Below are 115343 nucleotides of genomic sequence, written 5' to 3' on the forward strand. Positions count from 1 at the left end.
ATTGTCGCGTCTTTCATTAAAGCGAGCCCCTTCAGGCACATTACTGGCCATCAACGGCATATGCAGGAAACCGACGGCGAGGAGGGGACAGTTGCACCAGGCAAAAAAAAGGCGGGGACAAGCCCCGCCATCAATGCCTCAAGGGAATCACTGAACTGTATATTCACATCGATCAATTTTTTTCAGGAGACATGGTGCCCTGATGCAGCCTTGGGGTACCGCAGGCCCTGCCCACCCAGTTTTTGATCGTGAACTACCTTCAGCCGATTCAGATCGGTTGATCCAAATACGGTTATAAGGTTACGGCGTTCAGCCGAGACAATACATAGGGGAATCCCCTAAATTGACAGTCTCCCCGAACTCACAGGGACAAAGCTAAAAAAAGCAAAAAAGCGGGGCAAAGCCCCGCTAAATCAAAGAGAGGAATAGTTATTATTGTTCCAGGAACTCACAGCGGCCAACTTCCGCACCACCGGCAACTGCCTCACGCAGCCCACCGGGGAAACCGACCTGCTCAGAGACACCGTTTTCGCAAACATATACCTGGTCCAGGTCGACCTTCCAGGAGAAGGAGATGCCCGCAAGGCCACCGACAATTTCAGTACCGGAGGCGCTGATGGAGAGCGGGTTATCGAGTGGCAACTGGTCCATCTCAACCACGCCCTGTTTCTTCAGGAAGTCGGCGAAGTGCATCCAGCCAATGCCCTCGACCCACATACCGCCGGCAAGCCCCATACGCCAGTTGCCGGCGCGACCGATGGCGACACTGCCGTCATCGCTCATGTCGAAGACAGTCAGCGGGATTGGGCCTGCCGCCTCAGTGATCTCCTCCTCGGTCAGTAACTGGCAGTAGTTGTAACCGAAGTAGTAGAACGGCATATCCTCACACCAGCGCAGGGAGCCAATATTGGTGAGGGCATCCACACCGGTGCCTTTGGCCGGGTTCCAGAGCTGCACTCCGTCTCTGGTTGCGAGCGCCACCTTGCTGCCGTCGTAGCTGCTGGCATAGGCCTCGTAGGCCCCGAAAGCACCGTGCAAGTCGATCATGGCACCATCATTCACCCAGGCAACTGCCTTGAAATGCGTATTCGAGCCCAGCACTACTTCGCCATTGCCCGAGATACCATGGGCACGGATAAACTGGGTGCGATCCCAGTCGATGCCGTCGGTGTCCAGCTCGCGCATGCCACCGGTCTTGTCCCAGATAAAGGGTACAATCTCACCACTGAAGGAGGTCTGGCAATTGCCGTCGCCATCAATATCCTTGTAGGCAATGCCCACAGCCGTGTCACCCTTGTCGTCCAACGCCCAGCCGCTGGTAGCGGTTGAACCGGTGACTGAGCTACCGCCGCAGCTGTTGTCATTCAGGTCGCCCAGCGGCGTGACGCCGTTTTCAGACCAGATAGCGGCTTCCTGGATACCGTTGCCAGTAAAGTCTTTCTGTACCAGCATCTTCTGGCCATTGCGGTTCAGGGCACCGTTGGCCGGCACGAATTCCGGCGGCAGGACCTTGAAGCCCTTTTTCTCGTCCCACATGAATGCCGTTCTGCCCGCGACGCCGGCAGCGCGCTTGCCACCCTTGGCCATATCCATCACAAAGGCCTGAACCAGCGGGGTCACCTGCACGCCCTTGTCAAAGCCGTTGAAATAGAAATCGGCCTCCTTGGTCACACCGGCTTCCGCCTGGATCGGGGTCGCGTCACAGGCGTTGTCTACCAGGGGATCGCTGCTTTCTGACGCGTTCCAGTACTCGGCCTGGGACAGCAGGCGAGTGCGCATGGTCGGGTAGCCACCCGAGTCGATCTGCTCGAGATACAGTACGTATTCCTCGCCCGGAGTCAGGTTACGGATGGTGAAGCGGCCGTCGGGGCCCACCTTGCCCTGGGTGGCCGAACCGGTCATGTCGGAAACCGCATCGTAGAGCGGGTTGTCCACATTACGGGCGATGACGTTGATACCGCTGTACTCGGTCTTGCCATCCTTGAGGCGCAGCACGCCGGTAATGGAGCCGGTGGTGGAGGCGTAATCGGCGCTCGGGTACAGATTGGAAATAGCCGCGACATCATCCGGGTGCTCGATAGTGCTCTGCTCGGCCCCCGCCCGGCCACTGTGGTTAATAAACGGGAACATCGTCTCGATGATGTCCGGGCTGGCATTATTGGCCCCAAACGCCTCTGGATAATCCCAGCGATGGATCGGCTCCACGTCGCAGCCTGCCACGCCCGGGTAGTTGGGGCTGTAGGTATAGCTCTGGTATGCGAGCTGGCCATTAACCTGAGTGTGGGACAGATTGATCGCATGGCCGAATTCGTGAGTAAACACACCGGCCACGTTGTTGCCCTCAGTATCGGTGTCCCAGACATTCCAGCCGTTCATTACCGCAGTCGCCTCGATGATGGTGCCGTTGCCATCGGTCCACTCGGGGAAAGCAATGCCCAATACCGCTTCTTTCGGTACGCCGAAGAAGTCTTCCAGGATGGAGCCGTCAGTGTCGTACAGGACCCAGAAGCCGTAGCCGTTTTCTTTGGTGTAAATTTCGGTGGCGGTCTCGCCGGTCACGTCGGCAATGCCCAGCTTTTCCTCGATGGTGCCGGCAATCTCGGCGGAGAAAGTGGAGGTGGGCACGTCGCTCCAGTTCGCAAAGGCGTGGGCCGTGATTTCATTGGCACGGTCGATGCTGAGGAATGTCGAGCCATCGTAGCCCACGGTAAAGGCCTCACCTCCATCGGTGTAGACCGGGATAGGGCCCTTGCTGGTGTCCCACTTGAGCGGTTGCGGATTTTCCCCATCGGTGGTGTACAGGGGACCGGCGGCCTGTGCCGACACAGCAGCCACGGTCAGGCCAATGGCGAGAGTAAGCTTGTTCAGTTTCATTACTTCATCTCCCCTGTACCAATCCAGTTTTCAGAAACCGCGCGACCAACCAGGTCCATGAACTGGGTGGCATCCACGGCGCCGGGAGTAGTCAGCATGCTCTGCTGCTCCGAGCTCAGCAGTTGCTGGTTGATTTCCACACCCTCGAACAGACCGGCATTATTGAACTGGTTGTTCAGCTTTCCGTTCATCACACTGAACTTGCCCTGGGCCATGCCGGCGGTGGTCTGCAGGCCGGTGCGGCCGGCTTTTTCGTGCATGAAGGCAATTACGTATTCGCCTTCGCTCCAGCGGGGGAAACCTTCCGGGGAAATTGCCAGCAGCTTGTGGCCGTTGGCCATGGTGCGCGGCTCCAGCAGGCCAAACTGGCGGAAGGTGTATTCGCTGCCTTCCTTTATCTGGCCCTTCGCATCGCTACCCACCTGGATGGTGACTTCGGTATAGGGAATACCCGCGGCATCGATACCGTCAGTCACACTTTTCACGGTGCCGGCAACAATGGCCTCGGAGCTGGTGATCAGCTGGGTGAGATTCTGGGTCTTGAGTTTCATGGCGCTGGCTACCGGTGCAACCAGGGTAACCACGAGTGTGGCGAGCAGTGCGGCAAGGGGCTTGCGGCACCGTTGGATTTTACCTAACACGTTGATTTCCTCTCATTATTGTATACATCGCGGCCGGGCTGTATGGGTCCCGACCAGGGACAATTCCACGTTAAGGAGAGGCTGGAAGGCGGTGTATCGGGGTTTCCCCGATATTGGGGCTCACGTGATTGAATTCACATTTTTGCTCACTCAGGTGTGTGCCAGTGGTGCACTATCTTCACATAACAGTGTTACCGGCACCGTAACAATGCGGATCCGCTTCAGGGCTCGGGGTTGACCAGGCCGGTGCGAATGGCAAACCGCACCAGGCCCGGCACATTGTGAATACCCAGCCGGTCCATCAGCTGGGCGCGGTGGGCCTCCACCGTTTTGACGCTGACATTCAGGCTGTCGGCAATTTCCCGTGGACCGCGGCCTTCCGCGATCAGCTGCAGGATCTGTCGCTGGCGGGGAGTCAGCACCTCCGCAGCAGAAATGGCATCACCGCCGGTGGCGACAAAACGCTCCACCACGGCGCGATCGATAGCAGCGCATAGGTAATCCCGCCCGGCGAACAGGGCTTTCAGGGCCTCGGCCAGCTCATCGAATGCCGAGTCCTTCAACAAATAACCCTGTGCGCCGGCATTCAGGGCGCGGGCGACATACTCTGCACCCGAATGCATGGACAGGATCAGGATTCGCACATCCGGATAGTGCTGGCTGAGGTGTGCAGCCACCTCGAGCCCGTTCATGCCCGGCAGGGAGACATCCAGGAGAACCGCATCCGGGGGATCCTTCCGGATCATCTCAAGGGCTTCCAGGCCATCGCCACTTTCACCGATCACCGCGATACCGGTCATATCGTCGAGCAGGGCTCGCATACCCGCACGCAGCAAACTGTGGTCATCCACCAGCAGGATGCGCCGGGCGTTATCGTTAGGGAATGGGTGTTTTTGCATATGTCAGCCCGGTATTGTTGCAGTGACCCGGCAGCCAGCGCCGGGACTGGAATCAAAATTCATCTCGCCACCTACGCCATGTACCCGCTCGAGCATGCCCAGCAGGCCCAGGTGTTCACCACGGCGGGCCCGGGTCCAGACCTCCAGGGGCTCAAACCCGCAACCGTCGTCCTCGATTTCCACGGTCAGGCATTGCCCGTCGTGCCGCAGCCTGACGTCAACGCGACTGGCACCCGCATGCCGGATGATATTACTCACAGCCTCCTGGACCAGCCGGAAAATGGTGGTACGGAACTCCCCGGTAATCCAGGACAGCTCACTGTCTGTCCGCAGTTCGATCTGTATCCCGGCGCGGTCGCTCACTGAATCAAGGTGTACACGCAAAGCCTCAACCAGCCCGGCCTCATCGAGCAACGGCGGCCGCAGGCTCAGGGAGATATTCCGCACCTGGGCAATCATATTGTCGATCATGGTGAGGGAAGCGCCGAGTAGCCCCTGCTGATCTCGCGGGTCGGCGGCGCCCTTTACCCGCTGCAGGCTGATCTTGGTCGCCGTAAGGGTCTGCCCCAATTCATCGTGCAGCTCCCGGGAAATCTCCTGCCGCTGTTCTTCCTTGGCAGTCTGCAATCTGCGGGTCAGGTTGCGCAGGCCCGAGTGCGCCTGGGATAGCTCCTCACGACTCTCCCGCACTGTTTGCAGTGCGTGGTCCTTGTCCTGTTGCAGCTGCTCCAGCTGGCGATTGCGGCGCCGCAGACCGCGGACCCGGTGCCGGTGCCAGCCCCAGGTCCCGATGAGCAACAGGAAAATACCACCGACGCGAAATTCCGCAGTCATCCAGATTGGCGGAATGACCTCGAGCTCCAGGGCCGGGGAAACGCTCCAGTTGCCAAAGACGTCCCGCCCGCGAATCCTGAGACGGTGAGCGCCGGGCGACAGCTCCAGCAGGGTGACGAAATGCCGGTCGCCGAGGGACTGCCAGTCGGCTTCTTCACTCAGGCGATACTGGTACTCGTGCCTGCCGCGCGCATAATCCAGTACAGCATACGAGACCGAGAACATTTGTCCCCAGTCGATCGAATATTTGCTCAGTGCGGTGGCCGGCTGTATATCGAGTCCGCCCTGGCCATCGGGCTGGGTCAGCTCAACCATCCTGACAGCGCTGGGTTCCCGCTCCCGCATCGGGGTGCCGGAGGGAATCATCACAACGCCCCCGAGCCCACCAAAGTACAGGTAATCCGCATCCCGCGCGGCGGCGCGGACGTTAAAATGCGTAATCGGTAAACCACTCTCGGCAACGTGGTTGATCAAAGCACCAGAGGCAGGTTGCAGCCGTGTCAGCCCCTCCCGGGAACTGACCCAGAGCGAACCATCGTCGTCCTCGACAATGCCCACCACATTGTCACTCAGCAGGCCATCCCGCTCGGTCCAGCGGCGCTGCAATTGCAGCTGGCCGGCCGCGGACAGGATAAACTGATGCAGGCCACCGCCATTCGTACCCACCCAGATATCGCCGGTTGCCGCGAGATACATCCCGGTGACATTGTGGTGCCCCAGGCCATCAGACACGGTAAAACGCTGGCAGGACCATTCATTCACCTGGCACAGATTGAGCCCGCTCGAACGGGTACCAACCAGGAGCAGGTTTTTACCCACCTCCAGCAGTCCGGAAATATAGTTGCCGCTGAGGGAATCCTGCCGCTCCGGGTCATGGGTAAAGGCCGCAAACTGCTCGCTCTTCGTAGCGAGCCGGAACAGGCCACTACCCCCGACACCTACCCAAAGTGCACCCCGGCCGTCCTCGGCCAGGCTGGTGACATATCCCTGCCCCAGTCCACGACCGGAATCCGCAGAGACCAGTTGGGCGGACTCACCATCGGCTGAAAGAAACCACAGGCCATTATTGGTTCCCGCCACCAGCTCGCCATTGTGCCTCCGGGTAATGGCAATCACCCCGTCACGTGCCAGTAACTCCGGTGCATCGTGGAGCTGCTCCGCCCGCTGCCGGCCCGGGGAAAAGGGCTGTGGTCCACCACCAAAGCTACCCACCCACGGACGCTGGTCACCATCGGCAAAGACTGCGGTGACATTGCGGTTGCGAAGTTGGCTCGACTCGGAATCCGCGTTCAGGAAACCGAAATGCTCTTCAGGCAACCGTGCGAGGTAGACCCCACTGCCCCAGGTACCGACAAAAATACGCTGGCCACTAATGACCAGGCTCAACTGGGGCAGGGGCGGTAGCTGTCCCGGCTGGCCAGGGGACGCCGGGTTAGCCGGATATATCTCACCGGTTTCAGGATCGTAAACCAGTACCCCGGAGGCCATGGTTGTCATCCAGAGGCGCCCCCGCGGTCCCCAGGCCAGGTCGGTAACCACATCATCCACACTGCTTTCCGGCGCTATCGGTATGCGCCTGACCTCGCCGGCCCCGGGGCTGATAAACACCAGCCCATTGCGTGTTGCCGCGTACATCGAGCCATCGCTCGCCTCGGCCAACCCGAATACATCATTGACCGCGGACGGACCTCCCAGCCGGTCGGACAAGTCAATATGATCGAAACCCTCTCGGCCCGCGCGCCGGATACTGATGCCACCGCCTAAGGTGGCAACCCAGATGTCCCCAGCGCGGTCAGCATGCACGCTATAGACGTAATCGTGGGCGAGCGAACGGGGATCCTCAGGATCGTGGAAGAAGCGCTCGACAATGCCGGTGGCGGGGTCCAGCCGGTTCAGGCCGATCTGGCTGCCGATCCACAGGTGACCGCTGGCGTCTTCTGCCATGCCGTAGACACTTTCGTGACTGAGGCTCTGGGGGTCACCGGTCTTGTGCCGGAAATGGCGAAAGCTGTCCGTCTGCGGATCATAACGGCTGAGCCCCGCAGTGTTACTGGCCACCCAGATATGGCCGTGCCTGTCCTCATACAGGGAGCGGATGTCGCTGTCGGGAAGGCTCCCCGCATCACCCTGGCCCACTGGCAGTGCCCTGGCCTGGTAACCGTCGTAACGAAAAACCCCTTCACGGGTGCCGGCCCAGAGAAGGCCGCCACGGTCCACAATGACGGACGATACCACCTTCACATCCAGCCCGTGGGCGACGCCCAGGGGCTGGAACTCCACGGGCTGCCGCGCCATCAGGGGGAAAGAAAGCAATAAACACACTGCAGCCAGCAGTAGCCTGGTAGCCCTGCCTGTCATTGTAGTTCCATGGTTTTATTCTTGATCTGGACGACCTCCCCCGCCCGCCGGAGCCCTGCAGGTCCCGGCCAGGACGCTGCCCGCGCCCGATAGGGAGGCGGGAGGAAGTTTGGAATCTACGGAATATAACCAAATTTAATGCAGTACTACCAGAACGATATAACAATAAAACTTTTATGAATTTTTAGTCACGCTCATGCCAATTCCCGGGCCATCAGGGCAGAATAAGAATCCGATATAAGGAGCCAGATAGAATTTTTTCCCACCTCTTCTCAACCCAACAGCGCGGACAGCTCGCCAGGCATAAAAAAACCGGGCGGTGCCCGGCTTTATATCTGCAAAGGGAAGCATGCGTGAAAGAAAAGGGGCGCCCGGATTCCTCCCTTGCGCCACTTCCGCCTTCAACCACCAGCTTTCAAGTGGCGATCAAAGAATTCCCGGATCATGGTGTACTGGTGAACCCGGGTCTGCTTGCCGCGCAGGCTGTGCTTCTTGCCCGGGTAGGTCATCAGCTCAAACTGCTTGCCCTGATCCTGCAGCAGCTTGATCAGTTTAGTGGTATTGGTGAACAGCACATTGTCGTCCGCCATGCCATGGTAGATCAGCAGGTCACCCTTGAGGCCATCGACATAGGGAAAAACCGAGGATGCCTTATAGGCTTCTGCATCGCTGTTGGGGTTACCCATGTAACGCTCGGTGTAGTGGGTGTCGTAAAGCCCCCAGTCGGTGACCGGTGCCCCCGAGACCCCTGCCTGGAAATAATCGCCGGCCTTGAACATGTTCATCAGGGTCATATAACCGCCGTAGCTATGCCCGAACACGCCGATTCGATCTGCACTGACATATGGCAGCGAGCGCAGGAATTCCACCCCGGTGACCTGGTCCTCGACCTCCACCGACCCCATCGCCTTGTGAATTGGGTTTTCAAACTCGGTACCGCGATTGGCGGAGCCCCGGTTATCGACGGAGAACACCACGTAACCCTGCTGGGCCATATACTGGTTGAACAGTCGGTCCCAGCTGTTGGTGACCACCTGGGCATGCGGTCCACCATACTGGTATACCATTACCGGGTACTTCTTCTTCGGGTCGAATCCCGCCGGCTTATACAGGCGATAAAACAGCTGGTGGCCCTGCGGTGCGTCAATAGTGCCGAATTCGGGCTCGATCCAGTCTTCCATATACGGATACAACGGGTGTCCTTTCTCCACCGCATTTTCCTCGAGCCAGGTTACCTGCCGGCCCTCGGAATTGTGCAGGCTCACCTGAGACGGTGTGGTGATATTGGAGAACTTGTCGATATAACCCGAGGCATCCCGGGCAAAGGTGACGCTGTGCATACCAGCGCGGGAAGACAGCCGCTCTATCGGCGAGTCAGCCTTAAGCCCGGTCCGGTACAGGTGGCGCTCCAGCGGTGTGTCTTTACGACCGGTGAAGTAAACCCTGCCGCTGTCCTCATCCACGGCCTCGAGCGCGTCCACTGACCAGGCGCCCCGGGTGAGCTGGCGCAGCAGCTCCCCGTCCAGGTTGTACAGGTACAGGTGGCGGAAGCCGTCGCGCTCGGAGGACCAGACAAAACGGTCACTATCCTGCAGGAATTTCAGGTCGTCGTGCAGGTTGACCCAGGTCTCGCTCTTTTCTTCGAGCAGGGTACGCGTCTTGCCGGAGCCGATATCCACCAGGCGCAGGGCAAGCGTCTGCTGGCTGCGATCCTGCCATTGATAGCTGAGCAGGTCATCGCGCGCCCACTCCACCCGCGGAATATAAATATCCCTGTTCTCGCCCAGGTCGACCCACTGGATATCGCCACTGCTGACATCCAGCACTCCCAGTTTGACCAGTACATTGGGGCGACCGGCTGCGGGATAGCGCTGCTGGATCATATCGATGCGGTCTGCATAGATCTCGCTGCGAGTAACCTCATCCACCGGGGACTCGTCCACCTGCAGGAAGGCGATATGCCGGTCATCAGGCGACCACCAGTAGCCGGTCATGCGATCCATTTCTTCCTGGGCGACAAATTCCGCCATGCCATTCTTGACCGGGCCCTCGCCATCCCGTGTCAGCTGGCGCTCACGGCCTGTCTCCAGATCGACAATAAAGATGTCCTGGTCACGAATAAAGGAAACAAAACGTCCCTGGGGTGAGACCCGTACATCGGTCTCGAAAGCCTCGGTCTCGGTCAGGCGACGGGCGGACTTGCGGGCCAGGTCATAATAAAAAACATCACCTGCCAGCGGGAAGAGAAGAGAGTCCCCTTTCCGGGACCATGTGTACTCCATGATGCCGCTGCCATAGATGCGCTGGCGCTCGCGCCGGGCCTTTTCCTCATCCGACAGGACTTCCTCACCACGATGCAGCGTATCTGAGTCGACCAGCATCCGCGTTTTCCCGGCCTGCAGGTTGTATTCCCACAGGTCGTAGCGGTTGTAATCGTCCTCACGTCCCTTCAGGAAAGTGACTCGACTACCATCGGGAGAATACTTCAGTGCGCGCGGCGCGGATCCGTCCAGGGCGGGATCGGAGAAGATTCTCTCGATCGAAAGCGGCTCAGCGGATGAATACCCGGCCGAAAGGCAGCCAAGCAGCAACAAAATCTGTTTCTTCATAGTCTTATGGGGCTCCCGATTGCCTCTTTCACGTTGAGGCAGAATCTCATATGCAAAGGATTCTAAACGGAAGTCCCAACTACTGAAAGGCGTCCGCGAGGGGAGCCTCGACATCCCGGGCCAGGCGTCCCCTCAAGGCTCCGCATCGCACACCACAGATTCCGGCCTGCCCGTCAACCATTCCCGGCCTTCTCCATGACACCAACCGGCTTATCGCGCCCGACCCGCTCTCGCAGCTCAACCTTCGCAGGCGGCGCCTGGCCGGACTTGTCTTCACCGAAGTAAACCGTCTGGTGGGGAAAGGGAATCTCAATCCTCTCACGGTCGAACTTTTGCTTGATGCGGCGGTTAAACTCCCTCCCAACACGCCACTTCTCGTGCGCCCGCGTCTTGGTGCGGGCCTTGATCACGACTGCACTGTCCGTGAATGCATCGACTCCCAGGACTTCGAGCGGCTCGAGGATCAATGGACCAAACTCATCGCTCTGCCGCAGCTCCTTATCCACTGCGAGCAGGCAATCAATGACCTCATCGGTATCTTCGCGATAGGCCACACCAATTTCGAGCATGTAATAGCTGTAGTGCTTGGTCAGGTTGTCGACCACGGAAATTTCGCTGAAAGGGATGGTGTGTACAGTACCATCCAGCGCCCTCAGTTCGATTTTTCGCAACGAAATATTGGTGACCTCACCGGTACGGCCGCCCACAGTCACGATATCTTCCACCTGCAAAAGATCCTCGAGCAGAATCGTAAAACCGGTAAGGAAGTCCTTGACCAGGGTCTGGGCCCCGAAACCGATTGCAATACCGAATACACCAGCACCCGCCAACAACGGCATGACATCGATATCAAACTCCGACAGCAACACCAACCCGGTCATCACCGTCAGTACAAACAGGAGCAGGTTCCGGATCAACGGCACGAGCGTTCGCACCCGGGCGTTGGCTGACAGCATCCGCTCACCGAAGTAGTGCTCGATCACGCCGTTGATTGTCTCCCACAGTGCACAGAACACGGCGAGTACAAGAAACAGAGACAGAGTCACCTGGGCCAGGTTGCGCAACGCCTCCCTGGAAATAAGCTCACCCAGGACGCCGCCAAACAGTTCCACCCCGGTATAGCCAAACAGGATCACCGCCATAGAGTAACCAAGCCAGCGCTGCAACTGGAACAATACCGAAAAGCGTGTCCGCGCAATTCCCAGCCGCCGGCGCCCGGGCCGTAACTTTCCGTCAACAAAAGAGGCCACACGGTTATTGATGGCGACACCGATAAACAGAATTAGCGAGGCAATGGCCAGTAGCAGAAGCTTCCCTGCCTGATTCGCAGAGAGACCAATCCCATTCAGGAATGACGAATAATCCCGGACTATCTCGGTGGCGACATCGTCGACCGCAAGGGCATCACTGATCTTGAGCGCACCCCCACCCGGAGAAGTCTCGCTGGCCTGCTGCAGCCGCTTCAGGTTGCCCAGGAATTGCTTGCGTTGCCCGGGATCCTCCAGCAGCTCAACCAGCCGGTCGATCTGCACCGGGGACAAGCGACCCTCGCCACCGTTGGAGTCCGGCGCGACCGAAACAGCCGATTCAGGCGGCATGCCAGCAGCAGTCTCTCCACCAGCGGGCCCTTCGGGTCGAGGCTGGCTTTCCTCCGACAGGACAAGCGGTGACAACAGGAGCAGCTGCACAAGCAGCACAGCCATCACCCTCACACTGAGACGATCTGGAAAGATATTCCCCCCTGCCTGAAAAATGATTGAATCCGACTTGGGCAGCTACCCATCCGGGACAGCCCGACCAGCTCCTGGTTCCTGGCCAATACACCCAGGCTCTTTTTGAACACGGATTAACGAAATTGATTCTGCTGTTTTTGTACTGAGGGTTACCTGGCTCACTTTCAACCCCCTGCGGGGATTCACTGGGCGCCATCTTTTCCGGAAAGGGCTATCCGGCGGTAACCGGAACCGTTGGGAATGTCGGGAACTAAACGGCCCTGCAACCTGTCAGAGCCTGACTGACATAAACTGGTTCACCAATCTAGGAGTGAGAATATGGTTATCATCAGGAAACTGGCACTGGTTTTCTTCGCCACTTTATTGAGCGTTGGCATTGCCGGGTGCGACCGCGATACCGATGCCGAGGAAGTTGGTGAAACGATCGACGAGAAAGTCGAGGATGTTGGCAATGCGGTGGAGGATGCCTGCGAGGAAGTGAAGGAAGGCGCCGACGCAGAGGATACTGACTGCTAACAACTCACGCGAGTCGCCATCGCAGGAAAGCCATGGCGACTCCAGCCCCGGTAACCCGCAAGGCGGGTTACCCACTCGCCAGCTATCCATTCAAGTCAGACTACGCCACGATCCAACGCCGAACGGGCAAGCAAAAGATTCAATTATGCGGATACTGCGCTATTTCATCAGCGAGTATCGCCTTCAGTGGGGACAGTTCGGTCTCGAAGTTTCGCCACTGTTCAGTACTGCCGCGGTAAATTGGCTGGCGCACCTGTTCCGCACTTGGTGTGCGAACAGCACGCTGGGTCGTATGGAATTCGATACAGGCTTCCTCAAAGGGAATTCCGCAGAATCCCAGTATACGCCGCACTTCTCCCTCCAGGTCATCGACAACAGCTTCGTAATGTACGCGCAACACCTGTCCCGGCAGCACCCGGTCCCAGTGATCCATCAGGCGCACGTAGTCGCGGTAATACTCCCCTACAGTCTCCAGGCCGTAGGTAAACTCCTGTCCCTCGGCGAAAAGCTGCTTGAAGCCACTGAAGCAACACGCCATTGGGTGACGACGCGCATCGATAATCTTTGCATTCGGAAGCATCAACTTGATCAGGCCAATATGGCGAAAGTTGTTGGGCATTTTGTCGATAAACAGGGGGGCGGCTTCTCGATGTATCCGCGTCTCCTCTATGTAGCGCTCGCCCAGCTCTCGCAGTTGCCCCGGATCCAGGTCGTGCAACACCGCCGGGTAGCGAGGCACCTCACTGGCTCTACGGCGACCATCCAGCCGTCGTGCCGCCGCCATCACATTGTGTAGTTCGAGAGTGCCGTCGACCTCTGAGTGGGAAGAGAGTATCTGCTCGATCAGCGTTGAACCAGCACGGGGCAGGCCCACGATGAATATCGGGTCGGGCGCGGGAAAGCCTTTGTCGGCGTTGCGCGCAAATAACGCCGGCGTACAGTGCTCGATCTGCAGTTCCGTGTCGCGGCGGTTCTGCTCGATGCTATAGCGGGACTCCTGCCGCTTCAATGCGTTGCCCTGCTCGTAGAAATCGAACGCGTCGGCGAACTGCTTACGATCCTCCAGGGCTTTACCCAGCGCAAAACAGAGATGGTAGCGGTCCTCCAGCGCGGTGTCGGGTCGCGACTGCAGGCGCTGCATGGCCTCGATTTCATCGTCGGAAAAGCGATAGGTCTTCATATTGGCGAGACTCCAGTAAGCATCGCCAAAGTCCTCGCGCGCCCGGTAGGCTGCCTGATAGGCCTCGTTGGCCTCCTCCGCGCGACCAATGGTCTTCAGGGTATGGCCACGCTGCAGGTGTATATTGGCCAACTGCGGCTCTGCCCTGGCGATCTCGTCGTAGACCCCGAGTGCGGTATCGTAATCCCCCACCATGGCGCTCTGGGTAGCGAACAGGATATCCGCCTGGCGACCACCCTGGGCCTCACGCAATTTTTTTGCCTGCGCCAGCGCCGCGGCAAATTTCTGTCGCTTGCGCAGTATCCCGATATAGTCAAAGCGGGCCTGATGGAAGTCCGGGTAGAGCTCCAGGCAGCTTTCCAGCAGGAAATCGGCATCATCCAGGATGCCCAGTTCCGCTCCCACCAATGCCAACAGGCGCATGGCCTCCGGGTGGTGACGATGGCGCTGGAGAAAGCCGCGGCAGATCTGCTCGGCCTTGTACAGCCTGCGCTCGTATAACAGGCTCGCTGCGCTCGCCAACTCCGGCGGCAGTTTCTGCAGGTGCTGGAACTGACGCAGCGCGTGTTCCGCCTCAGCGACTTCCCCGGCCTGGCGCAGGCCCAGCGCCAGGCCCTTCCAGCTGGCGTGCAGTGCCGGGTTCAGCTCCACCGCATGCCGGTATGCAGTGATCGTGGCGGTGTTATCTTCCAGCTGGCTGAAGTTGTGCCCACGCTCCTGGTATGCGCGGGCATTGCGGCCATCCACTGCCAACAGCTGCTCTAGGGTTTCCAGTGCCTGTCGATGTTCGCCCAGGTAGCGCTGGCTTGCGGCCAGCATATACAGGGCCTCGCTATCCTGCGGATATTCTTCCACAAGCTTTTCCGCCAGGGTCTTCGCCCGGGTAAACTCGCGCTGTTTCAAGGCGCCACGAACTTCCCGGAGGGCTGCCTGGTCGGCCCCGCCGTGGGAGGAAGGTTGTTGATCAGCTGCCTGGCTATCTGTGGACACGGATAATTCTCAACGTTGGCGGTCAGTGGATCCTGGGCCCGGATGGGCAACGGATTCGCTTCTCTCCCCAAAGGCAAAAACGAATCCGCTGTCCACCAGGGCTGCCCCTCCCGCTCGCGGAAGGGGCAGCCCGGTCATGACTTACCGATCAGGGATCAGAAGTCATAGGTCAGCCGCACGCCCATGGTAAGCGGACGGTTGGTGGTGATGCGCTTGGAGTTATCCAGCGTATTGATAAACAGCTCCGCACGCTCATCAGTGAGGTTCTCCGCATACAGCTCGGCACCCCAGTTCATCTCGCGCATGCCGACAGAGGCGTCTACCGTGGTGTAGGCGTCCTGGCGGAAGCGGTCGTTGGGCTGTACCACGATGGAGCTCCAGGCCTCATCACTGTACTGCGCGCCCACCTGCCAATAGGCATCGAAACCGGACACGGTCCAGTCGTAACGCGCGCGCAGGTTCATCTGCAGGGGCGGGGACAGGGCCAGCTCGCTGCCTTCCGGTGCCACGTTCACGGCACTGGCGGGAACCTTGGTGATCTCGGTGTCATTGTAGGAGAGCGCACCGATAATCTGCAGGTTGTCCGTGGGCAGCCAGGTTACGTCCGCCTCGATACCGCGGATCTGCGCATCCAGGGCATTATCCAGGTAGAACAGGAAGTAGACGCTCGGGTCGAAGACCGAGGTCTGGATATTGGACCAGTCCACCTGGTAGATGCTGCCGTTGAACTGCAGGCTGTAATCCGAGAGGCTGGTCTTCCAGCCGGCTTCGTAGTTGTCCACGGTATCGGTGGTCACAGTGTACGGCACCGTGGTGGTCTCGTTGCCGTTGCCACCACCGCGGTTGAATGCGGGCGGACGGAAGCCTTCGGAATAGGTAGCGTACAGCAGTACATCGCTGTTCGGTGTGTAGCTCAGGGTGAACTTGGTAATCACGTCGCTCTCGTTGAGCGGTGTTTCCACGCCGGCCTCGGCCCACTTGGAATCCAGGTTGTCACCGAACTGGTCCAGGTCGACACCCTCACTGAACAGCGGCGAGTTACCGAACGAGGAGTTGGCGGAACCCAGCAGTTCCACATCGATATCGTACTGGCGCACGCCTACGGTTGCGGTGAGCTGGTCGGTCAGGTCGTAGGACAGCTCACCGAAGAACGCCAGCTGCTCTTCCGTGCGGGTAATATCGTTGAAGAAGGCTACACCCGCGGGACGCGCACTGGGGTCAATGACGGTAGCCTTGTTCGGGTCGGTTGTATCCGGGGACCAGCCGCGCGGATAGTTCTGGGGGAAGCCCAGGTCAACGATGGAGTTGTAGACAAAGTTGCCGCGGTCAAGGATCTCCACGTCTTCGTAGAAGGCGCCGGCGGTCAGGCGCAGGGCATAGTCTTCCGGGGTGGAGAAGCGCAACTCATGGCTGGTGCGGGTGTTCTCCACCAGGCCCACGTAACCCTTGGTGGGGTCGTAGCAGCTGTCGACATAGTCGCAGGTGTAATAGGCCACGTAACCACCGACATCGTTGTAGCCGGTGTAGTCCATGGACTGCTCGACTTCGCGATCCAGGTAGGCACCGGTGTAGACCACATCGAGTGCTGCCAGGCGCCCTTCCAGGGTCCAGCTGGTGAGATCGAAGCTGTCCTCGAGGGAATCCTCAAAGTAGCGCTGCACTTCCAGGTCGCCCACGTCTTCCGGGTCGTGGTCGAAAACACCATCGGCATCCAGGTCCTGGTGCGTGTGCTGTACCAGCGCTTCCCAGTTGTCGTTGATCAGGTATTTAACCCCGATCCGCGCACCGCGGTAGCTGGCATCGTTGAAGTCCTCTTCCACCAGGTCTTCGTTGGTGGCGCTTTCCACCGGCAGGCCTGCCCAGGCGGGGTTTACTTCCGGGTCCGGGGTGTAAGTGCCGGCCACATTATCGATGTAGCCACCTTCATTGGACTGGTAAGCGGCAACACGGGCAGCCAGCTTGCCATCCACCAGTGGCAGGTTTATTACCGACTCGAGTGTGTCGGACATCTCGCCGTCCTTGGTGGTGGCGAGGCCCGCCTCGATGCCCAGCTCGAACTCGTCGATGACCGGCTTGTTGGTGATCAGGCGCACGGTACCTGCCTGGGAGCTGGCACCGAACAGGGTGCCCTGCGGCCCCTTCAGAACTTCCACCCGCTCGATATCGGTGACGTAGACATCCAGGTTGCGGCCGCCGACACTGACCGGTGCCTCGTCCACATACAGGGCAACATTCGGCGCGGTGCCATTGGCCTGGGAGAGCTGGGTGGCGATGGTGTCGGTGGCCATACCACGAATATAGATGGATGACTGGCCCGGCCCGCGACCGCCAGAGGTCACATTGGGCATATGGCGGATATAGTCATCGAAGTTGGTGACGTTGAGGTTTTCCAGGTTCTGCTCGCCCAGCGCCTGGACGGTCACCGGAATATCCTGCGCGCTGGACGCGCGCTTGGTGGCAGTCACTGTGACTTCCTCGATCTGCCTGGGTGCTGCCTCGACGGCCGCACTGCCCAGCAGCGCCGCTGAGGCGGCGATCACTGCGCTATGCAGTTTATTTTTCTCGAACACAAAGTTCTCCTTGCTTTCCTGAGGTTGATTTCAATCATTGAAAACCGCTGCCCCCCAAATAAGGGGCATTCCCGGAGGCCGCCACGCGGCCACAGGCAACAGTTACAGGCGCACTGCCGGTATCCCACGGACACCAACCGATTCCATCCCGCTGAAAAATTTAGTGATGTAATTATTTTTGGAATTCTGCCCCGACACTGAAGTGGCCTGAGAGCCCTTCATGGAGCATAAGACAGGGGAGCAACCGCGATCACGATCTGCAAATTGCCTTTATTTGCGGCGAATTTTTGCAAATTCGTGGAGGAAAGACAAATGTGCATCACAAAAAGATTATTGCTTGATCAATAACTAGACAACAAAACTACCTTGAACTCTAAAGACTGACCGGTACTGAACGAAAAATAGGCAGCTTATTGATTTGAGATCAATGGAAATCAGGGAATGGATTACCGGGATTGCCGCAATACCAACCATGTTCGAAAGCAGGATAGAGAGCCTGCGCCATCCGCTTCAGGGAACAGCCCGTATGCGGCACACAGGTCTAAGAGGGAAAGGGAGATAGGGCCGGCCCCGGCCAGCCAAGCCGGAGCCAGTGCAGCACCCGGGCTTACGCCCGGGCACACAATCGGCAGCGCTTCACTGCAACAGGTCGCGAATCGCCTCACCGACCCCCCGGGCCGATGCGGGGTTTTGCCCGGTTACCAGGCGGTCGTCGACAGAAACTGACTTGTCAAAGTTGTCCGCCTTCTCGTGCTTCGCCCCGCGCTCTTTCAGCTTTGACGCCAGCAGGAAGGGCACAATCCCGTCCTTTTCCACCGCCCTCTCCTCCTCATCGGTGAAAGCCGACAGGGTCTTGCCGTCCACCAGCCATTCGCCATTGGAGAGTTTCACATTCACGAATGCAGCCGGCCCGTGACAGACGGCGCCCACCACCTTGCCGGCTTCGTACATATCGCGGATGGCGGCCTGCACTCCAGTATGATCCGGGAGATCCCACATGGTGCCGTGGCCCCCGGGGAAATAGAGCGCGTCATAACTGCCCAGGTCCAGGTCCCCGAGCGCCGGGGTGGGCCTGAGCTTGGCATTCACGTCCTCGCTCTCAGTAAATTCGCGATTGACAGGATCGTCGAGATCCAGGCTGCCGGGATCAATCGGGGCCTCACCTCCCTCCGGGGTAGCAAAGTCCACCTGAAAGCCGGCCTCCCGCAGGACCTTCCAGGGCTGTGCCGCCTCTGACAGGTGGAAACCGGTCTTATCCCCGGTATCCCCCAGCTTTTCATGACCGGTCAGGACAAATAGCACCTTTCGATCCGCCATGGGATATGCCTCCTTCTGTTGTTGGAAAACGTCTTTCGACCTACGCTCAGGGCAAGCACCAAGATCAACGCAGCTCCCGCAAGTACAGCAGACCATTCGATTTAATCCAGCAAACCTGCAGGAATTATGCGATTTAACCGCGGCTGCCCGCCGCTTATGATTGCGCTGTTATTGGGCTACGGCAGGAGGTAGACGATGGACTACCTGAGAAGAGCGGATGAGCGCGGGCAGGCTAATTTCGGCTGGCTGGATAGCCGCCACTCATTTTCCTTCGGCAGTTATTTCGATCCACGCCATATGGGATTTTCCGTCCTGCGCGTAATCAATGATGACCGGGTCAGGGGCGGCCGGGGCTTCGGTGCCCACGGGCACCGGGATATGGAAATTATATCCTACGTGCTCGAGGGCGCGATTGAGCACCGCGACAGCCTGGGCAACAGCTTCCTGCTGCCGGCCGGGGAAGTGCAGCGCATGTCGGCGGGCACCGGTATCCAACACTCCGAGTTCAACGCATCGCCCACCGAAAGCCTGCGCTTCCTGCAGATCTGGATCGAACCCGCAGTCACCGGTATTGAACCGGGCTACGAACAAGCGAACATTCCCCAGCAGGGTCCCCTGACAGCGCTGGTGACTCCTGACGGGCGCGATGGAAGCCTGCACATACACCAGGATGCCAGTCTCTATCGCCTGCGACTGGAGCCGGGAGAGGCAGTACCGCTCGCCACAGGCGAGCGCTGCGGCTACCTGCACGTCATTGGCGGCAGCGCCGGTGCCGGCGATATCGAGTTAAGGGCCGGTGATGGCCTGGGGATGAATATCGGGCGGGAGCGACAAGTCTCCGCCGGGGAAAGCGGTATCGAGGCCCTGTGGTTCGACCTCCCCGCCAATCGACAACAGAGGCGTTGATGGAGGCCCTGGCAGGCAACCCCCTGTTCTGGCTGCTGGCCCTCATCGGGGTTGTGCTGACCGGAATATCCAAGTCCGGTTTTGCGGGAGGAGCCGGGGTAGTGGCAGTACCACTGCTGGCACTGGTAATGCCCATTCCCCAGGCGGTGTTCCTGGTGCTGCCACTACTGCTGGTCATGGATGTAAAAACCATCCAGTACTACCGCCACCATGCGAGCTGGCCCGAACTGCGCGCCGTGGTACCCGCCGCGCTACTGGGCATTGTCGCTGGCGGCCTGATGCTGGGCAGTATGCCCGAGCAGGCCCTCAAGCTGACCCTTGGCATAATCTCCATCGTCTTTGCCCTGTGGCAACGGCTCGCCCCGGTACTCGGCGGCATGAGGGGCGCCGCGTGGCTATGGGGGGGAATCAGTGGCCTCACCAGTACACTGATCCACGCCGGCGGCCCGCCCGTCAATATCTACCTGATCGCCCGCCAGTTACCGAAGCTGACATGGCTGGCCACGGCTGGCATCTTCTTCGGCATTATGAACCTCATCAAGGTGATCCCCTACCTGCTAACCGGGGAGTGGGGAGCGGACGTCTTCCTGGCATCACTGGCCCTCCTGCCGGTGGCCCTGCTGGGCACCTGGCTGGGCAGGCATATCCAGGGACGCATCCAGGACCGGATGTTTATGCTCTGCTGCCGCGGACTGCTGTTGGGCTCCGGCCTATTGCTGGTTGTCCAGGCAAGCCTCCGCTAGCGGGCCTGATGTGACAGTTCGTGCAGCCCACTGGATGCCCGCCCGGCCATTGAATTTCCGCTCATGCCCCCCAACTACAATGAAACAATAGACATACGCGGGGCCAACACCCCGCCACAGAAACTGAAGGTCCCATGAAGAAGCTGCCCGTACATATTGAGATAGTTTCCGACGTTGTCTGCCCCTGGTGTGTCATTGGCTACTACCGCCTGCTCCAGGCCCTGGAGCGGTTCGAATACAGTATCGAGCCCACCATTTCGTGGCTGCCATTCGAGCTCAACCCGCAAATGCCAGGCGAAGGCCAGAACCTGCGCGAGCACCTGGCAGAGAAATACGGCACCACCCCTCAGGAGAGCATCGAGGCACGCCAGCGACTCACCGACCTGGGTGCAGACGTGGGCTTCACCTTCAACTACAGCGACGACATGCGCATGTACAACACCTTCAATGCGCACCAACTGCTGCACTGGGCTGCCGAACAGGGCAAGCAGAATGAACTCAGCATACGCCTGTTCGAGGATTTTTTCGGCGAGCGCAGGAATGTTGGCGATACCGAAGTCCTGGTCCAGGCCGCCGGGGAAGTGGGGCTGGACAGGGATCGGGCACGCCAGGTCCTGGAGGAGCAGGCTTATGCCGACCAGGTCCGCGAACTGGAACAGCTGATTGCCGGCCAGGGCGTGCAGGGTGTACCGCTATTCGTATTCAATCGCCAGTACGCCATCAGCGGCGCCCAGGAAGTCGCCACATTCGAGCAACAGTTGCAGCAGATCATCGACGAAAGCGGAGAAAGCAGCACCGACTGACCGAGCCACCCGGCAACGACAACGACAACGGCAAAAGGAAAAATAAAAATGCTCCCCCGGAAAACACTTGTTGGCGCAATCGCCGGCTCCCTGTTGATCCTCTCGGCCTGTACACCGGATAAACAGCAGCAGGCGACTGCGCAGCCCGCGGACAAGTTCCTGTCCAGCATCGCCGAATACTGCGGCAAGGCGTTTGCCGGCCGCATCGTTGCCAATGAACCCGCAACCGACCAGGCGGACCCGTTTGCCAACAAGGCTCTGGTGATGCACGTACGCGGCTGTGATACCCCACGGAAGGAATTGCGCATTCCTTTCCATGTGGGCGATGACCACTCGCGCACCTGGATCCTCACCCGCACCGAGAGCGGCCTGCGCCTGAAGCACGACCATCGCCACGAGGATGGCAGCGCCGATGCCGTCACCATGTACGGTGGTGACAGTGCTGGTGCAGGTACTGCCACCCGCCAGGAATTCCCCGTGGATGCCGAATCCATCGCCATGTTCCAGCGGGAGGGGCTCGATGCCTCGGTCACAAACACCTGGGCCATGGAAGTTCACCCGGGCGAAATGTTCGCCTACGAGCTGACGCGCCCGACTGGCCGAAAATTCCGGGTCGAGTTTGACCTGGGCGAGGAAGTCGAACTGCCCCCCGCCCCCTGGGGCTCCGAAAGCTAAAACGCCACCAGGATAGTACGGGCTGGCGGGTTGTGCGGGAATCCCGGTGACAGGTGAGCGCGCCCCACTATTCTTTTTTGGGCAGGTCGTCGTCGATATCGACGATGCGCTCGCCGTAGTAAAAGTGACTCTGGGGCGCCAGGGCCTCGGGCAGCTCTCCGTCATTGTTGCGGCGCACCAGCAGTTGGGATACCACCCGCCAGTCGGCACTGTTGCTGTTGAACAGGGTATCCCCGCACTCGGAACAGAAGAATCGTTTCATCTTTTTCTCCGGGTGCTGGAACTCAGCCAGTTTGTCCTCGCCCTTATTCACCGTCAGTTGGTCCTTCTCCCACACATCCACCGAGTGGTAGGGAACCTTGAGGAAGTTGCGGCAATCGGCGCAGTGGCAGAAGCCCCGCACCTTGGGGGCTCCCTCGACGGTAAATTCAACGGCTCCGCAATCGCAGCTGAACGTGTAGCTTGCAGCCATCAGACCTTGCTCCATGGTGGCGAATTGAACGGGCACTGCCTGGCGACCTGCCATACACCACCCGGCAGGCATCGACGTCTCGTGAACAGTTTACCCGCACGCTTTGCGAAGGATAGCACCCATTTCGCCCGGGCCCCGTCGTGACCGATCCGTACACAATCCTGTCCTACCGGAGCGGGCACTGCCGGCCCGTCCATGAGCATATCGAGCGGGAAGGCTAGCCGGTTATCCGTCCGGCTTCAGCAGGTAATCCGCATGAAAGCGCAGGTGTTGCTCGATAAAACTGGCGATAAAGTAGTAGCTGTGGTCGTAGCCTGCGTGATGGTCAATCCTCACCGGGTACCCCGCCGCCTCTGCAGCGGCCTCCAGGGCGTCCGGCTTGAGCTGGGTCTCGAGGAACTCATCGTCTTCCCCCTGGGAAACCAGCATTGGCAGGTGCTCTGTCGCCCGGCTGACCAGAACCGTGGCATCGTACTCCTCCCAGCTACTGCGGTCCCCTCCCAGGTAGGCACTGAACGCTTTTTCGCCCCAGGGACAGGAGATGGGGTTGCTGATCGGGCTGAACGCCGAGACCGAGGTAAAACGCCCCGGGTTGCGCAGCGCCAGTACCAGGGCGCCGTGGCCACCCATAGAGTGCCCGGCGATCGCGCGGCGGCCGGTTAGCGGGAAATTGCCCTCCACCAGCGCCGGCAATTCCTCCAGCACATAATCATACATACGGTAATGGCGCTTCCATGGATCCTGCGTGGCGTTGAGGTAGAAACCTGCCCCCTGACCCAGGTCATAGCCCTCATCGTCCGCCACCGCGTCTCCCCGCGGGCTGGTATCCGGGATCACCAGTGCAATACCCAATTCCGCGGCCATACGCTGTGCGCCCGCTTTCTGGCTGAAATTCTCATCCGTGCAGGTAAGGCCCGACAGCCAATACAGAACCGGAAATCGCTGGGCTTTCTCCATCCGCTCGGCAAGTGGCGGCAGGAAGATGGCAAAGTGCATTTCACAGTCCAGCGTCTCTGAGTGATGCCGATACCGTTCTTGCCTGCCATCGAATACTTTTGTGCTGCTGATTCGTTCCAGAGTCATCACCGAAGCCCCCGTTACTGTTCAAAATGAATGACGCTGCGGATGCTCTTGCCCTCATGCATCAGGTCAAAAGCCTCATTGATTTTTTCCAGCGGCATGGTGTGGGTAATAAAGTCCTGCAGCGGGAATTCCCCGGCCAGGTAGCGCTCCACATAATCCGGCAGTTCAGAGCGCCCCTTCACACCACCGAAGGCGGTCCCGCGCCAGACTCGGCCGGTCACCAGCTGGAATGGCCGCGTGCAGATTTCCTGTCCGGCACCGGCCACACCGATAATCACTGATTCTCCCCAGCCCTTGTGGCAGCACTCCAGCGCCGAGCGCATTACATCCACGTTGCCGATACATTCGAACGAATAGTCGACACCGCCATCGGTAAGTTCGACGATCACTTCCTGGATGGGCTTGTCGTAGTCTTTCGGGTTGATGCACTCGGTGGCCCCGAGCTTTTTCGCCAGATCGAACTTTGACGTATTGATATCGATACCGATAATACGCCCGGCCCCAGCCATACGTGCGCCAATCACCGCCGACAGGCCAATGCCGCCCAGGCCGAAGATGGCCACGCTTGCGCCCTTTTCCACCTTCGCTGTGTTCATCACTGCCCCCATGCCCGTGGTAACCCCACAGCCCAGCAGGCAGACTTCCTCCAGCGGCGCTTCCGGGTTCACCTTCGCCAGGGCAATTTCCGGCAGTACCGTGTACTCGGAAAAAGTGGACGTGCCCATGTAGTGGTAGATGGGCTTTCCGTCGACATAAAAGCGCGAGGTACCATCGGGCATCAGCCCCTTGCCCTGGGTATCACGGATCTTCTGGCACAGGTTGGTCTTGCCCGACTTACAGAACTTGCATTCGCCGCATTCCGGTGTGTAGAGCGGGATTACATGATCCCCGACCGCCACACTGGTCACCCCCTCACCAACGGACTCGACGATACCGCCGCCTTCATGACCGAGAATCGCGGGGAAATTCCCCTCCGGGTCCTCGCCGGAAAGCGTGAAGGCATCGGTATGACAGACACCCGTAGCTACCAGCTTGATGCGGACCTCGCCCTTTTGCGGCGGCATCACTTCGACGGTCTCGATGGAAAGCGGCTCCCCCGCCTTCCAGGCCACGGCGGCCTTGCATTGGATCGGCTCTGCGCTCATGAGTGCTCCTGCAGTGATTATCAGTTGGTGCCCCGGTGCGGGAACCTGCCGCACCGGTAGGGTAGCTATTATTCTGGCAAACAAATATTTCGTCCTGAAATATTTGTTTGGCGCCCATGAAATACTGGCGAAGATGCGTGGATCTTCTTGTATTTCAGGGGCTTGCGCCCGCGCTACGCTCGGCGGCTGCACATCCATGTGCAGCATTACCCCGACAATATCTCATTGCCGGGGTAATAACGATAAGCGTTTGTGCCCTTGCTGCGTGTGACTTGGCGCGCCATTCCGGCAATGGTTGAGGTTCTGGAGCGACAGATTCAACCCGACTCGCGCTGCTGCTTGCGCCACTGTAACGGTGACTTGCCGTGAATGGCGCGAAATGCCTTGGAGAAGGCACTGATATCGGTGTAACCCAGCGTGGCAGACAGCAGGTTGATGTCGATACTGGAAGAGCGCAGGTGCCAGCGGGCGGTCTGCATGCGCGCATCCTGCACCAGCTGCTTGAAGGAAGTGCCCTCGGCACTGAGCCGCCGCTGCAGGGTCCGGGCCGGCATCCCCATCAGGCCGGCCACCTGGGCCAGGCTGTGGCGCTGCGCGCCAAGGGTCTGCAGAATCAGCGTCTCCACCTGTGCCGCCACACTTTCCTGGTGTTCCGCCAGCAGCTGGCTCGTGAACTCCTGGAAATACCGTAGCAGGCTGCCACTGGGGGGGCACACCGGGCGGCGGGCAATAGCGGCATCAAACACCAGGCAGTCGTGCTCCTGGCCGAAAAATACCTCCGTGTGGAAGAAGTCCCGGAGCCGTTGCGGGTCGGCCACGGGCTGCTGGCGGAAGGTCACCATGCGGGGACGCACGTCCTTGCCGGCAAGGTCCAGCATCAGGCGGTAGCAGGCCGCCATGGAGAGCTCCCGGTACTGGCGCGCATCGATGGGTCCCTCGAAGTGGTCGTAGCGCTCGGCAATCAGCTGCTCCCCCTCGACCCGCATACGCCAGTGCTCCGCCTGGTTGTGTAATGCCATATAGCGCTGGGTCACCGACAGTGCGGTTTCCAGGTCGACATTATCGAGCAGCTGGCCCAGCGCCCCGAGCATCCGCATCCCCTGCATGGCAGCCAGCCGTACACCGAAGTCCCGGCACTGCAACTCTTCCGCGCAGATATTCAGCAACCGGCACAGGGTGGCAATCGGCACCAGCAGGTCCGGGCGCCGCATACAGTCTTCCGGCAGGCCCACCCGGGCCAACAGCACGGACGGATCGCCGCCAAGATGGGGCACCAGCTGGTTGAATCCCGCCAGGGCGCCACTGCGAATTTCGTAATTCGGTTTCATCGATTCTTCTGGGGGTCCTTTTCTCGCTTACCGACCCGGTGGCACAGCCCTCCCCGGGCTTGCAACCACTGTGCCGGTGGCGAAGTAAATTCAATCACTAATGATGCGTGCACAACTTAACGCCTTCGCCAGGCTGCCTGTGCCACAGTGGTGCACTCCAGGGAGCCATTGGATAAACCCACAGCGTCGCTGCAGGTACTGAAGCGTGCGGGTGCCGGGCGCATCAGTTCGCGAGCGGCCACAGTCTCCTGTAACTGCTGCAACGGCGCAGATGCTGGCCTGAAACTTGCTCCAGCTCAGGGTGAACGCACTATATTCAACAGCAACCAAAGGGACAGCCTCTATGGACAATCATCACTGGTTGATGAGCGCAGAGGCGCTCACGCTGCTGCGCAAGTTGCGCAAACGGCTGCAGGCGGAATTCGATATCAGCCTCCGCTTCTCAGAATATGCTTTTGAGCAGCACCTCGCCCGGGCAAAGCACAAGACCGTGGACGGGGACACGCGGCATATGATTGCGCAACTGGAAAAACTGCGCGGCGCGCCTTTTAGTACTGGCGATGAACCGGCCCCCCGCCTGTATCGCGGCCAGCCAATCCTGCAGGAAAACCGGGACATTTACGCCATGATCTATGGTGACGAACTATCCCTGCACGATGCGTCCCAACCCCGGCGGCAGCAGCGGAAAAAAATGTACCGGGGGCAGGTAGTGCTGGAGGAGGCCCATCACCGCCCCGGACAATCCAGCCGCGAGCACTAGCCGGTCTTTTTGACAAACCTGGTCAGGATGACAATACGCTGGCCATTGACGCGCCCCTCGATCTGCTCCGGGTTATCGGTCAGGCTGATGCCGCGCACTGCCGTGCCGCGCTTGGCAACAATGCTGGTGCCTTTTACATCCAGGTCCTTGATGACAGTGACCGTATCCCCGGCCCGCAGCTCGACGCCATTACAGTCACGCTGTACCACCCGCTCGCTTTCGGCCACAGTAGCGCCCGCCTCGGCCCAGTGGCGCAGGTCGTCATCGAGGTAAAGCATATCCAGCAGGTCCTGGGCCCAGGTTTCGCCGCTGAGCCGCTTCAGCAATCGCCAGGCCTGCACCTGCACCGCCGGCACCTGGCTCCACATACTGTCGCCCAGGCAGCGCCAGTGATCACTGTCGAGGGGCTGCTCCCCCTCCAGCTGTGACCGGCAGCGGCCACAGACAAGGATTTCGGTGTCGCTGCGCCCCTCGGAGTGCGGCACGCTGTATACGCCCAGCTCGCTGCCATCACCGCATAGCTCACATTTTTCGCCACTGCGCTGGCGGAGCTGCTGTTCATTCATCTTATAGGGTCCCTCATTTATTCCGCCCGGCCGGGTAGCCGGTCGGAAGCGGCGCGCATTATACCCGCCAGCCGGCGACTGCCAAGCCGATGCCCCGGGCGGCCGGGTTGCGGTACTGGGCACAAGGCTGGCAAAAGCGGATAAAACACGCCCCGGTGGCGACATTCGCCGGCCGGGGCAGGTATCGATCTATCTCCGCTAAATGCAATCCACCGGAGTCGAGCGCTCATCGGCCCTAAATCCATCCTGGGGCCATATAGCGCCGCTCCGGCAATGTGGTTCCAGGCGCTCCTAGCCGTGATGGGCGGATACGCTCGCTGCAAACTCACCGATTTCATTCTGCGCCAGGGAGTGGGAAATGTCCCCCAGGCTCAGGATGCCGACCAAACGCTTCTCGCTGTTCATCACCGGCATCCGGCGTAGCTGCAGTGACTCCATTTTGTGGAGGGCTTCGTGCATATCATCGTCTTCCCAGCACCACTCGATACCCTCCGTCATCACGTCACGGGCAGTCATCGAGGAAAGCTCGCTACCCTCCACCACGCCCCGGCACGTGATATCCCGGTCGGTGACCATACCAATGAGGTGATCATTCTCGCCGATGGGAACAGCACCAATATCCTCGTCGCGGAGAATTTTTGCCACTTCTGATAGCGGGGTATCCGGTGAACACCAGGTGACACCCTCGTGCATTGCCTCTTTTACGTTCATGGGAACCTCCTCCCCGGGCGCCCCCCGATTGACAACCGGACGACAGCCCCTGGTTAATATGCAGGATTAGTCAGCGCCGCGGGGCGGCGCTTGCTTTAGTGAATTTCAATCCGGTGGTGACGGGGCTCGGGCTCCTTGCGCTTGGGCGCCGTAAGCGTCAGCACCCCGTCCTTGAAACTCGCATCAATTTCCTCTTCACTGATATCCGTGCCCAGGTTGAAACTGCGCATGTACTTACCGTAGCGTCGCTCCTGGCGGATCACGCGCCCCTCTTTTTCCTCCTTGTCTTCCTGGTGCACTTCCGCCTCGATGGTGAGCACGCCATTTTCCAGCGTGACGCTGATATCATCCTTGTTCACCCCGGGCACTTCTGCACTGATTTCATAACTATCCTCGGTTTCCCTGATATCGATTCGGGGAGAAAAGAAGCCTTCCTTCCCCTCGCCGCCAGCGCGTCCCGTAGACATCCACTGGTCAAATATATTGTCGAGATCCAGTAGTGATCCCCTCGGTATCAAGCTCATAAACAGTTCCTCCGCAAACTTGCGCCGGTAGGTGGAAACCCGCTCCCGGGGAAAAACCCCGGCAAGGCTCCCCTGCGCCCGAATTGTAGGGAGAGCGGCATTGATTGGTAGGGCTGCAGGAACTGATCGGCAGCGTGAGCAACAGCGGGACAGGATGGCCTTTCCTGCAGGCCAAAAACATGGATCTTCTATGCCGGGGAGGTCTAAAGAGCGCTCCGAATATACTTTTATTCCCAGCTGGATGGCGCCGCGTTCAACTAAAATGGCATAAGACACTGTTAGCGAGGAACTTGCCATGGCCATTTCCTGGGTGCTCGTAGCAAACCAGTCCCACGCCCGACTTTTTGAGGCAACCAATGCCACGGGGAACCTCCACGAAGTAGAAGGCATGATCTACCCGGAAGCACGCATGAAGGGCACTGAACTTTACTCAGACGGCCCCGGGCGGTCATTCGACAGCGGGGGCGAAGGGCGTCATGGGATGGGTAACCCGCGCGAGCTTCATAACCGGGCGGGCAGCAGGTTCGCAAAGGAGCTGGCCCATGCGCTCGAGCGGGGTCGCCAGGAGGGGCGCTATGAGAAACTCTACATCATTGCCGAGCCGCAAATGGTAGGGAACCTGCGCGATGAACTGGACCCACCGACACGGGCTACCATCGCCGGTGAGTCAGGCAAAAACGTGGTCCATTGCGCACCAGAGGAAATACGCTCACAACTTCCCCAATTGCTCTGAACCTCACCACAGACGCTACCGGGCACGGCTCCAGACCGTGCCCTTACCGTATCCAGCTTGCGGTTAGCTCCCCCCGACAGTCTGCTTTACTATGGTTCCAACCCGATCGCCACACGGACAAGGCAATGCTGAGACTTTTCGATATCAGGCGCGGCAGAATCAGCGAAGCAGCGGCTGCCACCCCGCCGGAACCGAAGCAGTTGGCCGAGGCTGTCTGGATTGATATCCAGGAGCCGGAAGAACAGGAGCGGGAGCTGCTGGAGGAACTGCTGCGGACTGAACTGCCGGAATCAGAGGATGTGGAGGAAATCGAGGCCTCGGCGCGCTACTTTATCGACGCCGCGGGCGTGCACATTCACTCGCTGTTCCTCACCCAGAGCGAGGGTCGCCACGACACGTCCACCGTGGCCTTCATCCTGCAGCCGGACCGGCTGATTACTGTCCGCGACACTGAACTGGCAGATTTTCGCCTGCTGCGTATGCGGGCCCGCCGTGGCGGCGTGGAGGCCCGTAGTGCGCAGGAGCTGGTCGTCGAGGTGTTCGAGCAGAAGGCGGAAAACCTGGCTGACGCGCTGGAGGATATCCACCTGAAGCTGGGGGAAGTCAGCTACATGGTTCTGGAGGATGAGTCCGCAGAACTGGAAGATGCCATCGACCAGCTGGCCAAGGTGGAGGACAGCAACGGCAAAGTCCTGTTGTGCCTGATGGATACACGCCGCTCCATCACCTTCCTGCAACGACATATACAGATCGATGGCGATCAGCAGGAGCGGTTTCGGGATGTCATCCGCGATATCGACACGCTCTCCGCCCATACCAGCTTCCTGTTCGACAAGATCAACTTCCTGATGGACTCCACCCAGGGCTTCATCAACATCGAACAGAACCAGATCATCAAGATTTTCTCTATCGCCGCGGTGGTGTTCCTGCCCCCGACAATGGTGGCCAGTATCTACGGCATGAATTTTGAGTTCATGCCGGAGATGGACTGGGAACTGGGCTACCCCTTCGCGCTGGGCCTGATGGTCCTCGCCGGGGTGGCACCTTACCTGTATTTCAAGATAAAGGGCTGGCTGTAACGGCCCCTCTGGCGCCTTTTACTACGGCAGGATGTGCCGCCCAGCTGCTAGAATTCTTTGTCCTGCAGCAAGATTTCGCGCACCGGTACACAGCAACCGGAGAAGAAAATGGTGACACCGACCCACAAGAATTTTCACCGCAAGCGCTGGCTCAGCGTGCAGCAGGCCGTCGATCACCTGAGCGCCCTCTCGGAGGAGCCGCTCAGCGGCGCCGACCTGGCCGACCTGGCCGAGGAGCACCAGCTGGACCTGTACTGGTACCGCCCCGGCCAGCAGGTGGCCTATATGGGGCGCCCGGAAGTGACCACCCTCGACACCCCACTGCGACTGTGCGGGGAAGACCACAGCGACTGGCACGCAATTGCCGATATCCTGCGCCACCACCCAGCACTGCCCGCATTCGAACAGGACACCCCACTGCTGGAAGACGCCAACGGCGACCGCCTGCGCATCACTTTTGACCGTCGCCACAGGCCCGAACCCTTCAGCAGCCGCTGGTATCCCACCCTGGCGGAGCTGGTGGTGCGCCGGGAAGACCTGGAGCAGCTGGAACCCCATCTCTTTTCCGGCCAGGAAGCCGCCGGCACCCACGTGCTGGAAACCCCACTGCTGCTGCGGGTCATCTGGCAGCTAGAGCAGCTGGCACTGGATGGCGACCACCATTCCACCGCCTGGCTGGCAGACCAGCTGGCGCGTCGATCACCCGGCGTGGATCGCGCTGACCTGGAGCGGGTCCTGGACGCCGCCCAGCGCGAGGGGCTCCGCGGTACGCCACACTAAGTGCCGCAAACACCGGCCAGCAGCCATTTCTAATAAATCGAAAGGTTACTCCGCCTTTTTTCGCTGGAAGGCATCGTCGCAATTTATTTACACTCCCTTCATCATCCAGGGCTGGTGTGCGGTTCCGTAAGCGGTAACCGCCCGACGCCATAGAAAATCCAGTAAAACGGGAGGAGACCTGTGGCGGCCAGGAACAGCAAACAGCAATACGGCTGGATGGCCATCGCCCTGCACTGGCTGATGGCCCCGGCAATTATCGGCATGTTTGCGCTGGGCTGGTGGATGCGCCAGCTGTCCTACTACGACCCCTGGTATCGCCAGGGCCCGGAGATCCATAAGGGCATTGGCATCCTGCTGCTGGCACTGTTGCTGCTGCGCCTGGTGTGGAAGGCCATGAATCCGCACCCCCAGGATGTGCCGGGCACACCGCGCTGGCAGGCGCTGGCGGCACGGGCGGCGCACGGCGGTCTCTACCTGCTGCTGCTGGCCATCATGGTTTCCGGCTACCTGATCTCCACTGCGGATGGCCGTGCCATCAGCGTATTTGGCTGGTTCGAGGTTCCCGCCACCCTGCAGGGACTGGCCAACCAGGAAGACCTGGCCGGGGAAATACACGAGGTGCTGGCGTGGACCCTGATGGGGCTGGTGGCCCTGCATGCCCTGGCCGCCCTCAAGCATCACTTTGTAGACCGCGACGCCACCCTGCGCCGTATGCTGGGCCTGCGCGGTAATCCAGCGCCGGTCGGGCGCCGTAACGAGTCAGGTATGAACGAAACCGCCGAACTGACTAAATAATCACCACTCCACCAATCACTGAAGACCGAGGAACGACAATGAAGAAAATCGCCATTTTCCTGTTCGCCGCCCTGATAGGCGCCACCGCCCAGGCGGCCGAGTACAAGATCGACACCAAGGGCGCCCACGCCTTTATCCAGTTCCGCATCAAGCACCTGGGCTACAGCTGGCTCTATGGCCGCTTTGATGAGTTCAGCGGTTCTTTCGAGTACGACGAAAAGAAACCCGCTGACTCCTCCATCAATGTGGAAATCGATGTGGCCAGCATCGACAGCAACCACGCCGAGCGCGACAAGCACCTGCGCGGCGAGGACTTCCTGCATGTGGAAAAATACCCCACCGCCACCTTCAAGAGCACCAGCTACGAGCCCGTGGGCGAGGGCAAGGGCAAGCTCAGCGGCGAACTGACCCTGCACGGCGTGACCAAGCCGATCGTGATCGACGTTGAGCACGTCGGCGGCGGCCAGGACCCATGGGGCGGCTATCGCCAGGGCTTCACCGGCACCACCGAATTTGCCCTGAAAGACTTCGGCATCATGTACGACCTGGGCCCGGCTTCCCAGACCGTGGAGATGATCCTGGACGTGGAAGGTATCCGTATCTGAATCTGATAACGGCTTACATCCATTACCCGAAAGCCCGGCACATGCCGGGCTTTTTTGTGCGCGGCATATGCGCCTGCCGGCAGGGTTCTGCACCCAGCACCTCCTGTGCCCGCTGATACATGGGCGGACACAAGGTCCGCCCCTACGGCTAACCGCCAGGGTATTCATAGGGATACAGGACGACGGGAAAGAACCCGGGGCGCTGCCCAACGCCCCCTCGGTGCACCCTGTGGACTGGCAGGATTGCACTCTATCTCGCAGAACCTCGCGGTAAGGGGACACCGTGTCCGTCGTTGTACTGGCGAACGCATGGGGACGCCGGATTGGCAGGACACAAAAACGAAAAAGCCCGGCACAGGCCGGGCTTTCAGGACATCGCTCTTCGGTTTGCGGTCAGGCCCGCGCCTCACTCGCCAGGGGTGCCCGCTCCAGCAGGCGGCTGCCGCCGTAGACCGCAAGGCCGGCGAGGATGCCCGGCATGCCCTCGTAGATATGGCTGTGCCAGCCCAGCCCATAGCGCCACAGCAGGGCCGTGGCCAGGCCCACCACACTCATGACGATGTACACGCGCTGCGACGGCCGTCCGCCGAGGGCCAGCACGATCAACAGCGGCGCAAATGCCGAGGCCAGCGCCGACCAGGACATCACCACCAGGCTGAACACACTCTGCTTGTTCAGCAGCGCCCAGCCCACCGCAGCCACGGTGATTGCCAGGGTGGCGGCCTTGAGCATCCAGGTGCGCTCGACCCGGTGCGGGATGATGTCGTGGGTGAGTGCGGCGGAGCAGCTCAGTACCAGGGAATCTGCGGTGGACATGGTGGCTGCGAACACACCCGCCAGGATCAGCCCTACCAACACCGGGTGCAGCAGTTCCTGGGCCATCATCGGCAGCGCCAGCTCGGCGTCGAAGCCGCCCGGGTCGCTCAGCATGATCCGCGCCAGCATGCCCACGCCGGTAGCCATGAAATAGAACGCGGTGAACCACAGGTAATACCAGCAGCGCGCGTGCACCATGCGGTTCTCATCCTGCAGCGCCATAAACCGCACCATCACATGGGGCTGGCCGATTACCGACAGGCCTGCAAACAGCCAGCCGATCGCAAACACCACACCACCGGCAAGGCCCGGCAGCAACATATCTTCCGGATACCAGTTCAGGAACCCCTCGACCTGCCCCATCTGGTCCCAGGCGGCGCCCAGGCCACCGACCGACTGGGTGGCGGCGTACAACAGGATTCCCATGGCCACGATCATCACGATCGACTGCGCGGCGTCGGTCCAGATCGAGGCACGGATACCACCCGCCAGGCAGTAGGCCGCCACAATCACCCCGCCGATCACCGCACCACTCCAGATGGGCAGGTCCAGCAGCACGTACAGCGCCTTGCTGCCGGCCACCAGCTGGGCACTGGCGTAGGCCAGCAGGAACATCAGCGCCAGCACTCCGGCAAGGCGCTGCCAGGTGGCGAAACGGGAGCCGCCCCACTTGCTGATCACGCCGGCATAGCTGCTCTCGCCGGTCTCGCGTGTGGCGCGGCACAGGGAGCGGTGTACCCACATGGAGCCGAGAAAGTCGCCCAGGATCCAGCCCACCATCAGCCAGATTGAGGCGAGGCCGGTGGCGTAGGTGTAGCCAATCACACCGATAAACATGTAGCCGCTGTTATTGGTGGCCACGGCGGAAAGCCCCACCAGGAATGGCGGCACGTCACTGCTGGCGAGGTAATAGTCATGTTTGGTGCCGCGGCTGCGCAGGTATGAGCTGATACCAACGGCGGCAAACAGGGCGAGGAAGAACAGGAAACTCAGTAACACGGGCCACTCCTTGCGGTCGTTATTATTGTCAGGTGATCAGCCCCCGGCCCTGGGCGGGAGGCGAAACCCGGTAGACCAGTGTGGATCGACCGGGCGTATATCGCAATCAGGCGCTGCTGGAGCGGGCCGCGGCTGCACTGGTATCCGCGGGCTGGGCACTGACACTCTGGATACCCATCAGCTCGGCAAAGGGTGGAAACTCAACCAGTCCGTCCAGCGCCGGGTCATCCATCGCCTCATCCCGGTAGGCACTGGAGATATCCAGCGCCCGCGCCAGGTTGGCCACTGCCTCTTCCCACTGTTCCTGGCTCGCGTGGGCACAGGCCAGCTGGTAGTAGGCGTTGCCGTTTTCCGGGTCGATTTCCAGCGCCTGCAGGCACAGGTTGATCGCCCACTGCGGCTCACCCAGTTCCAGCACGGCGTCGGCCTTGTAAGTCAGCGCCTCGCCATCGTCCCGGCGCAACCCCAGGATCTGGTCGTAGACGGCAATCTTGCCCGCGGGAGTATGCTCGCGACCGGCACGCAGCCACAGCGACTGGATTTCCTGGGTCAGCTCAATCTCATCGCGGTTGTGCTCGATATGCCGCGTCTTCTCACTGAGCTGCTCCTCGATACTGCGCAGGCGCTCCTCGTACTGGGTGACCAGTTTGTTCACTTCATCCGTAGCGAGGCTATGTACCTTTTCCTTGATATCCCGGATGGAAGTCCAGCCGACAATTACCAGCATCGAGCTGACGCCGGCAATCAGGTAAAAGAAATAGGTCACCGTGTCGGTGGCATAGGTGATGGCCTTGTCGGCGGCGTTGATCTGCCGGTCCACCACTTCCTGTGTAATCGCCACCCGCTGCTCCGCCATTTCCTTGCGCAGCTGCTTGAGCTCATCCAGCACGTAGCGCTCGACAAACGGCGTGTACAGGGGCTCCTGGAGCTTATTGACATGCTCCTCGGCCGCCTGCTGCTTTTCTTCTTCCTGCCTTGTTTGCGCTTCCTGCTGGGCGCTGGCTGCCAGCGGCAGCAGTAATGCCGCCGCCAGCATCAGCCATGCACTCAGGCCGCGCATATCGCCTCGCCGTGGTCATAGACCTCGACCAGTGCGTGGTGCAGGCTCTTCACCGCTTCCTCGTAGTCCGTCTCGTTGATCACGAACTGCATATCCACCTGGCGCATGGACTGGTGGACCGCCAGCACGCTGATACCGGAGCGGGCCAGCGCGGCAACAGCGCGGGACAGCATGCCCGGCACTTTCATGTCGCTACCGATGGCGGATACCACGGCCACCTTGCGTACCTGGATATCACAATCCGGGTACTTCTCGCAGATGGCGCTGCGGATACGCTTCACCGTTTTCAGGTTATTGGCAATAAAGTGGGTGATGGTATTGGCGTTGATGTCCTTGGTTACCACGCTGCCCTTGAAGCGCGCGATGATATCGTTGATGGAACGATCGTAGCTGGTCATCAGGCCCATCATGTCCTGGTCGAAACACTCCACCGCGTATATGTTCTTGCGGCCGGCGATAATCTCGACACAGGGGGTTTCGCTGACATAGTCACCGGTCACCAGGGTGCCGCGGTGCTCGGGCTCGAAGGTGTTCATCACGCGCAGGGGGATTTCCTGCTGGCGCAGGCCCTTCGCCGCACGCGGGTGGATTGCCTCCATACCCAGGTTCGCCAGCTGGTCCGCCACATCGTAGTTGGTGCGGCCGATCGGCACTGCCTGCTCCTCGCCTACCAGGCGCGGGTCGGCACTGCTCAGGTGATATTCCTTGTGAATGATGGCCTCGCGTGCCTCGGTAATTACCGCGATACGACTGAAGGTCATCTCGCTGTAGCCACGCGCGAAGGTATTCATCAGGCCCTCGGCGGTGTGGGCATAGCCGGTGACGATCGGCAGTTCCCTCGCCATGTCGATATCCTTGAACGCGCGCTCGATGCGCTGGTCCAGGGTGAGGTGGTCGCTGTCCTGCCAGCCGGTCAGGTCGACAAAGCGGGCATTGATGCCTTCTTCCTCACGCAACAGCGCGGCGGTGTTCCAGGCGCTGTGCGCCTCACCCAGGCTGGCGAGCATTTCGCTCACAGTATTGAGGTGGCCTTCCAGCGCGAAGTGGCCGTGCTGGCATACCCGCTCCAGGTCCCCCAGGCAGCGCTCGGCATCTTCCAGGCGCTCCCCGATAAAGTCATTGGCCTTCGCCAGCAGTTCCGGATCCTTGAACAGTGATGCGTTGATTTCCCTGACGCGCTCGCGCAGCCCCTCGATGGCCTCGGACCAGCTGCGGTCCTCATTGGCGTCGGCGAAGAGAGCGAAAATGCCCGGACGCCCGGACTTCTTGTGCTCCAGCAGCAGGTCGGTGATACCGCCGTAAGCGGATACCACAAAGATGCGCTGGTACACACCTTCCATCGCGGCCTTGCGGTTCTTGAGAACAATATTGTCGCGTACCGCGGCATAGTCGCTCATGGACGTGCCGCCAATCTTTTCCACCGTGTGTTCTTTCATGGTCTTCCTGTAGATGTTGTGTCTGGATGTATGTGAACCGGCGCCCCCGATCCTATCGGCGGCGCCGGTGCGAACCTCGCAACATCTTTATTTGTCGGATACCTCTTCCGCATCCAGTTCGTACGCGCCTTCCGCGTTGTGCACTTCCTTGCCGTGCAGCGGCGGATTGAAAACACAGGCCATTTTCATTTCTTTCTTGGCGCGCAGGATGTGCTTGTCGTTCTTGTCCAGGATATAGATGGTACCCGGGGTGATCGGGTAGACCTTGCCATCGGCAACAGTTTCCACTTCACCCTCACCGGACATGCAGTACACAGACTCCAGGTGATTCTGGTAGTGCAGGTTCAGGTTGGCACCCTCATAAATGGTGGTGATATGGAAGGAAAAGCCCATGTTGTCGCCCTTCAACAACAGGCGAGTGCTCTCCCAGCCCTCGGAAACAATACGTCGGTCGCTTTTCTCTGCTTCTTGCAGCTGTCTGACAATCATTACTGGTCTCTCATCAAATTAGTTTAAGGACTAAATTTTCACGGGCGCCGATCAGGCGGCGCCAGCCAGGGATTCCTTACCCTTTTCCGCGTCGGTTTCCTCGGCGAAGAAATCGTGCTCTTCCGGCACGTCCTGGCCCTTCAGGACTTTCTGTACCGCCGCTTCGACGATATCCAGGCCACGCTTCAGGTTTTCATCACTGATGGTCAGCGGGCACAGGGTTTTTACCACCTGGTCGTCTGCACCGCTGGTTTCGATCACCAGGCCGTGCTTGAACGCTTCGCTGGTAATCTGGTCGGCCAGCTCACCGCTGATGCAGTTCAGGCCACGCATCATGCCGCGACCGCGGGTGGTCATGTTGCCGTCACCGTACTTCTCGACGATGGCAGACATCCGCTGCTCGATGTACTCACCCTTGCGCTGCACTTCTTTGGCGAACTTGTCGTCGCTCCAGAAGTGGTCGATGGCCGCCTTGGCGGTAACGAAGGCCAGGTTGTTGCCACGGAAAGTACCGTTGTGCTCACCCGGCTTCCACTGGTCCAGTTCCGGGCGCATCAGCACTACCGCGAACGGCAGGCCGTAACCACTCAGGGACTTGGACAGGGTGACGATGTCCGGTGAGATTCCGGCTTCCTCGAAGCTGAAGAAGGCACCGGTACGGCCACAACCCGCCTGGATGTCGTCGACGATCAGCAGCATGTCGTGCTTCTTACATACCGCCTCGAGGTTACGCAGCCATTCCATGCTGCAGGCGTTGATACCGCCCTCACCCTGCACGGTCTCGACCATTACCGCAGCCGGGTGGTCCACGCCGGAGGAGGAGTCGGACAGCACCTTGTCCAGGTAGGCGGTGGTGTCGATGTCGTCGCCCAGGTAACCCTCGTAGGGCATGCGGGTAATACCGCTCATGCTCACGCCGGCGGCGCCGCGGTGGTGGGAGTTACCGGTGGCGGCAAGGGCGCCCAGGCTGCAGCCATGGAAACCGTTGGTGAAGGAGATGATGTTCTCGCGGCCCTTCAGCTTGCGCGCGATCTTCATTGCCGCTTCCACGGCATTGGTGCCGGTCGGGCCGGTGAACTGCATGACATATTCCATGCCGCGCGGCTGCAGGATCTTCTCGGCAAAGCTCTCCATGAACTCGCGCTTGGCCTTGGTGTGCAAGTCCAGGCCGTGGGTGATGCCATCAGCCTGGATATACTCCAGCAGGGCTTCCTTGAAGACCGGGTTGTTATGGCCGTAGTTCAGGGTGCCGGCACCGCCGAGGAAGTCCAGGTACTGGTTGCCTTCCTCGTCATACAGGTACTCGCCCTGGGCCTTGTTGAAAACCCGGGGGAAAGCGCGCGCATAGCTCTGGACTTCCGATTCGATTTCGTCAAAAACTTTCATGTTGTCAACCTTTGATTGGTTAATGTCTGATTTCAGGATTCAGGAAAACTCAATTCTTACCCGGCATATATGACATGCCGTCGCAACCTCAGCTGCCGGCCTGGGTAAAGGGACCGATACGCAGCAACATCTCGCTGTCATGCTGACCCTGGAAGTGGCGCTCCCGGTCAAACATCACCGATTCATTGCACTCAGTGCCCAGCTTGCGGGCAAGGCCGCGGAACAGGGCCCAGGAGGCCTCGTTGTCCGGCGTAATGGTGGTCTCCAGGTAACGCACTTGCGCACAGTTCGGGCGACCGAGGATCTCGCGGATCATGCGGCCGGCGAGGCCCTGTCCGCGGCCTTCCTCGGCCACGGCTACCTGCCAGATAAAGAGAGTGTCGGGACGCGACGGGACCAGGTACCCGGAGACGAAGCCGGCGAGTTTTCCGGCAACCTCCGCGGCGACACTGGTGTCGGCGAAATGGCTGGTCTGCAACAGGTTGCAGTAAACGGAATTTTCATCCAGTGGAGGGCAGCGCTGGATCAAGCGATGCACATCGGCACCGTCTTCACTGACCGGCTGGCGCAGCAGGGCTTCCTTCCTGGCGGAATCCTGCCGCGCCTCTACCTTGTCTTCCGGGGACTCTTCGGCTTTGCCTTCCGAACCCCCGCCCTGATTGTTGGCTACGCTTGTGGCGCTCAAATCAATACCTTTAGTCATCAAATTGTATTAAAAGGCCCGGAATCCCTGCGCTGGCACGCAATTTAGGCCTTAAAGGCCAAATTTGACCTTTTGTCTAATTAATTGTTTACTGCTCTAAACAATTTTTTGCATAGTACTCTAAACAAACACGCAACCGCAAGACCAAACCCATGGAGACTGAACAAAATCTGCCCAACCAGGAGCTGGTAGAGAGCACGGAAAGGGACCCCGGCCAGCCCAGTGAGCACAAATATGACCGGCGCGCCCGAGCGCAGGGCGAGCGCGTGCACGGCAGGATTGACAAAACGCCACCGGCGCATAAAGTCGGACGCGAGCGGATGTCCCGCCGAGAACTGCAGAGCCTGCTACTGATGGACAAGATTGAAGAAGTACTGATCACCCTGCGCCGCCTGATCCGCGCCACCGACCTGCACTCGAAACAACTGGTCAAGACCGCCGGCCTGACCGCGCCGCAACTACTGTTGCTCCAGGCCATCCGTGAAAAAGGCCAGGTAACGATCGGCGCGCTGGCCAAGGAAATCAGCCTCAGCCAGGCCACGGTAACCACTATTTTAGACCGCCTGGAAAAACGCGGGCTGGTTTACCGCGAGCGCTCATCAGAGGATAAGCGCAAGGTGCACGCCTACCTCACCGACAAGGGCATGGACTTTATCCGCGACGCGCCCACGCCACTGCAGGAGCACTTCGTGCGCCAGTTCCGCGACCTGCGCGACTGGGAGCAGTCCATGATCATCTCCTCCCTCCAGCGAGTGGCACTGATGATGGACGCGGAACATATCGATGCCTCTCCGGTACTCGACATCGGCGACCTGGACCGCAAGGTGAGCCGCAACCAATCCGGGGAAAAAGGCGACAAAAGCGACTACTAAGCGCCCGCCACGATCGTCATCGGGCGCCATTTCCGCCGCTTTCTCAGGCGGACTCCCCCGCCTTCGCGCAATCCATGGGCGAGAGTTGCCACGATGGCACGCAATCATTGCATTTACACCGCAGATCGGTATAAATGAAGCCACAACACTAAGGTGGCGCGACACTTTTGAGTTAGCGCCCACTTACTCAAGACATGGCGTAACAACTAGAAAACCAGGGACTTGTCGCAAAACCCACCGCCACTGCACGGCCTGCCGGAGAACGGCAACCGGGCAGGCATGTGTGCTGGTGCGACTCCCCTATGCGCCTGGCGAAATCAGTCCATCCCACGGACCGGGCTCCCCGCCAGGCCACAGTTCTGCCTGTCCTGATAACGCCTGAAAGCAAACACCCCGCAGGGATCAAGGGACAATAAGATGGCTTGTTTGCAGCACCCGGATAGGGAGCACCCCGAATACCTGATGGCCCACCACACTGTGGGCCGTCGCCTTGGCGCCGTGGACACCCGCATCGCCAGTGCCGAGATTTCCGGTATCCACGCGGCCATCCAATGGACCGGTACCCACTGGAATATCCGCGACCTGAGCCGTAACGGGACCTGGCTCAACGGCCAGCAGCTCGTGCCCGCCAGGAATTATGAGCTGGAGCAGGGTGACAAAGTCTGTTTTGGCCGTGCCACCAACCCGGCGTGGGTGGTGGAGAACATCGACGAGCCGGAAAACCTGCTGATCGACCTGAAGTCGGGTGACGCCCTCTCCCTGGAGCAGTACCACCTGCTGCCGGATGAGCGCGAGCCCCTCGCCAGCCTGCATTTCAACCCGATCTCCGGCCAGTGGCTGTACGAACTCACTGGCAGCTCCAGTGGCAGTGACAGCGCCATCGCCGTCGGCCATGGCGAGCGGATTGACTGCGGCCATTACAGCTGGGAGTTGTTCCTGCCCGACAACCAGGGGGCAACCAAGGAACTCTCCATGCAGCAGATGACCATCTGCGAATTCGACCTGCGCTTTTCGGTCAGCCACCATGAAGAGCATGTGCAGCTGCAACTGCGTCGCCCGGACCTGCAGGTGGCCCTGCCCGCGCGCATCCACCACTACCTGCTGCTGTACCTGGCCCGGGCCCGTATGGAGGATATCGAACGCGGTGCCGATCCGGACTCCCAGGGCTGGGTGTCCATCCAGGTTGCCACTCGCGAGCTGGGCATTACCGTCAACCACCTCAACACCCAGATCTTCCGCGCCCGCAAGCAGATTGCCGAGGCGCTGCCGGACGCTATCGATACCTCGGGACTGGTAGAGCGGCGCTCCTGGGAGATTCGCCTGGGGTGCAGCAACTTCGAGATTTACAAGGGCTCACAGCGCGAGTCCCGGGCCGGCTACATTACCGAGCCCGGCTGATCAATACGGGCGCCCCTGGGGGAAGGGAAGCGGGACGCCCGGATAATCACGGACAAACAGACTTCGTCAGGGAAGGCAGGGAGCAGCAACAGGGCCATTCCCCGGAATATTGATGTCAGAAGAACAACCAGAACAGATCGGACGCTACAAAATCACCGGGCAACTTGGCGCCGGTGGTATGGGCGTGGTGTATCTCGCTATCGACGAGCACCTCCAGCGCCGGGTGGCGATCAAGCGACTCATCAGCAACCCGTCCAGCGACACAGCACACTTGCGCATCCGCCAGGAGGCCAAACTGCTGGCGCAGCTCAACCACAGCAACATCGTACAGATTTACGATGTAGTGGAAGAAGCCGGCAAAATGGCGCTGGTAATGGAGTTTGTCGACGGCTGTACCCTGTCCCAGTGGCAACGGGAGCGCAATCCCGGTCTCGCACAAAAGCTCGATATCCTCGACCAGGTGTGTGCCGGACTGGCCCGTGCCCACAGCATCGGCATCATCCACCGGGACCTGAAGGCCGACAATATCCTGGTGAACCAGGACAACACTGCCAAGATCACCGATTTCGGCATCGCCAAGAACTGGCGCGAAGAGAGTGACCTCACCCGGGAACAGCATGTGGCCGGCAGCTGGGGGGCGATGTCCCCGGAGCAGGCGCTGGGGCGTCCGCTGGACAACCGCTGCGACCTCTTTGCCCTGGGCGTGCTCGCCTACCGCCTGCTGACCGGGCAGGGCCCGTTCGGCGATCACGACAGCGCCTTTGTCATTGTGGACCGTATCGTCAACAGCGGGCACCCGCCGGCGCAGAAACTCAACCCCGAGCTGCCCGCGCCGCTGTCGCACCTGCTCGACCGGTTGCTGGAGAAAGATCCTGACAAACGCCCTCTCAGCGCCAGGGCGGTGGCCGAGGAACTGCACAACATTCGCGCCGCACTGGACGCGAAGACCGCGGTTTCCACCACCAGCCGCACGGTCACCGTTACCGCCGAGAGTTTCCACGCCCAGGCACGACGCCGCCAGAAACAGCGCAAGCCCCTGCTGGCCGGTGCGGCTATTGCCGTGGCCGCCGCCGTCACCCTGGCCTCCCTCGCCACCCTGATTCCCACAACGGAAAAACCGAAGGGCAAGTACCTCGCTATCCTGGCGCCACACGAGAAAAACCTCGGCAGCCGGGAAATGCGCCTGCTGGGCAACAACATCCTCAGCGCCCTCAAGCAGGGACTGTCCAACCGCCAGGGCCTGCTACTGGTGCCCTACTCTGAATCCCGGCAACTGGCCGGTGAGAGACTGCAGGACCAGGTCGAGGCCCTGAATGCCGACCTGCTGTTGCACCCGTCACTCTCCTGTGAGGGACAGCAGTGCGAGGTGTCCCTGGAGCTGATCGAGGCCGATAACCTGGCCGTGATCAGCAACCGCACCACGACCCTCAATATCAACGAGGGGCTGGAAACACGAGCGCGCACCATGCAGCAGTTGAACTACCTGCTGCGGGATTTCCCGACCCGCGATGGCGCTGCCCAGGCAAATATCTCCGAAACGGACTACCAGCGCTACCTGGCCATTTACGACGATAAAAACTCCGGTAGTACCGACCGGGAGCAGGCAATGGAAGCCCTCGAAGCAATGCAGCGGCGTACACCGGCCTTTACCCCGTTCTATGAACTCTACAGCGAACTGGTGATCGACCAGCGCTTCAACACGCGCCATACCGATGCCCTCGACCGGCTGCGGGAATTCCTCGCCCTGGCGCCACACAAAGTCAGGAACCACCCGGACCTGCTGCTGGCAGAAGTGCGCCTGGCTATTGTGGACGGCAATTCCAGCCGTGCCGAGGCCCTGCTGGACCAGCTCAGGATGAGCCTCCCGGACCGCGCCACCTACTACCAATTGCTCCATTTCTACCATCAGGAAAGCGGCAATTACGACAAGGCCCTTGCCGCCATTAACAACGCCCTGGAACTGCGCACCAGCCACCGCTACCTGCTGCAGAAGGCTGTCACCCTGAGCACCCGGGGCGATATGGAAGCCGCCCGGCCCCTGCTGATAGAGGCCCTGGAGATCGACAAGGACAACATGATGGTGATCTCCGTGCTGGCCGCCAACGAACTCGACAGAGGCCACCCGGAAGAGACCATCCGCCTGCTGCAGAATGCCCCTGTGGAAAAGCTGCGCACGATGGACACCTACAACCTGTGCCTGGCCTACTACATCGAGAAACAGTTCGAGCAGGCCCAGTCCTGCTTTGCCGGCGCATCGGAACGGGCACCAAAGGATGCCGATATCCTGCTATACCAGTCGGAGATTGCGCGCGCCCGGGGCAAAACGGAGCAGGCGCACCAGCTGGCGGAGCGGGCCCTGTCGGTGACAGAGGGGCGCGACGACTGGGAAGGGTTGCTGATGCGCGCCCGCGCCTATGCCGAACTGGGCCAGCCGGACAGGGCGATCAGTACGCTGATCCGGATACGCCGTACCGCCCCGGACGATCTCTACGTCAATTACACCCGTGCCCAGGTTTATATCGCCAGCGGCGACCTGGTGTCCACCCGGGCACATGTGGAAAAAACCCTGGAGCTGGGCGTTTCCCCAATCTGGTTCAACACCGCGCGCTTCGCCCCCATCTGCTCCAGTGACAAATTCGCACAGTTGCGCCGGGAACACCCGGGACTGTGCCAGTCCCGGCAGCAGGAACCCACCCGCATGGCGCAGGGCCAATCCGCCGGGGACGAGGGATAGGGCCAGAGCGCCGTGAAATAGAAACAGAGACCGACGGGACCGGCCGGGAAGCATCCTTGAACCATGAATTAGTACCGCCACCCTAAAAGCGGTAAACTTGCGCCCAATCGCCCGCAGGCAACCAGGATCACTGCCCGGACGGGCGGAGATGTAACGGACCTGTCGTCTCCAACAAGAATAAATGGCCATGGAAATCGCCGAACCACCACAGTCCCTGCTCGGTCGCTACCGGGTCGAGCGCGCGCTCGGCGCCGGCGGTATGGGCGTGGTGTACCTGGCCCGCGACACCCAGCTGCACCGCCCGGTGGCCATCAAGCAGCTGCGCGCCGACGCCACCACCGAGTCCGCCGGCGCCCGCATCCGCTCCGAGGCCCGCCTGCTGGCCCAGCTCAACCACCCCAATATTGTCCAGCTGTACGACGTGATCGAGCGCGATGGCGATATCGCGCTGGTAATGGAGTACGTGGAGGGCACCACCCTCAAGGAATGGATGCGCGAGCGCACCCCCACCCTGCGGGAGAAGCTGGACCTGCTGATGCAGATCTGCCGCGGTCTGTCCGAGGCCCACAGCCTGGGCATCGTCCACCGCGACCTGAAGCCGGACAATATTCTGCTGGCCATCGGCACCGGCGGGGTCACTGCCAAGATCACCGATTTTGGCATCGCCAAGTCGCTGCAGCAGGAAAGTACCGATATCACCCGCGAGGACCATGTGGCCGGCACCGTGGACGCCATGTCCCCGGAGCAACTGCAGGGCCAGCCCCTGTGCCCGCGCAGCGACCTGTTCAGCCTGGGCGCCATCGCCTACCAGCTGCTGTGCAACGCCCGCCCGTTCGACAAGGGCGACGGCGGCAGCCTGGCACTGGCCCACAAGGTAATTCACGAACCGCATATCCCGCCGCAGCAGGCCAGCCCCGAACTGCCGGAGCCCCTGGCCGCCCTGCTCGACCGCCTGCTGGCCAAGCAGCCCGGGGCACGCCCGGAATCCGCCCAGCAGGTCTACGAGGCGCTGGCCTTCCTGCACCAGCACCAGGCCGCCGACACCGACAGCGACGAATTCTCCGCCACCGTCACCGCCCTGCTGCGCAAGCCCCCCAGCCAGCGCCGCAAGCTGTACAAACGGCTCGGCTATGCCGCCGCCCTGGGCGCCTTCACCGTCGCCGGCTACCTCGGCTGGGAATACGCCACCCGCCTGGAACCGCAATATATCGCCGTGATGCCGGTGGAGATCCATGGCGAAGTGCGCGGCGAGGACAACGCCAGATCCCTCACCGCAACCATGGTGCGCCAGGCACTGATGAACTCGGTCTCGCAGCTGAAGGCCAGTGCACTGGTGAGTTTTACCCCGAAAGACGGGCAGGACTTTGATGCCCAGCTGCAGGCATTGCGGGACAAGGGCGTCACCGATGCGCTGTTTGCGCGGCTGGAATGTGCACGGGTGCGGTGTGAGATTGAACTGCAGCGGATTGGGCCAGCGGATGAGGTGGTAAAGGAGCAGGCGGGGTTTGCGTTTCTGGTGGATAAGCGGCAGGAGGCGGAGTATAGAATCGGGAATAGTGCAGCAGCGCTATTCCCTGATGGCTATGCCAAGTCTGCCAGCCAACAGGTACTGATGTCACAGTCGGACTACACCGATTACCTCGATATCGTCAGCCGCCTGGACAGCAAGGATGTAGCGGAGGAAGACCTGGCCACCCTCAATCGACTGCGTAGTATCCACCCGGAAAGCAGGATGGTCTATCACACGCTAGTCAATGTCTCCGCAATACTACACGTGCTCACAGGGGACAAACTCTACCTCGACTCGGCTTTATCGAAACTCAATGAGGCAAAAGAGTTCGGGATCGAGGAAACCACTGTCGATGAACTCAAGCTTTTCCTTTACAGCCTGGGGGATTATCAGGAGCAGTTTGAAGCCCTCTCTTCCAAGCTGGAATCATCGAATTATCCGATCGCCGAACTGAGAAACAGACGGGCCCGTTATTTTTACCGAAGCGGAAAGTATGAGGATGGTCTGCAGGAGGCAATAGAAGCAGCTCAACTCAACCCTTCGGCCGATAATCTGTATCTAATTGCCATCAACCAGACTGCAAGCGGCGACTATAGTGCTGCGCGTTCAACACTCGAGCGACTGACTGATAGCTATCCGGAACATTGGTCCTCCTATTCACTTCTGGGGGTAATCGAACTGGAGGGTGGCAACCTGCCAGAAGCGGAAGCAGCCATCACGGCCATCCCGGAGGAGCTACGCAGCTGGCGGACGAAGTCCAATCTTGGGAGTGTTTATTTCTTACAGCAGAAATACACAGATGCATTGCAAACCTTCCAGCAAGTACTATCCAGGGCACCGAACAACATCCCCACAATCGGGCAAATCGCCGAGACACACCTGATGCTCAATAACGCAGATAGTGCCAAAGCGTCTTTCATGCAGCTACTGCAATTAACTGAAAGGAAAGATGACTTGGAATCACGAATGTATCAGGCTATCGCTCAAGCCAATTTGAACCAAACCTCCTCATCAATCGCATTAACCATGAATCTGCTTCGGGAAGCCCCTGAAGACACCGACATAAAATACAATGCCGTACAAGTTTACTCTCTGGCAGGAGAATGGCGCTCAGCAAACTATTATATGGAGCAGCTACTAGAGCAGGGAATGAGTGCAGAGTGGTTTAACCTGCCGGCGTTCCAGCAACTCTGCACCCAACCCGAGACATCAGAAGAAGTTTCTTCCGCTATCTGTGACTGATTAAAGCGGATCAATCAGAGCGTTGGGGTCACCTGATACAAAGTGCACATTCAGCGAAGGGCTGTAGCAAAACCACAGGAAGGAGAAATCGTCCGCAACTTCCTCAACATCCCAGATCTTGATCTTCAGCTCCTTGCCGCCACTGTTATTTTTCACACGGGTACGGAACTGGTGACGGAAATCCGGGCTCAGGGGGATAATCCCGTCCAGCTGTTTGCAGCTCTCGAAATCCATAAACTGCAGGTCGTCAATACCGAACTCGGAGCTGTCCAGGGTCACATTGAGGGTCAGTGCACCCTGTCCACTCTTGATCTTGAAGTCCATATTGCCGAACGCCTCTGACGGGTCGAGGTTGCCCGCCTCGTTCAGCTGCCAGTACTGCGGCACGCCATTCTTGGCCGGCATCGGTTTCAGCACCAGGTCGATTTTCCGTCCCTGTTCCGGAAAGTTCCATTCCAGGGTTTTCAGGTCCGCGCACTTGATCTCTGAATTTTCCATTTCCAATTCCTGTATTCTTATTTCATCCAAATGGCCGCGGGATCCCGGTTCCGGAATCCCTTGAGGTCACCTGTGGCCCGGACTTCCCGCAGCGCCATCCCCTAAAACCGCGCGGTGTGGTGCTTTCACCCCTGCCCACACTCGTGCAGCGCCCCATAGAATAATCGCAACCCGCACCGGAACTCCATCACATTTCGAGTGTGACAGATAAAAAAAACCGGCAGCAACCAGGTTACTGCCGGTCCGAATGATGGTCCCAGCCATCGACGGTTACAACAACACTATCAAGAGCGAAATGGAGCCTCCTTGCCCCCGTCAGGCCCTTCCCCAAACCCCGGCACTCCAAGGCTCTGTGAAAGCCGGGGCCGGCCTGACGATCCAGCTTGCGCTGAATAGGTTTCCGTACCGTGCCGGGTTTCCCCGGCCTCCGGTCCATCGGATACTGCGGTCAGGGCATGGGCATCCTGCCCGCACACACTGCAATGGAGATGTGCCCCTGAACCCTGAGAGCCACTCTACGGATCGCGGGATTACAGGTCGATCACAGGGAATTACAGGCAATTACATGAACGGTTGCACACCGGCTGGGCGCCCTCTTTCGTATCAAGGGGGCGAACCCTGCGCCCTCGTAGAGGGGCGTGGGGAATTACGTAAAACCGTAGGAGCGGACCTTGTGTCCGCCCTGTATCCACGGAGACGCGGCGGACCGGGCGGACACCAGGTCCGCCCCTACGGGGTGGTGTTTTTCCTGGCTCTTAAAAAAAACGGCCGTTTTCCCACCAGTTTTATACGGCGACACCGGGTCGAGCGCTGCGAAATCACACGTAACCGTAGGGGCGGACCTTGTGTCCGCCCTGTATCCACGGAGACACGGCCGGTCCGGGCGGACACGAGGTCCGCCCCGCAAGGCAAAAGACCCGCCTTTCCGGGCGAATCCTGCGGTAACTTCGGCTGCCGGCCAGTGACATGACGGCAACCCAACGACGTTCGCCGCAGCCGCGCCAGTCAACTTATTGACCGCAGGAAGTGCAACGCGGCGCCGTTTGTTGCACTATCTTATATTCCGTAATATCCACGGCCTTCTGCCCATAATTTAATCAGACATAATGTCCACATTTTGCATGCGCCTATTGATCCTGCTGTTGTGCTGTTTTTCCGGTTTCGCCGCGGCGCAGAGCTACGAGAAGCTTTACAGTGATTATCGCGACACGCTGTACCAGATCCGCCTGATCGAGAAATCATCCAACTCCAAGGCCGCCATCGGCTCCGCCTTCCAGATTTCCGCCGACGGCCTGCTGGCCACCAACTACCACGTGGTAGCGGAAGCGGTCAGCGACCCGGACAAGTACCTGCTGGAGTTTGTCTCGGTGGACGGCGACAAGGGCGGCCTCAAGCTGCTGGATATCGACGTGATCAACGACCTGGCGATCCTGCGCCTGGAGCAACCCGGCAAGTCCTACCTGCAGCTGGCCAGCGACACGCCGAAACGGGGCGAGACCATCGTCTCCCTGGGCAACCCGCTGGACCTGGGCATGACCCTGATTCCCGGCACCTATAACGGTATTGCCACCGGCAGCTTTTACGATCGCATCCACTTTGCCGGCTCCATCAACCCGGGCATGAGTGGCGGCCCCGCCATCAATACCCGCGGAGAGGTGGTGGGCATCAACGTGGCCACGGCGGGCAACCAGGTCAGCTTCCTGGTGCCGGTGGGGAAACTATCCCGGCTGCTGTCCCACTACCGCAAGCAGGGCAACTCCGTCGACCTGCATGAGGTGACCGCCCAGCAGCTCAAGGCGAACCAGCAACGCATTATTGACGCCATCCTCAGCGCCGAGTGGAAAAAGCGTGCCCTGGGCGAGGCCAGGGTGGTGGGCGAGATCATTCCCGCCATCCAGTGCTGGGGCAACACCGAGGAAGACGAGGACAACCCGGTCAAGCGCATCGACAAGGGCTGCACCGGCCAGGATGTGGTATTCCTCGCCGACGACTTCAACACCGGCCGGGTGGAGTACGAATTCTTCTGGTTCGAGGCCGACGACCTGCTGCCGGCGCGTTTCTACAGTGAATACGAGCGCCAGATGAGCACCTTCTTCCCCGGCAACGACGCCGGCGAGGAGGATGTCACCAACTTCAACTGCAAGCAGTCATTCACGGCCCAACCCCGCGACCGCCAGCCGGGCGTACCCAAGGCCGAGAGCAAAAAGCCGCCGGTGATCGCCCGCACCAGTTACTGCGTGCGCCGATACAAGGATTTCCCCGACCTCTACGACATCTTCTACCTGAGCCTGAGTGTCGACCGCAAGAACAACGCGCTGGTGAGCCATTTCACCCTGTCCGGGTTTACCCGGGAATCCGCCGAGGCGTTTACCGAGAAGTTTACGAGCGAGATCCAATGGCACTGATTATTGAGGAGCTGAACCGCGCCCGCCATGTGCAGGCGCGCTACCGCATGGACGGCGAGCGCCTGACCCTGGGCCGCGGCTACGGCAATGACGTGATTATCGAGGATGTGCACGCGGACCCCGCCCATGCGGAGATCGTGCGCGATGAGGACGGCGGCTTTGTGCTGCACGACCTGGACAGCGTCAACGGCACCCAGCTGGTGCGCAATATGTACGACAGCTCGATCAAGAGCGAGGACGTGGACCGGCGCCTGATCGAGTCCGGCGACGAAATCCAGGTGGGCCGCACCCACCTGCGTATCAGCCACTCGGAGTCGGCGGTGCCGCCCGCGGTGCCCCTGCATTCCCTCGAGGGCATCCTCGAGCGGCTGTCGCACCCGGCCAAGGCCATCAGCCTGCTGGCGGTGGTGGCGGCGCTGACGCTGCTGCTGGCCTACCTGAATTTTGCCGGTAGGCTGGAATGGACCGCGGTCATCAACCTGGCCATCGGCAGCCTGGTGGGCCTGCTGGTGTACGCCGGTGCCTGGGCGTTTATCGGCCGCGTGGTGCGCCACGACACCCGCTTCTTTGCCCACCTGTCGATCGCCGCGCTGGGGGCGCTGGCCTACACCAGCTGGGAATGGTTTCGCGGCCTGCTGGACTTCAATTTTGCCATCGGCAAGACCATGCCGCTGCTGAACTTTGCAGTGCTGGCTATCATCCTGCCCACCATGCTGTGGTGCGCCTGTTACCTGGCGCTGAATATCTCCCGCGGCTGGCGCTGGGCGGTATCGCTGCTGCTGCCACTGGGCTTCCTGGGCCTGGGGCTGGCGGAGGACATCGCCGGCATGGCCGAGTTCAGCGGTGTCCCGCAGATTTCCACCACCCTCAAGTACGAGGATCTCCTGCTGCGCGAGCCGCAACCCATGCAGGAGTTCCTGGCCGAGTCTTCCGGCCTCTACGATATCGAGATTCCCGAGGAAGAGACCGGCAGCGGCTCAGGGGACCAGGCGCCGGAAGAAACCCCGGCAACCGACGGGGAGTCCCCGCAGGAACGCGCTGACGAAACCGGCATGGAGGAGCAGGCATGAACAATCCATTCTGGAGCCCGGCGCTGGCCGCACTCGAACCCTATGTCCCCGGGGAACAGCCCCGCGGCACCCGGCTGGTAAAGCTGAACACCAACGAGAACCCCTACCCGCCCTCGGCCCGGGCCATGGAGGTGCTGGCGGACCCGCAGTTGCCCGATGCCCTGCGCCGCTACCCGGACCCGGAATCCACCGAGCTCTGCGCCGCCATCGCCGCGCAGGAAGGCCTGGACCCGGCGCAGGTGTTCGTGGGCAACGGCTCCGACGAGGTGTTGGCCCACGCCTTTTACAGTTTCTTCCGCCGCGGCGCCGACGAGCCGCTACTGTTCCCGGATATCACCTACAGCTTCTACCCCGTGTACTGCCAGCTGTATGACATCCCGCACCGGCGGCCGGCACTGCGGGAGGATTTCAGTATTGCGGTGGAGGATTATGCCGGCCCGGCGGCGGGGGTGATCCTGCCCAATCCCAACGCCCCCACCGGCCGCTTCCTGCCCCTGGAGGAGATCGAGCAGCTGCTGCAGCTGCAGCCGGAACGGGTGGTGGCGATCGACGAGGCCTATATCGATTTCGGCGGCGACAGCGCCGCACAGCTGATCGACCGCTACCCCAACCTGCTGGTGATCCGCACCCTGTCCAAGTCCCACGCGCTGGCGGGCCTGCGCCTGGGCTACGCACTGGGGCAGCCGCACCTGGTGGAGGGGCTGCAGCGCACCAAGAATTCCTTCAACTCCTACCCCATCGACAGCGTCGCCCAGCGCCTGGCCGCCGCGGCCATCGGCGACAGCGCCTGGCTGCGGGAGACCAGTGCCAAGGTCATCGCCACCCGCGAGCGGGTGACCACCGACCTGGCGGCCCTCGACTTCGAGGTGGTACCGTCGCTGGCCAATTTTGTCCTGGCGCGCCCGCGCGCGATCGACGCCGAAACCCTGTACCTGCAGCTGCGCGAGCGGCAGATCCTGGTGCGCTATTTCAACAAGCCGCGCATCGGCGATTACCTGCGTATCAGCATCGGCACCGACGCCGAAATGGATGCGCTGCTGGAGGCCTGCCGGGAAATCCAGGCGACACAAGACAAGTCACAGACGCAATAACCGGAGCCTCTATAATGTGCTCTGGAGTCAGCAGTAGAGCGCTTATGTTTACCAGAAAAATGGCATCCCTGTTGCTCGGCGCCGCCATCGCGGCCGCCGGCCCCGCGGCTGCCGGTCCCGCCGGCGGCAATCCCTGGGAAGAGGTGGGGCAACCCGCCAGCCTGTCCCCGGCCAGTATCGGCACCTACACCAATGGCTGCCTCAGTGGCGCCCGGCAGATGCCCCTGCGCGGCGAGGGCTTCCAGCTGGTGCGCACCGGTCGCGACCGCCACTACGGCCATCCCGAGACGGTAAGCTTCCTGGAGGACTTTTCCCGCCGGGTGGCCCGGCAGGACCTGGGCCGCCTGCAGATCGGCGATATGTCCATGGCCCGCGGTGGGCCCTTTTCCTCCGGCCATCGCAGCCACCAGGTGGGCCTGGACATCGACATCTGGTACTCACAGGACAGGCGTGCCGGGGAACGGCCACTCACCGCCTGGGAGCGCGACAATATCTCCGCCATCCCCATGGCCGACACCGAGCAGCATCGCCTGATCGAGAAAAACTGGGACGAGCGAATTCCGTCTATCCTGCGGATAGCGGCGGAAGATGAACGGGTGGAGCGGATTTTTGTCCACCCCACCATCAAGCGCAAAATGTGTGACAGCGCCGGCTCCGACAACGAGTGGCTGCGCAAGGTGCGCCCCTGGTGGGGCCACAATTACCATTTCCATGTGCGGCTGGCATGCCCCGACGGCGAAGCCGACTGCAAGCCGCAGCGCCCACCCCGCGGCGAGCCCTGCGGCAGCGACCTGGACTGGTGGTTCAGCGACGAGTTTTACGCGCTGCTGCGGGCACCGGAAGAGCCGGCACCGAAGGAGAAACCCCGGCCCATGCCGGAACAGTGCGCCCGGGTGCTGACCGCGCCCTGAGGGCGGGAGATACCCGGGCGGAACAGGGACCACAACGATGATCAATACCCTGCTGATATGCGGTGGCGGTGGCAGCGAACACGAAGTGTCGGTGCGCACCGCTGAATTTATCCAGCGCCGGCTGCAGGCATTCGACGACCTGAACATTATCCCGGTGGAGATGGACGGCAACGGTCGCCTGGCGGACACTGCCGGGCGCGTCTTCCAGCTGGGCCAGGACCGCCACCTGCGCGGTGGTGACGGCGACAACGACACGGAAATCCACTACGTGATTCCCGCCATCCACGGCTATCCCGGGGAAACCGGCGACCTCCAGTCGATGCTGGAGCTCTATGGCATCCCCTACTTCGGCTGTGGCCCCGAGGCCAGCAAGACCTGCTTCAACAAGATCAGCGCCAAGCTGTGGCTGACGGCACTGGGGATCGACAATACCCCCTACCAGTTCCTGTGCAGCAACGATGCCGAGGAAGTGGCCAAGGCCACCATGGCACTGGAGGAGTGGGGGGAGATTTTCGTCAAGGCGTCCAACCAGGGCTCGTCGGTGGGCTGTTACAAGGTCACCTCTGCGGACGAACTGGCGGAGGCACTGGAACAGGCCTTCGGGTTGTCGCCCTATGTGCTGGTGGAAAAGTGCCTGAAGGTGCGTGAGCTGGAAGTGGCGGCCTATACCCACGGAGGCAAGCTGGTGGTCACGCCGCCCGGGGAGGTCTGCGCGCCGTCAGACACCTTCTACAGCTACGAGGAGAAGTATGCCGAAGGCAGCCGGGCGGTGACCCATGTGGAGGCACAGGGCCTGAGCGACGCACAGCTGGGCTGGATCCAGGCGGCCTCCCGCAAGGCGTTTACCGGCCTGCAGCTGAAAGACCTGTCGCGCATCGACTTCTTCCTCACCGACGACGGCGATATCTACCTGAACGAGGTGAATACCTTCCCGGGCATGACGCCGATTTCCATGTTCCCGAAGATGATGGAAAACGCCGGCCACGATTTTGGCGAGTACCTGCACGGCCTGATCAAAGCGGCCACCGCGTCCTGATTACCGGCCGGGCGGACACAAGGTCCGCCCCTACGTGATTAAGCGCCGGGAACAACCACAGTACCCGTAGGGGCGGACCTCGTGTCCGCCCGAATCACCCGCCGAATCCAATTCCGTTAAACCAGCCAGCCCTCCTTGCGCCCACTGGAAAACCGCACCCGCAGGAATTCCACCTGGTCATCATTCCGTTGGGCCGGCTCACCGGCGCGGGCCGGCATCCACGTGCCCCGGGAAGAACGCCAATGACCGTAGGGGCGGACCTTGTGTCCGCCCGAATCACCCGCCGAATACAATTCCGTTAAACCAGCCAGCCTTCCTTGCGCCCACTGGAAAACTGCCCGCGCAGGAATTCCATCTGGTCGCCGCGGATCCGCTCGCTGTTGATCAGTGCCAGGTACTCGGCGGCGTTGGGGCAGAACGGCAGTGCCAGCAGGTCCAGCTCGATATCCTCCAGCAGCCGGTTGCCCTTGTGCTGGTTACAGCGGCGGCAGGCGGTGACCACGTTCTCCCACACATCGCGACCGCCCCGGGACACCGGGTGCACATGGTCGCGGGTCAGTTCGCCGGTGCGAAACTCACTACCGCAGTAGAGGCAGGTATGGCGATCGCGGTAGAAAAGCGCGCGATTGGTGAGTGGCGGGCGCCGGCGCGGGCGCGCCATGCGCTCGCCGCCACAGGCGATGATCGCCGACAGGTCGAGGCTGGAGCGCTCGCCAAAGCGGTTAATACCACCGTGCACCCGCTGCACCACGCCACCCAGGGACCAGGTCACCAGCTCGCGCACATAAAGGCATGCGGCCTCCTGCCAGTTCAGCCACTCCAGCGGCTGCCCGGCAAGATTGAGACGCAGGATTCTCGCTTCCATCATGACACCCCCACTCCACCATTCGACCCAAAACCGATTGAAGACACCGGGACCCCCGCAACCGGGGCGCCAAAAACAACAGAATGCAAAAAGCAAAAAGCCCCGCGGGCGAGCCGGCGGGGCTTTGGCTGAAAATCGACAGTGAGGGAGAGAGAGCCCGCCCGGATATAGGAGGCTACAGGAATGGCGGACGTTTCTGGCACTAAATTACTGAATGCTTCACCCTCCGCCGGCCGCATCAAAAAATGGCCGGTTCGTTGAGATTAAAGCGGAATATTGTTTCAATTTCCAGACAGGAAAGCCGCAGGATGACAGTGGCGACACTAATGCGGATGGTGTCACTTTCCCTGGGCGCTGCACCGAGTTGCGGCGGCACCCGGTGAAAAAAACCAGGCGCCCAAATTAAAAACACCGCTCGGGCTTCCCGCCCGAACGGTGCGTCTCACAGGATGGTGCCCAATTCCGTGGGCGGAGCGGCTCACCTTTCCGTGTTCCCTTGCCGCTGTGGTCAGTCCCTTTCGCGTCCTTGCAATTACATTATGGACAGGGCGGGAAAATTTAACAGGGGAGATCGGCTGATTTTCATGTGCGAGATATCTCACAAGCGTATGAGATATCGCACGTGGCGGGCGCGGGCCCGACAGCCATGGGGAGAATTCCGGGGCTGGAGGTAAGGAGAGCCGCTTCGTGAAGCGTTGCTCCGGGCGTTACTCTATTACAAACGATTACAATATCAAGAAAAGGCATAACCAACTTGTTGAAATACGCGCTAACTTTTGTCGCTGCGCTGGTCGCAGGACTCGTGGCCCTGTTATTCCTGACCCCGGGCGTGGATATCCCGTGGAAACAACTGACCGGTGGCGGCGATACCGATGAGCAGACTGTCCAGCGCCAGCTGCGCGCTGCGGAGGGCTACCGCGTCAACCTGTTTGCCGACGACCTGCCCAATGCGCGCTGGCTGGCGGTGACCCGCCGCGGCGACATCATTGTCTCCCAGCCCAAGCGCGGCCAGGTCTCCCTGCTGCACGCGGACCAGGATCGCGACGGGCGCAGCGACGAACGCCGTATCCTGATCGAGGACCTGAATCGCCCCCACGGGCTGCTACTGCACGAGGACTGGCTCTATATCGCCGAGAGCGACGCCGTGGGCCGGGTGGCCTTCGATCACTCCGACGGGCGGCTGGCGGGCAGCTACCAGCGCATCGTCACCGGCCTCGGTGACAGTGGCAACCACTGGACCAAGACCCTCGGCATGGGCCCGGACGGCTGGCTGTACCTGAGCAGCGGCTCCACCTGCAATGTGTGCGAAGAAGAAGACCCACAGCGCGCCACCATCATGCGCTTCCGCCCCGATGGCAGCGGGCTGGAAATTTTTGCCACCGGCCTGCGCAACAGCGTCGGTTTCGACTGGTCGCCGGTCGACGGCGCCCTCTACGCCACCGACAACGGCCGCGACTGGCTCGGTGATGATTTCCCGCCCTGTGAACTGAACCTGGTGGAGAAAGGCGCTTTCTACGGCTGGCCCTACGCCAACGGCGACCGGGTACCCGACCCGGACCTGGGCGTCGACGCCAGCGCCGCGATCCGGGAGAAGATCGCCGCCTCCCGCACCCCGGTGCACAACTTCCCGGCCCACAATGCACCGCTGGGCATCCGGTTCCTGCGCAGCCCGGCCCAGCCCGGGGAATACCGCGATGCGGCACTGGTGGCCCTGCACGGCTCCTGGAACCGCTCGGTAAAAGATGGCTACAAGGTGGTGTCCCTGCACTGGGACGACAGTGGCGAGATTCACCAGCGGGACTTTCTCTGGGGCTTCCTGGGGCCGGACCGGGACGAGGTCTACGGCCGCCCGGTGGCCATTGCCGAGGATGCAGCCGGCAATATCTACATCTCCGATGACTACGCCGGGGCCATCTACCGGGTCACCCGGGGCCAGCAGCGGGAAGCCGTCACCGCTGCGGGCGGTGCGCCGCGGGTCCAGGCCCCACCCAAGCCGGTAGCCATCGACAGCGACGCCGCCCAGCGCGGCGCCGAACTCTACCAGCGGCACAATTGTGCGCAATGCCATGCCGAGCAGGTGGTGCTGGAGAACCTGTCGGGGAAATACACCCTGCGCTCCCTGGCGGACTATTTCGATGCCCCGACACCGCCGATGCCGGATTACGATTTCAGCCGCCCGCAAAAGCGGGCGCTGGCACACTACCTGATGTCACTGGAGCAGGACCTGGGCAATGCCCTGCCGGAGACGTCTCCGGGCACCTGAGTGCCCCGGGCAGCGAGATTGACCGTGGGCGCGGCAGCGGCTAAGGTTGCCGCGGCGCAATATACCACCAGGCTGAGGCAACAGGCTTATGGCAGCAAAAGAGAAACCCGCGACTTTTGAGCAGGCTCTGGGAGAGCTGGAACAGCTTGTGGAGCGCCTGGAAGCGGGCGACCTGCCGCTGGAGGACGCCCTGGCAGATTTCGAGCGCGGGGTGAAGCTGACCCGCGAATGCCAGCAGAAGCTGGCCAGCGCCGAGCAGAAGGTCAAGGTGCTGATGGAGGAGAACGGGGAGGTTCGCGAGCAGCCCTTCGATGCCGGTGATGACACCGACGAGCGCGGGGACGGCAACTGAGTGACCACGCCAGCACAATCCGCTGCCGGGCTGCAGGCTTTCCTGCAGGAGTGCGCTGAGCGGGTCGAGGCCCACCTGGACACCGTCCTGGCCCGGCCCGAACCCGGCGCCGAGACCCTGCACGAGGCCATGCGTTACGCGGCCCTGGGCCCGGGCAAGCGCCTGCGCCCGGCGCTGGTCTACGCCAGTGCCGCCGCCATCGACAGCCGCGCCGTCCGGCCGGAACTGTGCGACACCGCCGCAGCGGCGCTGGAATGCATCCACGCCTATTCGCTGGTACATGACGACCTGCCGGCCATGGACGACGACGACCTGCGCCGCGGACGCCCCACCTGCCATATCCAGTTTGATGAAGCCACCGCCATCCTCGCCGGTGACGCCCTGCAAACCCGCGCCTTCGAGTCGCTGGCCGACTGCGATGCACCCGCAGAGCTGCGCCTGCAGCTATTGCAGGAGCTGGCCCGGGCGTCGGGCGCCCACGGCATGGTGGCAGGCCAGGCAATCGACCTGGCGGCGGTCAACCGGCAGCCCGGCCTGGCCCAGCTGGAACACATGCACCGGCTCAAGACCGGCGCGCTGATCCGCGCCAGTGCGCGAATCGGCGCCCTGATCGCCGGCGCCGACCAACAGCGCCTGGATGCGGTGACCACCTACGCCGATGCCATCGGCCTCGCCTTCCAGGTGCAGGATGACATCCTCGATGTCACCGCCGATACCGCCACCCTGGGCAAAACCCAGGGTGCCGATGCCGCCCGCAACAAACCCACCTATGTCTCCCTGCTGGGGCTGGAGGGCGCGCGCAGCAAACTGGCCGCGCTGCACCGCCAGGCCCTGGATAACCTGGCCGGGCTGGGCGGCGACTGCCGCCTGCTTGAGCAACTGGCTGACTTTATCGTCCAGCGCAGTCACTGACGCTACCGGTGCCGGCCGGAAGCCCCTGGCGCCCCCGCCAACCGGGATGCAATCTGCCCCCCACAGGCATACAATCCCCTGTTTGAATTGGTTGCAATTGATACCAGGCCCGTCCCCGCCGCCCCGCGGCCGCGCCCGCCCTGGTGTAGTTACAGGACACTCGATGTTCGACGAAATCCCCCGTACACGCCCGCACACCCCGCTGCTGGATTCCATTGACGAGCCGGCGCAATTGCGCGCCCTGGATGAGCGCCAGCTGCCGGAGCTCGCCTCCCAGCTGCGCGAGTACCTGCTGTACAGCGTCGGCCAGAGTGGCGGGCACTTCGGTGCCGGCCTGGGTGTGGTAGAGCTGACCATTGCCCTCCACTACATCTACAACACGCCGGAGGACCGGCTGGTGTGGGATGTGGGCCACCAGACCTACCCCCACAAGATCCTTACCGGGCGCCGCGAGCAGATGCACACCATGCGCCAGCAGGGCGGCCTGTCCGGCTTCCCCAAGCGCAGCGAGAGCCCCTACGACACCTTCGGCGTGGGCCACTCCAGCACCTCGATCAGCGCGGCACTGGGCATGGCCCTGGGCTCCCCGGAGGAGCGCAAGGTAGTGGCCGTGATCGGCGACGGCGCCATGACCGCCGGCATGGCCTTCGAGGCCCTGAACCACGCCGCCCACACGGGTCGCGATATGCTGGTGGTACTGAATGACAACCGCATGTCCATCTCGAAGAATGTCGGCGGCCTGGCCACCTACTTTGCCCGTATCCTCGCCAGCAAGACCTACCTCAGCATGCGCGAGGGCAGCCGTAAGATACTGTCCGTGATCCCCAAGGCCTGGCAGCTGGCCCGGCGTACCGAGGAACACGTGAAGGGCATGATCACCCCCGGCACCCTGTTCGAGGAGCTGGGCTTCAACTATGTGGGCCCGCTGGACGGCCACAACCTCCACGACCTGGTGCATACCCTGCGCAACCTGCGCAGCCAGCGCGGCCCCCAGCTGCTGCATATCGTCACCACCAAGGGCAAGGGCTTCGGGCCCGCCGAGGAAGACCCCGTGGGCTACCACGCGCTGAACAAGCTGGAGCCGGAACCCAAGGTACAGGTGGCCGTGCCCGGAGAGCGCAAGCTGCCCAAGTACCAGCAGGTATTCGGCCAGTGGCTGTGCGATATGGCCGAGCAGGACGAGAAGCTGGTCGCCATCACCCCGGCGATGTGTGAGGGCTCCGGGATGGTGGAGTTCGCCGAGCGCTTCCCGGACCGGTTCCACGACGTGGCCATCGCCGAACAGCACGCGGTGACCCTGGGCGCCGGCCTGGCCTGCGAGGGCCAGAAACCGGTAGTGGCCATTTACTCCACCTTCCTGCAGCGCGGCTACGACCAGCTGGTGCACGACGTGGCAATCCAGGACCTGGATGTCACCTTCGCCATCGACCGCGCCGGCCTGGTGGGCGAGGACGGCCCCACCCACGCCGGCAGCTTCGACCTCACCTTCATGCGCTGCCTGCCCAATATGGTGATCGCCGCGCCCAGCGACGAGAACGAGTGCCGCCAGCTGCTCTACACCGCCTACCAGCACGAAGGGCCCGCGGCCGTGCGCTATCCGCGCGGCACCGGCACCGGCGTCCGTATCGAGGAGGCCATGCAGGCCCTGCCCATTGGCCGCGGGCGCCAGGTGCGCGATGGTCGCCGGGTGGCGATCCTGAACTTCGGTACCCTGCTGGCCCCGGCCCTGGAAGCGGCCGCACGCCTGGACGCGACCGTGGCCGATATGCGCTGGGTGAAGCCCCTCGACGAGGCCCTGATCGATGAACTGGCAGCGGGACACGAGCTGTTGGTGACCGTGGAGGAAAACACCATTGCCGGCGGCGCCGGCAGTGCCGTGGCCGAGTACCTGAACGCGCGCGGCACTATGGTGCCACTGGCGCAGCTGGGCCTGCCGGACCGGACCATCGAACACGGCAAGCACAAGGACCTGCTGGCCGCTGTGGGCCTGGACGCGGATGGTATGGAAGAACAGATCCGCCGCCGGCTGGCACAGCTCGATGAGAAAAACATAAAGGGCCAGGCGGCGGCGTTTTAGTGCGCCGCCCCTGCCGCCCCGCAGAATAATTATTCAAGACCGCCTATTCCCAACGAGGTATCCATGTCTCTTTTCCGCAAATCCCTGATTGCCGCCATCGGCCTGTGTGCCGCGGCCGGCACCACAGCCATGGAAGAACGCGCTTTCGACGAGGCCTTTGCCGAGCTGCCCGGCGACGGCGCCGCAGCCCAGCTGAAGGGCCTGCAGGACCTGCGCTACCGCTGGATCATGGAGAGCTACCCGGCGAGTGCCACTTACCGGGGCTACCCCGGTGTCGACGACCGCTGGACCGATGCGTCCCTGGACGGTATCAAGCGCCGCCAGGAGCAGACCCGTCGCATGCTCGCTGCCAGCCGCCAGCTCGACGAGGAGGCGCTGCCGGAAGAGCTGCAACTGGATTACCAGCTGCTGTACCAGGACCTGCTGACCGAGGTGAAGGGTTTCCAGTTCCGCGACCACCTGTTGCCGGTCACCCATATGAGCGGCATCCAGCGCAATGTGCCCGGGGTCCTGAACGCCATGGCCAGGGGCAATGCCGATGACTACGAGAACATCCTCACCCGCCTGGAAAAGCTGCCGGCACTGGTACAGCAGACGCGGGAGCTGATGGCCCGCGGCCTGGAACAGAACATTACCCCGCCGCAGATCACCCTGCGTGACCTGCCGGACCAGGTCCGCGCCCTGATCCCGGAGAACCCGGACGAGAGCCCGCTGCTGAAGCCGTTCAACGAGATGCCGGCGAGCATCCCCGCCGCCCAGCAGCGGCGCCTGAAAAAGCGCGCCCACGCCCTCTACCGCGACGAGCTGGCACCGGCCTGGCGCGTGATGGCGGAATTTGTGGAGCGGGACTATATCCCCGGTGCGGTGACCGACACCGCCTTTACCAGCCGCCCCGACGGCCTGCGCTGGTACGCCCACAAGGTGCGTGAGAACACCACCACCGCACTGAGCCCGGCGGAGATCCACCGCATCGGCCTCAATGAGGTAAAGCGTATCCGCGGCGAGATGCAGAAGATCATCGCCGAGACCGGGTTCGAGGGCGATTTCGATGCCTTCACCGAATTCCTGCGTACCGACCCGCGCTTCTTCCACACCAGCCGCGAGGCGCTGATGCGGGACTACCGCGATATCGCCAAGCGCATCGACGGGGAACTGCCGAAGCTGTTCGGCAAACTGCCGCGCCTGCCCTATGGTGTGAAGCGAATCCCGGAGTACTCGGAGAAATCCCAGACCACCGCCTATTACATGCCCGGCTCCATCGAGGCTGGCCGTGCAGGGGTCTTCTTCGCCAACACCTATGCGCTGGACAGCCGCCCGAAATGGGAGATGGAAGCCCTGACCGTGCATGAGGCGATGCCCGGCCACCACCTGCAGATCGCCCTGGCGCAGGAACTGGAGGGTGTGCACCCACTGCGCCGGCTGGGCGGCTACACCGCCTTCGTCGAGGGCTGGGGCCTGTATTCCGAGAGCCTGGGCCACGACCTGGGCATGTACCAGGATCCCTACAGCCGCTTCGGCGCCCTGACCTATGACATGTGGCGCGCCGTGCGCCTGGTAGTGGACACCGGCATGCACCAGCTGGGCTGGAGCCGCGAGCAGGCGATCGAGTACTTCATGAATAACAGTGCCAAGCCCCGGCACGATGTCACCGTGGAGATCGACCGCTACCTGGTGTGGCCGGGCCAGGCCCTGGCCTACAAACTGGGCCAGCTGAAAATCAAGGCGCTGCGGGCCGCGGCGGAAGAGGAGCTGGGTAACAGTTTCGATATCCGCGCCTTCCACGACCACCTGCTGGGTGCCGGTGCCGTACCGCTGAATGTGCTGGAAACCCGCATGACCGCCTGGATCGAAAGCCAGGCCTCACAGCGCGCCAACAACGGGACAACCAAGAGCAGCGCCGGGCAGGCCGCCGCTTCCCTGTAACCCACCTCCCGGGGCGGGCATCCCGCCCGTCCCCTCCCCGGGCGAACTCAAGGTTCGCCCCTACGCCCAACGATTCACCTGTATCCGACTGCGAGGGCCGGGGCGCCCCGGAGGTCGCCGTAGCACCCGGGAACCCCACCGCGCGACCGTAGGAGCGGCCGCTGGCCGCGACGCAGGGCATCAGCATCTGAGGGCGCCGCAACCGGGCGAACACAAGGTTCGCCCCTACAATCCTGATTCACCGATAGGGGCGGATCTTGTATCCGCCCACTCCGACGTGCCTGCCCAGGCCTGGTTCCGGCCAGGACCGGCATGTCGTCAGTCCCCACGCTGCTTGCGGTTGCGTGCATGCCCCTGCACCGCCCGGTACATTTGCCCCAGGGCTTTATCACCGGCGCGTTGCTCTGCCAGCGTGCGGTTGTTACGGGCAACTTCCCGTTCCAGCTTGCGCCAGTTGTGCAGTCTGCGCTCGTCCAGCTCGCCGCTGTCCAGCGCCGCGATTACCGCGCAGCCCGGTTCCGACTGGTGCCGGCAGTCGGCAAAGCGGCACTGCGACGCGAGTACCCCGATATCTCCAAACGCCTCCTCGAGTCCCCTCTCCACACCGGCGAGCCCCAGCTCCCGCATACCCGGGCTGTCCAGCAGCAGGGCGCCCCCCGGTAGCGGGTAGAGTTCCCGGTGGCGGGTGGTATGGCGCCCCTTGCTGTCGTCCTCGCGGATAGCGGCAATGGCGGCTTGTTGCTCGCCGCTCAGGGTATTTAGCAGGGTCGACTTGCCCACCCCGGAGGATCCCAGAAGAGCCACTGTTTCGCCCACTCCGCACCAGCCCCGTAATGGCTCCACGCTGTCCGGGTCAGTGGCATTGAGTGCCAGCGCCTGGATATCGGGCAGCTCCCGCAGCCGGTCCAGGTAATCCCCCGGGGCGTCACACTGGTCCGCTTTTGTCAGCACCACCACTGGCCGCGCGCCGGTGGCCCGTACCAGCGCCAGGTAACGCTCGATACGCGACAGGTTGAAGTCGTGATTGCAGGAGGACACCACCACCGCAGTGTCCACATTGGCTGCGATCAACTGGGTGCGCTGCCCCCCGGGCGCCATGCGCTGGAACAGGCTCTGCCGTTCCAGGCAGCGCTGCGCCCGGCGCGACTCCCGGTCCAGCAGCAGCCAGTCGCCCACGGTGACACGCTGCCCACCGGTATCACCGGACGCCGGCTCGTTGAAAAATGTGCCGCCCAGGGCCAGGACTTCCTCGCCCTGCTCCCCGGCCAGCAACAGCCGGTCCCGGTGTACGGCCATCACCCGGAGCGGGTCACAGGCCTCCAGCTCCTCTAGAGCCAGTTGTTGCTGGAAGAAAGGCTTCCATCCCAGCAGTTGCAGCGGGGAAAGTGATGGCGCCGTGGCGCGCCCATTATCAGCACCGCCGTGACGGATCGGCGGACGGCGTGAAATCAGTGATTTGCTCATTGCAGTAAACCCGGTTTTTGCGCACAGGCGCGAGTCAGCCACACCAGAAAAGGTGGCGGGCGGATTTCCGGTAAGGGGAAACCCGGCGAATCGATGGAAACTTGTCGCCGGGTGGAAGCGCGGGTTCGCGGCGCGAGGCAGGTGCAGGCACCAGCCCGGATGCGCGGGGAACGGATTTGGCGCTACACGGCCCGGCGGAGGGTAACGACAATCATCTGGGATCCTCCGTGGCAAAGTGTGGACAGGAATAACCTGTGGGAAATTAGCACCGGGGGCCGGCGCCCGCAAGCCTGCAGCCGGGCGTAAAAAACTCTGAAGGGGAAGCGGAAACGAAAAAGCCGGCGAAACGCCGGCCTTTATACCCAGCTATAGCGAGTGCATCACCTTTCTCGACTCGCCACAACCAGATGGACTGAGTATAGACAAAGAGAAATTCATGCAATGCCTTACTCGCAAACAATATTCCCCTGACCCCGTTTCCGCCCTGTGACACTTTTATAAAAATTATGTGACAGCGATCACCTGAAAAGAGGGACGAGACGCCAAAAGGGCCCACTTATTACCTCCGCCCCCGGGGGTGGGAGGAGGCCGCCGTTTGGGTGGGGTTCAATGGGGACAGGGGGAAGTTCCTGACACTCCCCGCTCAATCCAGAACGACAAAGCCTCAATAACAATAAACCCGAGGAACCACACCTATGCGATCCACGAGAGTCCTCCCGATACCGGCGCGCCCCGCGCACCTGGCCCTGGCAATCACCGCCGGTGTGCTGGCCACCAGCCTGCCGGCATATGCCAGTGACACCCCGGCCCCCGCCGCCGTGAACATCCCCGGCACTGTCCAGGGCCCCATCGGCTGCCCCGGTGACTGGCAGCCGGAGTGTGCCGCCAGCATGCTGGGTTACGACAGCGCCGACAACAAGTGGCAGGGCAGCTTTCCATTGCCCGCCGGCTACTACGAATACAAGACGGCCCTGAACAGCAGCTGGGATGAAAACTATGGCCAGGGCGCCATCCGCAACGGCGGCAATATCCCGCTGCAGCTGGATAGCCCCCGTGACGTTAAGTTCTATTACGATCACGAGACCCACTGGATTACCGACAGCGTCAACAGCACCATCGCCACCGTGGCCGGCAATTTCCAGTCCGAGCTCGGTTGCCCCGGCGACTGGCAGCCGGACTGCCTGCGCAGCTGGATGCAGGATGTCGACGGCGATGGCATCTACACCTTCCTCTCCACCGAGATCCCCGCCGGCAATTACGAGTTCAAGGTGGCCCTGGACGAGAACTGGAGCGAGAGCTACGGCAATAACGGCGGCAATGTGCCCTTTACTGTGGACGCTGACGGCGACGAGATCTATTTCGCCTTCGATACCAGTACCCGCCAGGTCACCGTCAGCACCGACGGCATTCCCCGTGGCGACCTGGGCCTGGACAAGGCGCACTGGGTCGACAGCCAGACCTTCGCCTGGAATATCTCCATCGGGGAAGGTGACACCGTCATGCTGCATTACAGTGACAGCGCCGGGCTGGTACTGGGTGCCGATGGGGTCAGCGGAGACGGTGCCGTCGCACTCCAGCAGACCGGCGGGCTGCCCGCGGCAGCACAGGAGAAATTCCGCCACCTGTCCGGTTACACCGCCCTGACCCTGCCGGCAGATGCACCCGCGATCGAATCCCTGGTGCAGAAGCAGCTGGCGCTGGCGGTGTACGACAGTGAGGGCAAGCTGCGCGATGCCACTGGTATCCAGCTACCCGGCGCTCTCGATGACGCCTTCACTTACGACGGCAAGCTCGGCGCCGAGGTGCTCGATGACCGGGTTGTGTTCCGCCTCTGGGCCCCCTCCGCGCGCTCCCTCAACCTGCAGCTGTTCAGCACCTCCGGCCAGGACTCCGCGGACATGGTGGTCCCCATGCAGCGCGACCCGGAAACCGGCGTGTGGACCGCCGAGGTAAGCAGTGAGTGGGACCGCAAGTTCTATCTCTACGAGGTTGAGGTCTATTCCTACTTCAGCCGCGACATCGAGACCAACCTGGTAACGGATCCCTACTCCCTCAGCCTGTCGGTCAACAGCGGCAAGAGCCAGGTAATCAACCTGGACGATGCCGACCTGAAACCCCGCGGCTGGGACCGGCTGCGCAAGCCCGCCCTGGCACAGCCGGAGGATATCTCCGTCTATGAGCTGCACGTGCGGGATTTCAGTATCGAGGATGAATCCGTTGCCGAACAGCAGCGGGGCACTTTCAGCGCATTCGCACAGCGCAACAGTGATGGCATGCGTCACCTGCGCCGCCTGGCCAGGTCCGGCCTGACCCATGTGCACCTGCTGCCGGCGTTTGATTTTGCCACCGTCAACGAGGATCCCTCACAGCGGGCGGCGACACCGGACCTCAGCATGTACGCGCCCGACAGCCCGGAACAACAGGCGGCGGTCAATGCGATCCGCGATGCCGACGGCTTCAACTGGGGCTACGACCCGCTCCACTTTACGGTGCCCGAGGGCAGCTACAGCACTGCGCCCGATGGCGCCGCGCGGATTCGCGAGTTCCGCGAAATGGTGCAGGGGCTGGGCAAGAGTGGCCTGCGCCTGGTAATGGATGTGGTTTACAACCACACCAGTTCCTTTGGCCAGTACCAGAATTCGGTTCTGGACAAGATCGTCCCGGGCTATTACCACCGCCGCAACGGCGACGGCGGCGTGGAAATGAGCAGTTGCTGCGCCAACACGGCCAGTGAACACGCCATGATGGAAAAACTGATGATCGATTCCATGCTGGTGTGGGCCCGAGACTACAAGGTGGACGGTTTCCGCTTCGACCTGATGGGCCACCACAGCCTGGACAATATCCTCAACACCAGGGAGGCGCTGGGCGCACTGACCCCGCAGCGGGACGGTGTCGACGGCGGCAGCATCTACCTCTACGGTGAGGGCTGGAACTTCGGTGAGGTGGCCAACGATGCCCGCTTCAAGCAGGCGCGCCAGTCGAATATGGCCGGAACCGGTGTGGGCACCTTCAACGACCGGCTGCGCGACAGTGTGCGCGGCGGTAACCCCTTCGGCGGCTACGAGGAGCAGGGCTTTGGTACCGGCCTCTACACCGACTCCAATGGCCGCTTTAACAATGGCGAAGGGGGTGGTGACAACGAACGCGCCACCCTGTTGACGCTGGCGGACAAGGTGCGGGTTTCCCTGGCCGGCAACCTGGCGGATTTCCCGCTGATCGATTCCTACGGCAACGTGATTACCGGCGCGGAGCTGGTCTATAACGGCCAGCCCACCGGCTATACCCGCGACCCGCAGGAGTCAATCAACTATATCGCTGCCCACGACAACGAAACCCTGTTCGACGGCATCCAGATCAAGGCCAACAGCAGCGCCACTATTGACGAGCGCGTACGCATGCAGGCCTTCAGCAATTCACTGGTGCTGTTTGCCCAGGGAGTGCCGTTTATCCATGCCGGCCAGGAATTCCTGCGCTCCAAGTCCATGGACCGTGACAGCTACAACTCCGGTGACTGGTTCAACGCGCTGGATTTCAGTTTCAGCAGCGGTAACTGGGGTGTGGGCCTGCCGGTCGCGGACAAGAATGAGGACAAGTGGCCGTTGATGGCGCCGCTGCTGGCCAACCCGGATATCGCACCGCAGCGCAAGCATCGCCTCGACACCATTGCACTGTTCCGTGAGCAGCTGGCGATTCGCAACAGCTCGCGGCTGTTCCGCCTGCCCGATGCCGACGCCGTGGTGGAGCATGTGCGGTTCCTGAATATGGGACCGGACCAGGTGCCGGGACTGATCGCCATGCAGCTGCTGGATGAGGAAGGCCGGTTCGATCGCCGCCACAAGGAGATACTGGTGCTATTCAACGGTGATGACGAAGCGGTGGCGTTTTCCAGCAAGGAACTGCAGGGCAAGCCATTCGTGCTGCACCCACACCAGCGGCACTCCGCAGACCAGCGCCTGCGCGGGGTGGATTTCGATCGCCGGTCCGGCAGTGTCTCGATTCCGGGACGGACCACCGCGGTACTGGTCAATTACCGCGGCTCGCACTGACCGACTGACAGGCAGCAACCCCACAGGGCCGGCATTGCGCCGGCCTTTTTCTTGCGCGCTTGAAGGGCTTTTTGCTGCCCGGGGGTGACGCTATGCTGTAATTTCAACAGGCTGCAGCTGTCGCCGGGTCATCCAGTGGCGCACAAGCCACCGTAAATGACAGGCAGTTTCCCAACCGATTCCCCGCTATAACAGCCCGGAGATATCACGGATGAGCTTACTCAGAAGACTGCTGACCGTCAGCATTTTTACTCTGCTATTTACTGCCAATGGCCACTCCGCCGATACGGGCCCAACACAGGCGGAAAAGGTCAGTGCCATCCAGGGAGTGCAGACAACCGGCATCACCGTTACCGACGCTGGCAGGATCTTCACCAATGCACCGAACTGGCGGGATGGCGTGCCCTTTGCCGTCGCAGAGGTCGACCGGGACACTGGCGAGTACCTGCCCTACCCCAATAGCGCCATGAACCGTTGCGTGGCAGACAGCACTGCCCGGGATGACTGCTTCCTGGCCGTGCAGTCCGTGGTGGCCCATGACAACAAACTCTATGTCCTCGATACACGCAACCCGAAATTCCAGGGTGTGGTAGATGCTCCACGCATTTTCGTTTTCGACCTGGACAGCAACAAACTGGAGCGCGTGCTTTTACTCAGCAATGCCGGCTATCACCCCGATTCCTACATCAATGACCTGCGCATTGATAGGGCGGCGGGCCGCATCTACATGACGGATTCCAACCACCCGGGGCTGGTGGTTTACGAGCTGGCCCAGGGAGAGAATGGGAACAAGGGGAAGAGCTATCGGGTGCTGGACGATCACAAGAGCACACGGGCGGAGCAGGACTACCTGACCATCGACGGCAAGCGCTGGAACAATACGGTGCACAGTGACGGTATTGCCCTCGACCTCAAAGACAAGGTGCTCTATTTCCACGCCCTGACCGGTTACACCCTGTATGCAATCGATACCCGTTACCTGGAAGACAGTGGGGACGCCGCCGCCCACGTCCGCAGGGTGGCGAGGACCAGCGCCCCCGATGGCATGATCCTGGACCAGCAGGGCAACCTGTATTTCGCCGACCTGGAAAACCATAAAATCCTCTACCGCGATCCAGCCGGGGAGACACATGTGCTGGTGGAAGGTGACAGGGTTCGCTGGGCCGACACCTTCAGCATTCACGACGGTATGCTGTATTACACCAACAGCCGCATCCACGAGGTCACCGGGCCCATCGACGATATGGAGTTCGGTATCTACCGGGTGCCGCTGCCGGGCCTCTGAGCGCTGAAGGCAGCACCGCTGCCGCGAATATAACGCCGGGAGGAAACCCGCCCTGCAGGCGAGTGCCGCGGAAAAGTGTTTGCAAGGACAGGGGTTACAGCGCGGGGGATGCGGGCGGACACAAGGTCCGCCCCTACGGCAGAAACATCAGGCAGTGGGAAGGCTCAGGACTCTTGGCCATCCCCCTCTTCCTCGTCGTTGAGCAGGTGGCCCAGCTTGCCCCGCTTGGTGGAGAGGTACTTGATATTATGCGGGTTGCGGCCGGTCTGGTGGGACAGGCGCTCCACTACTTTCACCCCCAGGTCTTCCAGCGCTTTCACCTTGCGCGGGTTGTTGGTCATGAGGCGGATGGAGCCGATATGCAGGTGGTCCAGCATTGCCTTCAGGATCGAGTAATCGCGCATATCCGCACCGAAGCCCAGCTGCTCATTGGCCTCCACCGTATCGGCGCCGCAATCCTGCAGCTTGTAGGCGCGGATCTTGTTCAGCAGGCCGATGCCGCGCCCTTCCTGGCGCAGGTAAAACACTGCCCCACGCCCCTCCATCGCAATGCGGTGCAGCGCATGCTGCAGCTGCGCACCGCAGTCACAGCGCAGCGAGAACAGGGCGTCACCGGTAAGGCACTCGGAGTGAATCCGGGCCAGCACCGGCTCATCGGTATCCAGGTCACCCATGGTGAGCACCAGGTGCTCCTTGCCGGTGTCGGTCTCCTCGAACCCGTGCATCTCAAACATGCCCCAGGGGGTGGGTAGCTTGGAGGATTCCACAAAGCGAATGGTCAAGTTCTTACCTCATCATCAATTGCGCGCGCGCAGGATCAGCATGCCGCGCTGCTGTTCCATATCCAGCCGGCTCAGGAAACTGTTGCCCAGCAGGGTGATATGGGGAAAGTTGTTGGCGTGCACTGTCGCCTCGATATTGTGCAGCTTGATACTACCCACCGTGACGCTGGCAAGTGTTACCCGGTAGGCACGGGTGACCCCATTGGCCGTGGCCACACGTACCGGCTCGGCGCGCTCCAGGTCCAGGCCCAGCCGTTGTGCGGTAGGGAAGTTGAACGCGATGCTGGTCGCGCCGGTATCCACCAGCACCGGCACCCTGAGCCCATTGACCCAGGCATCGGTGCTGAAATGGCCGCGGCTGTCCGCCACCAGGCGCACTTCCTTCCGCTCGCTCTTCGCATAACGCGCCGCCACTGGGGCATCCAGGGTCAGTTTCTGCTCGCGGTCACCGACCTTCACCCGCGCGAATTCGCTATTCGCTTCCAGCAGGCGTACCCCCTCGGGAGAGGTCTCGCCGCTCTTGAGCAGTCGCTGCCTGCCGTCCACCTCGAGCATGGCGCTGGTGCCGAACAGCGCTTTCAGCTGTACCTGCTGCGCCCACAGGGGTGACGAGCAGAGCAGGAGGCAACAGGCAAGCAGGCGACGAAGTTTCACGGTGGCAATCCCCTTTCACCGGTCCGCAAACCGGTCTATCCCATCCAGGCCGCGGTCAGCTGCAACACCAGCGCCGCGTATCCGGCCGCCAGTATATCGTCGAGCATAATCCCCACACCACCGTGCACCCGGCGGTCCACCCAGCCGATGGGCTGCGGCTTGGCGATATCGAACAGGCGGAACAGCACGAACCCGTACAGGGCCCAGCCCCATCCCGCCGGCGCCAGGAACATGGTCAGCCAGTAGCCCACCATCTCGTCCCAGACGATGCCGCCGTGGTCGTGCACCCCCAGGGCCCGCGAGGCGGTACCGCAGAGGTAGCAGCCCACCGCCGCACTGATTACCACCACCGCCAGGTACTGGACCGGCGGCAGGTGCTGCAGCAGCCACCAGAATGGCAGCGCCATCAGGGTTCCGAAGGTACCCGGGGCTTTAGGCGCCAGGCCGGACCCGAAGCCAAATGCCAGCAGCATGGTGGGACTGCGCAGTAGCTGGGCGGCGGTGGGCTGGGGGATGGAGGTATCTGTCATAGTTCAAAAGTGCCGGTATCCGGGCTGTTTTGCCAGCCACTCCTCGCCATCGAGCAGGCAGCGAACTCGCGCCCGTTCCTGTGTGCCCCGGGGCCGCGCCACCAGGGTGCCGATCCGTACTGGCCTGGCACCGTGTGCGGCGCAGCGCTCTGCCACCTCGCCCGCCCTCGACGGCGGGGCAGTAAAACAGAGCTGGTAATCGTCGCCGCCGGTGGCGGCCAGCTCCAGTGCCCCCTCACCCGCCAACTCGGCGGCCAGGGGGTCCACCGGCAGTCGCGCCATATCGAGTTCCGCATCCAGGTCACTGGCGGCGCAGATATGGCCCAGGTCCCCCAGCAGGCCATCGGAAATATCCAGGGCGCTGGTGGCCAGCCCCGCGACAGCCGCTGCGGTCTGCAGCTGCGGCTCCGGCGAGTAGTAGGCGCGCTGGGCGCGCTGGTAAAGCTCCGGGGCCACCTCGCGTTCGCCGAGAATCACCGGCAGCGCTGCCGCAGCCGCACCCAGTGGCCCACTGACAAACACCGCGTCTCCCGCCCGGGCCCCGTCGCGGCGCAGCGGCGCCGAGGTGCTGCCGGTTACCTGCACGGTAATCGTCAACGGGCCCTTGGTGGTATCGCCGCCCACCAGGGAAATCCCGTAGGCTTGCGCTGTCTGTAACAGCCCATCGGCAAAGCCGCGGAGCCAGTCCGGATCGCTCTCCGGCAGGGTCAGCGCCAGGGTAAACCAGAGCGGGCGGGCGTTCATTCCCGCCAAGTCGCTCAGGTTTACCCGCAACGCACGCCCGGCCAGCAGGGCCGGGTCAGCACCGTCGGGAAAATGGCGCCCGGCCACCAGCGTGTCGACACTGGTGGCCAGCTGCTCCCCGGCGGGCGGTTGCAGCAATGCGCAGTCATCGCCAATGCCCAGCACCACCCCCTCGCCGCGCGGTGCGCCGGCGAAATACTCGCGGATAATCTCGAACTCGCCGGGGGGCGTGCGCATGGCCAGGATGCTCAGCCCTGCTTGTCGGCGTTCACTTCCGCCGCGCGCACGTCTGCGGCGGTCTTGTCGAGAATGCCGTTGATATATTTGAAAGCATCGGTGGGGCCGAACTTCTTCGCCAGCGCCACCGACTCATTGATCACCACCTTGTAGGGCACGTCGATACGGTTCTGCAATTCATAGGTGGCCATACGCAGCAAGGCACGGGACACCGGGTCCAGCGCCTCGATACCGCGGTCCAGGTGCGGGCCGAACGCTCCCTCGACTTCGTCGAGGTTCTTGGCCACACCGTGGAAAAGGTCGCGGAAATACGCCACGTCCGTCTTGCTCATATCGTTGTCGGCGTGAAACTCGGCCTCGATGGCATTCAGGCTGGCGCCGGCCATCTGCCACTGGTACAGCGCCTGCATGGCGTAGTGGCGCGCCTTGCGGCGCGCGGATGCGGTAACGGTCATTATCAATTCCGATTCAAAAACTGTAGGAGCGGCCTCAGGCCGCGATTGCTGTTCCATGCCAGCGTCTACCGGTCGCGGCCACGGGCCGCTCCTACGAGATTATCCACTAACCGGTGTAACCCGGCTTCAGACTTTACCCAGTAGAGACACCATCTCGAGCGCGGTTTCCGCCGCCTCGCAGCCCTTGTTGCCGGCCTTGGTGCCGGAGCGCTCGATGGCCTGCTCGATGGAGTCCACGGTCAGCACGCCGAAGGTCACCGGCACGCCACTGTCGAGGGAAACCTGTGCCAGGCCCTTGGTGCACTCGCCCGCCACATACTCAAAGTGCGGGGTGCCGCCACGGATAACCGCGCCCAGCGCGATGATGGCGTCATAGCGACCGCTGGCCGCCAGCTTCTTGGCCGCCAGCGGGAACTCGAAGGCACCCGGCGCGTAGTAAATGGTGATGTCCTCTTCCTTGATGCCCTTGCGGCGCAGGGTATCCAGGGCGCCATCTTTCAGGCTTTCCACCACAAAGCTGTTCCAGCGGCTCACCAGCAGGGCATATTTGCCATGGCAGCCGACGAAATCCCCTTCGATAACCTTGATCTTGCTCATCGTTGTTTCCAGATACGTTCTTGTGTCTTACAGGCGCCTGCCGCGCAGGCGAAAATTCGCCCCCCAGGGGGGCGCTCAAATCAATCGTCCGCGTTCAGGTACTCTTCCACTTCCAGGTCGAAACCGGAAATGGCGCTGAAACGGAAAGGTGCGCTCATCAGGCGCATTTTGCGCACCTTGAGGTCCCGCAGGATCTGCGAGCCGGTGCCCACCTGCTTGTAGACCAGGTCCTGGCTGGGACGCTGCTGCTTGCCGCTGATCAGCCAGTCGATGCTCTCCTCGATCTCCTCGGTGGTCTCATTGTGGCAGATCAGTACCACCACACCCTTGCCCTCCTTTTCCACCCGCTGCATGGCGCGGCGGAAGGTCCAGGGGGTGTATTTTTCGTCGCCGCGGCGGATGGTAAGCACGTCGCGCAGGGTGTTGCCCACATGGACCCGCACCAGCGTCGGCTCCTCCGGGCTGGGCTCGCCCTTGATAAAGGCGAAGTGGCGCTCGCGGCGCGCCTTGTCCAGGTAAGTGCGCAGCGTGAAATTGCCGTACTCGGTCTCCACCTGGCGCTCGTTGGTGCACTCCACGGTGGTCTCGTTCAGCGCGCGGTAGTTGATCAGGTCGGCGATGGTGCCGATTTTCAGGTTGTGGGTCTTGGCAAAGGTCTCCAGGTCCGGGCGCCGCGCCATGGTGCCGTCTTCATTCATGATCTCGACGATCACCGCCGCCGACTCGAACCCGGCCAGGCGCGCCAGGTCACAGCTGGCCTCAGTGTGGCCGGCGCGGCTCAGCACGCCGCCGGGCTGGGCCATGATCGGGAAGATATGCCCCGGCTGGACGATATCCCGCGGCTTCGCATTGCGCGCCACCGCGGCGCGCACGGTGCGGGCGCGGTCGGCGGCGGAGATGCCAGTGGTTACACCGTCGGCAGCCTCGATGGAAACCGTGAAATTGGTGCTGAACTGGGCACCGTTGTCCTGTGACATCAGCGGCAGGTCCAGCTGCTCGCAGCGCTCCCGGGACATAGGCAGGCAGATCAGGCCGCGGGCATGGGTGGCCATGAAGTTGATATCCTCGGCGCGCACCTGCTCGGCCGCCATCACCAGGTCGCCCTCGTTTTCCCGATCCTCGTCGTCCATCAGGATCACCATTTTGCCCTGGCGGATATCGTCGATCAGTTCTTCAATGGTGTTCAGTTCCATAAATCTCTCTTCGTGTTCGCCTGCAAGCAGGTATCAATTTCCCACTGGGATCGCGGTATTCAGCCCCGGTAAAAACCGTGTTTCGCCAGGAACTCTACGGTCAGCCCATCGCTGTCCGGCTCTGCGGCCTTGTCCCCCAGCAGCAATCGCTCAAGGTAGCGGGCGATCAGGTCCACCTCCAGGTTGACCCGGGTGCCCGCCTGGTAGTCGCCCATCACTGTCTCCTGCAGAGTGTGGGGGACGATGGTCAGCTCGAATTCCGCGCCATCCACCGCATTCACGGTGAGGCTGGTGCCGTCCACCGTGATCGACCCCTTGTGGGCGATATATTTTGCCAGCTGCGCCGGCGCGCGCAGGCGGAAGCGCTCGGCTCGGGCCTCCTGTTTGCGCCAGACCACCTCACCGATACCGTCCACGTGACCGCTGACAATATGGCCACCCAGCCGGGTCTGCGGCGTCAGGGCTTTCTCCAGGTTGACCCGGTCACCCTTTTTCCAGTTACTGACACTGGTGACATCCATGGTCTCGGCGGAAACATCCGCCCAGTAGCCATCGCCCGGCAGGTCCACCACTGTCAGGCAAACGCCGTTGGTGGCGATACTGTCACCCAGCTGCACGTCGCCCAGGTCAAGCTTGCCGCTCTTTACCCGCACCCGCAGGTCGCCGCCCACGGGTTTCAATTCGGTGATCTCGCCTACGGCTTCCACAATACCGGTAAACATCGGGGAAAATCTCCAGTCGGGCGCCGCTAGCGCTCGATGTCTGTGGTGGCGGTAATGCGCCAGTCGTGTCCCACCGCGCGCATGTCGGTGATGGTTATCGGCAACACCGAGCCCATCCGCTCGATGGGCAGCTCGAACAGCGGCCGGGCGGTGCTGCCCAGTAGTTTGGGTGCCATATAGACGATCATCTCGTCCACGTGGCCGCGGTAGAGGAACTCGCCGGAGAGGGTCGCACCGCTCTCCACCAGCACCTCGTTGCACTCCCGGCGCGCCAGCTCCTGCAGCAGGGCCAGCAGGTCCACGCGGCCATCGCCGCCCGCCGGCAGGACGACCACCTCGGCCCCGGCCTTTTCCAGCCGCTCACGGCGCTCCGGCTCGGCCTGTGCGGTCGTGCACACCAGTGTGGGGGCGTCGCCCTGCAATATAAAGGCCCGCGCCGGGGTGCGCAGGTGACTGTCGACGATTACCCGCAGCGGCTGCACTTCCGCCGCCTGCTCGGCGGCGAGCATCTCCAGCGCCATTTCATCGGCGCGGACATTCATATTGGGGTTGTCGAACCGCACGGTGTCCACGCCGGTAACGATCGCACAGCTGCGCGCCCGCAGGCGCTGCACATCGGCGCGTGCCGCGGGGCCGGTAACCCACTTCGACTCGCCACTGGCCATACCCGTACGGCCGTCGAGGCTCATCGCCGACTTGCTGCGCACCAGCGGCAGCCCCAGGGTCATGCGCTTGATAAAGCCCGGATTCAGGGCGCGACAGGCGACTTCCAGCAGCGGGCCCTCGATCTCGATGCCGGCATCCCGCAATATCTGCAGCCCCTGGCCACTGACCGCGGGATTCGGGTCTTCCATACCGTAGACGACCCGGGCCACGCCCGCCTCCACCAGCGCCTGGGCGCAGGGACCGGTCTTGCCGGTATGGCTGCAGGGCTCCAGGGTGACGTAGGCGGTGGCACCGCGGGCGCGGTCGCCGGCGTCCCGCAGCGCCTCGATCTCGGCGTGGGGCAGGCCCGCGCGGCGGTGCCAGCCCTCTCCCACAATGGCGCCGTTGTCATCGACTATCACACAGCCGACACGGGGGTTGGGCATGGTGGTGTAGAGACCGCGCTCCGCCAGCTGCACGGCGCGGTTCATCAGGGCCTGGGGGCTATGGGTCATTGCGGCTCCGTCGGCTTTGTCAGCCGCTCGATTTCCTGGCTGAAGTCACTGACATCCTCGAAGCGGCGGTATACGGAGGCAAAGCGTACATAGGCCACCTGGTCCAGCTCCCGCAGCTGCTCCATCACCAGCTCGCCGACGCGCATGGCCGGCAACTCGCGCTCACCGGTGGCCTGCAGGGCGTGCTTGATCTGGGCCACCGCGGACTCGACCCGCTCGGTGCTGACCGGCCGCTTCTCCACCGCACGCTGGATGCCGGCGCGCAGCTTGTCTTCGTTGAAGGGTTCGCGCTGCCCGTTCTGCTTGATGACACGGGGCAGGAGCAATTCGGCGGTCTCAAAGGTGGTAAAGCGCTCGTGGCAATCGAGGCACTCGCGGCGCCGGCGCACCTGGTCGCCCTCCGCCACCAGGCGCGAGTCGACGACCTTGGTTTCTTCCGCGCTGCAGAAAGGACAGTGCATGGGGTATTCGGCCCTGTAGAAAAACGGGCGGCAGTTTAACACAGGCGGCGCAGCGGGGCGCCACCTGCCGGATCCGGGGGGTTGGGCTCCAGTCGGTTCCCTAGAGGTCCTCCCGCTCGATGATCCGCTGCCAGAGCTTATGGCGCAGGGTCAGCACCCGGCTCTCGGTGGGCAGCGCCATCCAGGCATTGGTCAACTGGGAGCTGTCCGGGTACACGATGGGATTGGCCAGCAACTCCGGGTCCATCAGGTCGCGGGAAGCGGTATTGGCGTTGGCATACTGCAGCTCATTGGAGATCTCGGCGATCACCTCCGGGCGCAGCAGGTAATTCATGAACTGGTAGGCCGCATCCTGATTGGCGGCGCTGGCGGGCATGGCGATGGTATCGATCCACAGCGGGAACCCTTCCCGGGGGGTGACGTAGCGGATCTCAAACTCCTTGCCCGCTTCCCGGGCATCCACCTGCGCCTGCAGGATATCGCCGCTCCAGCCGTGTACCAGGCAATGCCTGCCACTGGCCAGATTCTCGACATATTCGCCGGAATCGAAGTCGGTCACGTGCAGGCGTACTTTCGACAGCAGGTTGGCCACCATCAGCTGGTGCGCGGTGCTCATGCTATTGGGGTCCTTGCCGATGTACTTGAGCCCCACATCGAAAATCTCTTCCGGCGAGCGCATCAGCGTCACGCCGCAGTGATCCAGCCGCTGCAGGCGCACGGGGTCAAACAGCAGGTCCCAGCTGTCGGTGGGCAGGCGCCCGTCAAAGGCCTCCCTGACCGCTTCCACGTTGTAGCCGATGCCCACGGTGCCCCAGAGAAACGGCAGGGCGTAGCGATTGTCCGGGTCGAAGTCCCGCAGGCGCCGCATAAATTCCGGGTCCTGGCTCTCCAGCCCGGACAGGCGACTCTTGTCGAGCGGGCTGAGCAGTCCGGCCTGGATGTAGGCCGCGAGGTTCTCGGTACTGGGAACAATCAGGTCGAACTTCCGCCCGCCATTGATCCAGGCGTCCTCCAGCTCCTCGATATCGTCGTACTCGAAATAGTGCACCCGGATACCGGTCTCGGCCTCGAAACGGGTAATGGTGTTCTCACCGATGTAGTCGGACCAGTTGGCCAGGTGCAGCTCCTGCTGCGCGTCCGCGCCCTGTACCAGGCCAGTGGCCAGCAACAGGACGCCGAAAACTTGTCGGATGGTGCGCATACTCTCCCCCAATATCGCAGCAACGCTGCGGGATTGACCGGCCCCCGCCCAACGGCAGTCCGGCCACCGGCGGAGACATGTGCCCGATACCGCGTGGGCCCCAGAAAAAACTTCCGCCAATCCGGGCGGAGTACGACGGACACACAAATCAAACGGTGCGCCGGGAAGAACCGAATTAGAGTTCGGCTTTTAGGATTGGGCCCATTAAAACAGAATTGCCGGGGGACTGCATCTTCCAGAACAAAAGTCTGCAATCAGGCGGAAAAGGCATAAAAAAAGCGGCCCAAAGGCCGCTTTTAGCAAGAACTGCACCGGCGGGCGCTATCGACGCCCGCGCCTCTTGGCTGCTCAGCCCTTGTACACCGGGAAGCTGGCGCAGATATCCAGTACCTTCTGCTTCACTTCGCCGATGGTGGCTTCCGCATCGCCCTGCTCCAGTGCGTCCAGCACATCACAGATCCAGTGGGTCAGCTGCTTTGTTTCCTCCACACCAAAACCGCGGGTGGTGATGGCCGGGGTACCGACGCGCAGGCCGGAGGTGATGAACGGTGAGCGCGGGTCGTTGGGCACCGCATTCTTGTTCACGGTGATATTGGCACGGCCCAGCGCCTCGTCCGCATCCTTACCGGTGTAATCCTTGCCGATCAGGTCCACCAGCATCAGGTGATCATCGGTACCACCGGATACGATGTTGATGCCGCGGTCGAGGAAGGTATCGGCCATGGCGCGGGCGTTCTCGACCACCTTTTTCTGGTACTGCTTGTACTCCGGGGTCATGGCCTCCTTGAAGGAGACTGCCTTGGCGGCGATCACGTGCATCAGCGGGCCGCCCTGGCCGCCCGGGAATACCGCGGAGTTCAGTTTCTTCTCGATCTCCTCGTTGGCCTTCGCCAGGATGATGCCGCCGCGCGGGCCGCGCAGGGTCTTGTGGGTGGTGGAGGTCACCACGTCGGCGTGGGGGATCGGTGACGGGTACTCACCCGCGGCCACCAGGCCGGCCACGTGGGCCATGTCCACCAGCAGGTAGGCACCCACCTTGTCGGCGATCTCGCGGAAACGCGCCCAGTCCATGACACGGCTGTAAGCGGAGAAACCGCCAACGATCATCTTCGGCTTGTGTTCCAGTGCCAGGCGCTCGACTTCCTCGTAGTCCACCTCGCCGGTTTCCGGGTTCAGGCCGTACTGCACCGCGTTGTAGATCTTGCCGGAGAAGTTCACCCGCGCGCCATGGGTCAGGTGACCGCCGTGGGCCAGGCTCATGCCCAGCACGGTGTCGCCCGGCGCACACAGCGCCTGGTAAACCGCGGCGTTGGCCTGGGAACCGGAGTGCGGCTGCACGTTGGCGTAATCGGCACCAAACAGCTTCTTGGCGCGCTCGATCGCCAGCACTTCCACCTTGTCCACATACTCACAGCCGCCGTAGTAACGCTTGCCCGGGTAACCCTCGGCGTACTTGTTGGTCATGGTGCTGCCCTGCGCCTCCATCACCATCGGGCTGGTGTAGTTCTCGGAGGCGATCAGCTCGATATGCTCTTCCTGGCGGCGGTCCTCTTCCTGGATGGCTTCCCAGACTTCCGGGTCGTAAGAGGAGAGTGTGACTGATGGATCAAACATGGTTTTCCCTCAATAAATCGGGCTGTGGACGCTGCACCGATGGGCACAGGAGCCATTAGCACAACTGTAGAAAGGCGCGCATTGTACACCAAGGAAAAGTGGTCTGCGCCCCAATTTATGCGGCTTCGGGGAGGATAAACGGTGTTTTTGACCGGGGGGTCCGGCAGCTGGCATGCAGCGAGGGCTGGCAGGGATGGGCGCGGCCGTGGCCGGCCGCGCCGCGAAGGGGATCAGAAGGTCAGGATCATGGTGCCGGACCAGAAGTTCACGTCCTCTTCGATCATGGTGTACTCGAACTCCACATTGGTGTTCGGGCTCAGGTTCAGGCCGATACCACCACCGACGGAGATGCCGGTGTCGTCTGCGCTGAAACCGCCCGCGCTCACGTCTTCGTAGATCAGGCCCAGGCGGCCCTTGAAGTACACGTCGCCGAAAGAGCGGTAAGTGGCGTAACCACCCAGGGTCTGGATATCCACATCGATGTGGCGGCCGTCAAAGACATCCGCCTCGCCGCTGATCAGGGAATCGGTGAACTCACCCTCGAAACCCCAGCCGGAGGAGAAGGTGTAGCCGCCGCGCAGGCCGAAGTTGATCGGGTCGTCAGTGTAAGGTCCATCAACGGACATCAGGCCGGCAGTAGCGCCCCAGTAGCCGCCCTCGGCGTTCGCTGCAGAAGAACAAACCAGTGCCAGGGCCGCCAGGCCCGTCGCCAATTTACGCATAGGAAAAATCCCCAAGTTGTTGTGGTGATTAAATTTGCGCGGATTCTATCCGCCTTTCTCCGATCCGGCCAGCTCCCTGTTCACAGTAAAAAAATGAACAGGTCTCAGGACGGCAATAGACCCGGCTGTCGCAGTAATCGTTCCGCAGCTGCGGGAAAAAGTCACAATTCGCCTGATACCGACTCTGTCGGCACCATAAGCCACATACAGCGACATACTCACTGCTACATTAACTTGGCTCTGCGACTGTACCCGCCCCACGGGCGCAATCGCTGGACATGGCGCCGAAGCCTTCCACCACAGCATTATGAATAACGGTAATTAACAGAACCTGAACAGATCCTGACAATGACAATGCGCGACCCAATGCGTTAACGCCCCACTATCAAGCGACGGAGATAGCGATGGACAGCATCTTTGCACAACTGTGCCAGGACCACCGGAATATCCAGCAGGTGCTCGATGCCCTCGAACAGCTGCTGGCGGAAATGACGCGAGAGGACCGCGATCCGTCAACCCTCGACCTGATTATCGACGCACTGGATTACATCGCCATTTACCCGGAAAAGTGGCATCACCCGGTGGAGGATGTCACCTGCGAGATCCTGCTCGCCAAGCCGGGAGTGGAGCCGGAACCGATACTGCGCGCCCGGGAAGAACATCGCCGCCTGGCCCGGGAAACCCGCAAGATGAAAGAGTTGTTTTATGCCGTCGCCAACGATTGCGCGGTGGAACGGGACCACCTCTACGGCGCGGCGCGCCAGTACCTGGCCGCCCAGCGCTCCCATATCCTGATGGAAAACCATTGTGTATTCCCGCTGATGGAGCGTTACCTGGAACCGGAAGACTGGCAGCTGGTCCGCGCGCAACTCGGCGACCGCGAGGACCCGGTATTCGGGCCGGCAATGCGCGACCAGTACGATGCGGTACAGCGGTACGTCAGTAACAGCCAGCCGGCAACAGTGGCCTGAGCGGGCAGGAGTCCCCGGCGATATGCGGGGCAGGATTATTCAGGTGATCGCCGACCGGCGACCGATTTCACTTTCATCGTAGCCGCAGTGAGTGCCGGCCAGTTCGCTGAGCGCGATCAGGTCGAGCACTTCCACTTCGCGCCCGCTCACCCGGATCAGCCCGTCTTTCTGCAGGGCCCTGAACAGGCGGCTGACGGTTTCCGGTGTCAGCCCCAGGTAATTGGCGATATCCATACGGGGCATCGACAGCACAAAGCGGCTGGCGGAATAACCCCGGCGCGCATAGCGGCTGGAAATATTGACCAGCAGTGCCGCCAGGCGGGCATTGGCGGAACGCTTACCCAGTAACAGCAGGATCTCGTTTTCCTGCCGCAGCTCCTCGGAAAAAATACTGTAAATCTGCTGCTGCAATGCCGGCACCTGCTGCGCGAGGGACTCCAGCTGGCCAAACGGCAGCACACAGACACTGCTGTCTTCCAGCGCCTCGGCGTAACTGGGATGGGCACGGCTGCTGTAGGCATCCAGCCCCAGCAATTCACCCGGCAGGGCAAAGTGGGTCACCTGGGTGTCACCATCAGAGGCGATTACCGCGGTCTTGAAACTGCCGGAGCGGATTGCATAGAGGTTGTGGAACGGATCGCCGCTGCGGTAGAGGTTCTCCCCTGCCTTGACCAGCCGCTTGTTGCGTGTCACCTGCTCGAGGCGGTCGATATCCGCCTCCGGCAGGCCGGCGGGCAGGCACAGGCGACGAACCGAGCAATCGCTGCATTGCACTGCGTGGCGGCTGTCTGTCATGGGATGCTCCGGGCTGGTTGCGATAGCGGCATTGTACTCCCTCGGAAACCTGTCGTCGCGGTCACTGGCCAGCTAGCCAGCTGGTCGCAAACACTTTTTCAGAGCACACGCGAGTAGCGCGACTCGCCAGCCGTCGCATGCAGGTAAGCATCGAAAGCCGCGGCAATATTGCGGGTGAACCAGCGGCCGCGCCCGGTGATTTCCAGCGACCGGTCATCCTCGCGCAGCAGGCCATCGGCAATCAATGGCTGCAACCGCTCCAGTTCCGCGGCAAAGGCCTCCCCGAACGGCGCGCCGGCGCGCCGGGCAACATCCTCCTTGTCCACGCGCATACGGCACATCAGCTCCATGATCACATACTGGCGCAACCGGTCATCTGTCGACATGGCCCAGCCGCGGAAGCCGGCAAAGCCACGCTCGCGGATCGACTCGACATATTCCTTCAGCCGATGCTGGTTCTGCCAGTAGCCGCCGGCGCTGTAACTGATCGCCGAGGCCCCCAGACCGATCAGGGCATCTGCCGGCATTAACGTATAGCCCTGGAAGTTACGCTGCAGCGTGCCCTCTCTGGCCGCGCGGGCCAGCTCATCGCCGGGCAGGGCAAAGTGGTCCATGCCCAGGAATTCGTAACCCGCCGCGCCCAGCTGTTCCACCGCGGCCAGTTGCATGGCGATCTTCTCCGCCGGCGCCGGCATGGCATCGCTGTCGATCAGGCGCTGGGCCTTGAACCGCTGCGGCAGGTGGGCGTAGTGATAGAGCGCGATCCGGTCCGGCGCCAGCTGTGCCACGCGGCCGATGGTCTGCTCCAGGGTGGCCACCGTCTGGTGCGGTAACCCATAGACCAGGTCATAGGAGATCGAGCGGAAGCCCCGCTCCCGTGCTGCACGGGTAATCTGCTCCACTGCCTCTGCATCACAGATACGGTTAATGGCCCGCTGAACAACCGGGTTGAAGTCCTGGATACCCAGGCTCAGGCGGTTGAAGCCCAGCTCCCGCAGGGTATCCAGGGTCTCCAGCCGGAAGGTACGGGGATCCGCCTCCACACTGTACTCGCTGGCGTCGTCGCGGCGGAGGTCAAAGATCTCCCCCAGGCCCTCCACCAGCCGACACAGGTCCGAGTCGGTCAGGAATGTGGGCGTGCCACCGCCCAGGTGCAACTGCACCACCGGCACCCGCGCCACCCGCTCCCGGTACCAGCGCGCTTCCTCCAGCACTCGGTCCAGGTAACTGGAGGCCAGGCCGTACTGGTTGGTAATCACCTTGTTGCAGGCACAGAAGTAACATAGTGAGTGACAGAACGGGATATGCACATAGAGCGACAGGCTGTCGATATCCCGCAGTGACGCCCACGGCTCCATGCCCTCCCCCAGCGGCACGAAGCGGTCGGCCGTGGGATAGGAAGTGTAGCGCGGGCAGGGGCCGCTATAGCGGGACAGTAGTTCCGCCGAAAGGGCCGAATCGGGTTGTTGGTACGACGCGATCATAATGCTTCACCCAGTAAAGGCGCCGGCCGCAGCCGGCTCACGTTCAGTCCGAGTAGCCAGGGGCCTGCAGGCCTCAGAATCGGTAACCCAGCCCGGCGACGGTGACCAGTGGGTCGAGCTCCACATCTGCCTCGATGTTGCCGAGGCCGGGCACCCGGACGCTGGCCTCGGTATCGATATCCATCCACCAGACACTCAGGTTCAACAGCCAGCGGCGATCCTGGCCGAAGGCAAAATCCACGCCGGCTTCCGCGGCGACACCCACGGAATTCTTCAGCGACAAGTCGGCACTGCCGGTTGCGCCCAGGTCTGCGAACAGGCGATCGGCCGCCCCGTCCACCTGCTCGTCGAAGAACGCCGTGTAGTTCACCCCGAGCCCCAGGTAGGGCTGCACCACCTCTCCCGCCACCCGGGGATACCACTGCAGCAGCAGTGTGGGCGGCAGGTGGCGGGTCTCGCCGAGGGCGAAGGTCTCTCCCAGCCCCTCGACAGCAAGGTCGTGACTGAACGGTGAGGACGCCACCAGTTCCAGGCCCCATGTATCGGTGAGCATATAAGTGGCAGTCAGGCCCAGTGCCGTGCCGTCCTCGACGTCTGCAGCAGTGCCGGCGAGCTCCGTGCCGGACAGGGACAGCGCACTCGAGCTGACATCCGGGCTGACCGTGGCCGCACCACTGCGGACGATGACCTCACCGGGCTGGTAGGCCACGGCTTGCAGGGAAACGAGAAGGCCGGCAACAGCGGCAAATACTTTCATTCGGGTTCTCCATACCTTTGTCTTAAAGCCCACCCGCACGAGAACATCCTGTTATTGGTTTTGTTACTGCCAGCATGCGAGCGGGACGAGCGCAGGTTAACCAAATGGAAAGAGGGGCAATTGATGTAAATCAATCGGGCGGGTTTATGACTGGCGGGCAATCGACGGGGAGAGTCTTCTGGTGGCCACTAGCGCTTTCCGGGCCGCGTCCCCTGCCGCCGGGGCTCTCTTCCAGTTTCCCCGGTGCCCGTCGGCGCAGATCTACACCGCAAAGCGCCGGCCACTTGATTCAGGTCAAGGCCGCATTGCCGTGGGGCTTCAATACTGGGAACCAGAAACTGACCCGGGGATGGAGACCACCATGCACAATCTCTACCGCCAGCTTTGCCGCGATCACCGCAACATGCAGCAGCTGCTGGATGCCTTCGACCAGCTGCTGGCCGACTTTGCCCGGCAGGAGCGCGACCCGGGAACCCTGGGGCTGATCCTCGACGCACTGGACTACATCAGTGTGTACCCCGACCGCTGGCATCACCCGGTGGAGGACCTGGCCATGGAGCGCCTGCGCGCGAAACCCGGTGCCAGCCTGGCCCCGGTTGAAACAACCCTGTCGGAGCACCGGGCCATTACCGCCGCCACCCGCCACATGAGCACCCTCTTCTACGCCATTGCCAACGATGCAGCCGTGGAACGCAACCAGCTGTTCCGGTCCGTGCGGGAATACCTGCAACTGCAGCGACAGCATATGGAAAGGGAAAACCGGGAGATCTTCCCGCAGTTCGAGCAACTGCTGACCCGGGAAGACTGGCAGGCCATAGAGCAACAACTGCAGTGCCAGCGGGATCCCCTGTTCAATGCGGAAATCCGCAACCTGTATGAGTCCCTGCAGCACTACCTTGCCAGCCTGCAGTTCGATGCCTGCGTCGGCGCCTGAATCACAAAATCACTGTACCGGGGAAAGTTTGGGGAGAGTTTAATGAAAGATTTCCAGCGCCATGGCCTGTCCGTGGGGATAGAACGGGTAGACTCGGAGTTTTTCCTGCATATCCGGGTTTCGGGCGAACTGACCCACTGGGACTACGAGATCATCACGCCGCTGCTGGAGCAGGCTCTGGACTCGGTGGCACACCCGAATGTAAAGGCACTGGTGGATATCCGGGAGCTGAGCGGGTGGGAATGGCGCGCGGCCTGGGATGACCTGAGACTGGGACTGCGCCACGGCAATGAATTCTCGCAGGTGGCCCTGCTCGGTAACGGCAACTGGCAGGAGCTGGCCACACGGGTCGCCAACTGGTTTACCGGCGCGGAACTGCGCTACTTCCGCAGCGAGGGCGCTGCCCTGGCGTGGCTGACAGGCACCCGGGGAGAGGCAACCGGGCACCGCGCCCTCGCCTGAGCGCCGGCCCGCGCAATAGCCGCCTTCAGTCGCCAGCCGGCCGGCGGAACATATTCTGGATGCTGGAGAAATCCAGCATCCGGTTCGACGGGTCACCACCGTGCAGCTGGTACAGGTTTTTCGCCAGCGCTCCCAGGGGCGTCGAGGAAGCGCTGCCGGCGGCTGTGTCCATCGCCAGCCCCAGGTCCTTCAGCATCAGCTGCACAGAGAACCCTCCCTCATAATCCCGCGATGCCGGGACTCCCTCCATCACGCCCGGATACGGGTTGTATTTTTCCAGTGACCAGTTGCCGCCGGAACTGGCACGCATGATGTCGGACAGCACCTTCGGGTCCAGGCCATTATCCACCCCCATCTGCAGGGCCTCGGCGGTGCCAATCATATGGATCGCCAGCAACATGTTATTGCAGATTTTCGCCACCTGGCCGGACCCCGCCGGCCCGGCGTGGAAGACATTTGCCCCCATGGCTTCCAGCAGGGGCCGCGCCGCGTCCACCGCAGAGGCATCGCCACCGCACATAAATGACAGGGTCCCCGCCTCCGCCGCGGCGGTGCCACCGGATACCGGCGCCTCGATGGCCGGCAGGCCGCGCTCGTGGGCGGCGGAGAGCAGCTGGCGTGCATCACTGGCGGCAATGGTGGAACAGTCGACCACCAGGGTGCCGTCATCCATTGCCTGCAGCAGGCCTCGGGCCCCCAGGTAGACGCCCTTGACCACGTCGCCGGTGGTGAGCATCGAGATCACCGCGTCGGCGCCGGCCACCGCCTCCTGCGCACTGCCCGCACGCTTGCAGCCCTCTGCCTCGGCCTGCTTCAGCGCCGCTTCTGACAGGTCAAAGGCAGTTACCGCAAAACCTGCCTTCACCAGGTTGGCCGCCATCGGGCCACCCATATGGCCCAGGCCGATAAAGGCCACTTTCTCGATTGCTTTGTGCATCTCTTACCATCCTTTTATTGTGTTTTTATCCATTGGTCGAGGGGCTGTCCGGTGCGGGGCCTCAAAGATCCCGCAGCGGGTGTACCGGCCAGGGATCGCGGAAGCAGCCCAGGACCTCGCCCAGCGGCACCTCCTCCAGGCCGGCCGGCTGCCACTGCGGGTTGCGGTCCTTGTCTACCAGCAGCGCACGCACGCCCTCGCGCAGGTGACCGCTGTTGCAGAGGTTGACCGCCAGCGCCAGCTCCATGCGGAACACATCCGCCAGCGACAGGTGCCGGGCACGCTGCAGCTGCTCCCAGACCACCCAGGGCGTCATCGGTGAGCCGGCGGCGAGTGTCTTCGCTGCTTTCTGCAGCCAGGGATCATCCCCGCCATAACCGGTAATGGAGTGCCACACCTCCGGCAGGGTGGCGAAATCGGTGAGCTGCTGGATGATGTCGAAGTGCTCGCGCAGTGGGGATGCCGGCTGCTCTTCATGGGGCAGCTGCAGGCCTTTCAGGCAATCACTCACCAGCTGGTGGAAGGGCTTGCCGGAGCCGGTGAAATCCAGCCCGGCCACCGCTTCCAGTGCCCGCTCACGCGCATCGTCAGCCAGCATCCGGTCCGCCATGCCGGCGAAGAGTGCGTCGCTACCGTTGAACTGCGCCCCGGTCAGGCCCAGGAACAACCCCAGCCGCCCGGGCATCCGGTTGAGGAACCAGCTGCTGCCCACATCCGGGAACAGGCCGATGGTCACTTCCGGCATGGCCAGGCGCGTCGACGGGGTGACCACCCGGTGACTGGCGCCGGCCATGACACCGATTCCGCCACCCATCACGTAACCGCCACCCCAGACCACAATCGGTTTCTCGTAGGTATGGATGCGATAGTCGAGCCGGTATTCATGCGAGAAAAACTTTGAGGTGAACTCGGTACTGCCCTCCCCCGCCGCGGCCTCCGCGTAGCTGGCCGACTCCCGGTAGAGCGCGATCACATCGCCACCGGCGCAGAACGCCTTGTCGCCGCTGCCATCGATCCACACGCAGGCCACGCTGTCGTCCTCGGCCCAGGCATCCAGCTGGGCCGACAACAGGTCGATCATTTCCAGGTTGAGCGCGTTCAGCGCCTTTGGCAGGTTCAGGGTCGCCTGCGCCAGGGCGCCGTGGCGCCGGAAGGTGACCGGGGAATCGCTGCTGGCTTCTCGCTCCATCTCGACTGCTCTCATCTAGTGCTATTCATGTTCGCCGCAGTTAACCACAGATCGACGGGCGGGTCAGCCGGGTGCCCAAATGACCGCCGGGAGCAACGGCGCGTGGTCGAACAGGCGGACACAAGGTCCGCCCCTACAGGTCCGGCCGCTGCCTGTGGATGCCACATTATCGGCCAGGCCCGCGGTATCAAGCCCGGCCGGCCCGCGGGCCGGTTGCACTTTTCCGGCAAACTGATAAGTTGCGCGCAATTTCTGACCGATCCTGCAACCGATTACGGGAAGCCCTCTATCAATGGCTGAATACGTCTACACAATGAACCGGGTGGGCAAGGTAGTGCCGCCCAAACGCGAAATCCTCAAGGATATCTCCCTGTCTTTCTTCCCCGGCGCCAAGATTGGCGTGCTGGGCCTGAACGGCGCCGGTAAATCCACCCTGCTGCGCATCATGGCCGGCGTGGACCAGGACTATAACGGCGAGGCCCGGGCCATGCCGGGCATCAAGGTGGGCTACCTGCCGCAGGAGCCCCAGCTGGACCCGGCCAAGACCGTGCGCGGCAATGTGGAAGACGGTGTACGCGAGGCCATCGACGCCCTCGCCGGCCTGGAGCAGGTCTACGCCGACTACGCCGAGCCGGACGCCGACTTCGATGCCCTGGCCAAGAAGCAGCAACAGTACGAGGACGTGATCCAGGCCTGGGATGCCCACAACCTGGAGCACCGCCTGGAAGTGGCCGCCGACGCCCTGCGCCTGCCGCCCTGGGACGCCGACGTAAACCTGCTGTCCGGTGGTGAGAAGCGCCGCGTAGCCCTGTGCCGCCTGCTGCTGTCGCGCCCCGACATGCTGCTGCTGGACGAGCCCACCAACCACCTGGACGCCGAGAGTGTCTACTGGCTGGAGCGCTTCCTGCACGACTTCGATGGCACCGTGGTGGCCATCACCCACGACCGCTACTTCCTCGACAATGTCGCCGGCTGGATCCTGGAACTGGACCGCGGCCACGGTATCCCCTGGGAGGGCAACTACACCACCTGGCTGGAGCAGAAGGAAAAGCGCCTGGAGCAGGAGCAGCGCGGCGAGCAGGCCCGCCAGAAGGCAATGAAAAAGGAGCTGGAGTGGGCGCGCCAGAACCCCAAGGGCCGCCAGTCCAAGAACAAGGCCCGCCTGTCGCGGCTGGAAGAAATGCAGTCGCAGGACTTCCAGGCCCGCAACGAGACCAACGAGATCTACATTCCGCCGGGTGAGCGCCTGGGCGACAACGTGATTGAGTTCGAGCACGTGAGCAAGGGTTTCGGCGACCGCCTGTTGATCGACGACCTGTCCTTCCGTGTGCCGAAAGGTGCCATCGTGGGTATCGTCGGCGGTAACGGCGCCGGTAAGTCGACCCTGTTCCGCATGATCACCGGCAGCGAGAAACCGGACTCCGGTGAGATCAAGGTCGGCGAGACCGTGCAGGTGGCCTACGTCGAGCAGGGCCGCGAGAACCTGGACGACAACAAGACCGTGTGGGAAGCCATCTCCGACGGCCACGACATGCTGAAGATCGGCAACTACGAAGTGGGCTCCCGCAACTACGTCGGGCGCTTCAATTTCAAGGGCAGCGACCAGCAGAAACGCGTGGGCGAACTGTCCGGTGGTGAGCGCGGCCGGCTGCACCTGGCCTACACCCTCAAGCAGGGCGCCAACGTGCTGCTGCTGGACGAACCGTCCAACGACCTGGACATCGAGACCCTGCGCGCACTGGAAGAGGCCCTGCTGAACTTCCCCGGCTGCGCCCTGGTAATCTCGCACGACCGCTGGTTCCTGGACCGGGTGGCGACCCATATCCTGGCCTACGAGGGCGAGAGCGATGTGGTGTTCTTCGAGGGCAACTACACCGAATACCACGAGGACTTCGTGGAGCGTAAGGGTGAGGATGCCACCCCGCACCGGATGCAGTACAAGAAGCTGAAGACCTGATCGGCAGGTCCTGAAGCGAGAGACAAAAAAGGCGGCCACCATGGCCGCCTTTTTTATGGGCGAGTTGCCCGGACCAGGATATTGCGTGGCGTGATTTCGCGATCGCAGAATTCCCCGATCTCCACCCGTGCGCCCTGCTCTTCCAGGTACAGCGCCCGGTCCAGCACCAGCCACAACTCCAGCGGCCGGCGGAAAACATGGGCCACCAGCTCCATGCGCCGCACGCGATGCCGCCGCTGCAGGCCCAGCGCCAACCAGTGCTCCTCGTCGATATCTGCCGGCAACGACAGCTGCCGGCGCTCCGCCGCCCAGCGGGCAAAATCGGCAAAGCGTCCGGTCAGTAAACCCTTGCGTATATTCGGTACCGCCAGGTATTCGTCGTCACCGCGGAGCTCACGCTGAAGCTCGTCAAACGCCATCCGCCAGTGCAGTTCGCGCTGGCGCAGGCGGCGCACGCCGGCACCCGCTGTAACCGTTTCCTGCAGGGGCAGGTGCAGGTCGTCGCGACTGAGCCGCACCTGGGCCACCCTGGCAGTTTCGGAGAGCGGCAGGAACGCCTCACCGCGCAACAGGTGATAGCAGCAGGGTGACAGGCTCAGGTGCCGCCCGCCGCCGTGGGCCCAGTGCCGCATCAGGGTGGTATGCAGGTCGCCGCAGGCGTGCAGGGCCACCGCATCGGCGCCGGTCACCCACTGCGCCGCTTCCGGCGCGAACGCATCGCAATGCACAAAGCGCATGGACGCGCCACTGCGTTGCGCCAGTTGGGTACCCTCGTCGCAGAGACGCGCCTGCCACTCGAGGCTGGTCACCGGCCGCCCATCGCAGGTGGCCAGCACCCGGCCCAGGTGGCCCTTACCGGCGCACCATTCCAGGACCGGATCCTGCGACTCCGGCAGGCATCCGGCAAAAGCCAGGATCTGCTGCCACTTGCGCCCGGGTACCCCGTGGTCCAGTCGCTCCGGTGGCGCCAGCACGCGGGCCTCCAGCCGGGGCAGGCGGCTCAGTGCCAGCAGCGGCGGCGCTTCGGCCAGCCAGGGGGAGAGCCAGTCGGCAGCCTCGACCATATCCGCCTCCAGCTGCCGGAGAACGTCGTCTTCCAGCGAATCCAGGGCCTGACAGAGTTCGGGATGGGTATCGAGCCAGCGCCACTGGCGGTGATGGAAGGGCCGGAATTGCCACCACCGGGCAGCGCCGGCGAGCAGCTGGTCGAGCTGGCAAAACCACTGGCGCAGGTTCGACCGCTCGCTGTCCCGCCTCTCACTGCCCATGCCAAGCTCCGTTTCGTAAACCGCTGAAACCCCTTCACAGTTTACCGGGACGGGCCGGCACACCAAAGGACCGCAGTTTCCGGCGAGGCCGGCGGGCGGGAACCCGGCAGTATCGCCTGGCCGGCCCTACCGGCGAAAGTGCGATTTCAGGAGGTCTCAGCTTCTGCAAACGCAACCGGGGCCGCGCTCGCCGCTGTGCGGTCACGCCCCCCCTGTTTGGCCCGGTAAAGCGCCGCATCCGCCGCCTCCAGCAGCTGCACCGGTGCACCCAGGTTGCCGCGCTCGAAACTCGCCACGCCGATACTGATGGTGAGGGGCAGCTCGAACAGGTCCAGCTCCCGCACCCGTCGCAGCAGGCGCTCGGCCAGTACCTGCGCCTGCTCGCCGCGGGTATCCGGCAACAGCAGCGCAAACTCTTCGCCACCATAACGACAGGCCACCATCGGCCGGCGTGTCTCCTGCTCGATCAGTTCGCCGATCGCACGGATCGCCTCATCACCACGGGCGTGCCCGTAGCGATCGTTGATGGCCTTGAAGTGATCAAGATCCATAAACAACAACGAGAGCGGTGCACCGGTGCGCCGGGCCAGTTCGAATTCCCGGGGCAGCATTTCCTCGAAATAGCGCCGGTTACTGAGCCCCGAAAGCTCGTCGGTGTATCCGCGCCGCCGGATCTCGCGCACCCGCGCACCCAGCGCCAGTGACAGCAACACCATCTCGACCAGGGCGGCCACCTGGAATGCGTTGTGGGTGATGGCGTTGTGGGGCAGCCAGCCGAACGTCTTCAGCACGTAGACAATCACACTGGCCAGCAGGGTGCTCCAGCCCACCATAAAATAGCGTGCGGGGATGGATCCCCGCAGCAAGCTGACGGCGCCCATGGCCAGCAACAGGAAGCTCGCCAGCAGGATCAGCACCGTAAACAGGGTGACCATCAGCCGGTAGCCGGCAAAGGGAGACACAATCGTCAGCGGAATCGTCACCACCAGCAGCAGGCGCGCCAGCCGGTCCAGTTGCGGTGCCAGTTGCCGGCCGGAGCAGATTGAGCGGGCGAACTGGGTAGCACAGACCAGCACAATACCCAGCAGCACCACCAGGCTCTCATTCGCCAGCCAGGGATTCCCGGGCCAGAAAAACTGGAAAGCCACACCGTTCAGCACCCCGAAGTAGAGGCCGTAACTGAGCGCGTAGCCCATGTAATAGATATAGGCCCGGTCGCGCACTGCCAGGAAGAGAAACAGGTTGTAGATCACCAGTACCAGGAATCCACCGTAGTAAACCCCGAGCAGGAACTGGTCCAGGGTAAGGTGCGGGATAAACGCCCTCTCGCTGCTGACCTCCAGGCCGATATTCATTGATCCCTGGGTGGCATAGCGCAGGTAGAAAGTGCGCTCGGTATTGGGCGGGAGGGTTACCGGGAATACAAAGTTCCGCAGCTCCAGTGGGCGGCTGGCAAATGGGAGCCGGTCGCCGGTGGCGATATGCTGCCAGCTGCCATCCTCGCGCGGGGCCCAGAAATCCAGGTGGTCAATCAGTGGATAGTCCTGCCGGATTAGCAGGGGCAGGGACTGGTCGCTGGGGTTAACCAGGGTGAATGCCACCCAGTAAGCGGAGCGGCTATAGCCAAAGTTGGCGGATTTTTCTCCCCAGGGTTGCAGTCGGGCCTGGCCGTCCGGCGACTGTAACAGGTCGAAAGTCAGGGAGTGGTCCGGGTCTTCCAGGAGACGCATGGCGGGAACCAGCGACCGGGGTTCCTGGCCCGGCTCTATGGATAATGACTCTCCCCGGACAACCAGGCCCACGCAGAGTAAAAGTACCCCCGAAAGTACCGCGGCAACTCGCATCCTGCCTTCCCGTCTTGTTCTTGTTAGCGGATCTTGTTGTACGGGGCGCAAGGGATAGATTGTCCTCTAGCCGGCGGCCTTTCCAATGGCCACTGTTACCCCTGACACTTCAGGATGTTATCACAGTGATTCGCCCTGTCTGCCTCCACCCTGCCGTGGAAATCCTGCCAACAGGCCGATGGCGAGCTGTTAGTATCAGCAGTTCACCTTTTCCGCCGCACCGGTGACCTCGATGAAGATTGACTCGCTCTACCTGTTCCCCGTGAAGTCCCTGCAGGGACACATTACCGACAGCCTGTCCCTCGATCGCTACGGCGCTGTCGATGACCGGCGCTGGATGCTGGTGGATGCCGAAAACCGGTTTGTGACCCAGCGGCGAATCCGCCATATGGCACAGCTGCGGGCCACCGTCACACCCACCGGCGTGCGGATACAGCATCGGGACGGGGATGAGATTGAGATCACGCAACCAGGCGAGTCTGCGCCCGTGCTCCGTGTCACAGTCTGGGATGACGCGGTCCTGGCACGGGACGCCGGGGATATGGCCGCCCATTGGTTGAGTGAGCGATTACAAACAAGCGTGCGACTGGTGGCGATGGGCGCGGAATTCCACCGCCCACTGGCAGCGCCGCGGGCAGACCGGCAGGTCGGCTTCGCTGATGCAGCGCCGCTGCTGGTGATCAGCCAGGCGTCCCTGGACGACCTCAACGCACGTCTCGCAGAGCCGGTCTCCATGCTCAACTTCAGGCCCAACCTGGTAGTGAGCGATTGCGAACCCTTCGCCGAGGACCAGTGGACACGCATGATCGTGCATACCCGTGACGGGCCCGCCGCGTTCGAGTGCACCCACCCCTGTGCCCGCTGTGCAATTCCCGGACTCGACCCACTGACCGGTGAAGTGCGCCGGGAACCCCTGCGGACCCTTGCCCGGTATCGGCGCGGGGAGGATGGGCAGGTCTATTTCGGCGTGAACCTGGCGCCAATTAGTGGAGCGACTGCTACCGGCACCATAAACTTGGGCGACAGGGTGGAAGCAATTTAGCGGGCCACACCCGCAGGCAGGAGGGATCCGATGGCCATCACGCGATACTGTACGGAACTGCTGGAATCGGCGAGTCGTTTCCATGTCCATTATGGCGACAGGCTGGCAAACCACCTGCCAATGGTGCTGATCGCGCTGGACCAGATGGGTGCCACCCGCGAGCAGCTCCAATATGCATTCGACCGTTCCACCCCCCACCTGCAACTCAGGCCGGCGAGCCCGGTGAAGCCTGTCAGCGATATCACCACCTGCCGGCACAGTGAGGAGTTATTCCCTAGCGCGCTGCAGTACTACGAACAACAGCTGGAGCAACACGGAATCGCGGACTGCCTGCGACGCGAGCTGCCGCCGCTGCTTCCCTCCATAGCGACCGCCGCTTTCCACGGCCTGATTCGCACTGCTTACGGTATCGACGCGAGGCACCTGGAGGAGGTCGCGATGGGTCTCGCGTACTGGAATCTGGAGTATTACCCACTGGAGTCCTCTGGTGAACGCACAGACCTGGCGGCGGCCGAGGTGATTGCGGATGTCAGCCAGCGCTATCCGCAGGTAGAGGTAGCCCCGGGCAATATCAGTGACCACATGCATGCGGTCATGGGCCAGGATGGCTGGATGGACACCCCGATCCAGCCGCGGCAGCTGGGACTGGAGGATATCGCCGCAATCGCCCTCAAGGCCTATGCCGGCACGGGAAGCTTTACCCTTCTGCACGGCGTGACGGGATGTCATGCCCTGCGGCTGATATTGCCCTATTGTCCCGATCGGGAGGTTGCCATGCGGTATTTCTGGGAGGGGCTGGTCATTGCCTATCTCAGCACCGGGCCAGAACCAATCGTGTCAGCGGGGGCGCGCGGTGACGCAGTGCAGCAAGTGAAGGCGTGGCAAGAGATACGGGAGAAAGCATGCCGCAGTGATGATGATCACATCATCAAATTGAGCTACAGTTGTCAGCAGGAGTTCGAGTTTTACGAAAACGCCGCCTACCGGCATGTCGCGTCGTCGTTATTCGAGTAGTAGCCGGAATAAAAAAATCCCCGCCGAACGGCGGGGATTTTCCAACACAAGCCGTTTAAGACTTAGTTGAACTCGTAGCGAACGCCAAGGCGAACGGCACGAGGTGCCTGGTAGTAAACCGGCTCACCGTAGAACTCATCGACGAGACCGCCGTCGGTGTCACCAGTCTCAACCACTTCGCTGACAGCGTCGTTGCCGAACACGTTAAACACGTCGAAAGACAGCATCAGCTCCTGGTTGTTGGCGAACTGCACCGGGTACTGGGCATTCAGGTCCAGGTTCCAGTAGGTGTCAGTGCGACCCTGGCTACCGCGCGGCTGAAGCTCACCCTGGCAGTAGAAAGACTCGGCACCGTAGGCCTGGGCAAACACGTCGGTCGGGTGAACGCCGAAGCAGTTCTTCGGACGACCGGTCTGCCACATGAAGTTACCACCCAGGCGCAGGCCCATGTCGAACTGGTAAGTACCAAATGCCTTCAGGGTGTGGCGGCGATCGTTCGGCAGGTTGCCGTAACCACCATCCAGCAGTCCCGGCTGGTCGAAGTTGGTGGTCAGGCCGGCATCGTCCTGGCCGTTGTCCGAACGCACGTAACCTTCGTTGTTACCCCAGCTGTGGCCCCAGGTATAGGACGCATCAACCATCCAGCGACCATCGAACGGACGACGGAAAGTGAATTCCAGCGCACCGTACTGACGCTTGGCCTCCGGGTAACCCAGCTGGTCCGCGGAAAGGTTCACGAACTCATCGGTCTCCGGGATGTAGATACGCATATCGTTACCCGGGTTGGTGAGTACGTACTGGTGGAAACCAGTGAAGGCGTCTTCAACAGTACCGTCTGCAGTCCAGTTGCCCTCGGTGTTGTAGTAATCGATAACGGCAGCATCGATCGCCACGTCCTCGATGGAGGTCTCCAGGTTGCGGTACATACCCTTGACACCCAGCTCCATGCCATTCTCCATTACGTATTCGTAACCGAGGATGAACTCAGACTGGTACATGGGCTCAATGTTGGTATCCACCAGGCTGCGGGTATCCGGCACAGTGCCGTCACCAAACAGGTCCTGGTCGAACTGGCCACCGACGTTACACGGGGTAAAGTCGGCGTTCAGGCACTCGCCGTCCCAGTCGTAGTAGTTCTGGATATAGGTCTCGTTACCGGCCATCCGAATATTGGTATTCGAGGCGATCGGCAGGTAGTACATACCCCAGTTGGCAAAGATCTTCTGGTTGCCGGCACCGGTCGGGTCGAATACCGCTGACAGGCGCGGTGCCCACTGGTTGTCGATCTCGATGAACGCGTCACCGGCACCGTTGTTGTTCTTGAAGGTCTCGTTACGCAGACCCAGCTGCAGGGAGAGCTGGTCGGTTGCCTGCCAGGTGTCCTGGATGTAGAACGCTGAGGACTCTACGTCGAACTCACCACCTACGTTATAGATACGCTCACGAACGTTCGCGCCGGAGGGACACTCAGCCAGGGAGCACTCGTTGTAAGTGTTGTTCGGATCCAGCAGCCAGTAGACGCCACCAGAGTTCACAGTCGCACTGGTAGAGGTGTTGTTTTCCTGGTCGAGGCCCACTTCCAGGAAGTGGTCATTCAGGTCCCAGGAAAGGTCAACACGCAGCATTTCGCGTGTATCTTCACCGGTTTCAACGGTGAAGTTGGTCCAGTCACCGCGAGCGATAAAGCCACCGTTGTACTCGTACACCACCGGGATATCGGCAGTGGCAGGAGCGGTAGTGCGGTTTGCCTCGTTTTCACCGTAGGACACGGCCAGGGTGACAGTGTCAGTCAGGTTACCGGTGTAGGTGGCAATCCAGTTCATACCACCGCGCTCGTACAGGGTATCACCCAGGTAGTTGCCAACAGTTTCAGTGGCAGAGTCGTACTCGTAGGAGCCTTCGATGGTCTCGCGCTCGTCACTGAAAGCGGTCAGTTCAACACGGTGGTTTTCACTGATGTAGCCATCCAGTTTTACGCCCCAGAAATCGGTGTCCTGCTCGGCCTTGTAACCACGGCCGCTGAGCATGCCGTAATATTCCTGCTCCTCGCTCTTGTTGCTGTAGAGCGCGTAGAAGAACAGGCGATCTTCGATGATCGGGCCGGAGGCATAGATATCGGCATTGGTCTCCGAGTATTCGTCCTTGTCGTTATCGGCGGCGTAAGTATTCGGTGCCGTTTCGACCTCGGTATCGTAGTAGAAGTTGGAACCGAACTTGAATTCGTTGGTACCACTCTTGGAGGTGGCATTCATGACACCACCGGTGGAGCGGCCGAACTTGGCGGAGTAACCGCCGGTCTTGACCTGGATGCTGTCGTAGAATTCAAACGGAACTTCAGAAAAGCCCAGACCGTTACGGAAGTTGGTGGTGTTGAGGCCGTTGATGTAGCTCACGTTCTCCGCAACTGACGCACCGGCAAAGCTGGCATGATTACCAAAGGTCTGGTCACCGCGCGTTACGCTCGGGGCCAGCAGGGTAACAGAGGTCAGGTCGCGGGCTACGGGGATTTCGTTCAGTTCCTCGGCAGAAATTACCATGCCGGATTCTGCGATACCCACGTCTACCTGGGAGATACGCTCACCGTTAACGACAACCTGCTCCAGCTCAGCGCCGGAGCCTAGGACGATGGTAGCCGTACCGCCAAGGCTAACGACAACAGTCTGCGTATCAACGACACCGCCGTCATTGAATACCTGCAGCTGGTATTTGCCCGGAGTCAGGCTGCCAAAGCGGAACTCGCCGTCGGCATCGACACTGATTTCCTTGGTGATACCACGAGCGGTATCAGTCAGCTTGATAGTCTTGGCATTCTCGACACCCACCACGGAACCGCGAATGGTGCCGGTGGTGTCGTCGGCAAATACTGTCGGGCTGGCGACAGTGGTAGCACCGATCGCCAGAGCCAGGACGCTCTTGGCCAGGTGCATTCTGAGCTTGTTATTTGAGCTCATATTGACCCCTCTCTTATAGGAAGTTGTTGTGTGAGTTGTATTTATTGAACGTGATCGCCCCCCAGCGATCACTTTCCCAACACAAGTACCAAGACGAGCGAGGAACAGTTTTACTCAACTTTTTTTGTAAAAAAATCACAAAACGAAAATATTTTTATGCCAGATGCATCCCTATTGGCACTATCCCTGGAACATCAGCTCCTAACCGAAAGCAAAAGAGAGCAGGATAAATTCAAAAACGGCATATTATCGATAAACCTATCCCATAAGGGTCAGGCTTTACACTAAGGGGCTCATATTCAGCTTAGTCAGCAAAGTTTTGATTTAACGGGTGATCAAAACTCTCAAAAAGCTCACAAATTAAACAGGCTGCCGCTTTGTATCATTGCGGACCGACTTTCAGGCCGGTGCCCGAGAACTCCCTGGAGAACCTCAACAGGACAGGGCAGCATGATCACAGGGCAAAAGAAATATGCCCGCCCGCCGGTAACGAATAAAAATCAACCAGCCCGGTTATGACAGGGACGCGTGCACTCCACCTTTTACACCGGCCCCCGGAACAGTAACCTGTATGGAGAATGATTCCTTAACCAGCTGATTGCAGGACCGCACATGGCTCTTACCCCATCAAGCATGATTCCGCTCGGCACCGAGATGCCGGCATTTACCCTTCCCGATACCAATGGCAGGATGCTGTCGAGTGCTAAGATGGCGGGCAAGCCGCTGCTTGTGATGTTTATCTGCAATCACTGCCCTTTTGTAAAACATATAGCCGCCGCATTGTCAGAATTTGCGGAGCAATATATTCCCGCTGGCCTCGCCATTGTCGCCATTAACAGCAACGACTTTGCCAGCCACCCGGACGACAGCCCGGATAAGATGCGCGAGGAAATAGCTGCAAGGGGCTACCGGTTCCCATACCTGGTGGACGAAGGGCAGGAAGTGGCAAGGGCGTTCGACGCAGCATGTACGCCGGACTTCTTCCTCTTCGACCGGGATGGCAAGCTGGCGTACCGGGGCCAGTTCGACAGCAGTCGACCGGGCAATGGCGAGCCAGTGGACGGCTCTGACTTGCGCGCGGCGGCAGATGCGGTACTGCGGGGGGAGCAGCCGGACGCGGACCAGACGCCGTCCGTCGGCTGCAATATCAAATGGAAGTAAACCGGACCCCGGTTGCCCTGTAGGAGCGCCCCATGGCCGCGAATACACCCGCCTTTGGGTGATCGCAGCCAGCAGCCGCTCCTACCGTATCAACCGGTGATTACTGCTTGCGCAGGAACTCCAGCATCCACTTGGCCACGGTGCTTTCGTGGATATCGTTCTGCAGGGAAGCCTGCCCCTTTTCCACCACATCCCCGCCGAAAGCCTCGCGGCGAAGCTCCATCAGGCTGTTGGAATAGGGCTTGGTGAATTCCGGGTGGGCCTGGAAGGTGAGCATATTCTCATCCACCTGCACCATGGCCATGGGACAGAAATCGCTGGACGCCAGGATCCGGGCCCCGGGCGGCAGGGTTTCCACCTGGTCCTGGTGGCTGACCAGCAGGCTGAACTGGTCGAGCGGCTCGGACATCCAGCTCGGTGTCTCCTGCAGCTCGTAGGTATGGACGCCGACACCCCAGCCCTTGTCTGACTTGCGGGTCTTGCCCCCCAGGGCCTGGGCGATCAGCTGGTGACCGAAACAGATGCCGATGGTGGGCTTGCCCCGTTCCCGCAGCATGCGCACAAACTCCATCAGGGGCGGGATCCAGGGCTTGTCCTCGTAGACACCAGTCTTGCTGCCGGTAATCAGGTAAGCGTCCACTTCATCGACGTCATCCGGGTAGTGACCGTGCTGCACTTCATAGGTCACAAACTCCAGGGATGGATCCTGGTCCCGCAGCAGCTGGGCAAACATTTCCGGATATTCACCAAATTCACCCACCAGCTCCTTGCGGACATCATCGGTTTTCAACACGCCTATTTTCATTATCTCACCGCTGAATTGACTACTGAGGTGGCGGATTATGGCATATCCCGGCCCCGTCTGGCGTCCGGTACCACAGCATCCCCTCGGCGCCTGCGCCCAGTGTCTAGACTGACTTTTGGGAACCGCAGTCTTCATGGAGCGAACCGAAAATGAGATCCACGGCACTTCTGACCTCCGCCCTGGCGCTGGCACTGGCCGGCAACAGCGTCCTGGCGGAAAACCGCCAGGGGGATTTCATCCTGCGAGCCGGGGCCGGGGCGACAATACCGGATGACATGTCCGAGGAGCTGAGGCTGAATGGCGCCCTCCTGCCGGGCACCCGCGTCCTGGTAGATGATGGATATGCCGCCACCTTTACCGGCGCCTGGGTGTTTGCCGACCACTGGGGCCTGGGCTTGCTCCTGGCCACCCCGTTTGAACACGACCTGGATGTCCGCGGCCTGCCGGACGCAGATGGGCTCTCGATTGGCACTGTACCCCTGGGTGACATCAAGCACCTGCCCCCGACGCTGACGGTACAGTGGTTCCCGGTCTGTGTAGAGTCATGGGTCCAGCCTTACGTCGGCTTCGGCGTCAACTACACCACTTTTGTCGACGAAGACGTTGCCCGCATCGCCAATGGCTATTTCCTCAACATGCTCGGTGCCACGCGGGATGCGAGACTTGAGCTCGATGATTCCTGGGGGCTGGCGGGCGAGCTGGGTGTAGACGTGCAATTTGGCCCTGAAAGCCGCTGGCTGTTTAATGCCTCCATGTGGTACCTGGACATCGACGCCGACGCGGAGATTCGCTTTCCCACCGAGACCGGAGTTTCCCGGATTAAAACGGAAGTGGAGATCGACCCCTTCGTATACAGCGTAGGCATCGGATATCGTTTCTGATACAGATACGATTTATCCTCAGGACGCGAAAAGAAAATAATACTGCCAGGACCATCCATAGCAGCCGCAGATTCCCGCCCGACGCCTTGCGATAGTCCTTTATTCTGGTTAAGGTGAAATAAACCTGTCACCAGATCGGGCCATCGAGTCATTTCCAGCCCGGTTTAGCCTGGTTTCCCCCGGCAGCCCGGAGCGCCGCGCCAATGTGCTGCCTGTTATCTCGAGGTGTTGTTTACCAGCGCCAAGTTCGAACGCAGTTCAACTAAAAGAACAACAGACAACTCTGATTCTATTGCGCCCGACAACGGCAATACTTTGCCGCTGTGCCTCGGCATGCCCCCGCTACTCCGGTGGCTGTAATTGCGTGTAATGGCGCCGGCATAAAAACAAGAACAAAAAGCCAATAACAAGAAACCGATAAAAAGGTGAGAGCGAAAATTCAAAATAACACGGCATAAGAATATCGCACGACAAGGAGAGCAATATGCAACGCGCCACCACCATCAACCGCCCAGGAACTGCGGTTATCCGCCAGGGGCTTTCCCATCGCCACTTCCTCCCGGCACTACTGGCTCTCGCAATCAGCGCGCCGGTTACTGCCCAGCAACAATCGGTGCTCGAAGAAGTCACGGTGACAGCACAGAAACGTGAACAGTCGATGCAGGATGTCTCGGTCGCTGTCAGCGCGTTTTCCGGCGATGCTATCGAGAAAATGGGTTTCGAGGAGGGCCTGGACATTACCCAGCAGGTCCCCAATATGAATTTCTTCGCTATCTTCGGCGAGGCATCCAGTCCGTCCGTCAGCCTGCGCGGTATCAGCCTGGTGAATTTTTCCGACTCCTGGGAGTCGCCGGTATCCATCTATGTGGATGACGTCTATCGAGGTAATCCTGCCGGCTCTGCTATCCAGTTGTTCGACCTGGAGCGCGTGGAAGTGCTGCGCGGGCCCCAGGGCACCCTTTATGGCCGCAACACCACCGGCGGGCTTGTGCACTATGTATCCCGCAAACCCACCGATGAATTTACCGCTAGCGCCAGCGCCAGCCTCGGCAGCTATTCCGAGCAGATCCTGGAGGGCGCGGTTGGCGGCGCGCTGGCCGACGGCGTGCGCGGTCGCTTCGCCTTCAAAAGCACCACCAATGATGGCTGGCAGACCAACACTGTTACCGGTGACAAGCTGAACGATACTGACAGCTTCGGCTACCGCGGCCAGCTTGACTTCGACCTCGGTGAAAGCGGCGGCCTGCTACTGAATTTCCATGGCAGCGAGGCGGACCAGAACTCGGTTGGCTTCGCCCATATGGGCTACCTGGAAGCGGCCAGTGAAGATGCCGCGACCTGTTCCATTTCCCGCATCCAGGATGGTGGCTGCACCAGCAATACCTTCGGGTTTACCGGCGCAGAGGCCGTGGACGGCAAATTTGATCCCGAGCATGTGGCCAGCGGTGCCGCCAATGGCCTGATCACCCAGATTGACACCTATGGTACGTCGGCCACCCTCGACTGGGAGTTCGAGGACTTTACCCTGACCTCCATCACCGCCTACGAAGAACTGGACAAGTTCCTGCAGGATGACGGCGATGGCACCGAAGTGGTCTGGTTTGACGAGCAGTATGCCGTGGACGCGGAGCAATATACCCAGGAATTACGGCTGGATGGCGCCACCGATAATGCCACCTGGGTTACCGGCTTTTACTACTACAAGGATGATCGTGGCCTGGTCACGGAAGCCCCGACAACCGCCGACGGCCTCTGGCACCAGGAAATCGTCGCCCTCGACAGCGAATCCTGGGCGCTGTTCGGCCAGGTTGAATACGACCTGGCCCCGACCCTGACCCTGGTGAGCGGCCTGCGCTATACCGAAGAGGAACGGGAGTTTGTCCAGGATTCCGGCCCCAGCTTTTACGAGCCGCTCTCTGTGCGGGACGACCTGAGTGAAAGCGCCACCACCGGCAGGCTGGGGCTCGACTGGCGTCCCGGTGATGACACCCTCGCCTATGCCAGCTTTTCCACTGGTTTCAAGAGTGGCGGTTTCTCCGGCAGCTACAACGCCTCGCTGGAAGCCACCCGCCCGGTGAGCGCCGAGGAGATAACTAACTTCGAGGTAGGGCTGAAAACTACCCTGGCAGAAGTCTACCGACTCAACGCGGCAGCGTTCCACTACACGGTGGAAGACTACCAGGCGCAGGTTTTCCTGACGGTGGCCGACGGTAGCGTGATTACCAACGCGGGGGATGTGGAGGGAACCGGCGCGGAAATCGAACTGACCGCGCCGATTACCGACAACTTCGAGGTGATCGCCGGCGCCGGCTGGCTGTCCACCGAGTTCGACTCGGAGCAGATATTCTTTGTGGCCGGCGACAGCTATACGCTGGACGGCAATGAACTGCCCTCTGCGCCCGGCTTCACCTACAACCTGGTGGCGCGTTACTACCAGGCCCTGGGAGAATCAGGCGAGCTGGTATTCCAGGGTGATTACTCCTGGCAGGATGACCACTTCCTGCAGATCGAGAACGACCCCTACTCCCGCCATGAAGCCTACGGCCTGGCCAACGCCAGTGTCAGCTGGTATTCACCCTCCCAGCGCTACAGCGTGCAGGCGTTTGTGAACAACCTGGCGGACGAGGAGTATTTCACCTACCAGAATACCCTCGGCAGCGACTGGGGATACGGTGTCTGGGGCCAGCCGCGCACTGCGGGCATGCGCTTCAGCTGGAAACTGTAAGCCAGCATGCAAGCACGCGCCGGGGCCCCTGTGGGGGCGCCGGCCTGCCTGCTTTTATTTGAGGTGCTGGTCCAGGAAACCGATAACTTCCGACATTGCCGCTTTTCTGTTTACAGATTCATTGAAATGGTGGGTTCCATGGTCAAGCACTTCCAGACGCACCCTCTTATCTTCTCGCTCCAGCGCCTTGGCCATCATTTTCGACTGGCCAACATCAACCCGTGTATCAAACCCACCATGCACCAACAATACCGGGACACTGAAACTTCCGGCATGGTTCACCGGTGAATTGTTCTCGATATCCTTCCTTTCCTCCGGGGAATGAATATCAGCAAGCTGCTCCTCGTAGTAACGGTTGTAGCCCCGCACGAAATCAAAATTAATCATGCTGGGAATATCGCTGACGCCAGCCAAACTGACCACACAATCGAACCTTTTCGGCGTTTTGAAACCAGCGGTAAGAGCTACATACCCGCCGTAACTGGCGCCAACGATACAGGCCCTCTCGGTGTCAGCCAGTTTGTTCCGCTCTACCCAGCTTACAGCATCAATAACATCCTGCTGCATTGCCTTACCCCATTGCTTATATCCCGCAACGAGATAATCATCGCCAAACCCGGAGGAACCACGAAAGTTCACTTGTAATACCGCATACCCACGATCTGCAAACATCTGCACCCAGGGATCAAAGTACTGGGTATCACGGGCATGCGGGCCACCATGGGGAAATACAACCAGCGGAGCATCGGTAACACCCCCAGGGCGAGTAAGGTACCCATTCAGCTCCATCCCATCAGAGGCCTCGAAACTGAAAGGCTCAACTTTCGCAAGGCTCTTGTTCTCGAGCTTCGGAAACTGGCTGAACCAGAAATCCAGGGTCTTTTTCTGTCGGTCAAACAGATAATACTTCCCGGGGGAGTGATCCGATATTGCATATACCACCATCCGGTTGCCGGACTTATCCCTGCTCACAATATGGGACTTCAACCCCTGCCGCTGGAACAGGAGCCTCAGTTGCTGCGAAATATTGGATTTCTGCGCACTGACATATTTATGCTCTACAAAATTATCCAGGTAACTGAAGCCGATAAATTCATTGGCATCGCCCGCCCTCCAGAAAATAGGACCCTCCACATCGAGAGTGGCCGGTGCCTCCCCGACCAAACCGGAAAACTGCCCACTTTCTATGTCGTAACGCCAGATGGCCCTCTTCCCCAGCTTGCGATTGCTGATCACCAGGAGTGTGTGACTTTCATCCTCATAAAAAAATGGATAAAAACTGTCATCTTTATAGGCATCAAAGCTGGCGATGCGCTGCCAGTCCTCCTTGGCATTTTTGCGGAAGTAGACATGATTAACGCGCGACTCTCTCTTGGTGTCACGCCCCATGGCGAGCCGAACCTCACCTTTGCGATCTACTCCCCAGCTAAATATCTGGCGATCATTGGGCAAGTACTTCTCGAAATCCCCGTTTTCAACATTAACCTTGAACACAGAGGAAAAATAATTATCCCGCGGATCGGCAACCTCGACGAGTATATGCTCGTCATCCTCAGGCAAAAGGCTTACTACCGATGGATTCAACCTCAGGAGGTCAATATCACTCTCTGCAACATCCCTTTTCTTCAGCTCAATTGTGGACTTTCCATCAATTGAGATTGAGTACAGGGTGGTCAACCGGGCCCGCACGTTGCGCCCCCCCACCCGCAGTTGCTCTGGTTGCGAGACTGCCGCCAACACACGCTCATTATTGAGCCAGCTTACGGACTCAATCCTGAACTTGCCCTCCTCCAGTCCAACAAGAAAGTTCACCTCTTTACTACCGTAGGGGGCTGTTGCCACAAGAGTCTTGTTCTCTGAGTTGACTACAGCCAGCAGGTTCTTTCCATCTGGGGAAACTGATACCTGGTTAACCAATGGAAGGTCACTGAATGCTCCAGAGTCTGCCGCACGCACACCCACTGCAACGATGAGACAAACTGTAACAAATAGGCTTTTCAAGCAACTTGAATTCATATCAACCCCCAATCCCGATTTCTTTATAGTTATATCCCTAAACACTTAGGCTGGATTTACTAAATCGGGAAAGAGGATAACCGGCATACAGCCGGTTGATCGACCATTTACTACATTATTTTCTGCACGATTCAAGAAGGGCCAAAAGGTTTGAATACAATGACAGGTTAGGCAATCACCATTCAATACCCTTGCGGGCGGCAACTCCTTTTTCGAATGCATGTTTCTCAGCCCGCATCTCGGTAACCGTATCGGCAATACCCTTCAGGTACTGCTTTGCGCCACGCCCGGTAATGATCACCGTCTGCTCACGCGGGCGGTTTTCTATAGCGGTGATCACTGCATCTCGATCGAGCCACTTGTAATTGAGGGCATAAGTGAGCTCATCCAGCACTACCAGGTATACCGACTCATCCGCGAGCGCCGCGGAAAGTTTTTCCCACAATGCCAGGGCCGCAGCCTTGTCGGCCTCGAAGTCCTGGGTCTCCCAGGTAAAGTCGGTGCCCATTTCAAACCACTGCAGGGAAAACTGCTCCGCCGGCAGTCCCGTGAGGAGGTTTTTCTCCCCGCACTCCCAGGCTCCCTTGATAAACTGCCCCACCACTACCCTGTAGCCATACCCCAGGGCCCGGGTGACCGTACCCATTGCCGCGGTGGTCTTGCCCTTGCCGTCACCGGTGTAGAGGATGGCAATCCCGCGCTCTTCCAGCGCCTTTGCAACACCCGCATCGACAATTTCCTTGCGCTGCTGCATACGCCGCTTATGGCGCTCGGCCTTTTTACCGGTGTCCGAATCGGTCATGGACAAAACTCCGCGTTAGAAAATTGCTCGCAAACTCAAGAGCTGTAGGAGCGGCCGCTGGTCGCGACCGAAAGGATACTCGGCGCGACACATGGTAATTATCGCACTCTGCAGTCCCGCGCAGCCGATAGTAACCGGATCGCAGTCCGGGCGAACACAAGGTTCGCCCCTACACCCCTCCAGCGTCGCAGGGATAGCGTTCCCGCCCAGAGCCGCTCCTACACCAGACTCAAAGTGTCATCTCGACTCCGGCATAAACCGCCGCCCCGGCCGTATTGTAGCCGGCCACCTCGCGGTAATCCTCATCGAGGATATTCTCACCACGCAGGTTCAGCCGCAGGGACTCGGAAATCCGGTAAGACACCTTCAGGTCCAGCACGCTGTAATCATCCAGGGCGACCACTGGACCGAAAAAATCCGGGTTCGGACTCAGCCGGTTTGCGACCCTGCGCCAGTTTGCTCCCACTGCAAGGCGGTCCCCCAGCAGGCGATAATTCCCACCCAGGTTATAGACCTGCCCCGGTACCTGCAGGCGCTGGCTACCATTCGTGTCTTCGGCATCCAGGAGCGTTCCGTTAAAGTACCAGTCCAGGCTATCCAGAAGCTTGCCAGACATGACCAACTCGATGCCCTCGGACCGGCTTACACCGTCATCCTGCCCGTAGGCACCGAAACCGGAATTGCCCAGGCTGTAGTCAAAGATGATGGCGTCCTGGATCTGCTGGTCGAAATAAACCAGCTCCAGGTGCAGTCTCTCGGCAAGCCGGTATTCGGCGGCCAGCTCATAGCCGCGGCTGGTCTCCGGCCCCACCGGCCCTGCGCCCTCGCCCACGTTATACGCCAGCTCGAACGGGCTGGGCGCCCGGTAACCGGTGCCGTAGCTCGCGCGCAGCTTGGCCTCCACCTCATCACCCAACAGGATCGGGTAGGCCAGGGAGCTGCGCCAGCTGTCGTGATCCTCGGTCTCCAGGGTGTCGCGACGCACACCTACAGAGTAATGGATTACCCCTCCCAGGTCGGCACGCCATTCACTGAAGATTCCCAGGCTATCCAGTTCCCGGGCATCGAAGGCGCTGGAGAATTCCTGCTGTTCGTACTCCGCACCCCAGAGCAACTCACCGCCGGCAAGCGCCGTATTGCCCACATAGTTGAGCTCGTCGATACCACCATCCACGGCAAAGGTACTTGCACCCACCGCGAGGCTGTCCCGCTCGATCTCCTGTCGTGCCACCGCCAACTGGTTGCCGATGCCGGAGACCCGGTAGTCGGCACTCAGGCGATAGCTGCCCTGGGTGTATTCGTCGAGACAGTCATTGGAAGAGGAAAAACCGGCGAAGCAGCCGTCAAACGCCGACTCGGTGCCGGTGTGACGTACCTGCGCACGCAGGGCAAGGTTCTCGCTGACCTGGTATCCCAGCTGGGCGCTGGCGGTGCGATTGCTGTAGCCGTCCCGTTCGCCGCTGGCATCCGCCACCTGGCTGTTGAAACCATCGGTATCCAATACCCCCAGGTTGATCCGGTAATCCCATTGTTCGCCCTCGCCGTAGAGGCTGGCGCTGGTATCGCGGCTACCGTAACGTCCCGTCTCTACTGCCAGGGACCCACCCAGCGGGGCATCGGCTTTTTTGGTGATGATATTGATCACACCACCGGCCCCGGCGCCATACATCATGCCCTGGGGGCCACGCAGGACTTCCACTCGCTCGATATCACCCGCCAGCAGGTGCTGGAACTGGGTGGCCACCTGGGTGTTCGCGGGATCGGCAATGTTGACACCGTCCAGCAATACCAGGGTGCGGTAATTGCTTTCACCGCGCAGGTAGATATTGCTCACTTTGCCGGCGCCACCGTTATTGCTGACAGCAACCCCTGGCAGAGTGCGAATGACATCCAGCAACCTGGCATAGCCCAACCGCTCGATATCGGCGGCAGTAACAATCGACACCGATACCCCCAGCTCCCGTCGCGGTATTTCCACGCGGCTGGCAGTAACGGAAACCTGTTCCAGTTCGCCGTTGTCTTCGGCGGACACAATCTGGCTGGTGGCGGTCAGCAATGGCAGTAGCGCCGCCGGGAGAAGAGTTTTGTTCACAGTGATTCCCCAATCTCGAAAAAGGACGGATTGAGGGAGGGTGAGTGCAATCGGTGCTTACCACAGGGACCGGAAGCGGGCTTCAGCGGTCGCCTTACACAGACCAGACAAAGCCCTCCGCTTTATCCTACGAATGCCGAGGGCCGGTATCGGGCTTACCGCGTTAGCGGCTCACCGTTGCGGGGGCAGCGCCGGACTCACTGGAACCAGTTCACCGGACTTCCCGTTTAACCCGACCAAGCGCCACCCCCGAGGGAAAAGACGCTGCCGGGCACCCAAAGCGGGCCGCAGTATAGCAGTGAAGCACCCCACGGCGAACCGCAGGTCACGATCCGGTGCTACCGTTACAGGGACTACCCGATAGCAACCCCGTAGATGCGACTGGCGGAGGTGAGCAGATGAGCATGCTCAAGGAGCTGGAACTGGCAAGGCAGGAATTGCAGGATTCGGAAGCGCGCTGGGAAAATGCTCGCGAGGGCAACGCCGACAAGTACCGCCGGGAGGTCGAGGCCGCACGGAACCGCGTGCGCCGGCTGGAGAAGGCGCTGGAGGAATCGGGTGGGAAGCCACCGGGAACCGGTGGAGCCAACGATCGGGATTAACCCCGGCGAAACCCGCCCGCCTACAGCAGGTCCAGCGGCACAAAATCCGCCACACCATCGCGCCAGCGGAACTCGCAACTGACTCCGTACACCTCGCCGATCAGGTCAGGCGTGAGGACCTCCTCCGGGGTGCCCGTGGCACGCAGGCGGCCGCCCTCCAGGAGCAGGATGCGGTCGCAGTAACGGGCTGCCAGCGCCAGGTCGTGCAGGGCCAGGACTACCGTGCGCCCGCTGTCCGCCTGCTGGCGAAAGTTCTGCATCAACTGCAACTGGTGGCGGATATCCAGCGCCGCGGTGGGCTCATCGGCGATCAGTACGGGCGCCTCGCCCACCAGTAACCGCGCCAGTTGCACCCGGCGCAGCTCACCGCCCGACAGCCGGGTTACCGGGCGGTCGGCGAATTCCACAGCGTCCACCTGGGCCAGCGCCCGGTGCACCCGGTTATCGCGGTCGGCCGGCTTGCCCCAGGGCAGCAGGCCCAGCGCCACCAGGTCACGGGCGGCCAGGCTCCAGGCGGGCGTCTCGGCCTGGGGCAGGTAGGCACACAACTGTGCGCGCTCCCCGGCCGGGATTTTCGCCGCGTCATTGCCATCGATCTCGACCCTTCCCGCGGCCGGCGCCAGCACTCCCGCCAGCACCTGTAACAGGCTGCTCTTGCCCGCACCGTTGGGGCCCACCACCGCAGTCAGCTCACCAGGTTGAAAGCGGCAGCTGAGATTTTCGAGCACACGCTGGCGATGCCGGTCGACCGCCAGCTGGTGCACGCTGACTGGTAGCGCTCCCCGGCTCATAACTGCAACCCCCGCCGCGCGCTCACGATCAGCCAGAAAAAGAATGGTGCGCCGATAAAGGCAGTCACCGCACCGATGCGCAGTTCCTGCGCACCGATAAAGTTGAGCACCAGGATATCCGCCAGCAACAACAGCAGCGCACCGGCCAGGGCGCTGGCCCACAGCAGCCGGCCCGGATCCTGGTTGACCAACGGCCGTACCAGGTGCGGCACCACCAGGCCGATAAATCCAATCGTGCCCGCTACCGCCACCGCGGCCCCTACCGCGGCGGCAATACCCAGCAGGATCGCCAGCGGATAGCGGCGCCCGCCGAAGCCCAGCGACGCAGCGCTGGCCTCCCCCAGGGACAGGGCCCGCAGGTAGTTGCGCCCGCAGAACATCAGCGCTGCACCCACCACAACGAACGGCAGCGCCAGTAGCAGCTGGTCCCAGCCCCGGTTCGCCAGTGAGCCCAGCAGCCAGAAGACGATTTCCTGCATGGCGAACATACTGGGCGCGTAGTTGAGGGCCAGGGCCATCAGTGCGGACAGGAAGGCGTTGATGGCTACCCCGGCCAGGACCAGCCGGCTGGCGCTGGCCCCGCGACCGGCCAGCAGCCAGACACAGGCGACAGCCAGAAAGGCGCCGCCAATCGCCAGCAGCGGCAGCAGCCAGCCGGCCTGCCAGGCGAGGCCGTAATACAGTAGCAGGATGGCCGCCAGCGCCGCGCCACTGCTCACCCCCAGCAGCGCCGGCTCTGCCAGCGGGTTGCGCAGCATACCCTGCATGGCGGCGCCGCCCATCCCCAGCGCGGCCCCCACCAGCACCGCCAGCAATGCCCGGGGCAGGCGCAGTTGCCACAGGATGACTGCATCACTGCCCTGCGCATGCCAACCATCGGTAAGGGCGCCAGCCAGGTCGATGTCCACCGGGCCACTGGCCAGGGCACCGAGCAGTGCCAGCGGCAGGGCCAGCACCATCAGGGCCAGTATTGCGTTACTGCGATTTAACAAACTCTGCTCTCTTTTCCGTGAGTTCTTCCAGGGTCGCCCCCGCCACCAGGGCGGGACAGAAACCCAGTTCCGCCGGCAGGGTATACACATGGCCGCGCTCGATATAGCGCCGGATGACCGGGTGCCGGGTCGCCAGGTGGGCCAGGGCGAACTCCTGCTCACCGCCATAGAGCACCAGCAGGTCGGGCTGTGCGGCAATCACCTCTTCCAGGCTCACCTTCTGTAACTGCTCGCCGCCGCGTTCGGCGGCCAGGTTGCGGAAACCGGCACGCTCCAGCAATTGGTGCTCCAGCATGCCACTGCCATAGGTAATATTGTTCGCCGACAGGATTAATGCGGTCGGATCGCCACCGGCTTTTTCTGTCGCCACTGCCGGGGGTTGCCCTGCAAGCAGCGACTGCAGCGTTTTATAGTGAGAGTCCAGCTGTGGGTTATCACCCAGTACCGAGCGCAATGACTGCAGCTGCTCCAGTAGCTGTTCCAGTCTGTAGGCGTCGGGAACCTTGACCACCCGCACCCCCAGCTCCTGCAGGCGTGCCGCCGCGCGGCCGGCGCCGTACTGCCCCGCCAGCACAAGGTCGGGATCCAGTTTCAGCAGCTCTTCCGCACGCCCGCGGTTCAGGTGAATGCCCACCGGCAGGGGCGCGCGGCGGTAGTGGTCGTTATCGGCAAGCCAGGTCACCGATACAATCTTCTCCGGTGCCACCCATTCCAGCAGCAACTGGTCCAGGCACAGGTTCAGCGACGCAATCCTCTCCTGGGCCAGGGCGCCGGGGGCCATGGCCAGTAATAGCAGTATCCGGGACACGAAATGCATCGCTGCTGTGGCTTCCTTTACAATCTGTTACCGGGACGCATTGCGATAAGGAAACACTGTTCCCGAAGGTCCCGCGCACGGAGGGTGCATCTGAATTGCCCTGTCGATGCATCATACCGATTGCATGGGCAATTAGTTAACGACAAAGAAAAAGACGGAGAACACCGTGAACGAAGCAACTCTTGCACTCCTGGTCCCCTTCGGGGTCTTCCTGCTGATCGGGGTTTCACTTTGGCTGGTATTGAACTTTCGCGCCAAAAGGAACCTGGAGATCCAGAACACCCTGCGCCTGGCCCTGGAAAAGGGCGTCGAGCTGACACCAGACCTGATTGAGCACCTGGGAGCCAACAACAAGCCGCACCCGTTGAAGGACCTGCGGCGTGGCATTGTCTGGATCGCCGTTGCCGCCGGCATCGCGGCGTTTGGCGTTTTTGTCCCTGACCCGAGCAATCACGCCATGTTTGCCCTACTGGCAGTAGCCACGCTGCCGTTCGCTATTGGCCTGGGCTACCTGGCCATGCACCTGTTCTCACGGCAACAGCCAGCCTGAGGAGGCAACCGGGGCGCTCAGCTCATCTCTATCGCGCTGAGTGCTTCCGCCAGGGTCTTGACCGCCATTATTTCCATCCCCTCGATATCGCTCTTGAGGCGGTTGGCGGCCGGGACGATGGCCTTGCGAAAGCCGTGCTTGGCGGCCTCCCGCAGGCGCTCCTGACCGTGGGGTACCGGGCGTATTTCACCCGCCAGGCCCACCTCGCCGAACACCATCAGGTCGCGCGGCAGCACGCGGTTGCGGAAGCTGGACACCACCGACAGTAACAGGGTGAGGTCCGCGCTGGTCTCCATGACCTTCACGCCACCCACCACATTGATAAACACATCCTGGTCCCCGACCAGGACGCCGCCGTGGCGGTGCAGTACCGCCAGCAGCATATTCAGCCGGTTCTGGTCCAGGCCCACGGCCACCCGGCGCGGGTTGCCCAGGCTGCTGTCGTCCACCAGCGCCTGCAGTTCCACCAGCAGCGGGCGGGTACCCTCCCACACCGAGGTCACTACCGATCCCGCTGCCACTTCCTCGGCGCGCTGCAGGAAAATCGCGGAAGGGTTGGAGACCTCCTTCAGGCCCTGCTCGGTCATGGCGAACACCCCCAGCTCATTGACCGCACCGAAGCGGTTCTTGTGGGCACGCAGGGTACGGAAACGGGAATCGTGGGTGCCCTCCAGCAGGATGGAGCAGTCGATAATGTGCTCCAGCACCTTGGGGCCGGCGAGGCTGCCGTCCTTGGTGACATGCCCCACCAGGATCAGCGCAGTACCGGTCTGCTTGGCATAGCGGGTCAGGTAGGCGGCACTCTCGCGCACCTGGGCCACCGAGCCGGGGGCCGACTGCACATCGCTCATATGCATGACCTGGATGGAGTCGACCACCATTACCCGCGGCTTGACATCCCTGGCCGCCAGGCAGATCCGCTCGACCTCGGTCTCACTCAGCATCTGCAGGTCGTCCGCCGGCAACCCCAGCCGCTTGGCCCGCATGGCCACCTGCTGCAGGGATTCCTCACCGGTGATGTACAGTGCCGGCATCTGCCGGGCCAGGTGGCACAGGGTCTGCAGCAGGATGGTGGACTTGCCGGCACCGGGATGGCCACCGATCAGCACCACGGAACCCGGTACCAGGCCGCCGCCCAGTACCCGGTCCATTTCCCCGGCGTTGGTGGGAATTCGCGGCAGTTCACTCAGGTCGATCTCGGACAGTTTCTGCACTTTGCCGGCACCGGCGGCGCCGGCATAACCAGTCTGGGCGTCGGTGAAGTTGGCGGCGCGGCTGTCGGTGTGTTCCGCACCCAGGCGTACCTCGCTGAGGCTGTTCCAGGTGCCGCAGGCGTTACACTGGCCGGCCCACTTGGTGTAGTCGGCTCCGCATTCGTTACATACAAAGGCGGTCTTGCTTTTCTTGGCCACGGCCAGTCCCCCACCGGGTTTACTCACAACAGGCGGCAGAGTTTACCTGCCCGCACGGGCCGGGGAAAACCGTGGCAGTGGCACCTGCTCGGGCCAAGCGGGTAGCATTGGGCTACTGTGTTGGAGTTCCCGGACCATGACCACCCGTACCTGGCTGTTAAAACTGGACGATATTCGCCCCGACGACCGGAGGGCGGCGGCATTTGCCGGGCTGCTGACGCCCGATGAGCATAAGCGGCTTACCGGCCTTGGCAGCAGTGAGGCGCGGCACCGCTTCCTGCTGAGTCGCGTCCTGCTCCGCAGGGTCCTGGGCCAGGTCACCGGCCGCACCCCGCAGTCACTCCGGTTTATCGTCATGCCCAGCGGCAAGCCGATTCTGGCAGACGAGCCCAGCCTGCAATTCAGCCTGAGCCATAGCGGTGACTGGATCGCGCTGGCGGTCAGTGAGCAGGGGCCGGTGGGTATCGATATCGAGCAGCCCCGCCCCCGGCGCAATGTCATGCGCATTGCGCACCGCTACTTTCACCCCGACGAATGTGCGCTGCTGGAGGCACCGCCCGCAGCGGACACCGAGCGCCAGTTCTACCGCCTGTGGACACTGAAGGAAGCTTTCTTCAAGGCCCGGGGCACGGGTATCTCTGAGGGGATGGGGCGAATCAACTTTGCGACTTTTGACCGCGATCACCAGGCACTGATTGATCCGGAGCTCGAGGGCGATATGCCCTGGCAATTCTACTGCGTGGAAAACCCCGAGAGGCACAACCGGGACTTCTACCTGGCGGTAGCGGGACAGGACCCGGAACTGGAGCAGCTGCACCTGGTGCGCGGATTGCCCGGGGAGTGACCCCCGAACCCGGCCCCGCGGGAGAACCCCGGGCTGGCGGGTTCAGGGCGCGATCCTTCCCCGCAGCAACTCGCGGCCGTCATAGGGGAAGACAATGTCCGGATCGGGTTTTCCCCCGCAATGATCCTTCCCGGGACATTCCACCGACCGCAGCAGGTGCCGGATCACATTCAGCCGCGCCTGCTTCTTGTTATTTGCTCGGACTACGGTCCAGGGCACCAGCTCTGTGTGACTGCGGGCAAGCATCTCGTTGCGGGCCAGGCTGTATTCGTCCCAGTGTGCCAGTGCCACTTCGTCAACCGGACTGACCTTCCACTGTTTGAGCGGATCCCGACGCCGGTCCGCGAGGCGACGCGCCTGTTCCTCGCGGTCTATATCCAGGTAGTACTTGATAATCTGGATACCCGAGCTCACCAGCATATGCTCGAACGGCACCACCGACGTCATAAACTGGCGGTAGTCGTGTTCGGTGCAGAAGCCCATCACCCGCTCGACCCCGGCGCGGTTGTACCAGCTTCGATTGAACAGCACCATTTCACCTTCTGACGGCAGGTGCGGGACCCAGCGCTGGAAATACCAGCTGGCGTTATCCCGGTCCGAGGGCTTACCCAGCGCCACCACCCGGGTTTCGCGCGGACTGAGGTGTTCAACGATTCGCTTGATGGTGCCATCCTTCCCGGCCGCATCGCGCCCCTCAAACAGCACCAGGATCTGCAGGTTATTCGCGATCAGCTCGCGCTGCAGGGACACGAGCCGCACCTGCAGGTCCCGCAGCTGTCGCTTGTACCCTCCTCTATCCCCTTTGCGATCCCATTCACCCTGCTTCTGGCCCTTCATTGCTTCCCCCGGGGAGTTACCCGCTGGCCACTTCAGTCTATTCCCACAAGCACTGCACAATTTCGCAGGCTGATAACACAAAACAATAATGTGAAAGGATGGTTATCCGCAGGACAGCCGGGACACCGCAAAAATTATTTAACCATGCCTGTCGCCGAACCCGACATAAGCCTCCCCATCCGGTATCTTGCGTAACACCACCGGCCCACCGGGCTTGTATAGACAACTGTTACCGCTTATTCTCGAGCTGTCTGATGATAATAA

General features: G+C 61.5%; 94 protein-coding genes and 1 riboswitch. Of the genes, 39 read left to right on the top strand and 55 right to left on the bottom strand.

The window, feature by feature from the left end; all coding sequences use genetic code 11:
* Positions 1 to 432: 432 nt before the first annotated feature.
* The 6 genes from LVE68_RS06890 to LVE68_RS06915 form a co-directional block, all read right to left on the bottom strand.
* On the bottom strand, positions 433 to 2874 hold the full coding sequence (locus tag LVE68_RS06890) for a matrixin family metalloprotease (protein ID WP_233006285.1): 2442 nt from the start codon (positions 2872 to 2874) through the stop codon (positions 433 to 435).
* Positions 2874 to 3515, bottom strand: a complete 642-nt coding sequence (locus LVE68_RS06895) for a hypothetical protein (RefSeq protein WP_233006286.1) — start codon at positions 3513 to 3515, stop codon at positions 2874 to 2876. Before LVE68_RS06895 ends, LVE68_RS06890 begins: the two co-directional genes overlap by 1 nt.
* Before the next feature lie 221 nt (positions 3516 to 3736).
* Positions 3737 to 4414 (bottom strand): response regulator, encoded by a 678-nt coding sequence (locus LVE68_RS06900; protein ID WP_233006287.1) that lies wholly within the window; start codon positions 4412 to 4414, stop codon positions 3737 to 3739.
* A gap of 3 nt (positions 4415 to 4417) precedes the next feature.
* Complete coding sequence (locus LVE68_RS06905) at positions 4418 to 7606, bottom strand: two-component regulator propeller domain-containing protein (RefSeq protein ID WP_233006288.1); 3189 nt, start codon at positions 7604 to 7606, stop codon at positions 4418 to 4420.
* A gap of 401 nt (positions 7607 to 8007) precedes the next feature.
* Positions 8008 to 10215, bottom strand: a complete 2208-nt coding sequence (locus tag LVE68_RS06910) for a S9 family peptidase (protein WP_233006289.1) — start codon at positions 10213 to 10215, stop codon at positions 8008 to 8010.
* A gap of 173 nt (positions 10216 to 10388) precedes the next feature.
* On the bottom strand, positions 10389 to 11813 hold the full coding sequence (locus LVE68_RS06915; protein ID WP_233006290.1) for a mechanosensitive ion channel family protein: 1425 nt from the start codon (positions 11811 to 11813) through the stop codon (positions 10389 to 10391).
* Between the two features lie 453 nt (positions 11814 to 12266).
* Between LVE68_RS06915 and LVE68_RS06920 the strand changes: the two genes are divergently transcribed.
* Complete coding sequence (locus LVE68_RS06920; RefSeq protein ID WP_233006291.1) at positions 12267 to 12464, top strand: hypothetical protein; 198 nt, start codon at positions 12267 to 12269, stop codon at positions 12462 to 12464.
* 139 nt (positions 12465 to 12603) lie between these two features.
* Here the strand turns inward: LVE68_RS06920 and LVE68_RS06925 are convergent, their stop codons facing one another.
* The 3 genes from LVE68_RS06925 to LVE68_RS06935 form a co-directional block, all read right to left on the bottom strand.
* Positions 12604 to 14634 carry a tetratricopeptide repeat-containing sulfotransferase family protein gene (locus tag LVE68_RS06925; RefSeq protein WP_233006292.1) on the bottom strand — a complete coding sequence of 677 codons (2031 nt, stop codon included), beginning with the start codon at positions 14632 to 14634 and terminating at the stop codon, positions 12604 to 12606.
* A gap of 155 nt (positions 14635 to 14789) precedes the next feature.
* Positions 14790 to 17204: a TonB-dependent receptor gene (locus tag LVE68_RS06930; protein WP_233006293.1), complete on the bottom strand. Its 2415-nt coding sequence runs from the start codon at positions 17202 to 17204 to the stop codon at positions 14790 to 14792.
* A 636-nt stretch (positions 17205 to 17840) separates the two neighbouring features.
* Complete coding sequence (locus LVE68_RS06935; RefSeq protein ID WP_233006294.1) at positions 17841 to 18521, bottom strand: type 1 glutamine amidotransferase domain-containing protein; 681 nt, start codon at positions 18519 to 18521, stop codon at positions 17841 to 17843.
* Between the two features lie 195 nt (positions 18522 to 18716).
* On the opposite strand from LVE68_RS06935, the gene LVE68_RS06940 reads away from it, so the two are divergent.
* The 4 genes from LVE68_RS06940 (at position 18717) to LVE68_RS06955 (ending at position 21648) form a co-directional block, all read left to right on the top strand.
* Entirely contained in the window at positions 18717 to 19427 is a 711-nt protein-coding gene (locus LVE68_RS06940) for a pirin family protein (RefSeq protein WP_233006295.1), read from the top strand.
* Positions 19427 to 20170: a sulfite exporter TauE/SafE family protein gene (locus LVE68_RS06945; RefSeq protein ID WP_233006296.1), complete on the top strand. Its 744-nt coding sequence runs from the start codon at positions 19427 to 19429 to the stop codon at positions 20168 to 20170. The genes LVE68_RS06940 and LVE68_RS06945 overlap by 1 nt, the downstream gene beginning before the upstream one ends.
* 134 nt (positions 20171 to 20304) lie before the next feature.
* Positions 20305 to 20973: a DsbA family oxidoreductase gene (locus LVE68_RS06950; protein ID WP_233006297.1), complete on the top strand. Its 669-nt coding sequence runs from the start codon at positions 20305 to 20307 to the stop codon at positions 20971 to 20973.
* Between the two features lie 48 nt (positions 20974 to 21021).
* The gene (locus tag LVE68_RS06955; RefSeq protein WP_233006298.1) at positions 21022 to 21648 is read left to right on the top strand and encodes a hypothetical protein; all 627 of its coding nucleotides are present in this window, start codon (positions 21022 to 21024) and stop codon (positions 21646 to 21648) included.
* Positions 21649 to 21715: 67 nt separating this feature from the next.
* On the opposite strand, the gene LVE68_RS06960 is transcribed toward LVE68_RS06955, so the two are convergent.
* From LVE68_RS06960 to LVE68_RS06975, 4 genes are all read right to left on the bottom strand, one after another.
* Positions 21716 to 22120: a GFA family protein gene (locus LVE68_RS06960; RefSeq protein ID WP_233006299.1), complete on the bottom strand. Its 405-nt coding sequence runs from the start codon at positions 22118 to 22120 to the stop codon at positions 21716 to 21718.
* Between the two features lie 225 nt (positions 22121 to 22345).
* Entirely contained in the window at positions 22346 to 23203 is an 858-nt protein-coding gene (gene fghA / locus LVE68_RS06965) for an S-formylglutathione hydrolase (protein WP_233006300.1), read from the bottom strand.
* Between the two features lie 14 nt (positions 23204 to 23217).
* On the bottom strand, positions 23218 to 24348 hold the full coding sequence (locus LVE68_RS06970) for an S-(hydroxymethyl)glutathione dehydrogenase/class III alcohol dehydrogenase (RefSeq protein ID WP_233006301.1): 1131 nt from the start codon (positions 24346 to 24348) through the stop codon (positions 23218 to 23220).
* A 317-nt stretch (positions 24349 to 24665) separates the two neighbouring features.
* Entirely contained in the window at positions 24666 to 25676 is a 1011-nt protein-coding gene (locus LVE68_RS06975; RefSeq protein ID WP_233006302.1) for an AraC family transcriptional regulator, read from the bottom strand.
* Between the two features lie 343 nt (positions 25677 to 26019).
* On the opposite strand from LVE68_RS06975, the gene LVE68_RS06980 reads away from it, so the two are divergent.
* Positions 26020 to 26436, top strand: a complete 417-nt coding sequence (locus LVE68_RS06980) for a hypothetical protein (RefSeq protein ID WP_233006303.1) — start codon at positions 26020 to 26022, stop codon at positions 26434 to 26436.
* Here LVE68_RS06980 and LVE68_RS06985 read toward each other — a convergent pair.
* The 3 genes from LVE68_RS06985 to LVE68_RS06995 all read right to left on the bottom strand — a co-directional run bounded on the left by LVE68_RS06985 (position 26433) and on the right by LVE68_RS06995 (position 28237).
* Positions 26433 to 27002 carry a PhnA domain-containing protein gene (locus LVE68_RS06985; protein WP_233006304.1) on the bottom strand — a complete coding sequence of 190 codons (570 nt, stop codon included), beginning with the start codon at positions 27000 to 27002 and terminating at the stop codon, positions 26433 to 26435. The genes LVE68_RS06980 and LVE68_RS06985 overlap by 4 nt on opposite strands.
* A 291-nt stretch (positions 27003 to 27293) precedes the next feature.
* The gene (locus tag LVE68_RS06990) at positions 27294 to 27713 is read right to left on the bottom strand and encodes a CBS domain-containing protein (RefSeq protein WP_233006305.1); all 420 of its coding nucleotides are present in this window, start codon (positions 27711 to 27713) and stop codon (positions 27294 to 27296) included.
* Positions 27714 to 27808: 95 nt separating this feature from the next.
* A complete protein-coding gene (locus tag LVE68_RS06995; RefSeq protein WP_233006306.1) occupies positions 27809 to 28237 on the bottom strand; it encodes an Hsp20/alpha crystallin family protein in 429 nt (142 codons plus the stop codon).
* A 295-nt stretch (positions 28238 to 28532) separates the two neighbouring features.
* Between LVE68_RS06995 and LVE68_RS07000 the strand changes: the two genes are divergently transcribed.
* The 5 genes from LVE68_RS07000 to LVE68_RS07020 all read left to right on the top strand — a co-directional run bounded on the left by LVE68_RS07000 (position 28533) and on the right by LVE68_RS07020 (position 32229).
* The gene (locus LVE68_RS07000) at positions 28533 to 28970 is read left to right on the top strand and encodes a host attachment protein (protein ID WP_233006307.1); all 438 of its coding nucleotides are present in this window, start codon (positions 28533 to 28535) and stop codon (positions 28968 to 28970) included.
* A gap of 125 nt (positions 28971 to 29095) precedes the next feature.
* Positions 29096 to 30049 carry a magnesium/cobalt transporter CorA gene (gene corA, locus LVE68_RS07005; RefSeq protein WP_233006308.1) on the top strand — a complete coding sequence of 318 codons (954 nt, stop codon included), beginning with the start codon at positions 29096 to 29098 and terminating at the stop codon, positions 30047 to 30049.
* 108 nt (positions 30050 to 30157) lie between these two features.
* Positions 30158 to 30829 (top strand): hypothetical protein, encoded by a 672-nt coding sequence (locus LVE68_RS07010; protein ID WP_233006309.1) that lies wholly within the window; start codon positions 30158 to 30160, stop codon positions 30827 to 30829.
* Between the two features lie 180 nt (positions 30830 to 31009).
* Positions 31010 to 31624 (top strand): cytochrome b, encoded by a 615-nt coding sequence (locus LVE68_RS07015; protein ID WP_233006310.1) that lies wholly within the window; start codon positions 31010 to 31012, stop codon positions 31622 to 31624.
* Positions 31625 to 31662: 38 nt separating this feature from the next.
* Positions 31663 to 32229: a YceI family protein gene (locus LVE68_RS07020; protein WP_233006311.1), complete on the top strand. Its 567-nt coding sequence runs from the start codon at positions 31663 to 31665 to the stop codon at positions 32227 to 32229.
* Positions 32230 to 32622: 393 nt separating this feature from the next.
* Here LVE68_RS07020 and LVE68_RS07025 read toward each other — a convergent pair whose 3' ends face one another.
* From LVE68_RS07025 to ectA, 6 genes are all read right to left on the bottom strand, one after another.
* On the bottom strand, positions 32623 to 34044 hold the full coding sequence (locus LVE68_RS07025; protein WP_233006312.1) for a sodium/proline symporter: 1422 nt from the start codon (positions 34042 to 34044) through the stop codon (positions 32623 to 32625).
* A 106-nt stretch (positions 34045 to 34150) separates the two neighbouring features.
* Positions 34151 to 35104: a tetratricopeptide repeat protein gene (locus LVE68_RS07030; RefSeq protein ID WP_233006313.1), complete on the bottom strand. Its 954-nt coding sequence runs from the start codon at positions 35102 to 35104 to the stop codon at positions 34151 to 34153.
* Positions 35092 to 36540, bottom strand: a complete 1449-nt coding sequence (locus tag LVE68_RS07035) for an aspartate kinase (protein ID WP_233006314.1) — start codon at positions 36538 to 36540, stop codon at positions 35092 to 35094. The genes LVE68_RS07030 and LVE68_RS07035 overlap by 13 nt, the downstream gene beginning before the upstream one ends.
* A gap of 87 nt (positions 36541 to 36627) precedes the next feature.
* Positions 36628 to 37029, bottom strand: coding sequence for an ectoine synthase (locus LVE68_RS07040; protein ID WP_233006315.1), 402 nt, complete (start codon positions 37027 to 37029; stop codon positions 36628 to 36630).
* A 51-nt stretch (positions 37030 to 37080) separates the two neighbouring features.
* On the bottom strand, positions 37081 to 38415 hold the full coding sequence (ectB, locus tag LVE68_RS07045) for a diaminobutyrate--2-oxoglutarate transaminase (protein WP_233006316.1): 1335 nt from the start codon (positions 38413 to 38415) through the stop codon (positions 37081 to 37083).
* An 88-nt stretch (positions 38416 to 38503) separates the two neighbouring features.
* On the bottom strand, positions 38504 to 39100 hold the full coding sequence (ectA, locus tag LVE68_RS07050) for a diaminobutyrate acetyltransferase (RefSeq protein WP_233006317.1): 597 nt from the start codon (positions 39098 to 39100) through the stop codon (positions 38504 to 38506).
* 371 nt (positions 39101 to 39471) lie between these two features.
* Between ectA and LVE68_RS07055 the strand changes: the two genes are divergently transcribed.
* The 4 genes from LVE68_RS07055 (at position 39472) to LVE68_RS07070 (ending at position 46874) form a co-directional block, all read left to right on the top strand.
* Positions 39472 to 39990, top strand: a complete 519-nt coding sequence (locus LVE68_RS07055; RefSeq protein WP_233006693.1) for a MarR family winged helix-turn-helix transcriptional regulator — start codon at positions 39472 to 39474, stop codon at positions 39988 to 39990.
* Between the two features lie 417 nt (positions 39991 to 40407).
* On the top strand, positions 40408 to 41388 hold the full coding sequence (locus LVE68_RS07060; RefSeq protein WP_233006318.1) for an FHA domain-containing protein: 981 nt from the start codon (positions 40408 to 40410) through the stop codon (positions 41386 to 41388).
* A gap of 112 nt (positions 41389 to 41500) precedes the next feature.
* Positions 41501 to 44122 (top strand): serine/threonine-protein kinase, encoded by a 2622-nt coding sequence (locus LVE68_RS07065; RefSeq protein ID WP_233006319.1) that lies wholly within the window; start codon positions 41501 to 41503, stop codon positions 44120 to 44122.
* A 187-nt stretch (positions 44123 to 44309) separates the two neighbouring features.
* Entirely contained in the window at positions 44310 to 46874 is a 2565-nt protein-coding gene (locus tag LVE68_RS07070) for a serine/threonine-protein kinase (protein WP_233006320.1), read from the top strand.
* Here the strand turns inward: LVE68_RS07070 and LVE68_RS07075 are convergent, their stop codons facing one another.
* Positions 46875 to 47372, bottom strand: coding sequence for a hypothetical protein (locus LVE68_RS07075; protein ID WP_233006321.1), 498 nt, complete (start codon positions 47370 to 47372; stop codon positions 46875 to 46877).
* Between the two features lie 1106 nt (positions 47373 to 48478).
* On the opposite strand from LVE68_RS07075, the gene LVE68_RS07080 reads away from it, so the two are divergent.
* The 5 genes from LVE68_RS07080 to LVE68_RS07100 are packed head-to-tail and all read left to right on the top strand — an operon-like array spanning position 48479 to position 53885.
* The gene (locus tag LVE68_RS07080; protein WP_233006322.1) at positions 48479 to 49777 is read left to right on the top strand and encodes a S1C family serine protease; all 1299 of its coding nucleotides are present in this window, start codon (positions 48479 to 48481) and stop codon (positions 49775 to 49777) included.
* The gene (locus tag LVE68_RS07085) at positions 49768 to 50847 is read left to right on the top strand and encodes an FHA domain-containing protein (RefSeq protein WP_233006323.1); all 1080 of its coding nucleotides are present in this window, start codon (positions 49768 to 49770) and stop codon (positions 50845 to 50847) included. Before LVE68_RS07080 ends, LVE68_RS07085 begins: the two co-directional genes overlap by 10 nt.
* Positions 50844 to 51938 carry a histidinol-phosphate transaminase gene (gene hisC / locus LVE68_RS07090; protein WP_233006324.1) on the top strand — a complete coding sequence of 365 codons (1095 nt, stop codon included), beginning with the start codon at positions 50844 to 50846 and terminating at the stop codon, positions 51936 to 51938. Before LVE68_RS07085 ends, hisC begins: the two co-directional genes overlap by 4 nt.
* Before the next feature lie 44 nt (positions 51939 to 51982).
* Positions 51983 to 52849 (top strand): penicillin-insensitive murein endopeptidase, encoded by an 867-nt coding sequence (gene mepA / locus LVE68_RS07095; RefSeq protein WP_233006325.1) that lies wholly within the window; start codon positions 51983 to 51985, stop codon positions 52847 to 52849.
* Between the two features lie 37 nt (positions 52850 to 52886).
* Entirely contained in the window at positions 52887 to 53885 is a 999-nt protein-coding gene (locus LVE68_RS07100) for a D-alanine--D-alanine ligase (protein ID WP_233006326.1), read from the top strand.
* Between the two features lie 298 nt (positions 53886 to 54183).
* Here the strand turns inward: LVE68_RS07100 and LVE68_RS07105 are convergent, their stop codons facing one another.
* Positions 54184 to 54750, bottom strand: a complete 567-nt coding sequence (locus LVE68_RS07105) for an HNH endonuclease (protein ID WP_233006694.1) — start codon at positions 54748 to 54750, stop codon at positions 54184 to 54186.
* A 757-nt stretch (positions 54751 to 55507) separates the two neighbouring features.
* Here LVE68_RS07105 and LVE68_RS07110 point away from each other — a divergent pair.
* The 5 genes from LVE68_RS07110 (at position 55508) to LVE68_RS07130 (ending at position 62277) form a co-directional block, all read left to right on the top strand.
* Complete coding sequence (locus tag LVE68_RS07110; RefSeq protein WP_233006327.1) at positions 55508 to 57013, top strand: DUF7133 domain-containing protein; 1506 nt, start codon at positions 55508 to 55510, stop codon at positions 57011 to 57013.
* Between the two features lie 88 nt (positions 57014 to 57101).
* Positions 57102 to 57365, top strand: a complete 264-nt coding sequence (gene xseB, locus LVE68_RS07115) for an exodeoxyribonuclease VII small subunit (protein ID WP_233006328.1) — start codon at positions 57102 to 57104, stop codon at positions 57363 to 57365.
* Positions 57366 to 58277, top strand: a complete 912-nt coding sequence (locus LVE68_RS07120) for a polyprenyl synthetase family protein (RefSeq protein WP_233006329.1) — start codon at positions 57366 to 57368, stop codon at positions 58275 to 58277.
* Between the two features lie 163 nt (positions 58278 to 58440).
* On the top strand, positions 58441 to 60354 hold the full coding sequence (dxs, locus tag LVE68_RS07125; protein ID WP_233006330.1) for a 1-deoxy-D-xylulose-5-phosphate synthase: 1914 nt from the start codon (positions 58441 to 58443) through the stop codon (positions 60352 to 60354).
* 63 nt (positions 60355 to 60417) lie between these two features.
* Entirely contained in the window at positions 60418 to 62277 is a 1860-nt protein-coding gene (locus LVE68_RS07130) for a DUF885 domain-containing protein (RefSeq protein ID WP_233006331.1), read from the top strand.
* Positions 62278 to 62595: 318 nt separating this feature from the next.
* Here the strand turns inward: LVE68_RS07130 and rsgA are convergent, their stop codons facing one another.
* Entirely contained in the window at positions 62596 to 63741 is a 1146-nt protein-coding gene (gene rsgA, locus LVE68_RS07135; protein WP_233006332.1) for a ribosome small subunit-dependent GTPase A, read from the bottom strand.
* 695 nt (positions 63742 to 64436) lie between these two features.
* Between rsgA and pulA the strand changes: the two genes are divergently transcribed.
* Positions 64437 to 67790: a pullulanase-type alpha-1,6-glucosidase gene (pulA, locus tag LVE68_RS07140; RefSeq protein ID WP_233006333.1), complete on the top strand. Its 3354-nt coding sequence runs from the start codon at positions 64437 to 64439 to the stop codon at positions 67788 to 67790.
* 211 nt (positions 67791 to 68001) lie between these two features.
* Positions 68002 to 69075, top strand: coding sequence for a major royal jelly family protein (locus LVE68_RS07145; RefSeq protein WP_233006334.1), 1074 nt, complete (start codon positions 68002 to 68004; stop codon positions 69073 to 69075).
* Positions 69076 to 69239: 164 nt separating this feature from the next.
* On the opposite strand, the gene ribA is transcribed toward LVE68_RS07145, so the two are convergent.
* From ribA to LVE68_RS07210, 13 genes are all read right to left on the bottom strand, one after another.
* Entirely contained in the window at positions 69240 to 69857 is a 618-nt protein-coding gene (ribA, locus tag LVE68_RS07150) for a GTP cyclohydrolase II (RefSeq protein WP_233006335.1), read from the bottom strand.
* A 15-nt stretch (positions 69858 to 69872) separates the two neighbouring features.
* Complete coding sequence (locus tag LVE68_RS07155; protein ID WP_233006336.1) at positions 69873 to 70511, bottom strand: retropepsin-like aspartic protease family protein; 639 nt, start codon at positions 70509 to 70511, stop codon at positions 69873 to 69875.
* A gap of 35 nt (positions 70512 to 70546) precedes the next feature.
* Positions 70547 to 71041: a phosphatidylglycerophosphatase A family protein gene (locus LVE68_RS07160; protein WP_233006337.1), complete on the bottom strand. Its 495-nt coding sequence runs from the start codon at positions 71039 to 71041 to the stop codon at positions 70547 to 70549.
* A gap of 3 nt (positions 71042 to 71044) precedes the next feature.
* Positions 71045 to 72022, bottom strand: a complete 978-nt coding sequence (gene thiL, locus LVE68_RS07165) for a thiamine-phosphate kinase (RefSeq protein WP_233006338.1) — start codon at positions 72020 to 72022, stop codon at positions 71045 to 71047.
* A gap of 11 nt (positions 72023 to 72033) precedes the next feature.
* A complete protein-coding gene (gene nusB / locus LVE68_RS07170; RefSeq protein WP_233006339.1) occupies positions 72034 to 72477 on the bottom strand; it encodes a transcription antitermination factor NusB in 444 nt (147 codons plus the stop codon).
* Positions 72478 to 72603: 126 nt separating this feature from the next.
* Positions 72604 to 73074, bottom strand: coding sequence for a 6,7-dimethyl-8-ribityllumazine synthase (gene ribH / locus LVE68_RS07175; protein WP_233006340.1), 471 nt, complete (start codon positions 73072 to 73074; stop codon positions 72604 to 72606).
* A gap of 80 nt (positions 73075 to 73154) precedes the next feature.
* Positions 73155 to 74267, bottom strand: coding sequence for a bifunctional 3,4-dihydroxy-2-butanone-4-phosphate synthase/GTP cyclohydrolase II (ribBA, locus tag LVE68_RS07180; RefSeq protein ID WP_233006341.1), 1113 nt, complete (start codon positions 74265 to 74267; stop codon positions 73155 to 73157).
* Positions 74268 to 74326: 59 nt separating this feature from the next.
* On the bottom strand, positions 74327 to 74989 hold the full coding sequence (locus LVE68_RS07185; protein ID WP_233006342.1) for a riboflavin synthase: 663 nt from the start codon (positions 74987 to 74989) through the stop codon (positions 74327 to 74329).
* A 26-nt stretch (positions 74990 to 75015) separates the two neighbouring features.
* Positions 75016 to 76149, bottom strand: a complete 1134-nt coding sequence (ribD, locus tag LVE68_RS07190; protein WP_233006343.1) for a bifunctional diaminohydroxyphosphoribosylaminopyrimidine deaminase/5-amino-6-(5-phosphoribosylamino)uracil reductase RibD — start codon at positions 76147 to 76149, stop codon at positions 75016 to 75018.
* Positions 76146 to 76610 carry a transcriptional regulator NrdR gene (nrdR, locus tag LVE68_RS07195; RefSeq protein ID WP_233006344.1) on the bottom strand — a complete coding sequence of 155 codons (465 nt, stop codon included), beginning with the start codon at positions 76608 to 76610 and terminating at the stop codon, positions 76146 to 76148. The genes ribD and nrdR overlap by 4 nt, the downstream gene beginning before the upstream one ends.
* 100 nt (positions 76611 to 76710) lie before the next feature.
* Positions 76711 to 77811: an extracellular solute-binding protein gene (locus LVE68_RS07200; protein WP_233006345.1), complete on the bottom strand. Its 1101-nt coding sequence runs from the start codon at positions 77809 to 77811 to the stop codon at positions 76711 to 76713.
* 348 nt (positions 77812 to 78159) lie between these two features.
* Positions 78160 to 79425 (bottom strand): serine hydroxymethyltransferase, encoded by a 1266-nt coding sequence (gene glyA, locus LVE68_RS07205; RefSeq protein WP_233006346.1) that lies wholly within the window; start codon positions 79423 to 79425, stop codon positions 78160 to 78162.
* A 230-nt stretch (positions 79426 to 79655) separates the two neighbouring features.
* On the bottom strand, positions 79656 to 80147 hold the full coding sequence (locus LVE68_RS07210; RefSeq protein WP_233006347.1) for an outer membrane beta-barrel protein: 492 nt from the start codon (positions 80145 to 80147) through the stop codon (positions 79656 to 79658).
* Between the two features lie 404 nt (positions 80148 to 80551).
* Between LVE68_RS07210 and LVE68_RS07215 the strand changes: the two genes are divergently transcribed.
* Positions 80552 to 81118 (top strand): hemerythrin domain-containing protein, encoded by a 567-nt coding sequence (locus LVE68_RS07215; protein ID WP_233006348.1) that lies wholly within the window; start codon positions 80552 to 80554, stop codon positions 81116 to 81118.
* Positions 81119 to 81157: 39 nt separating this feature from the next.
* Here LVE68_RS07215 and fnr read toward each other — a convergent pair whose 3' ends face one another.
* The 3 genes from fnr to LVE68_RS07230 all read right to left on the bottom strand — a co-directional run bounded on the left by fnr (position 81158) and on the right by LVE68_RS07230 (position 84154).
* The gene (fnr, locus tag LVE68_RS07220) at positions 81158 to 81913 is read right to left on the bottom strand and encodes a fumarate/nitrate reduction transcriptional regulator Fnr (RefSeq protein WP_233006349.1); all 756 of its coding nucleotides are present in this window, start codon (positions 81911 to 81913) and stop codon (positions 81158 to 81160) included.
* A gap of 98 nt (positions 81914 to 82011) precedes the next feature.
* Complete coding sequence (hemN, locus tag LVE68_RS07225) at positions 82012 to 83397, bottom strand: oxygen-independent coproporphyrinogen III oxidase (protein ID WP_233006350.1); 1386 nt, start codon at positions 83395 to 83397, stop codon at positions 82012 to 82014.
* 73 nt (positions 83398 to 83470) lie between these two features.
* Complete coding sequence (locus LVE68_RS07230; RefSeq protein WP_233006351.1) at positions 83471 to 84154, bottom strand: OmpW/AlkL family protein; 684 nt, start codon at positions 84152 to 84154, stop codon at positions 83471 to 83473.
* A 361-nt stretch (positions 84155 to 84515) separates the two neighbouring features.
* On the opposite strand from LVE68_RS07230, the gene LVE68_RS07235 reads away from it, so the two are divergent.
* Both LVE68_RS07235 and LVE68_RS07240 read left to right on the top strand, forming a co-directional pair.
* Positions 84516 to 85088, top strand: a complete 573-nt coding sequence (locus LVE68_RS07235; RefSeq protein ID WP_233006352.1) for a hemerythrin domain-containing protein — start codon at positions 84516 to 84518, stop codon at positions 85086 to 85088.
* A gap of 42 nt (positions 85089 to 85130) precedes the next feature.
* Positions 85131 to 85550 carry an STAS/SEC14 domain-containing protein gene (locus LVE68_RS07240; RefSeq protein WP_233006353.1) on the top strand — a complete coding sequence of 140 codons (420 nt, stop codon included), beginning with the start codon at positions 85131 to 85133 and terminating at the stop codon, positions 85548 to 85550.
* 25 nt (positions 85551 to 85575) lie between these two features.
* Here LVE68_RS07240 and mmsB read toward each other — a convergent pair whose 3' ends face one another.
* Both mmsB and LVE68_RS07250 read right to left on the bottom strand, forming a co-directional pair.
* On the bottom strand, positions 85576 to 86487 hold the full coding sequence (mmsB, locus tag LVE68_RS07245; RefSeq protein ID WP_233006354.1) for a 3-hydroxyisobutyrate dehydrogenase: 912 nt from the start codon (positions 86485 to 86487) through the stop codon (positions 85576 to 85578).
* Positions 86488 to 86548: 61 nt separating this feature from the next.
* Complete coding sequence (locus tag LVE68_RS07250; protein WP_233006355.1) at positions 86549 to 87691, bottom strand: enoyl-CoA hydratase/isomerase family protein; 1143 nt, start codon at positions 87689 to 87691, stop codon at positions 86549 to 86551.
* 277 nt (positions 87692 to 87968) lie between these two features.
* Between LVE68_RS07250 and ettA the strand changes: the two genes are divergently transcribed.
* Complete coding sequence (gene ettA / locus LVE68_RS07255) at positions 87969 to 89633, top strand: energy-dependent translational throttle protein EttA (RefSeq protein ID WP_233006356.1); 1665 nt, start codon at positions 87969 to 87971, stop codon at positions 89631 to 89633.
* A gap of 53 nt (positions 89634 to 89686) precedes the next feature.
* Here ettA and LVE68_RS07260 read toward each other — a convergent pair whose 3' ends face one another.
* Together LVE68_RS07260 and LVE68_RS07265 are read right to left on the bottom strand one after the other, a co-directional pair.
* Positions 89687 to 90901 carry a methyltransferase gene (locus LVE68_RS07260; RefSeq protein ID WP_233006357.1) on the bottom strand — a complete coding sequence of 405 codons (1215 nt, stop codon included), beginning with the start codon at positions 90899 to 90901 and terminating at the stop codon, positions 89687 to 89689.
* Between the two features lie 146 nt (positions 90902 to 91047).
* A complete protein-coding gene (locus LVE68_RS07265; RefSeq protein WP_233006358.1) occupies positions 91048 to 92631 on the bottom strand; it encodes a diguanylate cyclase in 1584 nt (527 codons plus the stop codon).
* A gap of 346 nt (positions 92632 to 92977) precedes the next feature.
* Here LVE68_RS07265 and LVE68_RS07270 point away from each other — a divergent pair, with 346 nt between their 5' ends.
* The gene (locus tag LVE68_RS07270) at positions 92978 to 93787 is read left to right on the top strand and encodes an MOSC domain-containing protein (protein WP_233006359.1); all 810 of its coding nucleotides are present in this window, start codon (positions 92978 to 92980) and stop codon (positions 93785 to 93787) included.
* A gap of 30 nt (positions 93788 to 93817) precedes the next feature.
* Complete coding sequence (locus tag LVE68_RS07275; RefSeq protein WP_233006360.1) at positions 93818 to 94801, top strand: questin oxidase family protein; 984 nt, start codon at positions 93818 to 93820, stop codon at positions 94799 to 94801.
* Positions 94802 to 94863: 62 nt separating this feature from the next.
* On the opposite strand, the gene LVE68_RS07280 is transcribed toward LVE68_RS07275, so the two are convergent.
* Positions 94864 to 97752: a TonB-dependent receptor gene (locus LVE68_RS07280; protein ID WP_233006361.1), complete on the bottom strand. Its 2889-nt coding sequence runs from the start codon at positions 97750 to 97752 to the stop codon at positions 94864 to 94866.
* 612 nt (positions 97753 to 98364) lie between these two features.
* Here LVE68_RS07280 and LVE68_RS07285 point away from each other — a divergent pair.
* Positions 98365 to 98913: a thioredoxin family protein gene (locus LVE68_RS07285; RefSeq protein ID WP_233006362.1), complete on the top strand. Its 549-nt coding sequence runs from the start codon at positions 98365 to 98367 to the stop codon at positions 98911 to 98913.
* 100 nt (positions 98914 to 99013) lie between these two features.
* Here LVE68_RS07285 and LVE68_RS07290 read toward each other — a convergent pair whose 3' ends face one another.
* Entirely contained in the window at positions 99014 to 99718 is a 705-nt protein-coding gene (locus tag LVE68_RS07290; RefSeq protein ID WP_233006363.1) for a glutamine amidotransferase-related protein, read from the bottom strand.
* Positions 99719 to 99867: 149 nt separating this feature from the next.
* On the opposite strand from LVE68_RS07290, the gene LVE68_RS07295 reads away from it, so the two are divergent.
* The gene (locus LVE68_RS07295; protein WP_233006364.1) at positions 99868 to 100599 is read left to right on the top strand and encodes an OmpW/AlkL family protein; all 732 of its coding nucleotides are present in this window, start codon (positions 99868 to 99870) and stop codon (positions 100597 to 100599) included.
* 484 nt (positions 100600 to 101083) lie between these two features.
* A complete protein-coding gene (locus tag LVE68_RS07300; RefSeq protein WP_233006365.1) occupies positions 101084 to 103324 on the top strand; it encodes a TonB-dependent receptor in 2241 nt (746 codons plus the stop codon).
* A 54-nt stretch (positions 103325 to 103378) separates the two neighbouring features.
* Here LVE68_RS07300 and LVE68_RS07305 read toward each other — a convergent pair whose 3' ends face one another.
* The 3 genes from LVE68_RS07305 to LVE68_RS07315 all read right to left on the bottom strand — a co-directional run bounded on the left by LVE68_RS07305 (position 103379) and on the right by LVE68_RS07315 (position 108234).
* Positions 103379 to 105340, bottom strand: a complete 1962-nt coding sequence (locus LVE68_RS07305) for an alpha/beta hydrolase family protein (protein WP_233006366.1) — start codon at positions 105338 to 105340, stop codon at positions 103379 to 103381.
* A gap of 175 nt (positions 105341 to 105515) precedes the next feature.
* Positions 105516 to 106142 (bottom strand): cob(I)yrinic acid a,c-diamide adenosyltransferase, encoded by a 627-nt coding sequence (gene cobO, locus LVE68_RS07310; protein WP_233006367.1) that lies wholly within the window; start codon positions 106140 to 106142, stop codon positions 105516 to 105518.
* Between the two features lie 229 nt (positions 106143 to 106371).
* Positions 106372 to 108234 carry a TonB-dependent receptor plug domain-containing protein gene (locus LVE68_RS07315; RefSeq protein WP_233006368.1) on the bottom strand — a complete coding sequence of 621 codons (1863 nt, stop codon included), beginning with the start codon at positions 108232 to 108234 and terminating at the stop codon, positions 106372 to 106374.
* A 124-nt stretch (positions 108235 to 108358) separates the two neighbouring features.
* A riboswitch (cobalamin riboswitch) is annotated at positions 108359 to 108500 on the bottom strand.
* Positions 108501 to 108632: 132 nt separating this feature from the next.
* Between LVE68_RS07315 and LVE68_RS07320 the strand changes: the two genes are divergently transcribed.
* Entirely contained in the window at positions 108633 to 108836 is a 204-nt protein-coding gene (locus LVE68_RS07320; RefSeq protein WP_233006369.1) for a hypothetical protein, read from the top strand.
* Positions 108837 to 108856: 20 nt separating this feature from the next.
* On the opposite strand, the gene LVE68_RS07325 is transcribed toward LVE68_RS07320, so the two are convergent.
* From LVE68_RS07325 to LVE68_RS07335, 3 genes are read right to left on the bottom strand one after another with little or no spacing between them, the layout of a single operon-like run.
* Entirely contained in the window at positions 108857 to 109627 is a 771-nt protein-coding gene (locus LVE68_RS07325; protein WP_233006370.1) for an ABC transporter ATP-binding protein, read from the bottom strand.
* Positions 109624 to 110619: a FecCD family ABC transporter permease gene (locus LVE68_RS07330; protein ID WP_233006371.1), complete on the bottom strand. Its 996-nt coding sequence runs from the start codon at positions 110617 to 110619 to the stop codon at positions 109624 to 109626. The genes LVE68_RS07325 and LVE68_RS07330 overlap by 4 nt, the downstream gene beginning before the upstream one ends.
* Positions 110603 to 111436, bottom strand: a complete 834-nt coding sequence (locus tag LVE68_RS07335; RefSeq protein ID WP_233006372.1) for an ABC transporter substrate-binding protein — start codon at positions 111434 to 111436, stop codon at positions 110603 to 110605. Before LVE68_RS07335 ends, LVE68_RS07330 begins: the two co-directional genes overlap by 17 nt.
* A gap of 166 nt (positions 111437 to 111602) precedes the next feature.
* On the opposite strand from LVE68_RS07335, the gene LVE68_RS07340 reads away from it, so the two are divergent.
* Positions 111603 to 111986 carry a DUF6249 domain-containing protein gene (locus LVE68_RS07340; RefSeq protein ID WP_233006373.1) on the top strand — a complete coding sequence of 128 codons (384 nt, stop codon included), beginning with the start codon at positions 111603 to 111605 and terminating at the stop codon, positions 111984 to 111986.
* A gap of 17 nt (positions 111987 to 112003) precedes the next feature.
* Here LVE68_RS07340 and radA read toward each other — a convergent pair whose 3' ends face one another.
* Positions 112004 to 113398, bottom strand: coding sequence for a DNA repair protein RadA (gene radA / locus LVE68_RS07345; RefSeq protein WP_233006374.1), 1395 nt, complete (start codon positions 113396 to 113398; stop codon positions 112004 to 112006).
* A gap of 136 nt (positions 113399 to 113534) precedes the next feature.
* Between radA and LVE68_RS07350 the strand changes: the two genes are divergently transcribed.
* The gene (locus LVE68_RS07350) at positions 113535 to 114242 is read left to right on the top strand and encodes a 4'-phosphopantetheinyl transferase family protein (RefSeq protein ID WP_233006375.1); all 708 of its coding nucleotides are present in this window, start codon (positions 113535 to 113537) and stop codon (positions 114240 to 114242) included.
* Positions 114243 to 114284: 42 nt separating this feature from the next.
* Here the strand turns inward: LVE68_RS07350 and ppk2 are convergent, their stop codons facing one another.
* Complete coding sequence (gene ppk2 / locus LVE68_RS07355; protein WP_233006376.1) at positions 114285 to 115079, bottom strand: polyphosphate kinase 2; 795 nt, start codon at positions 115077 to 115079, stop codon at positions 114285 to 114287.
* Positions 115080 to 115343: the final 264 nt, after the last annotated feature.

It is taken from the genome of Microbulbifer sp. YPW16 (assembly GCF_021290385.1).
GTDB lineage: Bacteria > Pseudomonadota > Gammaproteobacteria > Pseudomonadales > Cellvibrionaceae > Microbulbifer > Microbulbifer zhoushanensis.

Coding starts and splice junctions, on each gene's coding strand:
- LVE68_RS06890 (WP_233006285.1), bottom strand. CDS start 2,874: ATGAAACTGAACAAGCTTACTCTCGCCATTGGCCTGACCGTGGCTGCT.
- LVE68_RS06900 (WP_233006287.1), bottom strand. CDS start 4,414: ATGCAAAAACACCCATTCCCTAACGATAACGCCCGGCGCATCCTGCTG.
- LVE68_RS06905 (WP_233006288.1), bottom strand. CDS start 7,606: ATGACAGGCAGGGCTACCAGGCTACTGCTGGCTGCAGTGTGTTTATTG.
- LVE68_RS06910 (WP_233006289.1), bottom strand. CDS start 10,215: ATGAAGAAACAGATTTTGTTGCTGCTTGGCTGCCTTTCGGCCGGGTAT.
- LVE68_RS06915 (WP_233006290.1), bottom strand. CDS start 11,813: ATGCCGCCTGAATCGGCTGTTTCGGTCGCGCCGGACTCCAACGGTGGC.
- LVE68_RS06920 (WP_233006291.1), top strand. CDS start 12,267: ATGGTTATCATCAGGAAACTGGCACTGGTTTTCTTCGCCACTTTATTG.
- LVE68_RS06935 (WP_233006294.1), bottom strand. CDS start 18,521: ATGGCGGATCGAAAGGTGCTATTTGTCCTGACCGGTCATGAAAAGCTG.
- LVE68_RS06940 (WP_233006295.1), top strand. CDS start 18,717: ATGGACTACCTGAGAAGAGCGGATGAGCGCGGGCAGGCTAATTTCGGC.
- LVE68_RS06945 (WP_233006296.1), top strand. CDS start 19,427: ATGGAGGCCCTGGCAGGCAACCCCCTGTTCTGGCTGCTGGCCCTCATC.
- LVE68_RS06950 (WP_233006297.1), top strand. CDS start 20,305: ATGAAGAAGCTGCCCGTACATATTGAGATAGTTTCCGACGTTGTCTGC.
- LVE68_RS06955 (WP_233006298.1), top strand. CDS start 21,022: ATGCTCCCCCGGAAAACACTTGTTGGCGCAATCGCCGGCTCCCTGTTG.
- LVE68_RS06960 (WP_233006299.1), bottom strand. CDS start 22,120: ATGGCTGCAAGCTACACGTTCAGCTGCGATTGCGGAGCCGTTGAATTT.
- fghA (WP_233006300.1), bottom strand. CDS start 23,203: ATGACTCTGGAACGAATCAGCAGCACAAAAGTATTCGATGGCAGGCAA.
- LVE68_RS06970 (WP_233006301.1), bottom strand. CDS start 24,348: ATGAGCGCAGAGCCGATCCAATGCAAGGCCGCCGTGGCCTGGAAGGCG.
- LVE68_RS06975 (WP_233006302.1), bottom strand. CDS start 25,676: ATGAAACCGAATTACGAAATTCGCAGTGGCGCCCTGGCGGGATTCAAC.
- LVE68_RS06980 (WP_233006303.1), top strand. CDS start 26,020: ATGGACAATCATCACTGGTTGATGAGCGCAGAGGCGCTCACGCTGCTG.
- LVE68_RS06985 (WP_233006304.1), bottom strand. CDS start 27,002: ATGAATGAACAGCAGCTCCGCCAGCGCAGTGGCGAAAAATGTGAGCTA.
- LVE68_RS06990 (WP_233006305.1), bottom strand. CDS start 27,713: ATGAACGTAAAAGAGGCAATGCACGAGGGTGTCACCTGGTGTTCACCG.
- LVE68_RS06995 (WP_233006306.1), bottom strand. CDS start 28,237: ATGAGCTTGATACCGAGGGGATCACTACTGGATCTCGACAATATATTT.
- LVE68_RS07000 (WP_233006307.1), top strand. CDS start 28,533: ATGGCCATTTCCTGGGTGCTCGTAGCAAACCAGTCCCACGCCCGACTT.
- corA (WP_233006308.1), top strand. CDS start 29,096: ATGCTGAGACTTTTCGATATCAGGCGCGGCAGAATCAGCGAAGCAGCG.
- LVE68_RS07010 (WP_233006309.1), top strand. CDS start 30,158: ATGGTGACACCGACCCACAAGAATTTTCACCGCAAGCGCTGGCTCAGC.
- LVE68_RS07020 (WP_233006311.1), top strand. CDS start 31,663: ATGAAGAAAATCGCCATTTTCCTGTTCGCCGCCCTGATAGGCGCCACC.
- LVE68_RS07030 (WP_233006313.1), bottom strand. CDS start 35,104: ATGCGCGGCCTGAGTGCATGGCTGATGCTGGCGGCGGCATTACTGCTG.
- LVE68_RS07035 (WP_233006314.1), bottom strand. CDS start 36,540: ATGAAAGAACACACGGTGGAAAAGATTGGCGGCACGTCCATGAGCGAC.
- LVE68_RS07040 (WP_233006315.1), bottom strand. CDS start 37,029: ATGATTGTCAGACAGCTGCAAGAAGCAGAGAAAAGCGACCGACGTATT.
- ectB (WP_233006316.1), bottom strand. CDS start 38,415: ATGAAAGTTTTTGACGAAATCGAATCGGAAGTCCAGAGCTATGCGCGC.
- LVE68_RS07055 (WP_233006693.1), top strand. CDS start 39,472: ATGGACAAGATTGAAGAAGTACTGATCACCCTGCGCCGCCTGATCCGC.
- LVE68_RS07060 (WP_233006318.1), top strand. CDS start 40,408: ATGGCTTGTTTGCAGCACCCGGATAGGGAGCACCCCGAATACCTGATG.
- LVE68_RS07065 (WP_233006319.1), top strand. CDS start 41,501: ATGTCAGAAGAACAACCAGAACAGATCGGACGCTACAAAATCACCGGG.
- LVE68_RS07070 (WP_233006320.1), top strand. CDS start 44,310: ATGGAAATCGCCGAACCACCACAGTCCCTGCTCGGTCGCTACCGGGTC.
- LVE68_RS07075 (WP_233006321.1), bottom strand. CDS start 47,372: ATGGAAAATTCAGAGATCAAGTGCGCGGACCTGAAAACCCTGGAATGG.
- LVE68_RS07080 (WP_233006322.1), top strand. CDS start 48,479: ATGTCCACATTTTGCATGCGCCTATTGATCCTGCTGTTGTGCTGTTTT.
- LVE68_RS07085 (WP_233006323.1), top strand. CDS start 49,768: ATGGCACTGATTATTGAGGAGCTGAACCGCGCCCGCCATGTGCAGGCG.
- hisC (WP_233006324.1), top strand. CDS start 50,844: ATGAACAATCCATTCTGGAGCCCGGCGCTGGCCGCACTCGAACCCTAT.
- mepA (WP_233006325.1), top strand. CDS start 51,983: ATGTTTACCAGAAAAATGGCATCCCTGTTGCTCGGCGCCGCCATCGCG.
- LVE68_RS07100 (WP_233006326.1), top strand. CDS start 52,887: ATGATCAATACCCTGCTGATATGCGGTGGCGGTGGCAGCGAACACGAA.
- LVE68_RS07105 (WP_233006694.1), bottom strand. CDS start 54,750: ATGGAAGCGAGAATCCTGCGTCTCAATCTTGCCGGGCAGCCGCTGGAG.
- xseB (WP_233006328.1), top strand. CDS start 57,102: ATGGCAGCAAAAGAGAAACCCGCGACTTTTGAGCAGGCTCTGGGAGAG.
- dxs (WP_233006330.1), top strand. CDS start 58,441: ATGTTCGACGAAATCCCCCGTACACGCCCGCACACCCCGCTGCTGGAT.
- LVE68_RS07130 (WP_233006331.1), top strand. CDS start 60,418: ATGTCTCTTTTCCGCAAATCCCTGATTGCCGCCATCGGCCTGTGTGCC.
- rsgA (WP_233006332.1), bottom strand. CDS start 63,741: ATGAGCAAATCACTGATTTCACGCCGTCCGCCGATCCGTCACGGCGGT.
- pulA (WP_233006333.1), top strand. CDS start 64,437: ATGCGATCCACGAGAGTCCTCCCGATACCGGCGCGCCCCGCGCACCTG.
- LVE68_RS07145 (WP_233006334.1), top strand. CDS start 68,002: ATGAGCTTACTCAGAAGACTGCTGACCGTCAGCATTTTTACTCTGCTA.
- LVE68_RS07160 (WP_233006337.1), bottom strand. CDS start 71,041: ATGACAGATACCTCCATCCCCCAGCCCACCGCCGCCCAGCTACTGCGC.
- thiL (WP_233006338.1), bottom strand. CDS start 72,022: ATGCGCACGCCCCCCGGCGAGTTCGAGATTATCCGCGAGTATTTCGCC.
- nusB (WP_233006339.1), bottom strand. CDS start 72,477: ATGACCGTTACCGCATCCGCGCGCCGCAAGGCGCGCCACTACGCCATG.
- ribH (WP_233006340.1), bottom strand. CDS start 73,074: ATGAGCAAGATCAAGGTTATCGAAGGGGATTTCGTCGGCTGCCATGGC.
- ribBA (WP_233006341.1), bottom strand. CDS start 74,267: ATGGAACTGAACACCATTGAAGAACTGATCGACGATATCCGCCAGGGC.
- LVE68_RS07185 (WP_233006342.1), bottom strand. CDS start 74,989: ATGTTTACCGGTATTGTGGAAGCCGTAGGCGAGATCACCGAATTGAAA.
- ribD (WP_233006343.1), bottom strand. CDS start 76,149: ATGACCCATAGCCCCCAGGCCCTGATGAACCGCGCCGTGCAGCTGGCG.
- nrdR (WP_233006344.1), bottom strand. CDS start 76,610: ATGCACTGTCCTTTCTGCAGCGCGGAAGAAACCAAGGTCGTCGACTCG.
- LVE68_RS07200 (WP_233006345.1), bottom strand. CDS start 77,811: ATGCGCACCATCCGACAAGTTTTCGGCGTCCTGTTGCTGGCCACTGGC.
- glyA (WP_233006346.1), bottom strand. CDS start 79,425: ATGTTTGATCCATCAGTCACACTCTCCTCTTACGACCCGGAAGTCTGG.
- LVE68_RS07210 (WP_233006347.1), bottom strand. CDS start 80,147: ATGCGTAAATTGGCGACGGGCCTGGCGGCCCTGGCACTGGTTTGTTCT.
- LVE68_RS07215 (WP_233006348.1), top strand. CDS start 80,552: ATGGACAGCATCTTTGCACAACTGTGCCAGGACCACCGGAATATCCAG.
- fnr (WP_233006349.1), bottom strand. CDS start 81,913: ATGACAGACAGCCGCCACGCAGTGCAATGCAGCGATTGCTCGGTTCGT.
- hemN (WP_233006350.1), bottom strand. CDS start 83,397: ATGATCGCGTCGTACCAACAACCCGATTCGGCCCTTTCGGCGGAACTA.
- LVE68_RS07230 (WP_233006351.1), bottom strand. CDS start 84,154: ATGAAAGTATTTGCCGCTGTTGCCGGCCTTCTCGTTTCCCTGCAAGCC.
- LVE68_RS07235 (WP_233006352.1), top strand. CDS start 84,516: ATGCACAATCTCTACCGCCAGCTTTGCCGCGATCACCGCAACATGCAG.
- LVE68_RS07240 (WP_233006353.1), top strand. CDS start 85,131: ATGAAAGATTTCCAGCGCCATGGCCTGTCCGTGGGGATAGAACGGGTA.
- mmsB (WP_233006354.1), bottom strand. CDS start 86,487: ATGCACAAAGCAATCGAGAAAGTGGCCTTTATCGGCCTGGGCCATATG.
- LVE68_RS07250 (WP_233006355.1), bottom strand. CDS start 87,691: ATGAGAGCAGTCGAGATGGAGCGAGAAGCCAGCAGCGATTCCCCGGTC.
- ettA (WP_233006356.1), top strand. CDS start 87,969: ATGGCTGAATACGTCTACACAATGAACCGGGTGGGCAAGGTAGTGCCG.
- LVE68_RS07260 (WP_233006357.1), bottom strand. CDS start 90,901: ATGGGCAGTGAGAGGCGGGACAGCGAGCGGTCGAACCTGCGCCAGTGG.
- LVE68_RS07265 (WP_233006358.1), bottom strand. CDS start 92,631: ATGCGTCTCCTGGAAGACCCGGACCACTCCCTGACTTTCGACCTGTTA.
- LVE68_RS07270 (WP_233006359.1), top strand. CDS start 92,978: ATGAAGATTGACTCGCTCTACCTGTTCCCCGTGAAGTCCCTGCAGGGA.
- LVE68_RS07275 (WP_233006360.1), top strand. CDS start 93,818: ATGGCCATCACGCGATACTGTACGGAACTGCTGGAATCGGCGAGTCGT.
- LVE68_RS07280 (WP_233006361.1), bottom strand. CDS start 97,752: ATGAGCTCAAATAACAAGCTCAGAATGCACCTGGCCAAGAGCGTCCTG.
- LVE68_RS07285 (WP_233006362.1), top strand. CDS start 98,365: ATGGCTCTTACCCCATCAAGCATGATTCCGCTCGGCACCGAGATGCCG.
- LVE68_RS07290 (WP_233006363.1), bottom strand. CDS start 99,718: ATGAAAATAGGCGTGTTGAAAACCGATGATGTCCGCAAGGAGCTGGTG.
- LVE68_RS07295 (WP_233006364.1), top strand. CDS start 99,868: ATGAGATCCACGGCACTTCTGACCTCCGCCCTGGCGCTGGCACTGGCC.
- LVE68_RS07300 (WP_233006365.1), top strand. CDS start 101,084: ATGCAACGCGCCACCACCATCAACCGCCCAGGAACTGCGGTTATCCGC.
- LVE68_RS07305 (WP_233006366.1), bottom strand. CDS start 105,340: ATGAATTCAAGTTGCTTGAAAAGCCTATTTGTTACAGTTTGTCTCATC.
- cobO (WP_233006367.1), bottom strand. CDS start 106,142: ATGACCGATTCGGACACCGGTAAAAAGGCCGAGCGCCATAAGCGGCGT.
- LVE68_RS07320 (WP_233006369.1), top strand. CDS start 108,633: ATGAGCATGCTCAAGGAGCTGGAACTGGCAAGGCAGGAATTGCAGGAT.
- LVE68_RS07325 (WP_233006370.1), bottom strand. CDS start 109,627: ATGAGCCGGGGAGCGCTACCAGTCAGCGTGCACCAGCTGGCGGTCGAC.
- LVE68_RS07335 (WP_233006372.1), bottom strand. CDS start 111,436: ATGCATTTCGTGTCCCGGATACTGCTATTACTGGCCATGGCCCCCGGC.
- LVE68_RS07350 (WP_233006375.1), top strand. CDS start 113,535: ATGACCACCCGTACCTGGCTGTTAAAACTGGACGATATTCGCCCCGAC.
- ppk2 (WP_233006376.1), bottom strand. CDS start 115,079: ATGAAGGGCCAGAAGCAGGGTGAATGGGATCGCAAAGGGGATAGAGGA.